This window comes from Janthinobacterium sp. OK676 (assembly GCF_900103595.1).
Taxonomy (GTDB): Bacteria; Pseudomonadota; Gammaproteobacteria; order Burkholderiales; family Burkholderiaceae_D; genus Janthinobacterium.
The window spans coordinates 57672-170328 of the sequence record NZ_FNHA01000002.1; the positions used below are offsets into that span (position 1 = coordinate 57672).

Annotated in this window: 115 protein-coding genes and 4 tRNA genes (2 of these 119 only partly in view); 28 read left to right on the forward strand and 91 right to left on the reverse strand. The window is 62.8% G+C overall.

Annotation, left to right across the window (positions count from 1 at the left end):
- The 29 genes from ispD to rpsO form a co-directional block, all read right to left on the reverse strand.
- Positions 1-226, reverse strand: the beginning of a protein-coding gene (gene ispD, locus BLU39_RS03810; RefSeq protein ID WP_092710063.1) for a 2-C-methyl-D-erythritol 4-phosphate cytidylyltransferase. It extends 476 nt beyond the left edge of the window; 226 of the gene's 702 nt are visible here — the first part of the coding sequence; its start codon is at positions 224-226; its stop codon lies beyond the left edge, outside the window.
- A 12-nt stretch (positions 227-238) separates the two neighbouring features.
- Complete coding sequence (locus tag BLU39_RS03815) at positions 239-934, reverse strand: hypothetical protein (protein WP_175539209.1); 696 nt, start codon at positions 932-934, stop codon at positions 239-241.
- An 8-nt stretch (positions 935-942) separates the two neighbouring features.
- Positions 943-1515, reverse strand: coding sequence for an NUDIX domain-containing protein (locus tag BLU39_RS03820; RefSeq protein WP_034749968.1), 573 nt, complete (start codon positions 1513-1515; stop codon positions 943-945).
- A 58-nt stretch (positions 1516-1573) separates the two neighbouring features.
- Entirely contained in the window at positions 1574-1897 is a 324-nt protein-coding gene (locus tag BLU39_RS03825; RefSeq protein ID WP_034749970.1) for a DUF2818 family protein, read from the reverse strand.
- Positions 1898-1900: 3 nt separating this feature from the next.
- On the reverse strand, positions 1901-3403 hold the full coding sequence (gene nuoN / locus BLU39_RS03830) for an NADH-quinone oxidoreductase subunit NuoN (protein WP_092710066.1): 1503 nt from the start codon (positions 3401-3403) through the stop codon (positions 1901-1903).
- Positions 3404-3419: 16 nt separating this feature from the next.
- Positions 3420-4919, reverse strand: a complete 1500-nt coding sequence (locus tag BLU39_RS03835) for an NADH-quinone oxidoreductase subunit M (protein WP_092710069.1) — start codon at positions 4917-4919, stop codon at positions 3420-3422.
- Positions 4920-4948: 29 nt separating this feature from the next.
- Positions 4949-7033 (reverse strand): NADH-quinone oxidoreductase subunit L, encoded by a 2085-nt coding sequence (nuoL, locus tag BLU39_RS03840; RefSeq protein WP_092710072.1) that lies wholly within the window; start codon positions 7031-7033, stop codon positions 4949-4951.
- Between the two features lie 46 nt (positions 7034-7079).
- Positions 7080-7388 carry an NADH-quinone oxidoreductase subunit NuoK gene (nuoK, locus tag BLU39_RS03845; protein ID WP_010399724.1) on the reverse strand — a complete coding sequence of 103 codons (309 nt, stop codon included), beginning with the start codon at positions 7386-7388 and terminating at the stop codon, positions 7080-7082.
- Entirely contained in the window at positions 7385-8017 is a 633-nt protein-coding gene (locus BLU39_RS03850) for an NADH-quinone oxidoreductase subunit J (RefSeq protein ID WP_034779507.1), read from the reverse strand. Before BLU39_RS03850 ends, nuoK begins: the two co-directional genes overlap by 4 nt.
- Before the next feature lie 66 nt (positions 8018-8083).
- Positions 8084-8572 carry an NADH-quinone oxidoreductase subunit NuoI gene (nuoI, locus tag BLU39_RS03855; protein ID WP_010399726.1) on the reverse strand — a complete coding sequence of 163 codons (489 nt, stop codon included), beginning with the start codon at positions 8570-8572 and terminating at the stop codon, positions 8084-8086.
- Between the two features lie 14 nt (positions 8573-8586).
- On the reverse strand, positions 8587-9669 hold the full coding sequence (gene nuoH, locus BLU39_RS03860) for an NADH-quinone oxidoreductase subunit NuoH (protein WP_034749983.1): 1083 nt from the start codon (positions 9667-9669) through the stop codon (positions 8587-8589).
- On the reverse strand, positions 9669-12002 hold the full coding sequence (nuoG, locus tag BLU39_RS03865) for an NADH-quinone oxidoreductase subunit NuoG (RefSeq protein WP_092710075.1): 2334 nt from the start codon (positions 12000-12002) through the stop codon (positions 9669-9671). Before nuoG ends, nuoH begins: the two co-directional genes overlap by 1 nt.
- Positions 12003-12024: 22 nt before the next feature.
- The gene (gene nuoF, locus BLU39_RS03870) at positions 12025-13320 is read right to left on the reverse strand and encodes an NADH-quinone oxidoreductase subunit NuoF (RefSeq protein ID WP_010399729.1); all 1296 of its coding nucleotides are present in this window, start codon (positions 13318-13320) and stop codon (positions 12025-12027) included.
- On the reverse strand, positions 13317-13796 hold the full coding sequence (gene nuoE / locus BLU39_RS03875; protein ID WP_035820520.1) for an NADH-quinone oxidoreductase subunit NuoE: 480 nt from the start codon (positions 13794-13796) through the stop codon (positions 13317-13319). Before nuoE ends, nuoF begins: the two co-directional genes overlap by 4 nt.
- A gap of 12 nt (positions 13797-13808) precedes the next feature.
- Complete coding sequence (locus BLU39_RS03880; protein ID WP_034749992.1) at positions 13809-15062, reverse strand: NADH-quinone oxidoreductase subunit D; 1254 nt, start codon at positions 15060-15062, stop codon at positions 13809-13811.
- The gene (locus BLU39_RS03885) at positions 15062-15655 is read right to left on the reverse strand and encodes an NADH-quinone oxidoreductase subunit C (protein WP_092710077.1); all 594 of its coding nucleotides are present in this window, start codon (positions 15653-15655) and stop codon (positions 15062-15064) included. The genes BLU39_RS03880 and BLU39_RS03885 overlap by 1 nt, the downstream gene beginning before the upstream one ends.
- Before the next feature lie 17 nt (positions 15656-15672).
- Complete coding sequence (locus BLU39_RS03890; protein WP_010399733.1) at positions 15673-16149, reverse strand: NuoB/complex I 20 kDa subunit family protein; 477 nt, start codon at positions 16147-16149, stop codon at positions 15673-15675.
- 3 nt (positions 16150-16152) lie between these two features.
- Positions 16153-16512: an NADH-quinone oxidoreductase subunit A gene (locus tag BLU39_RS03895; RefSeq protein WP_010399734.1), complete on the reverse strand. Its 360-nt coding sequence runs from the start codon at positions 16510-16512 to the stop codon at positions 16153-16155.
- 177 nt (positions 16513-16689) lie between these two features.
- Positions 16690-16774, reverse strand: a tRNA-Leu gene (locus BLU39_RS03900).
- A 202-nt stretch (positions 16775-16976) separates the two neighbouring features.
- Positions 16977-17378 (reverse strand): preprotein translocase subunit SecG, encoded by a 402-nt coding sequence (secG, locus tag BLU39_RS03905; protein WP_092710079.1) that lies wholly within the window; start codon positions 17376-17378, stop codon positions 16977-16979.
- Between the two features lie 28 nt (positions 17379-17406).
- Positions 17407-18156 carry a triose-phosphate isomerase gene (tpiA, locus tag BLU39_RS03910; protein WP_092710082.1) on the reverse strand — a complete coding sequence of 250 codons (750 nt, stop codon included), beginning with the start codon at positions 18154-18156 and terminating at the stop codon, positions 17407-17409.
- Between the two features lie 72 nt (positions 18157-18228).
- Positions 18229-19209: an NAD(P)H-quinone oxidoreductase gene (locus tag BLU39_RS03915; RefSeq protein WP_092710085.1), complete on the reverse strand. Its 981-nt coding sequence runs from the start codon at positions 19207-19209 to the stop codon at positions 18229-18231.
- Between the two features lie 73 nt (positions 19210-19282).
- Positions 19283-19891 carry a tetratricopeptide repeat protein gene (locus BLU39_RS03920; protein WP_092710088.1) on the reverse strand — a complete coding sequence of 203 codons (609 nt, stop codon included), beginning with the start codon at positions 19889-19891 and terminating at the stop codon, positions 19283-19285.
- 64 nt (positions 19892-19955) lie between these two features.
- Positions 19956-20717, reverse strand: coding sequence for a GIN domain-containing protein (locus BLU39_RS03925; RefSeq protein WP_092710091.1), 762 nt, complete (start codon positions 20715-20717; stop codon positions 19956-19958).
- Between the two features lie 121 nt (positions 20718-20838).
- Positions 20839-21048 (reverse strand): hypothetical protein, encoded by a 210-nt coding sequence (locus tag BLU39_RS03930; protein WP_092710094.1) that lies wholly within the window; start codon positions 21046-21048, stop codon positions 20839-20841.
- Positions 21049-21201: 153 nt separating this feature from the next.
- A complete protein-coding gene (locus BLU39_RS03935; protein WP_175539210.1) occupies positions 21202-23154 on the reverse strand; it encodes a methyl-accepting chemotaxis protein in 1953 nt (650 codons plus the stop codon).
- A gap of 120 nt (positions 23155-23274) precedes the next feature.
- Positions 23275-23691, reverse strand: a complete 417-nt coding sequence (locus BLU39_RS03940) for a hypothetical protein (protein ID WP_139178151.1) — start codon at positions 23689-23691, stop codon at positions 23275-23277.
- Between the two features lie 36 nt (positions 23692-23727).
- Positions 23728-25845 carry a polyribonucleotide nucleotidyltransferase gene (gene pnp, locus BLU39_RS03945; RefSeq protein WP_010399742.1) on the reverse strand — a complete coding sequence of 706 codons (2118 nt, stop codon included), beginning with the start codon at positions 25843-25845 and terminating at the stop codon, positions 23728-23730.
- 220 nt (positions 25846-26065) lie between these two features.
- A complete protein-coding gene (rpsO, locus tag BLU39_RS03950; protein WP_010399743.1) occupies positions 26066-26335 on the reverse strand; it encodes a 30S ribosomal protein S15 in 270 nt (89 codons plus the stop codon).
- A 185-nt stretch (positions 26336-26520) separates the two neighbouring features.
- On the opposite strand from rpsO, the gene bamE reads away from it, so the two are divergent.
- Positions 26521-27018: an outer membrane protein assembly factor BamE domain-containing protein gene (gene bamE, locus BLU39_RS03955; protein ID WP_092710100.1), complete on the forward strand. Its 498-nt coding sequence runs from the start codon at positions 26521-26523 to the stop codon at positions 27016-27018.
- Positions 27019-27146: 128 nt separating this feature from the next.
- On the forward strand, positions 27147-29189 hold the full coding sequence (locus BLU39_RS03960; protein WP_139178153.1) for an Ig-like domain-containing domain: 2043 nt from the start codon (positions 27147-27149) through the stop codon (positions 29187-29189).
- A gap of 39 nt (positions 29190-29228) precedes the next feature.
- Here BLU39_RS03960 and BLU39_RS03965 read toward each other — a convergent pair whose 3' ends face one another.
- The 9 genes from BLU39_RS03965 to BLU39_RS04005 all read right to left on the reverse strand — a co-directional run bounded on the left by BLU39_RS03965 (position 29229) and on the right by BLU39_RS04005 (position 38962).
- Positions 29229-30773: a 2-isopropylmalate synthase gene (locus BLU39_RS03965; protein WP_092710108.1), complete on the reverse strand. Its 1545-nt coding sequence runs from the start codon at positions 30771-30773 to the stop codon at positions 29229-29231.
- A 48-nt stretch (positions 30774-30821) separates the two neighbouring features.
- On the reverse strand, positions 30822-31673 hold the full coding sequence (gene pssA / locus BLU39_RS03970) for a CDP-diacylglycerol--serine O-phosphatidyltransferase (protein WP_086136413.1): 852 nt from the start codon (positions 31671-31673) through the stop codon (positions 30822-30824).
- A gap of 154 nt (positions 31674-31827) precedes the next feature.
- Positions 31828-32583 carry an SIMPL domain-containing protein gene (locus BLU39_RS03975; RefSeq protein WP_092710111.1) on the reverse strand — a complete coding sequence of 252 codons (756 nt, stop codon included), beginning with the start codon at positions 32581-32583 and terminating at the stop codon, positions 31828-31830.
- Between the two features lie 101 nt (positions 32584-32684).
- The gene (locus BLU39_RS03980) at positions 32685-33440 is read right to left on the reverse strand and encodes an SIMPL domain-containing protein (protein ID WP_092710114.1); all 756 of its coding nucleotides are present in this window, start codon (positions 33438-33440) and stop codon (positions 32685-32687) included.
- 206 nt (positions 33441-33646) lie between these two features.
- A complete protein-coding gene (locus BLU39_RS03985; protein WP_092710117.1) occupies positions 33647-34885 on the reverse strand; it encodes an MFS transporter in 1239 nt (412 codons plus the stop codon).
- 205 nt (positions 34886-35090) lie between these two features.
- Positions 35091-35501 carry a hypothetical protein gene (locus BLU39_RS03990; protein WP_092710120.1) on the reverse strand — a complete coding sequence of 137 codons (411 nt, stop codon included), beginning with the start codon at positions 35499-35501 and terminating at the stop codon, positions 35091-35093.
- 123 nt (positions 35502-35624) lie between these two features.
- Positions 35625-36641: a ketol-acid reductoisomerase gene (gene ilvC, locus BLU39_RS03995; RefSeq protein ID WP_034750044.1), complete on the reverse strand. Its 1017-nt coding sequence runs from the start codon at positions 36639-36641 to the stop codon at positions 35625-35627.
- Between the two features lie 75 nt (positions 36642-36716).
- A complete protein-coding gene (gene ilvN / locus BLU39_RS04000; RefSeq protein ID WP_010399754.1) occupies positions 36717-37208 on the reverse strand; it encodes an acetolactate synthase small subunit in 492 nt (163 codons plus the stop codon).
- A 2-nt stretch (positions 37209-37210) separates the two neighbouring features.
- Positions 37211-38962, reverse strand: coding sequence for an acetolactate synthase 3 catalytic subunit (locus tag BLU39_RS04005; protein WP_082127698.1), 1752 nt, complete (start codon positions 38960-38962; stop codon positions 37211-37213).
- Between the two features lie 495 nt (positions 38963-39457).
- Between BLU39_RS04005 and BLU39_RS04010 the strand changes: the two genes are divergently transcribed.
- From BLU39_RS04010 to BLU39_RS04030, 5 genes are all read left to right on the forward strand, one after another.
- Positions 39458-40027, forward strand: coding sequence for an RNA polymerase sigma factor (locus tag BLU39_RS04010; protein WP_034779551.1), 570 nt, complete (start codon positions 39458-39460; stop codon positions 40025-40027).
- The gene (locus tag BLU39_RS04015; protein WP_092710123.1) at positions 40024-40428 is read left to right on the forward strand and encodes a DUF3619 family protein; all 405 of its coding nucleotides are present in this window, start codon (positions 40024-40026) and stop codon (positions 40426-40428) included. Before BLU39_RS04010 ends, BLU39_RS04015 begins: the two co-directional genes overlap by 4 nt.
- A gap of 2 nt (positions 40429-40430) precedes the next feature.
- Positions 40431-41192, forward strand: a complete 762-nt coding sequence (locus tag BLU39_RS04020) for a DUF3106 domain-containing protein (RefSeq protein WP_092710126.1) — start codon at positions 40431-40433, stop codon at positions 41190-41192.
- Positions 41182-41715, forward strand: coding sequence for an RDD family protein (locus BLU39_RS04025; protein WP_092710128.1), 534 nt, complete (start codon positions 41182-41184; stop codon positions 41713-41715). The genes BLU39_RS04020 and BLU39_RS04025 overlap by 11 nt, the downstream gene beginning before the upstream one ends.
- Before the next feature lie 63 nt (positions 41716-41778).
- Complete coding sequence (locus tag BLU39_RS04030) at positions 41779-42207, forward strand: group III truncated hemoglobin (protein ID WP_046683837.1); 429 nt, start codon at positions 41779-41781, stop codon at positions 42205-42207.
- Here the strand turns inward: BLU39_RS04030 and BLU39_RS04035 are convergent.
- The 12 genes from BLU39_RS04035 to BLU39_RS04090 form a co-directional block, all read right to left on the reverse strand.
- Positions 42204-42962 carry an rRNA pseudouridine synthase gene (locus tag BLU39_RS04035; protein ID WP_092710131.1) on the reverse strand — a complete coding sequence of 253 codons (759 nt, stop codon included), beginning with the start codon at positions 42960-42962 and terminating at the stop codon, positions 42204-42206. The genes BLU39_RS04030 and BLU39_RS04035 overlap by 4 nt on opposite strands.
- Before the next feature lie 178 nt (positions 42963-43140).
- A complete protein-coding gene (locus BLU39_RS04040; RefSeq protein WP_254788904.1) occupies positions 43141-43980 on the reverse strand; it encodes a class I SAM-dependent methyltransferase in 840 nt (279 codons plus the stop codon).
- A 64-nt stretch (positions 43981-44044) separates the two neighbouring features.
- Positions 44045-44239, reverse strand: coding sequence for a Fe-S cluster assembly protein IscX (gene iscX / locus BLU39_RS04045; protein WP_034750067.1), 195 nt, complete (start codon positions 44237-44239; stop codon positions 44045-44047).
- Position 44240: 1 nt separating this feature from the next.
- Entirely contained in the window at positions 44241-44582 is a 342-nt protein-coding gene (gene fdx, locus BLU39_RS04050) for an ISC system 2Fe-2S type ferredoxin (protein WP_034750070.1), read from the reverse strand.
- A 61-nt stretch (positions 44583-44643) separates the two neighbouring features.
- Complete coding sequence (gene hscA / locus BLU39_RS04055) at positions 44644-46530, reverse strand: Fe-S protein assembly chaperone HscA (RefSeq protein WP_092710138.1); 1887 nt, start codon at positions 46528-46530, stop codon at positions 44644-44646.
- Positions 46531-46638: 108 nt separating this feature from the next.
- The gene (gene hscB / locus BLU39_RS04060) at positions 46639-47154 is read right to left on the reverse strand and encodes a Fe-S protein assembly co-chaperone HscB (RefSeq protein WP_035820574.1); all 516 of its coding nucleotides are present in this window, start codon (positions 47152-47154) and stop codon (positions 46639-46641) included.
- A 66-nt stretch (positions 47155-47220) separates the two neighbouring features.
- Positions 47221-47541, reverse strand: coding sequence for an iron-sulfur cluster assembly protein IscA (iscA, locus tag BLU39_RS04065; protein WP_034750079.1), 321 nt, complete (start codon positions 47539-47541; stop codon positions 47221-47223).
- Positions 47542-47592: 51 nt separating this feature from the next.
- Positions 47593-47982 carry a Fe-S cluster assembly scaffold IscU gene (gene iscU, locus BLU39_RS04070; protein WP_034779562.1) on the reverse strand — a complete coding sequence of 130 codons (390 nt, stop codon included), beginning with the start codon at positions 47980-47982 and terminating at the stop codon, positions 47593-47595.
- Between the two features lie 53 nt (positions 47983-48035).
- On the reverse strand, positions 48036-49262 hold the full coding sequence (locus BLU39_RS04075; RefSeq protein ID WP_302848392.1) for an IscS subfamily cysteine desulfurase: 1227 nt from the start codon (positions 49260-49262) through the stop codon (positions 48036-48038).
- A 70-nt stretch (positions 49263-49332) separates the two neighbouring features.
- On the reverse strand, positions 49333-49809 hold the full coding sequence (gene iscR, locus BLU39_RS04080) for a Fe-S cluster assembly transcriptional regulator IscR (RefSeq protein WP_092710141.1): 477 nt from the start codon (positions 49807-49809) through the stop codon (positions 49333-49335).
- A gap of 349 nt (positions 49810-50158) precedes the next feature.
- Positions 50159-50710, reverse strand: coding sequence for an NADAR family protein (locus tag BLU39_RS04085; RefSeq protein WP_092710143.1), 552 nt, complete (start codon positions 50708-50710; stop codon positions 50159-50161).
- A gap of 37 nt (positions 50711-50747) precedes the next feature.
- The gene (locus BLU39_RS04090) at positions 50748-51527 is read right to left on the reverse strand and encodes a uracil-DNA glycosylase family protein (RefSeq protein ID WP_092710147.1); all 780 of its coding nucleotides are present in this window, start codon (positions 51525-51527) and stop codon (positions 50748-50750) included.
- A gap of 265 nt (positions 51528-51792) precedes the next feature.
- Between BLU39_RS04090 and BLU39_RS04100 the strand changes: the two genes are divergently transcribed.
- Entirely contained in the window at positions 51793-53532 is a 1740-nt protein-coding gene (locus tag BLU39_RS04100; protein WP_254788884.1) for a GGDEF domain-containing protein, read from the forward strand.
- A gap of 27 nt (positions 53533-53559) precedes the next feature.
- Here the strand turns inward: BLU39_RS04100 and maiA are convergent, their stop codons facing one another.
- The 3 genes from maiA to BLU39_RS04115 are packed head-to-tail and all read right to left on the reverse strand — an operon-like array spanning position 53560 to position 55827.
- Positions 53560-54210 (reverse strand): maleylacetoacetate isomerase, encoded by a 651-nt coding sequence (gene maiA / locus BLU39_RS04105; RefSeq protein ID WP_092710153.1) that lies wholly within the window; start codon positions 54208-54210, stop codon positions 53560-53562.
- A gap of 13 nt (positions 54211-54223) precedes the next feature.
- On the reverse strand, positions 54224-55246 hold the full coding sequence (locus tag BLU39_RS04110) for a fumarylacetoacetate hydrolase family protein (protein ID WP_092710157.1): 1023 nt from the start codon (positions 55244-55246) through the stop codon (positions 54224-54226).
- Positions 55247-55293: 47 nt separating this feature from the next.
- Entirely contained in the window at positions 55294-55827 is a 534-nt protein-coding gene (locus BLU39_RS04115) for a VOC family protein (RefSeq protein ID WP_092710160.1), read from the reverse strand.
- Between the two features lie 125 nt (positions 55828-55952).
- Here BLU39_RS04115 and BLU39_RS04120 point away from each other — a divergent pair, with 125 nt between their 5' ends.
- Together BLU39_RS04120 and BLU39_RS04125 are read left to right on the forward strand one after the other, a co-directional pair.
- On the forward strand, positions 55953-56888 hold the full coding sequence (locus BLU39_RS04120) for a LysR family transcriptional regulator (RefSeq protein WP_092710162.1): 936 nt from the start codon (positions 55953-55955) through the stop codon (positions 56886-56888).
- Between the two features lie 62 nt (positions 56889-56950).
- Entirely contained in the window at positions 56951-57538 is a 588-nt protein-coding gene (locus BLU39_RS04125) for a gamma-glutamylcyclotransferase (protein ID WP_092711265.1), read from the forward strand.
- A 4-nt stretch (positions 57539-57542) separates the two neighbouring features.
- Here BLU39_RS04125 and BLU39_RS04130 read toward each other — a convergent pair whose 3' ends face one another.
- From BLU39_RS04130 to BLU39_RS04185, 12 genes are all read right to left on the reverse strand, one after another.
- Positions 57543-58685 (reverse strand): PA0069 family radical SAM protein, encoded by a 1143-nt coding sequence (locus BLU39_RS04130; RefSeq protein WP_092711267.1) that lies wholly within the window; start codon positions 58683-58685, stop codon positions 57543-57545.
- A 128-nt stretch (positions 58686-58813) separates the two neighbouring features.
- Positions 58814-59518 carry a tRNA-uridine aminocarboxypropyltransferase gene (locus BLU39_RS04135; RefSeq protein WP_368087022.1) on the reverse strand — a complete coding sequence of 235 codons (705 nt, stop codon included), beginning with the start codon at positions 59516-59518 and terminating at the stop codon, positions 58814-58816.
- 86 nt (positions 59519-59604) lie between these two features.
- On the reverse strand, positions 59605-61362 hold the full coding sequence (locus tag BLU39_RS04140; protein ID WP_092710167.1) for a methyl-accepting chemotaxis protein: 1758 nt from the start codon (positions 61360-61362) through the stop codon (positions 59605-59607).
- Between the two features lie 265 nt (positions 61363-61627).
- A complete protein-coding gene (locus tag BLU39_RS04145) occupies positions 61628-62140 on the reverse strand; it encodes a lipocalin family protein (protein WP_092711269.1) in 513 nt (170 codons plus the stop codon).
- Between the two features lie 21 nt (positions 62141-62161).
- A complete protein-coding gene (locus tag BLU39_RS04150; RefSeq protein WP_254788885.1) occupies positions 62162-62953 on the reverse strand; it encodes a substrate-binding periplasmic protein in 792 nt (263 codons plus the stop codon).
- A 42-nt stretch (positions 62954-62995) separates the two neighbouring features.
- A complete protein-coding gene (tssA, locus tag BLU39_RS04155; RefSeq protein ID WP_368087020.1) occupies positions 62996-63889 on the reverse strand; it encodes a type VI secretion system protein TssA in 894 nt (297 codons plus the stop codon).
- Positions 63890-64045: 156 nt separating this feature from the next.
- Positions 64046-66688, reverse strand: a complete 2643-nt coding sequence (tssH, locus tag BLU39_RS04160; RefSeq protein ID WP_092710173.1) for a type VI secretion system ATPase TssH — start codon at positions 66686-66688, stop codon at positions 64046-64048.
- Positions 66685-67161: a type VI secretion system baseplate subunit TssE gene (gene tssE / locus BLU39_RS04165; RefSeq protein WP_092710175.1), complete on the reverse strand. Its 477-nt coding sequence runs from the start codon at positions 67159-67161 to the stop codon at positions 66685-66687. Before tssE ends, tssH begins: the two co-directional genes overlap by 4 nt.
- Before the next feature lie 65 nt (positions 67162-67226).
- Positions 67227-67718 carry an Hcp family type VI secretion system effector gene (locus BLU39_RS04170; protein WP_034750126.1) on the reverse strand — a complete coding sequence of 164 codons (492 nt, stop codon included), beginning with the start codon at positions 67716-67718 and terminating at the stop codon, positions 67227-67229.
- A 31-nt stretch (positions 67719-67749) separates the two neighbouring features.
- Positions 67750-69249 carry a type VI secretion system contractile sheath large subunit gene (tssC, locus tag BLU39_RS04175; protein WP_092710178.1) on the reverse strand — a complete coding sequence of 500 codons (1500 nt, stop codon included), beginning with the start codon at positions 69247-69249 and terminating at the stop codon, positions 67750-67752.
- 1 nt (position 69250) lies between these two features.
- On the reverse strand, positions 69251-69760 hold the full coding sequence (tssB, locus tag BLU39_RS04180; RefSeq protein ID WP_092710181.1) for a type VI secretion system contractile sheath small subunit: 510 nt from the start codon (positions 69758-69760) through the stop codon (positions 69251-69253).
- 36 nt (positions 69761-69796) lie between these two features.
- Positions 69797-70387, reverse strand: a complete 591-nt coding sequence (locus BLU39_RS04185) for a tetratricopeptide repeat protein (RefSeq protein ID WP_092710184.1) — start codon at positions 70385-70387, stop codon at positions 69797-69799.
- 279 nt (positions 70388-70666) lie between these two features.
- On the opposite strand from BLU39_RS04185, the gene tssJ reads away from it, so the two are divergent.
- The 3 genes from tssJ to icmH are packed head-to-tail and all read left to right on the forward strand — an operon-like array spanning position 70667 to position 73447.
- A complete protein-coding gene (gene tssJ, locus BLU39_RS04190) occupies positions 70667-71254 on the forward strand; it encodes a type VI secretion system lipoprotein TssJ (RefSeq protein ID WP_092710187.1) in 588 nt (195 codons plus the stop codon).
- A gap of 37 nt (positions 71255-71291) precedes the next feature.
- On the forward strand, positions 71292-72662 hold the full coding sequence (gene tssK / locus BLU39_RS04195; RefSeq protein WP_092710194.1) for a type VI secretion system baseplate subunit TssK: 1371 nt from the start codon (positions 71292-71294) through the stop codon (positions 72660-72662).
- Positions 72659-73447, forward strand: coding sequence for a type IVB secretion system protein IcmH/DotU (gene icmH, locus BLU39_RS04200; RefSeq protein ID WP_092710196.1), 789 nt, complete (start codon positions 72659-72661; stop codon positions 73445-73447). Before tssK ends, icmH begins: the two co-directional genes overlap by 4 nt.
- On the opposite strand, the gene BLU39_RS04205 is transcribed toward icmH, so the two are convergent.
- From BLU39_RS04205 to BLU39_RS04220, 4 genes are all read right to left on the reverse strand, one after another.
- Positions 73448-74230, reverse strand: coding sequence for an OmpA family protein (locus BLU39_RS04205; protein WP_092710199.1), 783 nt, complete (start codon positions 74228-74230; stop codon positions 73448-73450).
- A gap of 9 nt (positions 74231-74239) precedes the next feature.
- Positions 74240-75220, reverse strand: a complete 981-nt coding sequence (gene tagF / locus BLU39_RS04210) for a type VI secretion system-associated protein TagF (protein WP_092710202.1) — start codon at positions 75218-75220, stop codon at positions 74240-74242.
- Positions 75217-79017, reverse strand: a complete 3801-nt coding sequence (gene tssM, locus BLU39_RS04215; protein WP_092710206.1) for a type VI secretion system membrane subunit TssM — start codon at positions 79015-79017, stop codon at positions 75217-75219. The genes tagF and tssM overlap by 4 nt, the downstream gene beginning before the upstream one ends.
- A 195-nt stretch (positions 79018-79212) precedes the next feature.
- On the reverse strand, positions 79213-80052 hold the full coding sequence (locus tag BLU39_RS04220; RefSeq protein WP_092710209.1) for a M15 family metallopeptidase: 840 nt from the start codon (positions 80050-80052) through the stop codon (positions 79213-79215).
- 139 nt (positions 80053-80191) lie between these two features.
- Here BLU39_RS04220 and BLU39_RS28870 point away from each other — a divergent pair, with 139 nt between their 5' ends.
- Positions 80192-80845: a hypothetical protein gene (locus BLU39_RS28870; protein WP_254788886.1), complete on the forward strand. Its 654-nt coding sequence runs from the start codon at positions 80192-80194 to the stop codon at positions 80843-80845.
- A gap of 15 nt (positions 80846-80860) precedes the next feature.
- On the opposite strand, the gene BLU39_RS04230 is transcribed toward BLU39_RS28870, so the two are convergent.
- Complete coding sequence (locus BLU39_RS04230) at positions 80861-81238, reverse strand: VOC family protein (RefSeq protein WP_092710211.1); 378 nt, start codon at positions 81236-81238, stop codon at positions 80861-80863.
- Entirely contained in the window at positions 81235-82026 is a 792-nt protein-coding gene (locus tag BLU39_RS04235) for an alpha/beta fold hydrolase (protein WP_092710214.1), read from the reverse strand. Before BLU39_RS04235 ends, BLU39_RS04230 begins: the two co-directional genes overlap by 4 nt.
- 329 nt (positions 82027-82355) lie before the next feature.
- Here BLU39_RS04235 and BLU39_RS04240 point away from each other — a divergent pair, with 329 nt between their 5' ends.
- The gene (locus tag BLU39_RS04240) at positions 82356-82739 is read left to right on the forward strand and encodes a hypothetical protein (RefSeq protein WP_232731151.1); all 384 of its coding nucleotides are present in this window, start codon (positions 82356-82358) and stop codon (positions 82737-82739) included.
- 121 nt (positions 82740-82860) lie between these two features.
- Here BLU39_RS04240 and BLU39_RS04245 read toward each other — a convergent pair.
- Positions 82861-82936, reverse strand: a tRNA-Asn gene (locus BLU39_RS04245).
- Between the two features lie 259 nt (positions 82937-83195).
- On the opposite strand from BLU39_RS04245, the gene BLU39_RS04255 reads away from it, so the two are divergent.
- Positions 83196-83903, forward strand: a complete 708-nt coding sequence (locus BLU39_RS04255; protein WP_092710221.1) for a GntR family transcriptional regulator — start codon at positions 83196-83198, stop codon at positions 83901-83903.
- A gap of 67 nt (positions 83904-83970) precedes the next feature.
- On the opposite strand, the gene BLU39_RS04260 is transcribed toward BLU39_RS04255, so the two are convergent.
- The 6 genes from BLU39_RS04260 to BLU39_RS04285 form a co-directional block, all read right to left on the reverse strand.
- Positions 83971-85269 carry an NCS2 family permease gene (locus tag BLU39_RS04260; RefSeq protein WP_092710224.1) on the reverse strand — a complete coding sequence of 433 codons (1299 nt, stop codon included), beginning with the start codon at positions 85267-85269 and terminating at the stop codon, positions 83971-83973.
- 69 nt (positions 85270-85338) lie between these two features.
- On the reverse strand, positions 85339-85740 hold the full coding sequence (locus tag BLU39_RS04265) for a GtrA family protein (protein ID WP_092710227.1): 402 nt from the start codon (positions 85738-85740) through the stop codon (positions 85339-85341).
- A 140-nt stretch (positions 85741-85880) separates the two neighbouring features.
- Positions 85881-87350 carry a c-type cytochrome gene (locus BLU39_RS04270; protein ID WP_314606655.1) on the reverse strand — a complete coding sequence of 490 codons (1470 nt, stop codon included), beginning with the start codon at positions 87348-87350 and terminating at the stop codon, positions 85881-85883.
- Positions 87347-89005: a GMC family oxidoreductase gene (locus tag BLU39_RS04275; protein ID WP_092710232.1), complete on the reverse strand. Its 1659-nt coding sequence runs from the start codon at positions 89003-89005 to the stop codon at positions 87347-87349. Before BLU39_RS04275 ends, BLU39_RS04270 begins: the two co-directional genes overlap by 4 nt.
- On the reverse strand, positions 89002-89661 hold the full coding sequence (locus tag BLU39_RS04280) for a sugar dehydrogenase complex small subunit (protein WP_092710235.1): 660 nt from the start codon (positions 89659-89661) through the stop codon (positions 89002-89004). The genes BLU39_RS04275 and BLU39_RS04280 overlap by 4 nt, the downstream gene beginning before the upstream one ends.
- Before the next feature lie 119 nt (positions 89662-89780).
- Complete coding sequence (locus BLU39_RS04285; protein WP_139178155.1) at positions 89781-90785, reverse strand: SAM-dependent methyltransferase; 1005 nt, start codon at positions 90783-90785, stop codon at positions 89781-89783.
- A 156-nt stretch (positions 90786-90941) separates the two neighbouring features.
- Here BLU39_RS04285 and BLU39_RS04290 point away from each other — a divergent pair, with 156 nt between their 5' ends.
- From BLU39_RS04290 to BLU39_RS04300, 3 genes are read left to right on the forward strand one after another with little or no spacing between them, the layout of a single operon-like run.
- The gene (locus BLU39_RS04290; protein ID WP_092710241.1) at positions 90942-91430 is read left to right on the forward strand and encodes a GNAT family N-acetyltransferase; all 489 of its coding nucleotides are present in this window, start codon (positions 90942-90944) and stop codon (positions 91428-91430) included.
- Complete coding sequence (locus BLU39_RS04295; protein WP_092710244.1) at positions 91415-92152, forward strand: aspartyl/asparaginyl beta-hydroxylase domain-containing protein; 738 nt, start codon at positions 91415-91417, stop codon at positions 92150-92152. Before BLU39_RS04290 ends, BLU39_RS04295 begins: the two co-directional genes overlap by 16 nt.
- Positions 92149-93168 carry a sulfotransferase gene (locus tag BLU39_RS04300; RefSeq protein ID WP_092710246.1) on the forward strand — a complete coding sequence of 340 codons (1020 nt, stop codon included), beginning with the start codon at positions 92149-92151 and terminating at the stop codon, positions 93166-93168. The genes BLU39_RS04295 and BLU39_RS04300 overlap by 4 nt, the downstream gene beginning before the upstream one ends.
- Here the strand turns inward: BLU39_RS04300 and BLU39_RS04305 are convergent, their stop codons facing one another.
- The 3 genes from BLU39_RS04305 to BLU39_RS04315 form a co-directional block, all read right to left on the reverse strand.
- On the reverse strand, positions 93169-93471 hold the full coding sequence (locus BLU39_RS04305; RefSeq protein WP_217635049.1) for a hypothetical protein: 303 nt from the start codon (positions 93469-93471) through the stop codon (positions 93169-93171).
- 151 nt (positions 93472-93622) lie between these two features.
- Positions 93623-93698: transfer RNA gene (locus BLU39_RS04310), tRNA-Asn, on the reverse strand.
- Positions 93699-93771: 73 nt separating this feature from the next.
- Positions 93772-94098, reverse strand: a complete 327-nt coding sequence (locus BLU39_RS04315) for a Dabb family protein (RefSeq protein ID WP_092710249.1) — start codon at positions 94096-94098, stop codon at positions 93772-93774.
- A gap of 194 nt (positions 94099-94292) precedes the next feature.
- Between BLU39_RS04315 and BLU39_RS04320 the strand changes: the two genes are divergently transcribed.
- Positions 94293-95210: an alpha/beta fold hydrolase gene (locus BLU39_RS04320; RefSeq protein ID WP_302848393.1), complete on the forward strand. Its 918-nt coding sequence runs from the start codon at positions 94293-94295 to the stop codon at positions 95208-95210.
- Between the two features lie 250 nt (positions 95211-95460).
- Here BLU39_RS04320 and BLU39_RS04325 read toward each other — a convergent pair.
- Together BLU39_RS04325 and BLU39_RS04330 are read right to left on the reverse strand one after the other, a co-directional pair.
- Positions 95461-95536, reverse strand: a tRNA-Asn gene (locus BLU39_RS04325).
- A gap of 131 nt (positions 95537-95667) precedes the next feature.
- On the reverse strand, positions 95668-96882 hold the full coding sequence (locus BLU39_RS04330; RefSeq protein WP_175539211.1) for an amino acid aminotransferase: 1215 nt from the start codon (positions 96880-96882) through the stop codon (positions 95668-95670).
- 112 nt (positions 96883-96994) lie between these two features.
- On the opposite strand from BLU39_RS04330, the gene uvrB reads away from it, so the two are divergent.
- Entirely contained in the window at positions 96995-99088 is a 2094-nt protein-coding gene (gene uvrB, locus BLU39_RS04335) for an excinuclease ABC subunit UvrB (RefSeq protein WP_092710255.1), read from the forward strand.
- Between the two features lie 135 nt (positions 99089-99223).
- Here the strand turns inward: uvrB and BLU39_RS04340 are convergent, their stop codons facing one another.
- A complete protein-coding gene (locus tag BLU39_RS04340; RefSeq protein ID WP_092710258.1) occupies positions 99224-99622 on the reverse strand; it encodes a DUF3224 domain-containing protein in 399 nt (132 codons plus the stop codon).
- 152 nt (positions 99623-99774) lie between these two features.
- On the opposite strand from BLU39_RS04340, the gene BLU39_RS04345 reads away from it, so the two are divergent.
- Complete coding sequence (locus tag BLU39_RS04345; RefSeq protein ID WP_254788888.1) at positions 99775-100614, forward strand: helix-turn-helix domain-containing protein; 840 nt, start codon at positions 99775-99777, stop codon at positions 100612-100614.
- 8 nt (positions 100615-100622) lie between these two features.
- On the opposite strand, the gene BLU39_RS04350 is transcribed toward BLU39_RS04345, so the two are convergent.
- On the reverse strand, positions 100623-101537 hold the full coding sequence (locus tag BLU39_RS04350; protein WP_092710260.1) for a LysR family transcriptional regulator: 915 nt from the start codon (positions 101535-101537) through the stop codon (positions 100623-100625).
- Between the two features lie 112 nt (positions 101538-101649).
- Here BLU39_RS04350 and BLU39_RS04355 point away from each other — a divergent pair, with 112 nt between their 5' ends.
- The 3 genes from BLU39_RS04355 to BLU39_RS04365 are packed head-to-tail and all read left to right on the forward strand — an operon-like array spanning position 101650 to position 104925.
- The gene (locus BLU39_RS04355; RefSeq protein WP_092710263.1) at positions 101650-102741 is read left to right on the forward strand and encodes a porin; all 1092 of its coding nucleotides are present in this window, start codon (positions 101650-101652) and stop codon (positions 102739-102741) included.
- A 17-nt stretch (positions 102742-102758) separates the two neighbouring features.
- Positions 102759-103556, forward strand: coding sequence for a substrate-binding domain-containing protein (locus BLU39_RS04360; protein ID WP_198511191.1), 798 nt, complete (start codon positions 102759-102761; stop codon positions 103554-103556).
- A 34-nt stretch (positions 103557-103590) separates the two neighbouring features.
- Complete coding sequence (locus BLU39_RS04365) at positions 103591-104925, forward strand: MFS transporter (RefSeq protein WP_092710272.1); 1335 nt, start codon at positions 103591-103593, stop codon at positions 104923-104925.
- A 2-nt stretch (positions 104926-104927) separates the two neighbouring features.
- Here BLU39_RS04365 and BLU39_RS04370 read toward each other — a convergent pair whose 3' ends face one another.
- On the reverse strand, positions 104928-105554 hold the full coding sequence (locus BLU39_RS04370; protein ID WP_092710275.1) for a flavin reductase family protein: 627 nt from the start codon (positions 105552-105554) through the stop codon (positions 104928-104930).
- Positions 105555-105755: 201 nt separating this feature from the next.
- Here BLU39_RS04370 and BLU39_RS04375 point away from each other — a divergent pair, with 201 nt between their 5' ends.
- The 3 genes from BLU39_RS04375 (at position 105756) to BLU39_RS04385 (ending at position 109053) form a co-directional block, all read left to right on the forward strand.
- Positions 105756-106817 carry an AI-2E family transporter gene (locus tag BLU39_RS04375; protein ID WP_092710278.1) on the forward strand — a complete coding sequence of 354 codons (1062 nt, stop codon included), beginning with the start codon at positions 105756-105758 and terminating at the stop codon, positions 106815-106817.
- A gap of 276 nt (positions 106818-107093) precedes the next feature.
- Positions 107094-107552: a hypothetical protein gene (locus BLU39_RS04380; protein ID WP_139178157.1), complete on the forward strand. Its 459-nt coding sequence runs from the start codon at positions 107094-107096 to the stop codon at positions 107550-107552.
- A 67-nt stretch (positions 107553-107619) separates the two neighbouring features.
- On the forward strand, positions 107620-109053 hold the full coding sequence (locus tag BLU39_RS04385) for a Dyp-type peroxidase (protein WP_092710284.1): 1434 nt from the start codon (positions 107620-107622) through the stop codon (positions 109051-109053).
- Between the two features lie 33 nt (positions 109054-109086).
- Here the strand turns inward: BLU39_RS04385 and BLU39_RS04390 are convergent, their stop codons facing one another.
- The 5 genes from BLU39_RS04390 to BLU39_RS04410 all read right to left on the reverse strand — a co-directional run.
- Positions 109087-109392, reverse strand: a complete 306-nt coding sequence (locus BLU39_RS04390) for an NIPSNAP family protein (RefSeq protein WP_034752016.1) — start codon at positions 109390-109392, stop codon at positions 109087-109089.
- Complete coding sequence (locus BLU39_RS04395; protein WP_092710287.1) at positions 109389-110315, reverse strand: WD40 repeat domain-containing protein; 927 nt, start codon at positions 110313-110315, stop codon at positions 109389-109391. Before BLU39_RS04395 ends, BLU39_RS04390 begins: the two co-directional genes overlap by 4 nt.
- Positions 110312-110821 carry a GNAT family N-acetyltransferase gene (locus BLU39_RS04400; RefSeq protein ID WP_092710290.1) on the reverse strand — a complete coding sequence of 170 codons (510 nt, stop codon included), beginning with the start codon at positions 110819-110821 and terminating at the stop codon, positions 110312-110314. Before BLU39_RS04400 ends, BLU39_RS04395 begins: the two co-directional genes overlap by 4 nt.
- Before the next feature lie 65 nt (positions 110822-110886).
- Positions 110887-111432, reverse strand: a complete 546-nt coding sequence (locus BLU39_RS04405) for a phosphoribosyltransferase (protein WP_034752020.1) — start codon at positions 111430-111432, stop codon at positions 110887-110889.
- A gap of 66 nt (positions 111433-111498) precedes the next feature.
- Positions 111499-112657, reverse strand: the 3' portion of a protein-coding gene (locus BLU39_RS04410) for an adenylosuccinate synthase (RefSeq protein WP_034752021.1). Its footprint extends 155 nt past the window's final position; 1159 of the gene's 1314 nt are visible here — the last part of the coding sequence; its start codon lies beyond the right edge, outside the window; the stop codon is at positions 111499-111501.

Genomic DNA, 112657 nt, shown 5'->3' on the forward strand with positions numbered 1-112657 from the left:
CGCCCTGCGCCGGCACGACCGTGTCGATCACGCCATCGTCGGCGCTGACGACGACATAGGTATGCGCGATCAGGGGGCTGGCAAGAAAGGCGTCGAGCGCGTGGCGCAGCATGGGTTTGCCGGCGATGGTCAAATATTGCTTGGGACTGCCCGCCTCCATGCGCGCGCCCACGCCGGAGGCGGGGATCAGCGCAAAATAGCGGATGGTATTCGGTGCTGCTGTCATGCCATTCCTTGTCTAGTTGGCGGGCGCTGCCTTGCCCGCCAGGATGTTCTGGATTTCACCTTTGCACGCCTTGCCCAGGCGCGCATATTCCTGTGGAGAATCGATAGCCGCCTGCAAGGTTTCCACCTTGCGCATTTCGGCCTTGATGTACGGCAACCAGCCCGTGTCGATCTCGCGCGCCAGCGCCGCCTTTGCCGTGCCGCTGGGCGCGTACAGGGGCCGCGCCTCGAAGCGCCTGGCCAGCGCCGCGCGCACGGTCTTTTCCACGCGCGGCAAGTGTTCCATATAGGTCTTCATGTGTCGCAGCTCGTGCGCGAGTATCTCATCATACGCGCAAGTGCCGGGGGCAAACTCGCGGCCGATATAGATCACCACAGGCGCATACGTGAGGGACACGGCAATCTGCGGCGCCACGCATTCATAGCCGCTGGCCGGGTCTTGCAGCATGGGACCGGCCAGGGCGATGGCCACGCGCGAATCCGTCTTCGTCAAACCCAGCACCCAAGTGTTGGCGCGCGCCGTACCCTTCATCACCGTCAGGGCCTTGTACGGCAGATGCGTGTCGATGGAATAACCGTTCTGCTGCGCCGTCAGCACGGACACCGTCTTGCTGATCGTGTCTTCGCAGCGCACCTGGAACGGCGTGCGCGTCGCCGCCCGCGCGTCCAGGACGGCACCGGCCAGCAGCAGGAAGATTGCCGTGCGCATGCGCTGTATCAGGCCGGCTGCCACACGCCGCTGGTGATCTTGTCGAGCCAGAAAATACCGATGACGGTCTTCACGTCCGTGATCGTGCCATCCTTGACCCAGTCGAGCAGCTGCGGCACGGTGGCCGTAAATGTCTCGAGGAATTCGCCTTCATCGAGCTGGCGTTCGCCGGCGACCAGGCCGCGCGCCAGGAACAGCTCGAGGTGTTCGTCGGAATAGGCGATGGCGTTGTGGATGGTGGACACGAATTGCCAGTCGCTGGCCGTGTAGCCCGTCTCTTCCAGCAACTCGCGCTGGGCGCACGCCAGGTGCGACTCGCCCGCGTCGATCTTGCCGGCCGGGAATTCAATGAAGACCCGGTCCAGCGGATAGCGGTACTGGCGCTCCATCAGCACCGTGCCATCGTCGAGCAGCGGCAGGATGACGACGGCGCCCGGATGCAGGACGAATTCGCGCGCCGTAATCTTGCCGTCAGGCAGGGCGACACGGTCGCGCTGTACGCGCAGGAAGCCGCCCTGGTAGACGAGCTCGCCATCCACCTTGGTTTCAATCAATTGCGTATCAGTGGCTTGGGTATCCATGGAATTCCTTTATTCAATAAAAAAACGGCGCCAGAGGCGCCGCTTTCGGTCGTTGTTGCTAACGGCGTTTGCGCAGATAGCGTCCGACAAAACCTGGGAAAGCCAGCACCAGGAACAGACAGCCGGTGATGGCATAGAACTCCCACGTCTGCGGGAAACCGTTGCCGATGCGCGCTTCGAGCGCGAAGGCCACGGCGCCGACGATGAAATACAGAATCACCATCTCCAGCAGGCGCAGCGCCAGCGGCTTGCGCCAGCCCTGCTCCGCCTGCGCCGCCTTTTTCAGGGGCACGGCGGCAAACAGCTTCTCGTTCAGGAAAGGCAGGTTGGCGCCCAGGATGCCCAGGGCGATCACCAGCCAGCTCGAGACGGTGACATCCATCGGTCAGGACGCCAGGGTCTTGGTGATGGCCGAAGCGCAGGCCGCCAGGATACTTTCAGGCATCACGCCCAGCGCCAGGACGAACACGCCGTTCAGTGCCAGCACGACGCGCATGTCGCCATGCACGACCAGTGCGTTGCTATCCGTCGGCTCGTCGAACCACATCATTTTCACGACGCGCAGATAGTAGAAGGCGCCGATCAGCGAGAACAGCACGGCGGCGATGGTCAGCCACAGCTGGCCCGTGGCCAGCACGGAGGCCAGCACCGAGTACTTGGCCATGAAGCCCATCAGCGGCGGCACGCCAGCCAGCGAGAACATGAACAGGGTCATCACCAGCGCGAAGATCGGGCTGCGTTTGCCCAGGCCCTTGAAGTCGGCCAGTTCTTCTGCTTCGAAACCATTACGTGCCAACAACATGATCACGCCAAAGGTACCCAGGGTGGTGAACACGTAGGTGATGACGTAGTACAGCGAGGCGCCGTAGGCGGTGGCTGCGCCAGCCGCGTTCAGGGTGTTGTTCGGTGCGTCAACGGTACCGGACAGCAGACCCAGCAGAACGAAACCCATTTGCGCGATGGTCGAGTACGCCAACATGCGTTTCAGATTCGTCTGTGCAATGGCGGTGAAGTTACCAATGGCCAGCGACATCACGGCCAGCACCAGCAGCATTTGCTGCCAGTCATGCGCCATCGGCAGCAAGCCTTCGGCCAGCAAGCGCAGGGTGATGGCGAAAGCCGCCAGTTTCGGCGCCGCGCCCAGCAGCAGGGTCACTGCCGTCGGCGAACCTTGATACACGTCAGGCACCCACATGTGGAATGGCACGACGCCCAGTTTGAAGGCCAGGCCGGCAACGAGGAACACCAGGCCGAAGACCATGATGGTACCGTTGGTCTTGCCGTTTTCCAGCGCCACGCGCAGTTCGCCCAGGTCCAGGGTGCCGGAGGCGCCGTACAGCATCGAGATACCGTACAACATGAAACCGGAAGCCAGCGCGCCCAGGATGAAGTATTTCATGGCCGCTTCCGTGGCCTTGGCGTTGTCACGGCGCAGGGCGATCAGTGCGTACAGCGACAGCGACATCAGTTCCAGACCCAGGTAGATGATCAGGAAGTTGTTGGCCGAGATCATGATCATCTGGCCCAGCAGTGCAAACAGGGCCAGCACGTAGAACTCGCCGCCCAGGTTGCCCGACAGCATGTTGCGGTCGGTGGCGTAGGCACGCGAGTAGATCAGGGTCAGCGCCACGGCGCCGTACGAGAACAGTTTCAGCAGCTGCGACATCGGGTCCGACACGAACATGTTGTGGAACGTGTAGACCGTGGTGCCCGCGTTGAAGTCGCCCACGGTCAGCAAGGCGCAGCCTGCCAGGGTCAGCAGGGACAGCGCATAGGTGATCGAACGCTTCGCCGCAGGCAAGAACATATCGATCAGCAAGAGCGCCGACGTGGCGATCAGCAGAAAGATTTCCGCGTACAGCGGTACCAGATTAGGTGCATTAGTCATGTTATCGGTCTTCTATTTAAGGCAACTTGCTGGTGGCGACATGCTGCAGCAGGTCAGCAACCGAAGTTTGCATCGTGTCGGTGAACGGGGCTGGGTACAGACCCATCACGAGCACGGCGATGGCCAGCACAGCAAGCATGAAGAATTCACGCTTGTTGATGTCGGTCAGTTCGGCCACATGCTTGTTCTTGATCTTGCCGAACACCACGCGCTTGGCCATCCACAGCGAGTACGCCGCGCCCCAGATCAGCGCCGTTGCAGCCAGCAGACCAATCCAGAAGTTGAATTTCACCGCGCCCAGGATCACCATGAACTCGCCGACAAAGCCGGACGTCGCTGGCAGACCGCAGTTGGCCATCGAGAACAGTACGAAGAAGGCGGCAAATTTCGGCATGCGGTTCACGACGCCGCCGTAGTCGGCGATGTTGCGGGTATGCATGCGGTCATACAGCACGCCGATGCACAGGAACATCGCGCCGGAGATGAAGCCGTGCGAGACCATCTGCACGATACCGCCCTGCACCGAGATGTCGTTGAACATGAAGAAGCCCAGGGTCACGAAACCCATGTGCGCGATCGACGAATAGGCGACCAGTTTTTTCATGTCGGTTTGCACCAGGGCAACCAGACCGATGTAGATGACGGCGATCAGCGACAAGGCGATCATGAAGCCCGACAGGTAGTGGCTGGCGTCCGGCGTGATCGGCAGCGAAAAACGCAGGAAGCCGTAGGCGCCCAGTTTCAGCATGATGGCGGCCAGCACGGCGGAACCGCCCGTAGGCGCTTCCACGTGGACGTCCGGCAACCACGTGTGGACGGGGAACATCGGCACCTTGACGGCAAACGCCATCAGGAAGGCCAGGAAGATGAAGATCTGTTCGTTCATCGTCAGCTTGAACGCGTGCCAGGCCAGGATGTCGAAGGTGCCCGACACATTGCGCAGGTAGATGATGGCAACCAGGGTCAGCAGCGAACCGAAGAAGGTGTACAGGAAGAACTTGAACGACGCGTATACACGGTTCGAACCGCCCCAGATACCGATGATGATGAACATCGGGATCAGGGTTGCTTCAAAGAAGAAGTAGAACAGCAAGCCGTCCAGCGCGCAGAACACGCCGATCATCAGGCCAGACAGGATCAGGAAGGAGCCCATGTACTGGGCGATGCGCTTCTCGATCACTTGCCAGGCCGAAATGACGACGATGACGGTGATAAAGGCCGTCAGCGGCACGAACCACAGCGACAGGCCGTCGATACCCAGCGAGTACCAGATATTGAAGGTTGCTATCCACGGCGCTTTTTCGACGAATTGCATGCCGTGTGCGGCGTTGTCGAAATGCTGGATCAGCGGCAAGGTGCACAGCATGCTGAGCACGGCGCCAGCCAGCGACAGCCAGCGGGTAAAGCCCGCTTTGCTGTCACGGCCGAGAGCCAGGACCAGGACGCCGCAAATGATCGGCACCCAGATCGACAGACTCAGGTAAGGAGGTAATGTAGAAATCGTAGACTGCATCATGGTTCTCAGTATTCTTTTATCAGGTCAGCTTACTTAGCGGGCCAGAATGGCAGGAAATAGATCAGGAAGCCCAGCACGCCCAGGATCATCACGAATGCATAGTGATAGATGTAGCCGGTCTGCAGCACTCGCGACAGCGAGGACAGCCAGGCGACGACCTTGGCGCTACCGTTGACCAGCAGGCCATCGATCAGCTTCTTGTCACCGAAGTTCCACAGGCCATTACCCAGCAAGCGGGCACCGCCGGCGAACACGACTTCATTGAACTTGTCCATGTAGTACTTGTTGTCCAGCAGGGTGTGGATCGCGTGGAACTTGGCAAAGAACCAGGCCGGTACGCGCGGGTTGACCATGTAGCAGTAGTAGGCTGCCACCACGCCGGACAATGCCAGCCAGAACGGTGCCGTCGACAGGCCGTGGATCGCCATCGCCATTGCGCCATGGAATTCATGCGACAACTCTTCCATTGCTGGATGGTTTTCGCCGACGAAGATCACGCCCTTGAAGAAATCGCCATGCAGCATCGGGCCGATCGTCAGGTAGCCGATGATCAGCGACGGGATCGCCAGCATCACCAGCGGGAACCAGACGACGAATGGGGACTCGTGCGGCTTCTGGCCAGGTTCCAGGCCATGGTGGCCGTGGTCGTCTTCCTCTTCTTCATCGTGTGCGTCCGAATCATGCTTGGCCGCAGGCGCGTGATGGTCGTCATGACCGTGCGCATGCGCCTGGCCGAAACGTTCCTTGCCATGGAAGACGAGGAAGTACATGCGGAACGAGTAGAAGGCCGTAACGAACACGCCAGCCAGCACGGCGAACTGGGCAAAGCCAGCGCCCCAGATGTGCGTCGCTTCGACGGCTTCGATGATGCTGTCTTTCGAGTAGAAACCGGAGAACAGCGGCGTGCCGATCAGGGCCAGCGAACCGATCAGGGACGTGATCCACGTGATCGGCATGTATTTGCGCAGGCCGCCCATGTTGCGGATGTCCTGGTCGTGGTGCATGCCGATGATGACGGAACCGGCGCCCAGGAACAGCAGTGCCTTGAAGAATGCGTGCGTCATCAGGTGGAACACGGCCACGGAGTAGGCGGACGAACCGAGCGCGACGGTCATGTAGCCGAGCTGCGACAGGGTCGAGTAAGCGACGACGCGCTTGATGTCGTTCTGGATGATGCCCAAAAAGCCCATGAACAGCGCCGTGATGGAGCCGATCACGAGGATGAAGGACAGTGCCGTGTCGGACAGTTCGAACAGCGGCGACATGCGCGAGACCATGAAGATACCGGCCGTCACCATCGTCGCGGCGTGAATCAGTGCCGAGATCGGGGTAGGACCTTCCATCGAGTCAGGCAACCACACGTGCAGCGGGAACTGCGCCGACTTGCCCATCGCGCCGATGAACAGGCAGATGCAGGCCACGGTCAGCAGGGCCCAGTCGGTACCCGGCATCGTCAACAGCGCCAGTTCGTCTTTCTTGGCGAACACTTCCTGGTAGTTCATGGTGCCGGCAAATGCCAGCAGCAGGCCGATACCGAGGATAAAGCCGAAGTCGCCCACGCGGTTGACCAAGAATGCCTTCATGTTGGCCACGATGGCCGTCGGACGCTGGTACCAGAAACCGATCAGCAGGTAGGAGACCAGGCCCACGGCTTCCCAACCGAAGAACAGTTGCAGGAAGTTGTTGGCCATGACCAGCATCAGCATCGAGAACGTGAACAGCGAGATGTAGGCGAAGAAGCGGTTGTAGCCTTCGTCGTCCTTCATGTAGCCGATCGTGTAGATGTGCACCATCAGGGAGACGAAGGTGACCACGCACATCATCATCGCCGACAGCGAATCGATCTGGAAGCCCACTTCCATCTTCAGGGTGCCGATCGTCATCCAGTTATAGATCGTGCCATTGAATGTCGCGCCATCCATCACTGCCAGCAGTGTCTGCACGGACAGGATGAACGCAATCAGTACGCCCAGGATCGTCGCGGTATGCGACGTCTTGCGTCCGACCAAATTACCCAGGAACTGGGTGCCAAGCAAGCCTGCAATCGCGGCACCGGCCAGCGGCGCCAGCGGTACGGCAAGAAGGAGGTTAGGGTTGAGGAGTTGCCCCGCCATGATGAACCTTAATCGTTATTATTCGAGAGATCGAGTCTGAAAAACATCAGCCTTTGAGGCTGTCCAGGTCTTCGACGTTGATGGTATCCAGATTACGGAACATCACCACCAGAATAGCCAGACCGATAGCCGACTCAGCGGCGGCAACCGTCAGGATGAAGAAAACGAAGATCTGACCGGCCGCGTCGCCCATGAAATGGGAGAACGCGATGAAATTCATATTCACCGCCAGCAGCATCAATTCGATTGCCATCAGCAATACGATGATGTTCTTGCGGTTCAGGAAAATACCGACGATCGAGATTGCGAACAGGATCGCGCCCAGGACCAGAAAATGTGTGAGCGATAATGTCATGGTGCCTCCTTAACTTCCGGCTCAGCCGCAGGACGCTCGACAACCGCGTCCATCTTGATGATCTTCAGGCGGTCGTTGCGCTTGACGCGCACGGCATCGCCTGGAGCGAAATGCTTGGTGTCCTTGCGTTTGCGCAGGGTCAGCGCGACCGCGGCAACGATGGCCACCAGCAGCACGACGGCGGCGATCTCGAAGGCAAACACGTATTTCGTGTAGATCAGCAGACCCAGTTCCTTGGTGCCGCCCAGGTTGACGTTGACCGGAGCGATGCTAGGCGCAAAGTTGCGGAAACCGTGCCACAGGACGGCGGCCATTTCCAGCACAATGATCACGCCCACCGTCACCGACAAAGGCAGATAGCCCCAGAAGCCCTCGCGCATGCGGTCGATATTGATATCGAGCATCATGACCACGAAGAGGAACAGCACCATCACGGCGCCGACGTACACCAATACCAGCACGATGGCCAGGAATTCAGCTTGCAGCAGCATCCAGATGCCCGCCGCGGAAAAGAAGGACAGTACCAGGAACAGTACTGCGTGGACCGGATTACGGGCCGTGATGACGCGCGTCGCTGCCAGAATCAAGATCAGCGCGAAGGCGTAAAACAAAATTGTTTTAAAGTCCATAAAAAACCCAATAGACGTACAGATGAACGAGGGGCGCGCCGCAGCCTCTCAGCTGCGGCGCATCCATCAGCGATAAGGTGCGTCGGCGGCGCGCGCAGCGGCGATGTCATTTTCATAACGATCACCTACGGCCAGCAACATCTCTTTCGTGTAATACAAATCCCCGCGTTTCTCGCCGTGGTATTCCAGGATTTGCGTCTCGACGATCGAATCGACCGGGCAGGACTCTTCGCAGAAACCGCAGAAGATGCACTTGGTCAAGTCAATATCGTAACGCGTGGTACGGCGCGAGCCGTCGTCACGCTGTTCCGATTCGATCGTGATGGCCATCGCCGGGCAAACCGCTTCGCACAGTTTGCAGGCGATGCAACGTTCCTCGCCGTTCGGGTAGCGGCGCAGCGCGTGCAAGCCACGGAAACGCGGCGAGATCGGTGTCTTCTCTTCCGGGAATTGCACCGTGATCTTGCGCGAAAACATGTACTTGCCTGTCAGCGCCATGCCCTTGATCAGCTCGCCTAACAAGAGGCTGCTGAAGAAATCTTTTACCTTATCCATTCGTATGCACTCTCTTACTTCCAAATATTCCAGGATGTCTGCATCCAGGCAGCGACGAAGACCAGGTAGACCAGCGTCAACGGGATAAATACTTTCCAGCCCAGGCGCATGATCTGGTCATAACGGTAGCGTGGGAAAGTACCGCGCACCCAGATGAACACCGAGACGATGAAGAAGGTTTTCGCGAACAGCCAGAAGAAGCCGCCGAAACCACCCCAGAACTCGAGGAAAGCAAATGGTGCGGACCAGCCACCGAGGAACATGAGCGAAGTCAGCGCGCCGATCAGGATCATGTTGGCGTATTCGGCCAGCATGAACATGGCGTAGGCCATGCCCGAGTACTCGACCATGTGGCCGGCAACGATTTCCGACTCGCCCTCGACGACGTCGAACGGGTGACGGTTGGCTTCAGCCAGGCCCGACACCATGTAGATGACGAACATCGGCAGCAGCGGCAGCCAGTTCCACGACAGGAAGTTCACGCCCTTGTCGGCGAAGTAGCCGATTTGCTGGCCGCCGACGATGTCGATGAAGTTCAGGCTGCCCGAGACCATCAGCACGATGACCATCACGAAGCCCATCGGGATTTCATACGAAATCATCTGTGCCGAAGCGCGCATGGCGCCCATGAACGAGTACTTCGAGTTCGAGGCCCAGCCGGCGATGATGATGCCGTAGACTTCCATCGAGGTAATCGCCAGCAGCATCAGCAAGCCCGCGTTGACGTTGGCCAGCACGGCTTGCGGACCGAAGGGCACGACCGACCAGGCGGCCAGGGCCGGCATGATGGTCATGATCGGGCCAATCACGAACAGGCCTTTGGCGGCCTTGGACGGGATGATGATCTCTTTGAACAAGAGTTTCAGCGCATCGGCGATCGGCTGCAGCAAGCCCAAAGGGCCTACGCGGTTCGGGCCGACACGGATCTGGATCCAGCCGATCAGCTTGCGTTCCCACAAGGTCAGGTAGGCAACCAGGCCCATCAGCGGCAGCAGCACGCACAGGATCTTGATCAGGGTCCAGAAGAACGGCCACGAGCCGCCCAGCAAATCCTGGCCACTGCTGTTGATGACGTTTACAAATTCAGGCAGAGCCATCAGATTTTCCCCTCTGCTGTTTCAACTGTGATGTCACCGAACATGCCGCCCAGGCCAGCCGTCGAGGCATGCGCCGCCGACACCTTGACCACATTGGCTGGCAGGCCGGCGTGAATTGCCGCCACCAGGATGGCGCTGCCGGAGCCTTGCGCCACTTTGACCTTGTCGCCCGCCTTGATGCCCAGCTTGCCAGCCAGTTCGGCGGACAGGTGTGCTTGCGGCGCGGCGCCATCGACCGTGCGTTGCAAAGGTTCGGAACGGCGTACCAGCGCGTCGGCGAAGTAGATCGGCACGTCGGCGATGCGTTGCAGCGCTGGCGAAGCCGGTGCGTACGTTGCCGCTTCCGGTGCGTTCTTGGCGATGTTGTTCAGCTGTGCCGACAGATCGGTCACGCCGGCACCAAACGCTTCGTCGCGGATCGCTTCGGAGGTGTCGTAGTCGAAACCGGCCAGGCCCAGGATGTTGCCCAGGACGCGCAGCACTTTCCAGGCCGGGCGGGTTTCCGCCAGCGGTTTCACGGTGCCGTTGAAGCTTTGCGCGCGGCCTTCGCAGTTCACGAAGGTACCCGAGGTTTCGGCGAACGGCGAGATCGGCAGCAAGACATCGGCGTACTCCATGCCGTGCTTGAAGGCGGACATGGCCACGACCATGTCGGCGCCATCCAGGGCGGCGCGGGCCGCTTGCGGATTGGCGGCATCGAGTTCCGGCTCGGCGTGCAGCAGCACGTAGGCTTTTTTCGGTACGGCAAACGCAGCTTGCACGTTGGCGCGCGGCTTGGCGACCAGGTGCGCGCCAACCGTGTTGGCCGCTTCCGTCAGGTAGCCGAGCTTGGCGCCCGTCTGTTCGGCGATCCATTGCGCGGCAGCATGCAGTTGCGACGCTTGCGGGTGTTGCGTTGCCGCGTTACCCAGCAGCACAGCGCCATGGTCGCCAGCCATCAGGCTGGCGGCGATGGCCGTTGCCACGTCCGAAGCGGCGACCGCTTCGAAACCGGCTGGCGCGGCGATTTCTTTGGCTTTGGCAACGGCGACAACCACTTCCGACAAGGCCGCCAGCCAATCGCTTGGCGCCACGATCATCTTGTTGGCGATGGTGATCAGTTGATCATCGTCGGAGGCGTGCAGGATCGACAGCTTGGCGCCGCCCTTGACGGACGCGCGCAAACGCGTGGCCAGCAATGGGTGATCCTTGCGCAGGAACGAGCCGATGACGAAGGCGCGCTTGATCTGGCCAAATTCGCTGATCGGCATGCCCAGCCATGGTTTCACATTCGCGTCGAGCGCGAAGTCGGTCTGGCGCAGGCGGAAGTCGACGTTCTCGGAACCGAGACCGTTGGCCACTTTTTGCAGCAGGACCAGCTCTTCGACGGTCGAGTGCGGCGTTGCCAGCGCGGCGATAGCGTCGGCGCCATGTTCGTGCTTGATGTTTTTCAGGCCGTGCGCCACGTATTCCAGCGCGGTTTGCCAATCGACTTCTTTCCACTCGTTGCCTTGTTTCAGCATCGGGGTCGTCAGGCGTTCGGCACTGTCCAGCGCTTCGTACGAGAAACGGTCCTTGTCCGAGATCCAGCATTCGTTGACGGCTTCGTTTTCCAGCGGCAGTACACGCTTGACCTTGCCAGCTTTCACTTGCACGATCAGGTTCGTACCGAGGCCGTCATGCGGGCTGACCGATTTGCGGCGCGACAGTTCCCACGTACGGGCGCTGTAGCGGAACGGCTTCGACGTCAGTGCGCCAACCGGGCACAGGTCGATCATGTTGCCCGACAGTTCCGAGTCGACGGACTGGCCGACGAAGGACACGATTTCCGAGTGTTCGCCGCGGCCGATCATGCCCAGCTCCATCACGCCGGCCACTTCCTGGCCAAAGCGTACGCAACGGGTGCACTGGATGCAGCGCGACATTTCCTGCATGGAAACCAGCGGACCGGCTTCCTTCGGCGTCACAACGCGCTTGTCTTCCTTGTAGCGCGATTCGCTCTTGCCGTAGCCCACTGCCAAGTCTTGCAACTGGCATTCGCCGCCCTGATCGCAGATAGGGCAATCGAGCGGGTGGTTAATCAGCAAGAATTCCATGACCGACTTTTGCGCCTGCACAGCTTTATCGCTGGCGGAGCGCACGATCATGCCGGCACTGACCGGGGTCGCACAAGCGGGCAAAGGCTTGGGCGCCTTTTCCACTTCGACCAGGCACATGCGGCAGTTCGCTGCGATCGACAATTTCTTGTGATAGCAGAAGTGCGGAATGTAGGTTCCCAATTTGTTGGCGGCGTCCATCACCATGCTACCAGCAGGGACTTCGACTTTTTTGCCGTCTATTTCGATTTCAACCATGGTGATCGTTACCTGACGCAGCTTAGATATATGCGGGCACTAAGCAATGCTTGTGCTCGATATGATATTCAAATTCTTCACGGAAATTCTTAATGAAGGCCCGTACCGGCATGGCAGCCGCATCGCCCAGCGCGCAAATCGTGCGGCCCTGGATGTTGTCGGCGATCGAGTTGAGCATGTCCAGGTCGTCTGGACGACCCTGCCCCTGCTCGATGCGGTGCACCATGCGGTACATCCAGCCTGTGCCTTCACGGCAAGGCGTACACTGGCCGCACGATTCTTCAAAATAGAAGTAGGACAGGCGTTCCAGCGCCTTTACCATGCAGCGTGTTTCGTCCATCACGATGACGGCGCCCGAACCCAACATCGAACCGGCTTTCGCGATCGAGTCGTAGTCCAGGTCGGTCTGCATCATAATGTCGCCGCGGATCACCGGAGCGGACGAACCGCCAGGGATCACGGCCTTGATCTTTTTGCCACCGCGCATGCCGCCTGCCAGTTCCAGCAGGGTCGCAAACGGGGTGCCGAGCGGCACTTCGTAGTTGCCCGGTTTTTCCACGTCGCCCGAGATCGAGAAGATCTTCGAACCGCCATTGTTCGGCTTGCCCATCGCCAGGTATTTCTCTGGGCCGATGTTCAGCACGAAGGGCACGGCCGCGAAGGTTTCCGTGTTGTTGATCGTCGTCGGCTTGCCGTACAGGCCAAACGAGGCAGGGAAAGGCGGCTTGAAGCGCGGCTGGCCTTTCTTGCCTTCCAGCGATTCGAGCAAGGCCGTTTCTTCGCCGCAGATGTAGGCGCCATAACCATGGTGCGCATGCAACTGGAACGAGAACTCGCTGCCCATGATCTTGTCGCCCAGGAAACCGGCGGCGCGCGCCTCTTCCAGCGCTTCTTCGAAACGCAGGTATTCCTGGAAGATCTCGCCGTGGATATAGTTGTAGCCCACGGTGATGCCCATCGCATAAGCGCCAATGGCCATGCCTTCGATCAGGGCATGGGGATTGTAACGAATGATGTCGCGGTCCTTGAAAGTGCCCGGCTCGCCTTCATCTGTATTGCAGACGAGGTATTTCTGGCCCGGGAACTGGCGCGGCATGAAGCTCCACTTCAAGCCGGTAGGGAAACCCGCGCCGCCACGGCCGCGCAAGGACGACGCCTTGAGGTCGGCGATGATCTGTTCCGGCGTGATTTTCTCTTCCAGGATACGCCGCAGGGCGCTGTAGCCGCCGCGGTTCACATAATCTTGCAAATGCCAGTTCTTGCCATCCAGATCCTTCAGGATCAATGGATCGATATGGCGGTTGTGGAGTGACGTCATTTCTTGAGTTCCTCCAGCATGGCGTCGATCTTCTCGTTCGACATCCAGCTGCACATGGTTTTATTACTGACCAGCAAGACAGGCGCATCGCCGCAAGCACCCATGCACTCGCCTTCAACCAGGGTGAACTGGCCGTCTGCGGTGGTTTCGCGGAAATCGATACCCAGTTTCTGCTTCAGGTACTCGGCAGCGCGCACGCCGCCCGACAGGGCGCATGGCAGGTTGGTGCACACGGTGATCTTGTGCTTGCCCACGGGTTTCACGTTGTACATATTGTAGAACGTGGCCACTTCCTGCACGGCAATCGCCGGCATGCCGATGTAGTCGGCCAGTTCCTTCATGGTTTCCGGCGCCAGCCAGCCCAGTTCATCCTGGGCATGGGCCAGCGCGGCCATGACGGCCGACTGACGCTGGTCGGCCGGATACTTGGCCAGCTCGCGGTCAATTTTCTTATAGCATTGCTCTGATAACAACATACTTTTTGCCTCTTAGCGGTCAATACTGCCGAACACGATGTCTTGCGTCCCGATGATGGTCACGGCGTCGGCAAGCATGTGCCCACGCGCCATTTCGTCGAGCGACTGCAAGTGGGCGTAGTCTGGCGCGCGCAGTTTCATGCGGTACGGCTTGTTGGCGCCATCGGACACCAGGTACACGCCGAACTCGCCCTTCGGGTGTTCCACGGCGCTGTAGGCCTCGCCTGGCGGCACGTGGAAACCTTCCGTAAACAGCTTGAAGTGGTGAATCAGGGATTCCATGTTGGTCTTCATGTCGACGCGACCCGGAGGCGCCACCTTGCGGTTGCTGGTCATGACAGGACCTTCATTGTTGCGCAGCCACTCCACGCATTGCTTGATGATGCGGTTCGACTGGCGCAACTCTTCCACGCGGACCAGGTAACGGTCGTAGCAATCGCCGTTGGTGCCGATAGGGATGTCGAAATCCATCAGGTCGTACACTTCGTACGGCTGTTTCTTGCGCAAGTCCCACTGCACGCCCGAGCCGCGCAGCATGGCGCCCGTAAAGCCCATGGCCAGCGCATCTTCCGGCGAGACCACGCCGATGCCGACCGTGCGCTGTTTCCAGATACGGTTGTCGGTCAGCAGGGTTTCGTACTCGTCCACCGAGTTCGGGAAGCGGCGCGCGAAGTCTTCGATGAAGTCCAGCAGCGAACCCTGGCGGTTTTCATTGAGCTTGCCGATCGCTTTTGCGTTGCGGATGATCGAGGCCTTGTGCTGCGGCATCGCGTCCGGCAGGTCGCGGTAGACGCCGCCCGGACGGTAGTAGGCCGCGTGCATGCGCGCGCCCGACACCGCCTCGTAGGCGTCGAACAAGTCTTCGCGGTCGCGGAAGCAATACAGGAACGGGCCCATGGCGCCAACGTCCAGCGCGTGGGTGCCGAGCCACATCAGGTGATTCAGGATGCGCGTCATCTCGTCGAACATGACGCGGATGTATTGCGCGCGCAGCGGCACTTCCAGGCCCAGCATCTTTTCGATGGCCATCACGTACGCGTGTTCATTGCACATCATCGACACATAGTCGAGACGGTCCATGTACGGCACGGATTGCAGATAGGTCTTCTGCTCGGCCAGCTTTTCGGTGGCGCGGTGCAGCAGGCCGATATGCGGGTCGGCGCGCTGGATGACTTCGCCATCCATCTCCAGCACCAGGCGCAGCACACCGTGCGCGGCCGGATGCTGTGGCCCAAAGTTCAGGGTGTAGTTCTTAATCTCAGCCATTATTTCATCCCGTAATGTTCTTCGCGGATCACGCGCGGCACGTTTTCCCGCGGCTCGATCGTCACGGGCTGGTAAATCACGCGCTTTTGTTCCGGATCGTAGCGCATCTCGACATAGCCGGAGACGGGGAAATCCTTGCGGAACGGATGGCCGATGAAACCGTAGTCGGTCAGCAGGCGGCGCAAGTCGTTGTGGCCTTCGAAGAGGATGCCCAGCAGGTCAAATGCTTCGCGCTCGTACCAGTTGACGGCACGCCAGATGCTCACCACGGAAGGCAGCAGCGGCATGTCGTCGTCCGGTGCGAACACGCGCACGCGCACGCGCCAGTTGTGCTTGACCGACAGCAAGTGCGACACGGCCGCGTAACGCAGGCCATCCCAGGTGCCATCGCCATAGGTCGAATAGTCGACGCCGCACAGATCGATCAATTGCTCGAAATGCAGGGCCGGATCGTCGCGCAGGGTCAGCATCACGGCCAGGTAGTCTTCCGCCTTGACCTGCAAGGTGACTTCGCCCAGCGTTACCGTCGTGCTAACGCGATCGCCCAGGGCAGTGCCGAGGGCGTTTTGCAATACTTCTAAATGTGTTGTCATAATCTGAAGCGGCCCCGTTAGCGTGCGATCGTGCTGGTACGCTTGATCTTGTTCTGCAACTGCATGATGCCGTACAGCAAGGCTTCAGCGGTCGGAGGACAGCCAGGCACATACACGTCGACGGGCACGATGCGGTCGCAACCGCGCACCACGGAATAGGAGTAATGGTAGTACCCGCCGCCATTGGCGCAGGAACCCATCGAAATGACCCAGCGTGGCTCCGCCATCTGGTCGTAGACCTTGCGCAGGGCCGGCGCCATCTTGTTGCACAGGGTGCCGGCAACGATCATGACGTCGGACTGACGCGGCGACGGACGAAACACGACGCCGAAACGGTCCATATCGTAGCGGGCTGCGCCCACATGCATCATTTCGACCGCACAGCAGGCCAGACCGAACGTCATCGGGAACATAGACCCGGTGCGCGCCCAGTTGATCAGCTTGTCGGCCGAGGTGGTGATGAAACCTTCGCTTAATACGCCTTCAATAGCCATGGCTTATTCCCAGTCAAGGGCACCTTTCTTCCAAATGTACCAAAATCCGACCACGAATTCAGCGATGAACACCATCATCGTGACGAAACCGGCCCAGCCCAGGTCGCGCATTGCAACGCCCCATGGGAAAAAGAATGCCGTTTCCAGATCGAACAAAATAAACAGGATTGCGACCAGATAGTAGCGCACATCGAATTTCATGCGCGCGTCTTCGAATGCTTCAAAACCACATTCGTACGGGGAGAGTTTTGCTGCGTCAGGCTTGTTAGGACCTAACAGGCGCCCCAGGAGCTGGGGAGCGATACCGACACCAAGGCCGATAATAATGAACAGCAGGACGGGGAAGTAATTTTCGAGGTTCACGATTGATGAGCTTATATTGAACGATCGGTTAAATGAGGACGCTGCGATCATTTGCAGCGTATCTAACGCACGACCCCAATCAAAGCTAAGACCAGGATCGAACGACACATCCTCGTAAAAAAAGCCAGCAACTTTGTACGAGCCATGGCTCGTGCGCCGTTGCTGGCTTCTGATTTCTGGTGCCGACGACGAGACTCGAACTCGTACAGCTTTCGCCACTACCCCCTCAAGATAGCGTGTCTACCAATTTCACCACGTCGGCGGTAAGGCCCGTATTCTACTCTGCTTTGCCGCTAAAGTTAATGCACAAATGCATCAAAACACAGATAAAAACGATAAATTTTTACATCTTCCAGCGCGCCACGATTTTTTCCTGCCGCACTGCCAAAACATTGAGCAATAATCTGCTCGTAATGAGAATTACTCTCGATGAGGTATCGAGTTATTACTGGGTAAATACCAAATTACTTCGGAATCGCGCCGGCAGGGGTGCTGGCAACCGGAGCAGCCGCTGCCGGAGCGCTGGCCGCCGGAGCTGCAGGCACCGTCGTCGGGATCGCGCCCGCGCCGGTGACCGGCACTGGCTTGACGACTTTGTCCATCACGCCGCCACCGACCGTCGTGGCGCGCTGATTGGCCATCAGCGACAGGGCCAGGGTGGCGCCGAAGAAGATCGCGGCGGCAACGCCCGTCGATTTCGACATGAAGTTCGACGAACCCGTCGCACCGAACAGGCTGCCTGAGGCGCCCGAACCGAAGGCGGCGCCCATGTCGGCGCCCTTGCCGTGCTGCAGCAACACCAGCGCGATAATCGACAATGCCGAAAGAACCTGTACTACCACTACCAGATTGAACATCATGTTCATTGCAATTCCATTCTCAGTTTAAATTAATTCAATCGGCGGCGTGAATAATCGCCAGGAAATCCGCCGCCTTCAATGCCGCTCCACCGATCAGACCGCCATCGATATCCGGCATCGCCATCAATTCCTTTGCGTTCTCCGGCTTCATGCTGCCGCCGTACAGGATCTGCACGCCGGCGGCCGCTACCGCATTCTTTGCCGCCAGCTGGCCGCGCAATACCTGATGCACGTCCTGCGCCATTTGCGGCGTGGCCGTCTTGCCCGTACCGATGGCCCAGACCGGCTCATAGGCCAGCACCAGTTTCGCCACGTCGTCGGCGGAAATCGCCGCCAGCACGGCGCCCAGCTGATGCGCCACGACGGCGTCGGTCTGTCCCGCTTCGCGCTGGGCCAGGGTTTCGCCGATGCAGACGATAGGCGTGATGCCCGCCGCCAGCGCGGCAACCGTCTTGGCCGCCACTTGCGCATCGCTCTCGCCATGGTAGGCGCGGCGCTCGGAATGCCCGATCACCACATAGCCGCAATCGAAATCCTGCAGCATGGCGGCCGAGATTTCTCCCGTGTAGGCGCCGCTGGCGTGCGCGGACATATCCTGCGCGCCCCAGCCGAGAGCCGTGCCTGCCAATTGCGCCTGGCACTGCGCCAGATACGGCGCAGGCACACAGACGGCGCTGGCGGCGCCAGAGGCGGCCAGACCAGCAACTATTTCAGACAATAACACCGCGTTCGAGGTGCGACTGCCGTTCATTTTCCAATTTCCGACGACGAGTTTGCGACGCATAGTAGCCTAAATTCTAATAACCCGTCATTCTAACTCCGGCACCGATGCCGGTCAAACAGGCAGTGCCCCGTTTCAAGCAACTTGCAACATGATCTTGCCCACGTGCGTGCTCGCTTCCATCAGGGCATGCGCTTCGTTGGCTTTCTCCAACGGGAAAGTTTGATAGATCACGGGCGTGATCTTGCCCGCCTCGATCAGCGGCCAGACGGTCGTGCGCAAATGGTTCGCGATGGCCGCCTTGAAGGCCACGGAACGGGGACGCAGGGTGGAACCCGTCACCGTCAAACGGCGGCGCAGCAAGGTGCCCAGGTCCAGCTCCGCCCTGGTGCCGCCCTGCACGGCGATCAGGCCGATGCGGCCGTCGTCGGCCAGGCAGCTGATCTCGCGCGGCAGGTAGTCGCCGCCCACCATGTCGAGGATGACGTCGACGCCCTTGCCACCGGTCAATTCCTTGACGACGGCGACGAAATCTTCCGTGCGGTAATTGATGCCCCGTTCGGCGCCCAGCGCCTCGCAGGCGCGCGCCTTCTCGTCGCTGCCCGCCGTGGCGAACACGCGGTGGCCCAGCGCTGTCGCCAGTTGAATGGCCGTCACGCCGATGCCGGACGTGCCGCCCTGCACCAATAACGTTTCGCCATCGGCCAGCGCGCAGCGGTCGAAGACATTGCTCCAGACGGTAAAGAAGTTTTCCGGCAGGGATGCGCCTTCCAGCGCCGTCAAGCCCTTCGGCAAGGGCAGGCACTGGCCGGCAGGCGCGGCGCAGTATTCGGCATAGCCGCCGCCCTGCACCAGCGCGCAGACGAGGTCGCCCTTTTTGAATGCGGTATTGCTGAAATCGCCATCGACGACTTCGCCCGCCACTTCCAGGCCCGGCAAGTCGGATGCGCCGGCTGGCGGCGCGTACTTGCCCAGGCGCTGCAGCACGTCGGGACGGTTGATGCCGGCCGCGTGCACCTTGATCAGCAGTTCACCGGCCTTGAAGGCGGGAACGGGACACTCGACGATCCGCAAGACGTCGGCGGGACCTGGCTGACTGATGGCAACTGCACGCATGGCGGGACTCTTTCAAGGGAAAACGGCGATTGTACGCCATGCCGCCAGCCCTTGCAGACCGCCGCTTCCTCCCTTAGCCGCCGCCCGTCTTCGACTGGCGCGGCAACGGCGTGCCGGGCTTCCATTTCGCCGACAGGGCCTGCCCTTCCTCGACTTGTTCGTGCGTCATCTTGCGCACGACGGCGGCGCGCTGGTCGGCCGCATTCGTGTTGCCGTTCGCCGCCGCCAGGTTCCACAGCATGTAGGCGATGACGTTATCCTGCTGCACGCCGCCCATGTGATAGCGGTACATCAGGCCCAGCACCTGCTGCGCCTCGGCGTGGTTCTGCTCGGCCGCCTTGCGGAACCAGGCCACGGCCTGCTTGTGGTCCTGCAGCACGGCGTTGCCCGTGTAATACATGGCGCCCACGACGTACTGGGCGTCGGCCTTGCCCTGGTCGGCCGCCTTGCGGTGCCAGAACATGGCCTGCTTGTAATCCTGCGGCAAGCCGCGGCCCATGTAATACATCAAGCCCAGCAAATGCTGGGCATCGGCGTTGCCGGTCTTGGCCAGTGGCAGGATTTCCTTGTAGGCCAGCGCGTAATTCTTGTTGTTGTAGGCACTGGCGCCTTCGACGAAGCCAGCCCGCGCGGGTAGCTGTATCGCCAACAGCATGAGTAATGTAATGATCAGTTTTTTCATCGGAATGGGATGTGGTCTGACTACTTATTCTTGTTTTGCCAATATGGCCTGCGGCAGGATGCGTTTACTTCCAGCTGACTTTGCCCAGACCCTCGACGCTGACGTCGCGGTTAGCCGGCTTGCCGTACACCACCACCGAACCGAGTCCACTCAGGTTCAGCTTGGCATTCGTATGGGCATTCACCAAGGCATTGCCAAGGCCGCTCAATTCCAGGTTGACGGCATCGGCCTCGAATTGCTTCGCATTCAAGCTGCCCAGGCCACCCAGGCTGGCTTTCAGGATGCGCCCGCGGCCGCCCAGCACCACCGAGCCCGCGCCCTGCAAGTCCAGCTCGGCCCGGTCGTTATTGCCGATCCACAGCTGCATGCTGCCCACGCCGCCCAGGCTGGCATTAAGCTTGCGGTAATCGCCGACCACCTTGATGCTGCCCGCCCCTTCCAGCGACAAGGTCAGTTCCTCGCCCGTGAATCCCGTGACGTCCGTGCTGCCGTAGCCTTCCGAGCTCACTTCACGCAGATTCGGCAGCACCAGTTCCGCGCGGATCGACGAAGGACCGAGCTTGAAGCCGCGCACTTCCGTTTCGATGTGCAGGGTGTCGCCGCTTTGCGCCGTAGTGACATCGGCGATGTAGCGCTTGTCGGCCGTGATGCTCAGCGACGGCACGCTGCCCTGGCGAATGCGTACTTCCATCACGCCATCGAGCTTGACGCGCACCACGCGGGCGTCGACGTTGCGCATTTCCAGCAAGCGGGTCTCGGCGGCGACGCCGCGCACCAGGCCCAACGTCGCCAGGAACAGCAGCGCCAGTTGCAGTATTCTTTTCATGTAGTGCATCCTCGGTATCTTGTTTTTATGTGTCGCGGCGCCCTCGTGGGGCTTGCGCGCATTGCCATTGACCACCACTGTAGCAGCGTCGAAAACGGCTGACAATCAGGCTGACAATCGATCAGGCAAAACGGGCTTTTTCGGCAGCGTTCAGGCGCTTGGCCTTGACGACCACCACTTGCATGGCGGCCTTGTTCGCGGGCGCGGCCAGGGTGGCCGTGGAACTGGCCACTTGCAGGGCCGGGGCGGCCGGGGCAATGGCGTAGCAGCTGGCGCCAAGCAGGATGGCGGCGGCAACGGCGATGATTTCCATGTTTTTAGCGACGTTCATGTTGTTCTCCTCGGGTGTCTGGCAGTGGGCTTGCGGTATGGTGTCACTATAGCCATACCGCACCCGGCAGACACGCCGATTGCGACGAACTGCAATTTTGGCAGGCTGGCCTGACAAAATCGCGGATGAACGTGCGGATCGCTGCGCTTCTTCTTAAAACTCTTCCCACTCGTCGGCGCCGGACTTGGCCGCCTTGACGGGTTTGACTGGCGCCAGCGCGCGGGCCGGCGCGCGCGGGGCGGAAGCCGGAGCGGCTGGCTTCGCCTTGAGGCGCGTCACGGGCGCGGGCGCCGCGGCAGGACCGGCATCGCCCAGGCGGAACATGCCGACGGCTTGCGCCAGATCCACGGCTTGCTCCTGCAAGCTTTCCGCGGCGGCGGCCGCCTGCTCGACGAGGGCCGCATTTTGCTGCGTCATGGTATCCATGTGCGTGACGGCCGTATTGATCTCGCCGATGCCGGCGCTCTGTTCGCGGCTGGCCACCGTGATCTCGCTCATGATGGTCGTCAATTGCTGTACCGACGCCACCACCTGATCCATGGTCTGGCCCGCTTCATCGACAAGACGGCCCCCGGCATCGACCTTCTCCACCGAATCGCCGATCAATTCCTTGATTTCCTTGGCCGCACCGGCGGAGCGCTGCGCCAGGTTGCGCACTTCGGACGCCACCACGGCAAAGCCCCTGCCCTGCTCGCCCGCGCGCGCCGCCTCGACGGCGGCATTCAAGGCCAGGATATTCGTCTGGAAGGCGATGCCGTCGATCACGCCGATGATGTCGACGATCTTGCGCGAGCTTTCCTGGATGCCGGCCATGGTGCCGACCACCTGCTGCACCACGCGGCCACCCTTGGCCGCCACTTCCGAGGCGGACACGGCCAGCTCGTTGGCCGCGTGCGCGTTTTCCGCGTTCTGCTTGACGGTCGACGTCAGCTCGTCCATCGAACTGGCCGTCTCTTCCAGCGCGCCCGCCTGCGCTTCCGTGCGCGAAGACAGGTCGGCATTGCCGGCGGCAATATCGGCCGACTCGCTGCGCACCAGGGTGCTGATGCTGCGGATCTGCACGAGCACGGTGGCGATCTTTTCGACGAACAAGTTGAATGCCTTGGCGATCTGCGCCAGCTCGTCCGCGCCTTCCGCGTCGAGGCGGCTGGTCAGGTCGCCGTCGCCCGTGGCGATCGCTTCCATCGCATCGCGCACCAGGCCCAGGCGGCGCAAGGCGCGCGCCACCAGCACGCTCAATACCGTGGCGGCCAGGGCCAGCACCAGCAAGGCCGTCAGGGCCGAGGCGCGCAGCATGGAGGTCAATGCCTGCGTCGCTTCCGCGCGGTCGAGCACGGTCGCCAGCAGCCAGTCGCTGCCCGGCACTTTACTCACATGCAAGATGCCGTTCCGGTCGCCCAGGCGTATGGCGGCGCCGTCGCCGCTCTTTTCGATATCGGCCAGCGCCTGCGCGCTCAGGCCCGGATCCAGCTCGGCCAGCGGTTTCAGGGTCAGCTTGCCGTCCGGGTGGGCGATGATCTTGCCGCCGCCATCGACGAGGAAGGCGTAGCTCGATGCCGTCGGTTTGATCGAGGCGACGTTTTGCACCACCGCATCCATCATCACGTCGGCCGCCATCACGCCCGTCACGCTGCCCTTGCCGCCCAGCGGCTCGGCAAACGTCACCACCAGCTTGCCCGTGCTGGCGCCGATGTACGGTGCCGTGATGATGGGGCCGCCCACCTCGGACGCCAGCTTGTACCAGGGCCGCGCCGTGGGATCGTAGTCGGCGGCGCGCTTGCGCTCCTGCGAAAACACGGCGTGCTTGTCGGCAAAGCCGATATACGCCATGTCGAAGGTGCCGGCCTGCTCGGCCGCCTTCAGGGCCGGCAGCGGATCGGCCGCCGTGGCGCCCTGCTTGAGCGAGCCCACGACGGCTTGCTTGGAACGCAGCCATTCGGCGATGGCTTGCGCGTGGCTGTGCGACAACTGCAGCATCTGCGTGTCGAGCGCGGCCAGGGTGCTGGAGCGCGTAGTAAAGAAATTGGCGATGGCGACGGCCAGCATGGCCAGCACGACGATGGAAACGGCGATGGCGATCAGCCGCGCCTTAAGGGAGGACAACATGGTGCATCCAATAAAAAAAGAGAAAATCGGGAGGGATGCACCATGGTCGGGGAATAAGATTTTGTCGTCAAGCAATACTAACAGTCGATTACCCATAAACAACAATTGATACCATATAGTTCATGTCTGGCCGCGCAACTTGCGCAAGCCCGGCGATTCGCCGCCCGCCGCCTCGATGCGAAAACGGGCAAACGCCTGCTCCAGCTCGGCATAGCGGCGCAGACTGCCTTCATTAACATAGCGCCCGACGGGGATATCGCCCGCCCCGCCCTTGCGCCGCACCAGCCCGCCCAGCTCCTGCGTCGGCGCCACCTGGCTGACAAAGACGTTGACGGTGCCCTTGGGCATGATCCGATACACATCATACAGCGGCGCCTCGCTCTTCAAGGGCAAGGCTTCGAGGTCTTGCGCCGGCATGGCCGCGGACGCGGCGGCGATGGGCAGCGGCACCGGCGTGGGCGCGTTGTCCAGCTGCGCGCAGCGCAAACAAGGCGTAAAAAAAACCGCCAGGGCTTGCGCGCTGGCGGTTTTGATCATGCGGCCGAGGCCGCAGTCAGGCAAATCTGAAGGACATTAAGCGGCTGGCGCTTCGTTGCCTTCGGCAGCTTTCATCGACAGTTTCAGACGGCCGCGGTCGTCCGTTTCCAGAACCTTGACGCGAACCAGCTGGCCTTCTTTCAGGTAGTCGGCCACGGCGTTGACGCGCTCGTTGGCGATCTGCGAGATGTGCAGCAAGCCGTCCTTGCCTGGCATGACTTGCACGATGGCGCCGAAGTCCAGCAGTTTCAGCACGGTGCCTTCGTAGGTCTTGCCCACTTCGACGGAAGCGGTCAGTTCTTCGATGCGGCGCTTGGCTTCCTGGCCGGCGGCAGCGTCGACGGAAGCGATGGTGACCACGCCTTCGTCGCTGATGTCGATCTGGGTGCCCGTCTCTTCGGTCAGCGCGCGGATCACGGCGCCGCCCTTGCCGATCACGTCACGGATTTTTTCCGGGTTGATCTTGATGGTGATCAGACGCGGTGCGAAATCGGACAGTTCGGTTTTGACATGCGGCATGGCTTTTTGCATTTCGCCCAGGATGTGCTCGCGGCCTTCCTTGGCTTGCGCCAGTGCCACTTGCATGATTTCCTTGGTGATGCCCATGATCTTGATGTCCATCTGCAGTGCCGTGATACCGTTGCGGGTACCGGCTACCTTGAAGTCCATGTCGCCCAGGTGATCTTCGTCGCCCAGGATGTCGGACAGCACGGCAAACTTGCCGCCTTCCTTGATCAGGCCCATGGCGATACCGGCCACGTGTTCTTTCATCGGCACGCCGGCGTCCATCAGTGCCAGGCAGCCGCCGCACACCGATGCCATCGACGAGGAACCGTTCGATTCCGTGATTTCCGATACCAGGCGCACCGAGTAGCTGAACTCTTCAGCTGCCGGCAGGGCGGCGATCAGCGCGCGCTTGGCCAGACGGCCGTGGCCGATTTCGCGGCGTTTCGGCGTACCGACGCGGCCCGTTTCGCCGGTGGCGAACGGAGGCATGTTGTAATGCAGCATGAACGAATCGGTAAACTCGCCCATCAGCGCATCGATCTTCTGGCTGTCGCGGGCGGTGCCCAAAGTTGCCACGACCAGCGCCTGCGTTTCGCCGCGCGTGAACAGGGCCGAACCATGGGTGCGTGGCAGCACGCTGGTGCGGATCGAGATCGGACGCACGGTGCGCGTGTCGCGGCCGTCGATGCGTGGCTCGCCGTCCAGGATTTGCGTACGGACGATTTTCGCTTCGATGTCGAACAGGATGTTGTTCACTTCTGCGCTATCAATCGACGCGCCGCCGGCGGCAGCCGCTTCAGCCGACAGGTCGGCGATCACTTCCGACGTCGCCGCTTTCAGCTTGGCCGTACGCTCTTGCTTGTCCTTGGTTTGATACGCGTCATTGATCTTGGCGTTGGCGAAATGCGCGACGCGGGCGATCAGTGCTTCGTTTTTCGGCGCAGGCGCCCATTCGACTTCCGGCTTGCCGCCGTCACGCACCAGGTCGTGAATCGCGTCGATGACGACTTTCATCTGGTCGTGGCCGAAGACCACGGCGCCCAGCATGATTTCTTCGGACAGCTGTTTCGCTTCCGATTCGACCATCAGCACGGCCGTTTCGGTACCGGCGACAACCAGGTCCATTTCCGACGTTTTCAGTTGCTGGACGGTCGGGTTCAGGATGTACTGGCCATTGGCGTAACCGACGCGCGCGGCGCCGATAGGACCGTTGAAAGGCACGCCCGATACGCACAGGGCGGCCGATGCGCCGATCATGGCGGCGATGTCCGGATCGATTTCAGGGTTGACCGACAGCACGTGAATGATGACTTGCACTTCATTCAGGTAGCCTTCCGGGAACAGCGGACGGATAGGACGGTCGATCAGACGGGAGGTCAGTGTTTCTTTTTCGGAAGGACGGCCTTCGCGCTTGAAAAAACCGCCCGGGATTTTACCGGCAGCATAGGTTTTCTCGACATAATCAACCGTCAAAGGGAAGAAATCCTGGCCTGGCTTGGCATCTTTGCGTGCCACCACCGTTGCCAGAACGACGGTATCTTCGATCGACACCAGCACTGCGCCGGATGCCTGACGTGCGATTTCGCCGGTTTCCAGGGTCACTTGATGTTGACCGTACTGGAAGGTTTTCGTAACTTTGTTAAACATGGGGTATCCCTTTTCTAATTGCCGACAGATTTTCAGGGGCTGTCGTTCACCTCACCACAGGCGGCGGAAACACTGTTGCCGCCTTTACTACTTTACTTTTAAAACATGATATCGGTAGAGAATACTGTACTTCTCGACAAAAATCCGGAATTCAAATGACAAAATGCCCGCGTCAGCGAACTGGCGCAGGCATTTCTGTATAAACCTTGTACGGCAAAAATTACTTGCGCAGACCAAGTTTAGCGATCAGGTCGCGATAACGGGTAGCGTCTTTAGCCTTCAGGTAGGACAACAGGCTCTTACGACGGTTGACCATCATGATCAGGCCGCGGCGGGAGTGGTGATCTTTCGAGTGGGCTTTGAAGTGGCCGTTCAGTTCGTTGATGCGAGCTGTCAGCAGTGCAACTTGCACTTCAGGGGAGCCGGTGTCGTTTTGACCACGTGCGTTGTCCGCGATGATAGCGGCTTTGTTGATGTTTTCTACTGTCATGATAAACCTTTCACATGCGGTGCACAGAGTCTGAACCCTATCCACCGTGAACTACGATTATTAAAATACTGGCCTATGCTTCCAACCAGACGCGCAAGTATATCGGAAAAATGCCCGCCTGTATCCTGCCGTGCGCGCTTTTCTCGGCGCATGATAGGGTTTTCCTGCATTTCAGGAGGTCAAGCATGAAAAAATTGCTCAAATCAGCAACACCGCTGCTGTTTGCCGCGCTGGCCGGCTGCGCCAGCTGGAACGCCCCGCCGCCCCAGCCGGGCGAACCGCGCGCCGCCGTGGAAGCGCGCCTGGGCCGTCCGACGAATATCTACCAGCTTCCCACGGGAGCGGAACTCGAATACGCGACGGGACCGTACGGCCAGTACACCTACATGGCCCGTTTCGGCCCCGACGACAGGTTGATTTCCTACGAGCAAGTGCTCGACACGCCAGGCTTTGCCCGCATCAAGGTGGGCGTGTCGACCCAGCAAGACGTGCTGCACACCCTGGGCCGCCCGACGGAAACATCGTATCTGCCGCTGCCGAAACTGCACGTCTGGTCCTACCGCTACAAGGAATCGGGCGTGTGGGACTCCATGATGCACGTGCACTTCGACCACGACGGCATCGTGCGCATGATGATGAACGGGCCCGATCCGGACAAGGAGGAGCGGCGCTTCTTCTGGTAACAAAGGGGCATCACTTGTGTGCTCGTGACAATGTGTGAGTTTTTGCACGGCATTAGCCTGTAAAGTCAGGCGAAAAAATGGCCAAACTGACATGCTTGGCCGCTCGCCCACCACCAGCAAGGAAGCAGATGCCCCAACACCCGCACAAAGTCCATCGGTTCAGTCGTTTCTCTTGCCCCGCCATCCCCGCAATCCTGGTATTGACCTCCATGCTGAGCGCATGCGGCGGTGGCGGCGGCAGTGGCAGCAACACCGCACCCGTCACGCCACCCGTGACACCACCACCGACAAGCAGCGCGGATACGCCGCTTTTGCTGACCGCAATCAATGCCGACTCGGCACCCACACTTGCACTGGCCTACGGCGCCACGCCATTGGCCGTGGCGCAAATGGCGGTCGACTGGACAACACGCATCAATACCAGCACTACCGCCTCCCGGACCTGCGGCAACGGCGGCAGTCAGAGTGCCACCTTCATTGATGCGGACGGCAATGGCCGCGTCAGCGCTGGCGACAAGCTGAGCGTGACGTATGCAAACTGCCGCGTCAAGGAACTCGACGGCGTGCTCGACGGCACCATGAACATCGCCTTCACGGCACCGGTGGCACAGCAGCAAATGGCCGGCGTCATCAGCTTCATGCCAGGTTTCGGCGACCGTACGGAAACGCCACGCCAGGATATCATTGGCAGCGTACGCTTCGACTACACCAGTGGAGTCCTCTCCAGGCTGCTGCATGTTTACTCCGACACGCAGCCGTTCGTCATGGCATTTTCCGATGCCACCACCAGCAAGAAAGACACCATTACAGGGCTCGATGTGCAGCATGAATTGCGGCTCGATACCGCGCGCACGGCCACCAGCATCCGCCTCCACCTGGCAAGCAACCTTCTGGGAGGCAGCCTCGATGTCACTACGCGCGCTCCACTGAGCTCGTGGTTCGACAGCTATCCCGATGCGGGCGAACTGCTGCTGAGCGGCGCAAACAACAGCAGGGCCAGCCTGCGCGTCAATGCAAACAATCGCAATCAGTTGGATTCACTGCTTGGCGACACGGTGATCCGCGCGCAGGATAGCCTGGATGTGGGACTTCTCTGGAGCAGCGGCAACTGGCTTCCAGGCAATAAAGCCAATCTGGACTATTACGAAATCAAACCTGTCCTGGCTACCGATTTCAAGCTGCTGGTGTCGCCGGACGTCAGCGCCATGACACCGAGCGGGAGCTTGTCGTGGGCTTATTCCCGGCCGCTCGACACCACCTCTGTGACCGACGCCCTTTTTCAAGGGAAAAGCGCCGATGCTGGCACCATAGAAGCGAAAATCAGCTACAACGGCGCCATCATTACCGTCACGCCATTGAGCCAACTCAAGGCAGGCGCCATCTATGAGGTGAGCCTCAACGCGAAGACGAATGCACTCGTGCGCGATACGGCCGGCAATGCCTTGTTCACCCCAAGGGTGACCGTGAACGTGGTCCAAAGCATACACGCCGCCATCGGCACCGGCGGCATGGCGCCCTTGTTGCTGGGCCCAGCGGGAACGCTGACGCTGGACGCCGGCGCTTCGTCGGCCAACGGAGCCCCCGTCAGCGGCACGCGCTGGCGGCAGGTGTCGGGGCCGGCCTTGACGATGGACAATCCCAACGCCGCCCGCGTCACGCTCTCGAGCGCGACGCCATCAAGGGGTGTCGCGGTGATGGCGCTCGATGCAACGAATGCCGCAGGCGAAACGGACAGCCGGCAGATCAGCATAGACGTGCTGAGCGACCTTTCCCAAGCCTTGGCCTACAGTTCACGCACCGGCAACGGCGAGTTTGAGATCGACAGCACGGCCCGCACCGAGTTCGCACCGAACACGCTCTACGTGGCCAATACAAACGCCTTGCAGTTGCTGTCCCCTACGCGCATCAACGTCTTCCTGCTCGCCATTCCTGGTCTCACCTGGCAGCCGGGGCTGACATTCACTTACGGCGCAGGCAACACCAGCGGCGCCCAGGGCACGGCCAAGGTGGGCTGCTTCGGCGTGAATACAGGCACGGTCCGCGTACTCGATTTCGCGCTTGATGGCGATGGCAAGCTGGCGCGCGCCGCCATTGATTATGACGACAACTGCAACGGCATCGTCACGCAGGCATCGATCCGCTACCGCAGCGACATGCCTGTGCGCAAGTAAGCCGGCGCACGGGCAGGAGGCGCCGCGGGCACGGCGCATCTACGGCTGCGGGTCGATACGCTCATCTTTCGCATGCAGTTTATTGAGCGCCGACAGATACGCCTTGGCCGACGCGACGATGATGTCGGGATCGGCGCCTACGCCGTTGACGATGCGACCGTCACGCGACAATCGCATCGTCACTTCGCCCTGCGACTGCGTGCCCGTGCTGATGGCATTGACGGAGAACAAGACCAGCTCCGCGCCGCTGGCGGCCGCGCTTTCGATGGCGTTGACGGTGGCGTCGACGGGGCCGTCGCCCTGCCCTTCGCAGCTGCGCTGCTCTCCGCCGACGAGAAACTCCACGCGCGCATGCGGCACGGCGCCCGTCGTCGACTGCTGCGTCAGCGCAACAAAACGGTAGTGCTCACTCTCCTGCGCCTGCTGCTCTTCGCTGACGAGGGCCATGATGTCTTCGTCGAAAATCTCGGATTTCCGGTCGGCCAGTTCCTTGAAGCGCAGGAAGGCCGCGTTGACTTCCACTTCCGACTCCAGAGAAATACCCAGCTCCTGCAGCCGCTGCTTGAAGGCATTGCGCCCCGACAGTTTGCCCAGGACGATCTTGTTGGCGGTCCAGCCCACGTCTTCGGCACGCATGATTTCATACGTCTCGCGCGCCTTCAAAATGCCGTCCTGGTGGATGCCGGACGCGTGCGCAAAGGCGTTCGCGCCGACGACGGCCTTGTTCGGCTGCACGGCAAAGCCCGTGATCTGCGACACCATTTTCGACGCCGCCACGATCTGCGTCGTGTCAATGCCCACCGTCAGGTTGTAATAGGCGGCGCGCGTGCGCAGCGCCATCACCACTTCTTCCAGCGCCGTGTTGCCGGCCCGCTCGCCGAGGCCATTGACCGTGCATTCGATCTGCCGCGCGCCGCCTATCATGACCCCGGCCAGCGAATTGGCCACAGCCAGGCCCAGGTCGTTATGGCAATGCACGGACCAGATGGCCTTGTCGGAATTCGGTATGCGTTCGCGCAAGCGCTTGATGGTGTTGCCGAAGATTTCGGGCACGGCATAACCGACCGTGTCGGGGAAGTTGATGGTGGTGGCGCCCTCGGCGATCACGCCCTCGAGCACGCGGCACAAAAAATCCTCGTCGGAGCGGCTGCCGTCTTCGGGGCTGAATTCGATGTCGTCCGTGAACTGGCGCGCAAAGCGCACGGCATTTTGCGCCTGCAGCAAGACTTCTTCGGGCGTCATGCGCAGCTTCATCTGCATGTGCAGGGGCGAGGTGGCGATGAAAGTGTGGATGCGCTTGCGCTCGGCCGGGGCCAGGGCTTCGGCGGCGCGGGCGATGTCGCGGTCGTTGGCGCGCGACAGCGAGCAGATGGTGGATTCTCGCACGGCCCCGGCAATCGCGCGTATCGACTCGAAGTCGCCTTGCGATGCGGCGGCGAAGCCCGCTTCGATCACGTCGACCTTCATGCGCTCGAGCTGCTTGGCGATGCGCAGCTTTTCCTCGCGCGTCATGGACGCGCCCGGCGATTGCTCGCCGTCGCGCAAGGTGGTGTCAAAAATGATGAGTCGGTTGCTGGTGTTCATGGCTGCTCCTGGCTGGCTGAAGACTGGCGACGCTACCGACTCAGCGCATCAATGCTCGGGGTCGGTCTGGATAATGCTGACGGGCTTGCCCTTCGCCATGCGCCAGAAAAACACGGCGTAGCCGGACAGGCCATAGGCGACGAAAATCGGGAACAGCACTTTCGGCGGGTCGATGGAAATGAGCGCGAAGAACAGTGCCAGCAGGAAGACCACGATGAAGGGCACGGACTTGCGGAAATTCACATCCTTGAAACTGTAGAACGGCACGTTGGTGACCATGGTCAGGCCGGAGAACAGGGCGATCGTCCACGACACCCAGGCCAGCTGGTTGCCGGCAAATTCCAGGTCGTTCATGAGCAGGATGAAGCCGGCCACCATGGCCGCCGCCGCCGGGCTGGGCAAGCCCTGGAAGAAGCGTTTGTCGACCACGGCGATGTTCGTGTTGAAGCGGGCCAGGCGCAGGGCGGCGCCGGCGCAGTAGACGAAGGCGGCCAGCCAGCCCAGCTTGCCCATGCCGCGCAGCGACCATTCATAGATCACCAGCGCCGGCGCGGCGCCGAACGAGACCATGTCGGACAAGCTGTCGTACTGGGCGCCGAATTCGCTCTGCGTATTCGTCAGGCGGGCGATGCGGCCATCGAGGCCGTCGAGGATCATGGCGATGAAGATGGCCCAGGCCGCGTGTTCAAATTTCTGGTTCATGGCCATGACGATGGCGTAGAAGCCGCAAAACAGGGCTGCCGTCGTGAAGGCGTTCGGCAACAGGTAGATGCCGCGGCGGCGCAAGGTTTTCTTGCCAGTGCCATCGGTCACCGGCTGGCGCACGAATTTGCTGAAGCGGGACGCTTTGGATGCTGCGGGAGTGCCGTTCTTGCCTCTACGACGGGGGAAGTTTGCCATGTTGTTCCATATTTGTGTACTGCGGGAATCGGTGCCAGATGGCGGGCGCATGACTGTCACCGCATGCGCCCGCCGATATTGTCATTATAGAGGAGCCACCGCCAAAGAAAAGCGTGGCGGCGTCAAGCTGGCAATATTGACGCCGATTCAAGCATTATTTGAACTTGACCTTGGCCACCAGGCCCATGTTCAGGGTCGTTTCGCCCGGTTCAAAACTCGGTTCGGCCACCTGGCTGCCGCCATACGCCATCGCATCGGCGCTCATGTTGCGCGCGCCGGCCACGTTGACGCGCTGCGCATAATTGCCCGAGCCTTCGAAATCGATGGTGTCGATCACGGCGTCACCGACATTGCGGCCCATGGCGCCGGCGATGGCTGCCACGCGCTCGTTGAGGTTCTTGTAGGCGGCCGCGATGCGCTGGTCGTCGAGCTTGCGGATGGTGGCGGGCGCCAGGCCGAAATTCAGGCGATTCAGGGTCAGCACGCCTTGCGCCGCGGACACGGTCTTCGGCAAGGCGGCCAGGTTGGTCGTCGTTACCTGCAGATACTGGCCCACTCGCCAGCCGGTCGGCACTCTGGGCTTGGCGGCCACGCCCGGTGGCAGCGGTGCCGTTTCCGGGTAGACGGCATACGTGTAATAGCCCTGGGTTTTCAGCACGGCTTGCGGATCGGCTTTCTTGACGATGGCCGCGCCCTGGTTCATCTTCTGGTTCACGCGCGATGCGGCAGCGGCCTTGTCCTTGTCCTGCTCTTCGACGGCCAGGGTGACGGTCACCTGGTCGTTCGCATGCACCACTTCGCCGTTGGCGGGCACGACCACGAGGGTGCCGGAAGTGGGCAAGGCCTGGGCGTGAGCGCCCAGGGCAACGGTAGCGGCGGCTGCGGCCAGCAGTGATTTCATGACGATCATGGAGTTCTCCTGAAAAATATGGGGGCAAAAACGACCATGGGGCCAACAGCCCCATGATTTTTAAAACAGTCTAACGCGGAAGTATTTCCACGCTAATCAGCTTACTTGAACTTCACCTTGCCGACGACACGCATGTCGAGAGTCGTTTCGCCCGGTTCGAAGCTCGGTTCGGCAACGGTGCTGTCTTCGGCCATCTTGGCGCTGCGCATCATCATCGGTGCGGCGGCGGGACGGCTTTCCGTGGCGTAGTTGCCCGAACCTTCGAAGTCCACCGTATCGAGCACGGCGTCGGAGACGTTGCGGCCCATGGCCTTGGCGATGGCGGCCACGCGCTCGTTCAGGTTTTTGTACGTGGCGGCGATGCGCTGGTCATCGAGCAAACGGACGGTTTCCGGCTTCAGGCCGAAATTCAAACCGTTCAGGGTCAGCACGCCTTGCGCCGCCGACACGGTTTTTGGCAGGGACGCCAGATTGGCCGTCGTCACTTCCAGATACTGGCCGACGCGCCACGCCGTTGGCAGACGCGGCTTGGCAACGGCGCCAGCCGGCAGCGGACGCTCTTCCGGATACACGGGATAGGTGTAGTAGCCGTACGATTTCAATGCTGCCGACGGGTCGGCCTGCTTGACGATGGCGATACCCTTGTTCATCTTCTGGTTGACACGCGACGCGGCCGCGGCTTTGTCCTTGTCCTGTTCTTCGACGGCCAGGGTAGCGACCACCTGGTCATTGACATGCTTGACTTCGCCAAACGCGGGTACGACCACCAGGGTGCCGTTGGTCGGCAAGGATTGAGCTTGCGCGCTCAGGGCAACGGTGGCTGCGGCGGCAACAAGGACGGATTTCATCACGGTCATGGGGGTACTCCTAGGTAGTTAATATGGCTGACAGCCAGCGAAGGGAGCAGTTTTGCCGCCCCTTTCACTTGAGAAACTTGTCAAACTGTGTAGATTCTAACGCCTCATTCATTCCCGTGGCGCAAATTAACAAATCGTCACAAAATGCGCCAGCCAGTCACATCTGGTCACATTTCAACACAGTGTCATCATAAATAACAATGTTATCAGTGGCTGGCCACCGCACCGCCACTGCGCCGGCCCGGCTTGAAACTGTGGCGGTGCGCGCGCCAGGCGATGGTCAAGGCCACCAGCAGCAAGGCCAGCATGGCCCAGGGGAACGATGCCGCGCCATAGCCGTCGAGCAGCAGGCCGCCCGCCAGGCCGCCGCCCGCGATGGCCACGTTCCAGATGGTTGCCACCATGGCCTGCGCCACGTCCATGCCGTCGCCGGCCGCGTCCGCCGACGCCGTCTGCAGCAAGGTGCCGGCGCCGCCAAAGGTGACGCCCCAGATGGCCATGCTCACATAGATGACGATGGCCGAGTCCATCGCCAGGCCCAGCGCGATCACCACGATGGCAAAGGCGGCGATGCAGCCCAGCACGAGCTTGCGCAGCCAGCGGTCGATCAGCTGGCTGACCAGCCAGATGCCGGCCAGCGAGCCCACGCCATACACGAGCAGCACCAGGTCGACGCGGGGACGCAAGCCGGACGGCGCGAGGAATGGCGCGATGTAGGTATACAGAATGTTATGCGCCAGCATCCAGGCGACGATCACGGCAAGAATCGGCCGCACGCCCGGCGTCATGAATACCTGGCGGATCGACAGGCGCTCGCCATTCTTTTGCCCCGGATAATCGGGCACGGCCAGCAGCACCCACGCGACCAGCACGACTGCCAGGCCCGACATGATGCCGAAGATGCTGCGCCAGCCCAGCACGCCCCCCATCAGGGTGCCCAGCGGCACGCCCAAGGACAGGGCCAGCGGCGTGCCGATCATGGCAATGGCCATCGCCCTGCCCTGCTGTTCGACACGCACCATGCGGCGCGCGTAGCCGGCCATCAAGCCCCAGGCCAGCCCGGCGGCCATGCCCGTGACGAAGCGCGAAACCAGGGCAACGATATAGTTGGGCGCCAGGGCCGTCGCCGTATTGAAGATCAAGAAGCCGGTAATGGCCAGCAACAAGACATTGCGCCGGCGCCAGCCGCTCGTCAGGGCCGTCAGGGGAATGGCCGTCAGGATGGAGCCGATGGCGTAGACGGTCACCAGCTGGCCCGTCATGACTTCGGAAATACCGAGGTCGCGGGCAATCTGCGGCAGCAAGCCGGCGGGCAAGGTTTCCGACAGGAGAGCGAGAAACGCCGTCATGGCCAGGGCCAGCAAGGCCAATACGGGAAGGCGTTCGGAAACGGGGGGTTCGGCAGTGCCCGGCATGGGTACTGCGGCGGTAGTGCGGTCGGTCATAGGGGTCCTTCAGATTGCGCAAGCGGCTGGTGAACCAGCGCCTGGCGTGCTACGAAAGCGGTGATGCGCGTTGCGGTCGGCAGATACCGAAACAGATGCAGTCAAGTATGAAACTGCAAAGGAAGGGCGGGATTATATAGGAATATAAAAAGACAGGAGGCGGGCGAAAAACGTGCGGGCGAAAGCAGCCGTGCTCAAGCTGGCGTCATGCAGGCGTCATGCAGGCGTCATTGGCCGCCTTGCGTGGCGAAAACCAGGCATTCGATTTCGGACTGTACAGGAAGGCGCAGATGACGGCGAACATGAGCGCGCCAGGCAAGACGTCCATCTTCAGCGGCAAGGTCGCCAGGCAGAATGCAATGTCGATCCCGCCCCACACCAGATACGCCGTGCGCGCGCCGCGCTGCCTTTGCAGCATGGCCACCGCTGCCACCAGGTTAATGCCCATGCTAAACATCAAAATCGCGTATTGCACTTCGGCGGGAATCACGCTGTGCCCCATTCCAGCCAGCATGGCGGGATCGTTGCGGCCGAGGTAGGACGACACCAGCGCTGACAGCGAGCCGATGACCAGAAACCAGCAGCTGATGGTCACCAGGAAGGGGCGCTTGACCACATGAAGGTTGCCGACAAAAACTTTGGAAAAAACAAGCATGAGGCTGGCGGTATTGTTGAATGACCTTGATTGTAATAAAAAAAAGCCGGCTTGCGCCGGCTTCTTGTGAAGAACGATAACTACTTAGTTCTTCGACTGGTCAACCATCTTGTTCTTGGCGATCCAAGGCATCATGGCGCGCAGTTTCGCGCCCACTTCTTCGATCTGGTGCTCGGACGTCAAACGGCGGCGCGAGATCAGGGTCGGTGCACCTGCCTTGTTTTCCAGGATGAAGCTCTTTGCGTATTCGCCCGTTTGGATGTCTTTCAGGCATTGACGCATCGCATCCTTGGTGGCCGACGTCACGACTTTAGGACCGGTCACGTATTCGCCATATTCGGCGTTGTTCGAGATCGAGTAATTCATGTTGGCGATGCCGCCTTCATAGATCAGGTCGACGATCAGCTTCAGTTCGTGCAAGCACTCGAAGTACGCCATTTCAGGCGCGTAGCCCGCTTCCGTCAGGGTTTCGAAGCCGGCCTTGATCAGTTCCACGGCGCCGCCGCACAGCACGGCTTGTTCGCCGAACAAGTCCGTTTCGGTTTCTTCACGGAAGTTCGTTTCGATGATGCCGGCACGGCCGCCGCCGTTGGCCGAAGCGTACGACAGGGCGATATCGCGGGCGATGCCCGATTTGTCCTGGTACACGGCGATCAGGTGGGGCACGCCGCCACCCTGGGTGTAGGTGGCGCGCACGGTGTGGCCCGGGGCTTTCGGCGCGACCATGATCACGTCCAGGTCGGCGCGTGGCACGACTTGGCCGTAATGCACGTTGAAGCCGTGAGCAAAGGCCAGCACGGCGCCTTGCTTGGCGAACGGCGCGATGTTTTCGTTGTAGACCTGAGCGATGTTTTCATCTGGCAGCAAGATCATGATGACGTCGGCCGCTTTCACGGCGTCGTTGACTTCCGCCACTTTCAGGCCGGCTTGCTCGACCTTGGTCCACGAAGCGCCGCCCTTGCGCAGGCCGACGGTGACGTTGACGCCCGAATCGTTCAGGTTTTGCGCGTGAGCATGGCCTTGCGAACCGTAGCCGATGATGGCAACGTTTTTGCCTTTGATCAAGGAGAGGTCAGCGTCTTTGTCGTAAAAAACTTTCATGGTATTTCCTATATATTTGATGATGCGTTGTTGTTTTAAATGCGGCGCCAGGGCCGCGTAGTGCTGCTTATATTTTTATACTTTGAGGATGCGTTCGCCGCGGCCGATGCCGGAACCGCCCGTGCGGACGGTTTCCAGGATGGCGGCACGGTCGATCGAATCGATGAACGCGTCGAGCTTGACCTTGTTGCCGGTCAGTTCGATCGTGTACGTCTTTTCGGTGACATCGATGATGCGGCCACGGAAGATATCGGCGGTGCGCTTCATTTCCTCGCGCTCCTTGCCCACGGCCCGAACCTTGATCAGCATCAACTCGCGTTCGATATGCTGGCCTTCGGTCAAGTCCACCACCTTCACCACCTCGATGAGGCGGTTCAAGTGCTTGGTGATCTGCTCGATGATGTCGTCCGAACCGCTGGTGACGATGGTCATGCGCGACAGGGTCGAGTCTTCCGTCGGCGCCACCGTCAATGTTTCGATGTTGTAGCCGCGTGCCGAGAACAGGCCCACCACGCGCGACAGGGCGCCCGCTTCGTTTTCCAGCAAGACAGAAATAATATGGCGCATGATTAGAGATCCTCCGAACCGAGCATCATTTCGGACAGGCCCTTGCCGGCTTTCACCATTGGCCACACGTTTTCGGACTGGTCGGTAATGAAGTTCATGAATACCAGCCTGTCTTTCATGCCAAACGCCTCTTTCAGGGCGCCGTCGACGTCGCCCGGTTTTTCAATTTTCATGCCCACGTGGCCATACGCTTCGGCCAGCTTCTCGAAGTCGGGCAGCGAATCCATGTACGACTCGGAATAGCGCGAACCGTAATCGATTTCCTGCCACTGGCGCACCATGCCGAGGAAACGGTTGTTGAGCATGATGATCTTCGGCGTCAGGTGATACTGCTTGCACGTCGCCAATTCCTGGATGCACATCTGGATCGACCCTTCGCCCGTGATGCAGGCAACGGTGGCGTCCGGATTGGCCATCTGCACGCCCATGGCGTACGGCAAGCCCACCCCCATGGTGCCCAGGCCGCCGGAATTGATCCAGCGGCGTGGCTTGTCGAAGCCATAGTATTGCGCGGCCCACATCTGGTGCTGGCCCACGTCGGACGTGATGAAGGCGTCGCCCTTGGTGATCTGGAAGACTTTTTCCACCACGGATTGCGGCTTGATGACCAGGTCGGAGGTCGGGTATTTCAGGCATTCGCGGCCACGCCATTCGGCGATCTGCTTCCACCAGTTGCTCAGGGCATTGACGTTCGGCTTGGCTTCGGCCGCGTCCAGTTGCGCGAGGAACTCGATCAGCACGTCCTTGACGTTGCCGACGATGGGGATATCGACCTTGACGCGTTTGGAAATCGACGATGGATCGATGTCCACGTGGATGATCTTGCGCGGATGCGAGGCGAAATGTTTCGGGTTGCCGATCACGCGGTCATCGAAACGGGCGCCGATGGCGATCAGCACGTCGCAGTTCTGCATCGCCATGTTCGCTTCATAGGTGCCGTGCATGCCGGGCATGCCGACATACTGCTCGCTCGAGGCGCGGTAGCCGCCCAGGCCCATCAAGGTGTTGGTGCACGGGAAACCCAGGCGGTCGACCAGCTTGTTCAGCTCGGGAGCCGCATGCGCGAGGATCACGCCGCCGCCCGTGTAGATCATCGGGCGTTCGGCTTGCAGCAACAGCTGCACGGCCTTGCGGATCTGGCCCGAGTGGCCCTTGTCGACGGGACGGTAGGAACGCATCTCGACTTCCTTCGGATAGTCGAAGTTGCATTTGTGCATGCTGATATCCTTGGGGATATCGACCAGCACGGGTCCCGGACGGCCGGTACGGGCGATGAAGAAGGCTTTCTTGATCGTCGCTGCCAGGTCCTTGACGTCCTTGACGAGGAAGTTGTGCTTGACGACGGGGCGCGTGATGCCGACCGTGTCGCATTCCTGGAACGCATCCTGGCCGATGGCGTGGCTCGGCACCTGGCCGGAAATCACGACCATGGGAATCGAGTCCATGTACGCGGTCGACAGGCCCGTGACGGCATTCGTGACGCCCGGACCGGACGTGACGATGGCAACACCGACTTTGTTCGAGCTGCGCGAATAGGCATCGGCGGCGTGGATCGCGGCCTGCTCGTGGCGTACCAGGATATGCTGGAATTTGTTTTGCTGGAAGATGGCGTCGTAGATGTAGAGTACGGCTCCGCCCGGATATCCAAAGACGTGCTCGACGCCCTCTTCAGCCAGACAGCGCACGACAATTTCTGCGCCCGTGATCGGTCCTGTTGTGGAACCTGTTGCAGGTCCCTTTGCTTCGGTATTCATGAAACATTCCTTTCAAGGTCCATTGGAGATTGATCGGATGTTCTTTCCTGACGAAGTTCGCTGTGCGCGACAGTGCTCCTGCTTCCCTTTTCATGCGGTCACGCAATTTCTTTGGGCACCCATAGATACCTTACAAAACCACGCTTAACGCAACTCGTTTGGCTGGAGTTTCTGTGGCGCCTGTACGAACCGCTCGCGCTTGTGGCGCGGGTTAGAACAAACTGCCTACAAATGAAAGCGCGTCTTGTCGCGGATGGCCTTGTGTGCCGGTCGCGACCTGACCATAGGGCTTTGGGGTGTTCAAAGCGTCCCATACGTTATCGCGTTGCACCATTGTGGTCAAGGAAAATGTCAGCCAAAAGGCCATTTTGCTCGCACGCCGTGCAAAAAGCCTGCGGAAACGCACATTTTTTGCTAGCATGCACGGGGTTGCAAAAAGCATACCCGCCCCATTTCGCCCACCGCACCCCGCAGCCGCTAAGATCCCCATACCGCATGGCAACAGACAAAGAATTATCCGACTTTCTAGAAAATGTCGAGCGGCGCGCTTTCAAGCAGGCCGCCTACGCGGTCCGCAAGGAAGAATCGGCACTCGACATCGTGCAGGATGCCATGATCAAGCTGGCAGAGAAATACGGCGACAAGCCGGCCGCCGAGCTGCCGATGTTGTTCCAGCGTATCTTGCAGAACACCATACTCGATTATTTCCGCCGCGAAAAAGTTCGCAACACCTGGGTCAGCCTGTTTTCCGGCATGAAGCCCTCGGGCGACGAGCATGAAGATTTTGATATACTTGATACTTATGAATCGGAACAGGGCTCCAGCGCCGCCGAATCGTCGGCCGACCAGGTCGAACGCGCGCAAATCCTTGATTTGATTGATGCAGAGGTACAAAAACTGCCCTCACGTCAACGCGAAGCCTTCCTCATGCGTTATTGGCAGGACATGGATGTGGCTGAAACAGCGGAAGCGATGGGTTGCTCCGAAGGTAGCGTGAAAACACATTGCTCCAGAGCTACCCACACGCTCGCCGAATCGCTGAAAGCCAAGGGAATAAAATTATGAACACCGACGATCTCAATTTCGCTTACAAAGTGCGCCATGCACTGAACGAAAAACTCGACGACCTGCCCGCATCGGCCACCGATCGCCTGGCAGCGGCACGCAAGCTGGCCCTGTCGCGCAAGAAGGCGGACGCGCCTGCCGCCGTCGCCGTGCGCAAGGACGTGTTCGCAGGCATCGCCAGCAACCTGTTCGTCGAGCCGCTGTCGTGGCTGGGCCGCATGAGCGTCATCATCCCCCTGCTGCTGCTCGTTGGCGGCCTGGTGGGCATCTATCAGTTTGAGCAGGAACAACATATTGCCGAACTGGCAGAAATCGACGCGGCCGTGCTGTCGGACGAGTTGCCGCTGTCTGCGTACATGGACCATGGCTTCAACGCCTACCTGACGAAACGCGAGCAATAAGCATGGCACGCTCGAGCGTACGCAAAGGCTGGCTGGCTGGCGGCATCGGCCTGGGTGCGTGCGCCCTGGCGGGCGCCGCCTGGGTAGGTGCGCAGCAACATGCCGCTCCCGCCGCTCCTCCCGTGGCAGCCGCGCCCGTGGCGGCGCCTGCCCCTGCCCCGGCAGTCAAGCCCGGCTCGCCCCGCACGGGCGGCAAGGGTGGCACGCCGAAGGCCAGCGACAACCCGTCTTGGAACAAGCTGTCGCGCGCGCAGCAAGAAGCCCTGCAGCCACTGGCAAGCGAATGGAACAAGCTGGAACCCTTGCGCAAGCAGAAATGGCTCGATATCGCCAGCCGTTTCGCCTCCATGACGCCCGACGAACAAACCCGCGTGCATGAACGCATGCGCGAATGGGTCAAGCTGACGCCGGAACAGCGCCGCCTCGTGCGCGAAAACTATACGCGCACGAAGAAGATTGATCCGGGTCAAAAAACGGCGCAATGGGAGCAATACCAGCAATTGCCGGAAGATCAAAAGAAAAAGCTGGCGACGGAACTCGTGCCGAAAAAACCGCTGGGTAAAGTGCCCGCAATTAATTCCAACACGAGCAAGCCGCCCGTGATCGTGCCTCCCGCCACGCCGGCGGCGCCTGCCGCCGCGCCTGTCATGCCGCCTGCCCCCGCAGCGGCGACCGTGCCGGCCAGCGATCCTGCTGCGGCCCCGGCCGCCGTGCCCGTCACGCCACCTGCCACGCCCGCCCCACTGCCAACCAATGCCAAATAGCACGCCTGCCGCCAGCATCACCCATCCCACCATCAAGCGCCGCCTGATTTCCATGGTGTACGAGTCGCTGCTGGCCCTGGCCGTGCTGTTTTTACCCTTTCTCGTGTTTGAACTGATCGTGCAAGGCGCGCATACGCCGTTGACGGAACACATGCGCCAATGCCTGGCCTTCCTCGTCATGGGCGCGTATTTCATCCATCAATGGAGCCGCGAAGGGCAAACCCTGGCCATGAAGACGTGGCGCTTGCAACTGGTGCTGCCAGGCCACGCCCACGTGCCGCTGCGCGTGGCCGCGTACCGCTACGTCCTGTCATGGATGTGGCTGCTGCCGGCGCTGCTGGTGTCGTATCTGCTGGACTTGCGGCACTGGACGGCCCTGGGCGCCATCGGCGTGGGCATCCTGGCCTGGTCATGCACGGCCCTGTTCACGGGCAATGGACAATTCCTGCACGACAAGCTGGTGGGCACGCAGATCGTGCAATTGCCAGCCCCTGCCAAGAAGCCGAAGAAAGTCGCCGCCTGAGTTTTTAAGCGGCTTGACCTGGGTCATTGAAGCGCCAAGGGGGCTCTGCGATCATGGCATGCCATGAAGAATACCGCCCCCCTCCCCCACACACGCTTCGCCCCCTACCGCGAGGAAGTCTGCAGCGAAGACGAAGTCAAGCATCTCGTCCACACCTTTTATGCGGCTGCGCGCGACGACGCCATGCTGGGCCCCATCTTTGCCGCCGAGGTCAAGGATTGGGATGCTCACCTGGCAACATTGATCGATTTCTGGTCAGGCTTGCTGCGCGGCACCATGCGCTACCACGGCAAGCCGCTGGCCCAGCACGCGCAAATGGAAAACCTCACGCCCTGCATGTTCCGCCGCTGGCTGACCCTGTTCTTTGCCACGACGGAAAGCATGGGCAATGCAGCCCTGCAAGAGAAGGCCGACACCATCGCCTTGAATATCGCCGAGCGGCTATGGAAAAGCTTTGCGGAAAGCCATTCCATCACGGCGCCGCAGCTTTAGAAGCGTTCGTAGCCTTGCAGATAGCGCCACTGGCCCGACGGCATGGCGCCCATCGGGATGCGGCCGATGCGCAGGCGCTTCATGCCGACCACGTCCAGCCCCACCATCTTGCACATGTGGGCGATCTGGCCCGGCTGCACGTTTTTCAGGGCAAAGCGCAAGCGCGTTTCATTCTGCCAGCTGACCTTGATCGGCGGCAAAGGCTTGCCATTGAAGGGCAAGCCGTGATTCAGCAGCGCCAGGCCGTTTTCAGCGATGGCGCCCGACACTTCCACGATGAATTCCTGCTCCACCGTTTTCGCTTCGTCGACCAGCTTGCGGGCCACGCGGAAATCCTGCGTGAACACGAGCAGGCCGGACGCCATGGTGTCGAGCGGATTGGTGATGGTCAAACCGATCAGGTGGCGCTTGAGGAAGCGCGTGACGGAGCTGGGCGCCACATTGTCCGGCGTGAAAATCTCTTCGGGACGCAAGCAGCTGAGCGCCGGCTTGCCTTCGCTGCCGATACCGCCATTGATGCCAGCCGGCTTGTGCAGCAGGATCGTCACGGGCGGCATCTCGTCCAGGGTCGCGTTCGGCAACAGCACCACTTCCTGGTTGTCCGCCACACGCGCGCCCGACTCTTCCACCAGCACGCCATCGACCGTCACCCAGCCGCCCTCGATATACAGCTCGGCCTCGCGGCGCGAACAGGGCACGTCTTCAGACAGGCGTTTGGCCAGGCGGACGGTGGGCATTTCGATTGGTGTGGTCATGGGAAGGCGCAAAAAGCAAGGGAGGAGAAAGCCGGTATTGTAACCGACCCGCTCCTCCCCTCTTGTTGCCGTTGTTGCTGATTGCCCGGTGGTTGTCGGATTACGCGCTTGCGCGCTAATCCGACCTACGTGGCGCATCAGCTAGCTTGGATTAGCGGCTTGCCGCGTAATCCAGCAATCAGGCTGTCGCCTTGGCCAATTCCTCGGCAAAGAAACGGTGCCCCATCTCTTCCAGGCCCAGGGTCTGCAACACTTCCTGCAGGCGCTCCGTCGGGCGCTGGCGCGGCAGGTTCTTGTAGCTGGCGATGATCAGTTCATTCTTCATCGAATGTTCCCAGCCCACCAGTTCCGTCACGCTGACCTGGTAGCCATGCGCTTCCAACTGCAGGCAGCGCAGCACGTTGGTGATCTGGCTGCCGAACTCGCGCGTGTGCAGCGGATGGCGCCACAGTTCCGTCAAGACGTTCTTGCCCAGGCTCTTGCCCTTGTTCTTCTTTAGCACGGACGCCACTTCCGCCTGGCAGCACGGCACAAGCACCATGAATTTCGCCTTTTTCTTCAGGGCGAAGTGGATCGCGTCATCGGTGGCCGTGTTGCACGCATGCAAGGCCGTGACGATGTCGATCTGCTGGGGCAATAAATTCGATTCCGTCGATTCGGCCACGGACAGCGGCAGGAACGACATGCCGGGGAACTTGAATTTCTTCGCCAGTTCCTGCGAGCGCTGCACCAGTTCTTCGCGCGTCTCGATGCCGTAGATGTGCGAACCGTCGTTGCCATTCTTGAAGAACAGGTCGTACAGGATGAAGCCGAGATACGACTTGCCGGCGCCGTGGTCGACCAGCGAGACGCCGGGATGGTCGAGCTGCACCTCGCGCAGCAGCGGCTCGATGAACTGCGTCAGGTGGTACACCTGCTTGAGCTTGCGGCGGCTGTCCTGGTTCATCTTGCCGTCGCGCGTCAGGATGTGCAATTCCTGCAGCAAGGCGACCGACTGGCCATCCTTGATCTCGGGCATGTTGCTGGCGGCCGTGATGACGTCTTTCGGCGCGGCGGGTACATTTGCGGCTGGCGCCGCGCCCTTAGCGCGCTTCATCGATCCACGCCATCTGTATCGCTTCGAGCACTTTTTCGCCGCCGCGCGTGTGGTCATCGTCGAAACCGTCCAGTTCCACCACCCAGTTATGCAGGTCGGTGAAACGCACGGTCAGGGGATCGATGTCCGGATGCGTATCGAACAAGGCTTCGGCGATCGCGGTGATGTCGGACCATTTCATGTTAGTGGCTGCCTTCGCTGACCTGGTTGATCGTGTATTTCGGGATTTCGACGACGAGGTCCGCCTCGGCCACGATGGACTGGCACGACAGGCGCGACACGGCTTCCAGGCCCCAGGCCTTGTCCAGCATGTCTTCTTCCAGTTCCGTCGCTTCGTTCAAGGATTCGATGCCTTCGCGCACCAGCACGTGGCAGGTGGTGCAGGCGCACGATTTTTCGCAGGCGTGCTCGATGTCGATGTCGTTTTCCAGCAGGATGTCGCAGATGGATTTGCCGGCAGGTGCTTCGATGACGGCGCCGTCCGGGCAAAGCTTGGCGTGCGGCAGGATAACGATTTGTGGCATGGTGTCTTCTTTCAGTCTGTCATTCGGAGCGCGGCCGCAGCTTCGGCGGCGCGCTGTTCAATTAGTCTTGTACGACCTGGTCCAGCGATTTGCCGGTCAAGGCAGTGCGCACGCTGCGGTCCATGCGGCGCGAGGCGAAATCCTCGGTGCCGTCGGCGAGCTGCTCGATCGCCAGCTTCAAGGCCTGGTGGTCGATGGCGCCGCTCTGCGATTGCGCGATGGCGTCGCGCACCCGCTGCATCAAGCCATCCACCGCCACGCGTTCGGCCTCGTCGAGCAAGCCGCCGTCTTCATCGAGCGCCGACTGCGTGGCCAGCAGGATGCGCTCCGCTTCCACCTGCTCTTCACGCAGCGCGCGCGCCACCATGTCGACGTCGGCCGAGGTGTACGAGTCCTGCAGCATGCGGGCGATATCGTCGTCGCCCAGGCCATACGCCGGCTTGACGCTGATCGACGCTTCCACGCCCGAGCGCAATTCGCGCGCCGAGACGGACAGCAAACCGTCCGCATCGACCTGATAGGTGATGCGGATGCGCGCGGCGCCCGCCACCATCGGCGGAATGCCGCGCAGCTCGAAGCGCGCCAAGGAACGACAGTCGCTCACCAGTTCGCGCTCGCCCTGCAGCACGTGTACGGCCAGGGCCGTCTGGCCATCTTTGAAGGTCGTGAATTCCTGCGCACGTGCGCATGGAATCGTCGAATTACGGGGGATGATTTTCTCCACCAGGCCGCCCATGGTTTCGATGCCCAGCGACAGCGGAATCACGTCGAGCAGCAGCCAGTCGTCGCCGGCGGCGCGGTTACCGGCCAGCAAGTTCGCCTGGATGGCGGCGCCCAGCGCCACCACTTTATCCGGGTCGATATTCGCGTGCGGCGTCGTGTGGAAGAATTCGCTGACGGCGCGCTGCACGTGCGGCATGCGCGTGGCGCCGCCCACCATCACCACGCCGTCGACGTCGTCCGCATCCACGTTCGCGTCGCGCAAGGCCTTCTTGATGGCGTTCATGGTCTTGGCGACCAAATGCTGCGTCATGGCGGCAAAGTCGGCAGCTGTAACGCGCAGGTGGATCTCTTCGCCCGAGTTCAGCTTGGCGTCGATCGTCGTTTCCGGCTTGGTCGACAGCAGCTCCTTGATCTCGCGCGCTTTCACCATCAGGATGGCCGTGTCTTCGTCCGACAGGGGCGCCAGCTTGGCGTGTTCGCTGATCCAGCAGAACAGGCGGCGATCGAAATCGTCGCCGCCGAGGGCCGAATCGCCGCCCGTGGACAGCACTTCGAAGACGCCCTTGCTCAGTTTCAGGATCGAGATGTCGAAGGTGCCGCCGCCGAGGTCATACACGGCGTACACGCCTTCGGACGCGTTGTCGAGGCCATACGCGATGGCGGCGGCCGTCGGCTCGCTCAAGAGGCGCAGCACGTTGATACCGGCCAGCTGCGCCGCATCTTTTGTTGCCTGGCGCTGCGCGTCGTCAAAATAGGCGGGCACGGTGATCACGGCGCCGACCAGGTCGTCACCGAGCGAATCTTCCGCGCGCTGGCGCAGGGTGGCGAGAATTTGCGCCGACACTTCGACGGGACTTTTCACGCCGGCCACGGTTTTCAGCTGCACCATGCCAGGCGTATCCTGGAAGTCGTAGGGCAGGTTTTCCGCGTAGGCGATGTCGGCCAGGCCGCGGCCCATGAAGCGTTTCACGGAGACGATGGTGTTCTTCGGGTCGGTGGTCTGCGCGGACAGGGCCTTGTAGCCGATGTTTGCATGGCCATTCGGCAAGTAGCGCACGACGGACGGCAGCAGGGAGTGCCCTTCCTCGTCGTTGAGCACCTCGGGAATGCTGTTGCGGACGGTCGCGACCAGGGAATTGGTGGTGCCCAGATCGATGCCGACGGCCAGGCGGTGCTGGTGCGGCGCGGTCGACATGCCTGGTTCGGAGATTTGCAGAAGTGCCATTGTATTCGTGCCTCGATTAATTTTTTGCGTGGTGCGGTTGATGCCTGTCGCGCATTATAAGACGCGCGCCAGACTGGCGCTTGGCACGCCGGTCAAGCTATCCGGAGATCAGACTTCAATCGCCTCATAGGCAAAACGGACTTCCTCGCCGAATTTGTCGAGGAACATCAGGGCGCGCACGCTTTGCGCGGCATTCACATAGTCGGCCGCGTCGAGCTGGGCCGCCACCTGGGCCAGCAAGGCCTTGCGTTCGCCGCGCAGCTGGCGGTCCAGGGCGTCGAGCGCGTCGGCATCCTTGCCGGCACGCGCGTCGCCCAGTTCTTCGCGCCACTCCATCTGCTGCATCAGGAAGCTGACGGGCATGGCCGTGTTCGACTCCGTCTGCAGGTCGACACCATTGAGTTCGCACAGGTATTGCGCGCGTTTTTGCGGGCTTTTCAGTGTTTGGTAGGCTTCATTGGCGCGCGTGGCCCATTGCATCGCCACGCGCTTTTCAGCACTGCTGGCGTTGATGAAGCGGTCCGGGTGGACCTTGCCCTGCACGTCGCGGTAGGCCGCGTCGAGCGCGCTCATGTCGAGCGAGAACTGCGCCGGCAACTGGAATAATTCGAAGTGGTTTTGCATAATGGTCAGTGGTCGCTGTACCTCAATCGATGGGTACAGCGCACCGACCGGGGTCTTGCCAGCTGTTTAAATCCTGAAGGACTCGCCGCAGCCGCAGGCGTCTTTTTCGTTCGGATTGTGGAACTTGAAGCCTTCGTTCAAGCCTTCGCGCGCGAAATCGAGTTCCGTGCCGTCGATGTAAGGCAAGCTTTTCGGGTCGACGAAGACTTTCACGCCGTGCGATTCGAAGACGCTGTCTTCGGCCGCCGCTTCATCGACATATTCGAGCTTGTAAGCCAGGCCCGAGCAGCCCGTGGTCCGCACGCCGAAGCGCAAACCCATGCCCTTGCCGCGCCGTTCGATATAACGGTTGATGTGTTTCGCCGCTTTTTCGGTCAGTGTGATCATGTATTTCTCCGTAACTGCCCCGGCCTTGCGGCTGGGGCGGGCTACCAACGTTTAAGCTGCTGCCGGGTGACGGGTCTGGTAATCCAGTACCGCCGCCTTGATGGCGTCTTCCGCCAGGATGGAGCAGTGGATCTTCACTGGCGGCAGAGCCAGTTCTTCGGCGATCTGCGTGTTCTTGATGGCCAGCGCCTGGTCCAGGGTCTTGCCCTTGACCCATTCCGTTACCAGCGAGCTCGACGCGATGGCCGAACCGCAGCCGTAGGTCTTGAACTTCGCATCTTCGATCAGGCCATCGGCGCCGACCTTGATCTGCAGTTTCATCACGTCGCCGCAGGCGGGCGCGCCGACCATGCCGGTGCCGATGGTTTCATCACCCTTGTCGAAAGCGCCCACGTTGCGCGGGTTTTCGTAATGATCGAGTACTTTGTCCGAGTAAGCCATTTTGATGCTCCTTTAATATTCTTGCCGGCCCCGTCAAGGGGCCACGGTGTTGGTTAGTGGGCCGCCCATTGAATCGAATTAATGTCGATTCCATCCTTGAACATGTCCCACAGCGGCGACAGTTCGCGCAGCTTGTGTACTTTCGATTTCAGCAGGTTGACGGCGAAGTCGATGTCTTCCTCGGTCGAGAAGCGGCCGATGGTGAAGCGGATCGAGCTGTGCGCCAGTTCGTCGCTGCGGCCCAGGGCGCGCAGCACGTACGATGGTTCCAGGCTGGCCGAGGTGCAGGCCGAACCGGACGACACGGCGATATCCTTGATCGCCATGATCAGCGACTCGCCTTCGACGTAGTTGAAGCTCACGTTCAGGTTGTGCGGCACGCGGTGATCCATGTCGCCGTTGATGTAGACTTCTTCGATCTCCTGCAAGCCCTTGGCCAGGCGGTCGCGCAAGGCCTTGATACGGCCGATTTCGCTGTCCATTTCTTCCTTGGCGATACGGAACGCTTCGCCCATGCCGACGATCTGGTGCGTCGGCAGGGTGCCCGAGCGCAGGCCGCGCTCATGGCCGCCACCGTGCATCTGCGCTTCCAGGCGCACGCGCGGCTTGCGGCACACGTACAGGGCGCCCACGCCTTTCGGGCCGTAGGTCTTGTGCGCCGTGAAGGTCATCAGGTCGACCTTGGTCTTTTGCAGGTCGATGACGACCTTGCCCGTCGCTTGCGCGGCGTCGCAATGGAAGATGATGCCTTTCGAGCGGCAGAATACGCCGATCTCGTCGATCGGCTGGATCACGCCGATTTCGTTATTCACCAGCATGACCGACACGAGGATGGTGTCCGGGCGCACGGCCGCGGCCAGCTGCTCGACGGTGATGAGGCCGTTGTCTTGCGGTTCCAGGTAGGTCGCTTCAAAGCCGATGCGTTCCAGTTCGCGCACCGTATCGAGTACCGATTTGTGCTCGGTCTTGACGGTAATGATGTGCTTGCCCTTGGTCTTGTAGAACTGTGCCGCGCCCTTGATGGCCAGGTTGTTGCTTTCCGTCGCGCCGGACGTCCAGATGATTTCGCGCGGATCGGCGTTCACCAGGGCCGCCACGTGGCCGCGCGCCTCTTCCACGGCTTTTTCCGCCGTCCAGCCATACATGTGGCTGCGCGATGCCGGATTGCCGAACTGCTCGCGCAGGTAGGGAATCATCTTGTCGGCGACGCGGGGATCGATCGGCGTGGTGGCCGAGTAATCCATGTAGATCGGGAAATGCGGTGCGGTTTCAAAGTGCACTTGGCCTACGTTTTTTTCTGGGGCGTTCATCAATAACTCCTGCAATCAGCAACTTAGTATTTTGTAATATTCAACCGATGGCGGCCTGGTTACGATGCATCACCATCACGCTTTGTTCGGCATTCTTTTGTCTCTGCTGGTCGACCAGGTCCTGCAAGGACACAGAATCCAGATAATCGACCATTTTTTCGTTGAGTGTGGACCACAATTCATGCGTCATGCAGCGCGCACCCGTAGCCGCGTCGGCGCCGTGGCAATGCTCCTTGCCGCCGCACTGCGTGGCGTCCAGCGGCTCGTCGACGGCGATGATGATGTCGGCCACCGTCACCTTGTCCGCACGGCGCGCCAGGCTGTAGCCGCCGCCGGGACCGCGGATCGATTCGACGATCTCATGGCGGCGCAGCTTGCCGAACAGCTGTTCCAGGTAGGACAGGGAAATCGACTGGCGCTGGCTGATGCCGGACAGAGTGACCGGACCTTTACCCTGGCGCAGGGCAAGATCGATCATCGCTGTCACGGCAAAACGGCCTTTTGTAGTCAGACGCATACATCCTCGGTTCAACTGGTTTAAAATATTGCGGTTTTTCAACTTCTCAAACCCTGAGTAGTTGAATGATTTAGTCAAGTATAACAAATTCGGCGGGGTTTGTCAGAGCGCCCCTCGATGACCACAGGGCTGGCAGGGGCTTAACAGGCCACGCGTGAGATGGCGGCCTCAAGAAAACAAGAATCAAACAACAATAGGACAATCGCCGGCTTCACGGCACCTGACAAAACCGTCGCGAGCGGAAGGGAGAGGTGGCCGAGAAGCGCAACCGTACTGAGTACGGGGGCGCCGAGCCGGTGAGCATCGCAGGCTACCTATACCGACGCGCAGCAGGTTTGGTCAGGCGCTATCACCCTCGTAAGGCGCTGCGTACTTTCATCAGTTCAAAACCGAGCAAGTTCAAGCCGTCCCAGCTGGCGGGGTCCAGGATGCGCGGATTGTCCGACGCCAGGCCCACGCCCCAGATGCGGTCGACGGGACTGGCTTCGACGATGACGCGCTCGCCCGTGCCCAGCAGAAACTTGCGCAGCGCCGCCTTTTGCGAGAACTTGGCAAAGTTGCCATCGAAGACGATGCCGGCGCGCGCCGCTTCCCACACCTTGGCGTCGAAGTTCGCCACTTCGCGTCCCAGCTTTTTCACTTCCGACGGCCGCGCGGCCGCCACGATACGCGCCTGCACGGCCGTGTCGCCAAACAGGGCCGCCTTTTGCGCCATCATGTAGTGCTCGGCCGTCGCATACGTCACGCCGGCCAGGCTGAAGGGCGACGGGAACCACTGGCTGAAGCAGCTTTTATCGGGCACCTGCGGCTGGGCCGGCGTGTGGCCCCAGAAATACAGATAGTCGGGCACGCCGCCCGCCGCGATCCACGCCTTCAATTCTTCCACGTTACTGATTTGCATATTCCCCGCACTTCCGCCAGATGGCGTCAATTCAATCTCAAGCACGCAATAGCTGCATCGGGCCAAACAAGGCCTGCATGTCACGATTGCCGATAAAGGACAGATTATACGGATGTTCCGCCGTCACCTGCGGCAACGATGCCGCCACCGGCAGGCGTTTGATGAGCTCGGCAATCTTGCCCCACAGCACCAGTTGCGGCAAGGTCGCCCCGCCCTGCCGCGCCAGCGCTTCGAGCACCACCTGCAGGAAGGGCAGCCAGCCGCGCGCATCCTGCACGGGCGGCACGTGGGCACGGAATACCAGCGCCGCGTTGAGCAGCAAAAAGCCCTGCTCCGTCATCTTGCGCTGCAGGTCGGGCAGGGTCTGGATCACGCCGCTGCCGGCTTGCAGCGCGGCGGCCGCCACGGGCGCCATGGCGGTGCCCGACGTGTCGCCGCCCTGCAGCTGGCCATCGGCCACCAGCAACATTTTCATGAAGTTGCGCAGGGAGGTGGCGCGGTTGACGGGCTTCGACAGGCCCGTGGCCGACCACAGACTGCCGACGGCGCCATCCATGAAGCACACGCCCGTGGCGCTGTCGGCGCGCGGATACGGCCCCTCGCCCACCAGCACATGGCGCACCTGCGCCAGCGGCAGGGCAAAGGCGGCGAACAGCCTGCCCTGCGTGGGCAGGTAATCGTCGGCGGCCAGCGCCGGCAGGTAGGCGGGATCGGCCGCCATCACGGCCTGCAAGCCGCGCAGCAAAATGGGACGCCAGGAAGCATGCGCCAGGGACAGGGTATCGGTGATGCTGGCAGGAACGGTTGTGACGATCATGGCGCGTGAAGTATTTGGGCAAACGCAAATTGTAGCGCACCGGTACGCCTGCATTGTTGAATGAGCACAATCCCCACCTTCCACAGCAATACCAATATAACAACAGTCGTATCAAAAATTACACGCCGCCTGCGCCAATCGAGGCTGGCAATGCTAGACTGGTTTCCTTGGAACTTGAGCCACATCAAGAAATAGTGCTTGCCGGATTCTTCCATCCACTACCACTCATTACGCCTGTGCAAGTTCTCAACACACTGCCCTGTCCATGCCCTGTCCCTACCTCATCCGTTTGCGCGCCGCGATACGCCTGCCCTGCCTGAGCTTTCTGCTGTCGCTATGCTGCAACGCACCCGTCCATGCGCAAGACCTGGCGCAGATCAGCGCACCGCGTTTTGCGCCAAGACAGGTGCTGGTACTGTATTCGCTGGGCAGCGATGCCTCATCGCAGTGGCAAACGCTGATCCACAAGGGCATGAGCGCGGAACTGGCCAACGAGAACTGGCGCCTCGCGCCCGGCATCTACGAGGAGCGGCTCGATTCCGTGCGCGTGGGCGAACAGCCTGCCGTAGCCGGGCTGGAAACCTATCTGCAAACCAAGTACAGGATGGTGCAGTTCGACGCCATCATCACGGAAAACTACCTGGCGGCCCAGTTCCTGAGCCGACACCCGACACTGTTTCCCGGCGTGCCCCGCTACTATGTGAACCAGGGACGGCAGGACTGGGCGCCTGCCGACGGCATCAATCTCGACGTGCGCCACGATTTCGGCAAGGCCGTCGCCGTCATGCTGCGGGTGACGCCGGGGCTGCGCCATATCGCCATCGTCGGCGACGCCAGCGCACGCGGCCAGGCGTGGATCGCCGCCATTCGCGCCGCCATCGCGCCCTACCACGACCGGCTCGAGGTCGAGTTCTGGGATCACCTGAGCCAGGATGAATTGTGGCGCCGCACCGGAATGCTGGGAAAGGGCAGCGCCATCTACCTGCTGCCCGTCTACCGCGACGGGCTGGGACAGCGCACCACGCCGCCCGTGATGGCGCGCGACCTGGCCTCGCGCAGCGCCGTGCCCATTTTCACCAGCGTGGAATCGCTGATACTGCCCGGCGTGGTGGGCGGCTATGTCATCAGCGGCGAGAAAGTGGGGCGCACCATCGCGCGCATCCTGCTGGGCAGGACGCCCGACCCGGACGGCATGCAGGCGTACATCTTCGACGATGCGGCGGTACAGCGTTTCGGCTTGCGCAACCTGCCCGGCGAGGCGCGCATCCTGAACCGGCCACAGGGAGTATGGGCGCAATATCACTGGCAGATCATCGCCGGGCTGTCGCTGATCGCGCTGCAAGCGGCACTGATCACGGCCCTGCTGCTGGCCCAGCGCAGCCGCCGCGCCAGCGTGGCCACCCTGCATGCGGAGCGCGACATGCTCGAGGAACGTGTCTTGCAGCGCACCCTGGAACTGCTGGTGGCCAACTCCCGGCTGGAGCAGCAAGCCACGACCGACCCGCTGACGGGCCTGGGCAACCGCCGCATGATGACCCTGCGGCTGACGGAGGAGCTTGAGCGCGCCCAGCGCTTCGGTCATACGCTGTCGCTGCTGATGATCGATATCGACCACTTCAAGCGCATCAATGACGGCCATGGCCACGACGCGGGAGACCGCGCCATCGCTGCCGTCGCGCAAGTGCTGCGCAGCGTCACGCGGGGCATGGATACGGCGGCGCGCTTTGGGGGCGAGGAATTCGTGCTGCTGATGCCGGAGACGCCGCTGACAGTGGCGCTGGACGTGGCCGAGCGCCTGCGCCTGGCGGCAGCCGGCTTGCGCGTGGAATGCGATGACGGCCAACTGGTCAGCCTGACCATCAGCATCGGCGTGACATCGAATACGCCGCAATCGACGGCGCCGGCCAAGCGGCAAGCGGACAACTTGACGGATCTGCTGATCCGCGCCGACCAGGCCCTGTACCGCGCCAAACATGGCGGACGGGACAGGGTCGAGTGGAGCTGAACCCGCCCCCCTTATTGACCGGACGCCCTATTCGGCGTCAGGCTGCTGCGACGGATGGGCGGCCGCAAACGCGGGCAAGGCGGCGCAATGCGCATGAATGCGCGCCACGCGCGGGTACGGAGCCAGGTCGATGGCGAAGCGCTGCGCATTGAATACCTGCGGCACCAGGCAGCAATCGGCTATCGTCGGACTGTCGCCATGGCAGAACAGGCCCGTGCCGGCCGGATCGCCCTGCGCCAGCAGCGCTTCGACGGCCGCCAGCCCCTCGGCCATCCAATGGCGGTACCACTCCTGCTTGGCCTCGTCCGACAGCCCCAGCGTGTTTTTCAGGTATTTCAGCACGCGCAGATTCGTCAGCGGATGCGCGTCGCAGGCGATGGCCAGCGCCAGCGCGCGCACGCGGGCCCTTCCCAGCGCGTCCGCCGGCAGCAGCGGCACGGCCGGCCGCGTCTCGTCCAGATATTCAAGCATCGCCAGCGACTGCGTCAGGATGGCGCCCTCGTCGTCGAGCGCCGGCACCAGGGCCGACGGGTTGACGGCGCGGTAGGCTGGCAGCAGCTGCTGTCCGCCATCCTGCAGCAGATGCACGGGGATGCTGTCGTAGGCAATGCCTTTGAGATTCAAGGCAATGCGCACGCGGTAGGCGGCCGAACTGCGGAAATAGGTGTACAGCTTCATGGGCGCCCTCCCCTCAGGCGCGGCCGGCGTACAGGGCCACGGTCTGCTCGATGCTGCCGAAGATGCTGGCGCCGGCCGCGTCGCGCATCTCGATGCGCACCGTGTCGCCGAACTTCAGGTAGGCCGTCTTGGGCGCGCCGTGTTCGATGGTTTCATACATGCGCACTTCGGCCAGGCAGCAGTAACCGACGCCGCCGTTCTCGATGCTCGAGCCAAACAGGTTGCCCTGCTTGTTCGACACGGTGCCGGAACCGACGATGCTGCCGGCGCCCAGTTCGCGCGTCTTGGCCGCATGGGCGACGAGTTGCGCAAAGTTGAAGGTCATGTCTTCGCCCGCATTCGGCTTGCCGAAGGGCTTGTCGTTCAGGTCCACCAGCAGCGGCAAATGCAGCTTGCTGTCCGCCCATTCATTACCCAGTTCGTCCGGCGTGACGGCGACGGGCGAAAACGCGCTGGCCGCCTTCGACTGGAAGAAGCCGAAACCCTTGGCCAGTTCGCCCGGAATGAGGTTGCGCAAGGAGACATCGTTGACCAGCATGAGCAGGCGGATGGCTTTTGCCGCGTCGTCCACGCCGGCACCCATGGCCACGTCGCCCGTAATCACCGCCACTTCCGCTTCCAGGTCGATGCCCCACTCTTCGGACAGGGCGAAGATCGGCTCGCGCGGGCCTATGAAACTGTCGGAGCCACCCTGATACATCAGCGGGTCCGTGTAGAACGAGGCCGGCACTTCCGCGTTGCGCGCCTTGCGCACCAGTTCCACGTGGTTGATGTAGGCGGAACCGTCGGCCCACTGGTAGGCGCGCGGCAGCGGCGAGTGACACAGCTTTGCATCAAACGGCTGCGCGTCCGGCGCCTTGCCCGCGTTCAGGTCGGCGTAGGCCAGTTCCAGTTTCGGCGCGACGGCGTCCCAGTTGTCGAGCGCGACCTGCAACGTGGGCGCGATGGCGGCCACGCGCTGGTACTGGCGCAGGTCGCGGCTGACGAGGACCAGGGCGCCGTCACGGCTGCCGTTTTTCAGGGTTGCGAATTTCATGGCGTTCCTTGTTCGGTGTGTGTTTCAGAGAGTGGGGGGCCGGGCGCTCAGGCGTCGGCCGGCGCATGCATCCAGGCGGCGTGTTTGGGCGCGCGGCGCGTCTGCGACCATTCTTCCAGCATTTCCCATTTGACGGCGTCCAGTTTGGCCATCATCTCGGGCGTGCCCACGTTGGCCGCCAGTTCGAGGCGGTGGCCGTTCGGATCGAAGAAATAGATCGACTGGAAGATGGCGTGGTTGACGGGACCCAGCACCTCGATGCCGCCGGCCACCAGGCGCTCCTTGGCGGCCAGCAGTTCTTCCATGCTGCCCACTTCCAGCGCCAGGTGCTGCACCCAGGCCGGGGTATTGCGGTCGCGGTCCATCGGCGGCTGCGTCGGCAGCTCGAAAAAGGCCAGCACATTGCCCTGGCCCGCGTCGAGGAAGACGTGCATGTACGGGTCCGGCGCCTTGGTCGACGGCACCAGGTCTTCGGCGATGGCGAGGACGAAATTCATGTTCAAATGCTTGACGTACCACTCGACGGTTTTCTTCGCGTCGATGCAGCGATAGGCGACGTGGTGAATTTGCTTGATCTTCATGGTCTGTCTCCAATGGATGGCGCCGTGGGCGCGATGGCTGGCCTGTTTTTCAGCTTTTCACCATTAGAATCGAGTTACAGCTATCATACAAACAATTTTTAACCATTGATTTATCGGATTATCTTATGAGTCCCAGCCTGCGGCAAATGCGCGCCTTCGTGGCGCTGGCCAAGACCGGCAGTTTCACCCTGGCCGCCGAATACCTGCATGTGACGCAATCGGCCTTGAGCGGCTTGATCAAGGAACTGGAAAGCGTGCTGGGCGTACGCGTGGTCGAGCGCAGCACGCGCAAGACGCAACTGTCGGAAATCGGCCGCGAACTGTATCCGCTGTTTGAAAAGATGATCGAGGACCTCGACGGCGCCATGGCCGGCATCGCCCAGCGCAAGGCCCTGAAAACGGGCATGGTGCGCATCGCCGCGCCGCAGATGATGGCGTGCACCCTGCTGCCGGAAGTGATCGCCGCCTACCGCCAGGCGCACCCGGACGTGCAGCTGCGCCTCGTCGACTGCCCCGTGGAGAATGTCTCGGCGCGCGTCTTCAGCGGCGAAGTCGATTTCGGCATCGGTCCCGAGCGCGACCCGACGGCGGAAATTGCCGCGCAGGCGCTGTTCGAAATGCCCTTCGTGCTGGTCTTCCCCGAGCAGCACCCGCTGCGGCAAAAGGAAAGAGTCACATGGGCCGACGTGGGCGACTACCCCTTCATTTCACTGCAGGGCCAGTTCACGGAACGCCTGCTGCGCGACATGCACGGCAGCTTCCGCGAGCTGTCGCTCAACCCCTACAATGAAGTGACGTTCATGACGACGGCGCTGGCCATGGTCAGCGCCAACCTGGGCATCACGGTCTGCCTGCCGTACGCGGAACCGATGGTCAAACTATATCAATTGCAGATGCGCGCCCTGCACGAACCGGAACTGACGCGGCGCTTTTTCGTGTACACGAAGACGGGGCGGTCGCTGTCGCCGGCTGCCGAAAGCTTCATGGCCTTCCTGTTCCAGTTCGTCGAGACGCACGAGTGGAACGTGGGAGCGGGCGGCCCAGCCGGCGCCGTTTTATAATCCACCATCGCCCCTTCACCGCTTACGCCATGACCCAGCCTGACCAGAACGACCTGTCCGCCATCGACGCCGCCACCATCGCCATCAACCAGCGCATGAACAAATTCGACGGCCATGCACAGGTTTGGCTGTTCGGCTATGGCTCGCTGATCTACAAGGCGGACTTTCCGTATATCGAACGCCGCCCCGCCAGCATCGCCGGCTGGACGCGGCGCTTCTGGCAAGGCTCGCACGACCACCGCGGCACGCCGATGGCGCCGGGCCGGGTCGCGACCATCGTGCCGCAGGCCGGCGCCGTGTGCGACGGCATGGCCTACCTGATCACGCCCGAAGTCTTCGCCCACCTCGACCATCGCGAAAAGAACGGCTATTTGCGCCTGGCCACCGACATCACCTTCGAGGACGGCGGCAAGGTCGAAGGCCTCGTGTACATCGCCAACGAGGAAAACGCCGCTTTCCTGGGCGCCGCCCCGGAACTGGACATCGCGCGCCAGATCGCCCGATCAAACGGCCCCAGCGGCCCGAACAGCGAATACCTGCTGCACCTGGCCAGCGCCCTGCGCGAACTGGGCAAGAGCGACCCGCACGTCTTCGCCATCGAGCAGCATCTGGCGCACATCCAGGCAAAGACCCACGATAACGCCGCGTAACTTCTTAAAACAGGTCCAGCTGCCCCGCATTGCCATTTTTCACTTTCGCGCCCAACGGCGGCACCACCAGCGGCCGGCGGAACTGCGTGCAATCGAGCTGCTTGAAGCGGCCGCCCTTGCCGTGCAGCCCCAGCCGGTGCACGGCTTTTTCAAAGCGCTGGCGTATGAGGTCCGCCCACACGCCTTCGCCCCGCATGCGCGCACCGAACGCGCTGTCGTAATCCTTGCCGCCCCGCATTTCGCGTACCCGGTTCATCACGCGCTGCGCCCGTTCCGGGAAGTGCGCTTCCAGCCATTGCTGGAACAAGGGACTCACTTCCCACGGCAGGCGCAGCACCACGTAATGAGCGTGGATGGCGCCCGCGTCGCGCACGGCTTCGAGCAATTGCTCGATTTCCGGTTCCGTCACAAAGGGAATGATGGGCGCGATGCTCACGCCCACGGGGATGCCCGCCTCGGTCAGGGTGCGGATGGTGCGCAGGCGCCGTGCCGGGGCGGCCGCGCGCGGTTCCAGGGTGCGGGCGATGGCCGGGTCGAGCGTGGTGACAGTGACGGCCACTGCCGCCAGATGCCTGGCCGCCATCGGCGCCAGAATGTCGATATCGCGCTCGATCAGCGACGATTTCGTGATCAGCGCCACGGGGTGGTCGCACTCCTGCAGCACTTCCAGCACGCGCCGCGTCAGCTGCCGCTCGCGTTCGCACGGCTGATACGCATCGGTATTGACGCCCAGGGCGATCGGTTCTGGCACGTACGACGGCCTGGCCAGTTCGCGCCGCAACAGCTCGGGCGCGTTCACCTTGGCGTAGATGCGGCTTTCGAAGTCCAGGCCCGGCGACAGGCCCAGATAGCTGTGCGTGGGACGGGCAAAGCAATAGATGCAGCCATGCTCGCAGCCGCGATAGGGATTGAGCGACACATTGAAGGGCAAATCGGGCGAAGCGTTGCGCGTGAGGATGGTGCGCGCCTGCTCGTCGCTGACCTGCGTCTTCCAGGCCGGCGCCGCCTCTTCCCCAGCCGCCCCATCCAGGCCGCCCACGCTCCAGCCATCATCGAAGCCGGCGCGCGCATGCACCTCGTAGCGCCCTTGCAGGTTCGATACGGCACCGCGCCCCTTTTTGGCTTTCAGCGATTGCGGCGGCAGCATGGCTTGCCCGGCAAAGCTGTCATCGTGCTCTGGAATGATTGCTTTCATGAACGGCCCCATCAACTGTATATACGTACAGTATACTATGCCGCTGTCCGGCCAATATCAAGGGCTGCCATGGTGCTATTTCAAGCTTTTTCGCCCTGCGCCATGACATAACTCAACTGCTGCGCCACAAAACCGTCAAATGCCGTGATCAGGGGAACGAAGCGGGCCGCGTCCTGCTCCAACTGCATGAGGGCGTAACACGTTGCTTCCAGGGTCGATAACTGGTCTGGCGCGTGCGCCTTGCGGATCAGGTAATGGGAAGCGGGCGTATCGCGCAAAGGCAGCCGCGGCAGCTGCTGCAACAGGGGATTCAGATACAGCATCTTGCGGCTCTTGCGCCAGGTGGCGTCCAGCACCACCAGCCGCAGGCGGGCCGAAAATGGGGCCGGATCAGACAAGATGGCGGGGTCGAGCGCTGGCGGCGGCGCGATGCCCAGCGAACGGTCGCCTGGCGTATCCGGGTATAGCAACACGTTGTGCTTGCCGGCCAGCAATTCGTCGAGCGTTTCGGGAGCAAACTGCTCGCCCGTCAGCATGTGGCTGTTGGGCAGGCTCAGGTGCAGCAAGCGGGCGCTGCCCTTGGCATTGTGGACTTCCAGCGGATGCTGCAGGATCAGTACTTCCACCGCGTGGGAAACGGGGGTGATCCAGCGGCAGATGCAGCTGCTTTCAGCGCGCAGGCAGGCCGGGCAGCGCGCGCGTTTTGCGGGTTCAGCCGGGGAGGACGATGCAGCGGGTTGGCTGAAGGTATGGCTGGAAGTATTACTGGAGGGTTGGCTGGGGATACGGCGGGTGGTCATGGCGGAGCGCGTTCGCGGCTGTCTTCAAGCCGCGATTGTAGCGCCCGCGCCATGCCAGGGGGAGTTTGCGCTTAAAACTCTTCCCACTCGTCGGCGCCCGACGCCACCGGTGCCTTCGGCGCGCGTGCACGCACGGCGTCCGCTTGCGCCGACTTGCCCGGCGCGGGTGCCGCCACGGCCGGTGCCGGCGCGCGGTACTTGGCAGGCCGCATGACGGGTCGGGTGGCAGCTTTTACTTGAGCAGACGCCGCCACGGACGGACTGGCACTGGCCGACACATAGTGCTGCGCTGCATCGAGCTTGAACAGGCCCACGACGTCGGCCAGCTTGGCAGCCTGTTCCTGCATGGATTCGGCCGCCGCGGCCGCTTCTTCCACCAGGGCCGCGTTTTGCTGCGTCACCTGGTCCATCTGGCCGATGGCCTGGTTGACTTGTTCGATGCCGGCGCGCTGTTCATCGCTGGCGTCCGTGATCTGGTTCATGATCTGCGTCACATGGCTGATGCTTTGCACGATTTCGTCCATGGTGCGGCCCGCCTTGTCCACCAGTTGTGAACCGGCCTCGACCTTTTGCACGGAATCGTCGATCAAGCCCTTGATTTCCTTGGCAGCCGCGCTCGAGCGCTGCGCCAGGTTGCGCACTTCACTGGCCACGACGGCAAAACCACGGCCCTGCTCGCCGGCCCTGGCCGCTTCCACGGCCGCGTTCAGTGCCAGGATATTCGTCTGGAAGGCGATGGCGTCGATGACGCTGATGATGTCGACGATCTTGCGCGAGGAATCGTTGATCGAGCCCATGGTGCTGACCACTTCCGATACCACCACCCCGCCCTTGCTGGCGATCTGCGAGGCGTCGATGGCCAGCTGGTTGGCGCTGCGCGCATTGTCGGCATTGAGTTTCACGGTGGAGGTCAGCTCTTCCATGGAAGACGCCGTCTCTTCCAGCGAGCTGGCCTGCTCTTCCGTGCGTGACGACAAGTCCAGGTTGCCGGCGGCAATTTCACTCGACGCCGTGCTGATCGATTCCGTGCCGGAACGCACCTGGCCGACGATGCTCACCAGCTTGTCGTTCATGTTTTTCAGCGCGTGCATCAATTGCCCCGTTTCATCGCGGCTTTCCACCACGATATGGCTGGTCAGGTCACCGGCGGACACGGCTTCCGCCACTTCGACGGCCCGCGTGATGGGGCGCGTGATCGAGCGCGTGATCCAGTACGCGCAAGCAATGCCCAGCAAGATGGCGACCACGCCAAGCGAGATCAGCAGCGTACGGCCGTTTTCGTAGCGCGAACGGATTTGCGCGGCCGTTTCATCGAGCAATTTGGCTTCCAGCACTTCCAGCTTCTTCAGCGACGCCAGGTAGATGTCGCGCTTGACGGCCATGTCGCCTTCGTACAGGCGCTTGCCCAGTTCCAGGTCGCCCGCATTCTTGGCCTTGAACACGTTCTTGCGCACTTCCGTGTAGGCCTTGCGCGTGCTCAGCACCTCCTGGTATAGCGCCTGCTCTTCGGCGCTCAACTCGCTCTTGCCGATATCGTTCTGGATTTCCGTGGCGCGTGCGGACGAGACCGCCATTTCCTTTTCAAACTGTTTCTGGTGTTCGGGATCGCTGACTTTCCAGGCGGCCGCCGTGCGCGCCGCGTTCACCTCGATGACCTTGGTCCATTCGCCGATCAGGCGCTCGTTGCGCACCTTGACGTTGACGAGCGCATCGGTCTCCTTGCTGGCGCTTTGCATCTGCACGATGCCCACCACGGTCAAGGTCGTCAACAGAAGGAGGACGGCGGCAAAACCGCCACCAAGACGTACGCCGATTTTGAGGTTCTTCATTGCGTGATTCCTATCTGAAAAAAAACGATGCACAGACGCCACGAAACCGACCTACTGCCAGGTATCAATATAGCAGGCATCTGCCGTGCGGCAATCACGAGTGGTGGCGCGAAAGACCCTTCGCCACCGGAATGGCAGCGCGCCGCAGCGCACTACTTTGTAGCAGATTGTGAGTGAATCAGAGGGGCATTGCAAGAAATAACATGCGGAAAAGCAACAGCCAGAAGGCGCTATGCCGCCACGAACGGGCGGCGGGCAGGCAAGGTCAGTTTTGCTTCACATAGATCAATTTCGACGTATCGAAACCCAGGCCGCGGGCCTTGTCGATCAGGCGCTGCTGCACGGCAGGGTCCATGGTCGGCGTGCGCGACAGCAACCACAAGTAAGACTTGTCGGGACCGCTGATCATGGAATAGCTGTAATTTTGCTGGTCGAGGTCGAAGACGATGTAGGAACCATAGAAAGGACCAAAAAACGACACTTTCAGGTAAGCCACGTCTTTCTTGTCCACAAAATACGCCTTGCCTTCCGCCTCCTTCCAGACGGCATCCGCATCCTTGTAGCCGCGGTTGAGCACTTTCAGGCCGCCATCCTGGCGCAGGCTGTAGTCGGCCGTCACATGGCTCAGGCCCCGTTCGAACGAGTGGTCTAGGCGCGCGATCTCGTACCATTTCCCCAGATAGCGGGTCGTGTCGAAATTGCTGACCGGCACAATATTGTCGGGCCGGCCCACGCAGCCGGCCAGCACGAGCACACACAGGAACAGCAGTCTTTTCATGTTTTTCTCCATCATGTTGAATCAGGGTTGCAGCGCGTGATCGACGATGCGGCGGATCGCGCCATTGTTTTGCATGCGCTCGATGGCGGCATTGAATTGTTCGATAAAATCATCGCGGTAAGGGTAGGCGGCAGGCCGGCGCGCCGTAAAACCCAGGTGGCCCTGCTGGCTGGCCAGTTGCGCCGTTTCCTGTATCGCCTGCATCGGCGTGCCCGCCGGCCCCTCGCGCCGGATGCGCTGCAGTTCCCACTGCGCCGACAGGCGGTCGCTGACGTAGCAATCGATACGCCCGCGCATCAGTTTGAGCAGATTCGTGCGCGTGCCCTTGGCCATATCGAGCACGATGTTGGCCGCTTGCACGGCTGCCGTCTGCTTCGCATCGCCCAGCAAAAAACCCGCGTTCACGCCGATGTGCAGGCCGGCGTAATCGGCGGGCCACTGCCGCAGCGTGCGCTTGTCCAGCACATCCTGCTTACACAGCACCACCAGCTGCTCCATCAGCAGCGGCACGGAATAGCGCACGTACGGCCGCTCGCTGCGCCACGAATACGGCGGATACAGGGCAAACGCCTCGCCCGTTTGCAGCATCAGCAAGCCCCGTTTCCACGGCACGGGGCGCAGCTGGACCGCATACTGCGGCATCGATTGCACGGCTACACGCACGATCTCCGTGTAAATGCCTTTCAGCTGGCCGTTGTCGACATAGGAATACGGCGGATAATCGTCGTCGCCATACATCACCACCGGCGTCGCCCCCTCGGCCCGCGCACCGGCGGCGATGAACAGGCATAGCGCGGCAGACAAAATAAGCATTCTGGACATGCGCGAAGAGTAGCATGGAAGGGACCAACGCCATCACCCGTTTGCGCTGTTCGTGCCCAGCATCTCGTCGAGCTGCGCCAGGGTGCTGGAGTCCTTCACAACGGCGCGCAGCCACAGGTGCAGCGGCAGCTCGCCCCAGCTGGCAGCCTTCTCGGCCAGGTAGGCGACGGGGCTGTGCGGCTCCGTTCGGCGGAAGAAATCGGCCACCTGGCGCAGCTGGGCCAGCGCCTGCTGGCGCTGCACGATGGCGCCCCCGCTCCCGCCGGCGCCCTGGCCGGCGGCGGGCGGCGCGCCGGCAAAGTCCGCATCCGATGACAGTGGCGCGATGAAATGAATGGCGCTTTCCAGCGCTTCGCGCGCGGCGCGAAAACTCGGGCCATCGGCCCCGAAACGCGCATCGACGCTGCGCTCGAACGCCAGCAGCGACTGCATGCAGTATTGTGCATCGGCCAGCAAGCCGTCGGAAAATGCGCGCGTATTCCTTTGCCGCGCCGCTTCCATCTGCGCCAGGGTCGCCCCTTCATCACGGCCCGCATCGCCCCAGCCCTGGTCCGTTGCCCCCTGCGCCAGGCTGGCGGCCGCGCGCTGGCGCGCCGCATCGAAATCCTGCAGCGAATACAGGCCGTCGGCGCCTTCGGTCAGCGGGATCTCGCGCAGCAGCTGCGGCGTGCGCGCCAGCAGCCAGAAGACATTGCCGATGCGCTGTTCCTGGTCGCCCTCTTCCGCCGGCGGATACAGGCCATCCCAGTAACGTTCGCACAGGCCGGCCAGCAACGCGTAGCCATCGCCCAGGCCACGGAAGTGGCGCGTTTTCGCGTGCGCCTCGGCCAGCCACACGGCCACGCGCAAATCCTTGCTGTGCGTGGCGAGCAGCTGTTCGCAGCGCGTCGCCACGAACGGCCAGTCGGCTTCCTTCAGCGCCGTCACCCACTCGCCCTGGTCCAGGCTCGGGTCGTCGTGCTGGCGCGCGCGCGATGGCGTCGAGCTCCTGGCTGAAGGTGATGTCGCCGCCGCAGGGGCTGACGGCGCTGACGGGATGCAGCAACTGCTCCAGATTGAACATGGCGCCCTCCGGGGGTGACGTTATTTGATGGTGTACTTGAACTGCCCCTGCTTGCTGGCACTGACGCGTATCGACGCGACCGGCTCGCCTTCGGCCATGCGCGCCAGTACCGCTTCGGCGATCGCCGGCAGCAGGCTGCCGTTGAGGATCTGGTCGACATTGCGCGCGCCCGAATCGACCTCGGTGCAGCGCGCCAGCACGGCGTCGACGAGGCCCGCGTCGTGACTGAACCGCGCCAGGTGGTTGCGCGCGATGCGCGCGCCTATCCTCGCCAGCTTCAGGTGGATGATCTCGGCCAGCACCGCATCGCTGAGCGGATAAAACGGCAGCACCTTCAGGCGTCCCAGCAAGGCCGGCTTGAAGTGCGCCACCAGTTGCGGGCGCACCAGTTCTTCCAGCGCGGCCGGCGTGGGCAAGTCTTGCGCCACCCGGTTCAGGCAGGCGGCCATCATGGCGCCGGACCCCAGGTTCGAGGTGGCGATGATGATGGTGTTGCGAAAATCGACTTCACGCCCTTCCGCATCATCGAGCACGCCCTTGTCGAAGACCTGGAAGAACAGCTCCAGCACGTCGGGGTGGGCTTTTTCCGCTTCGTCGAGCAGCACCACGCTGTAGGGCTGGCGCCGCACGGTTTCCGTCAGCACGCCGCCTTCGCCGTAACCGACATAACCGGGCGGCGAGCCTTTCAGGCCGGCCACGCTGTGCGCTTCCTGGTATTCGCTCATGTTGATGGTAATGAGCTTGCGCTCGCCGCCATACAGCAGATCGGCCAGCGCCAGCGCCGTTTCCGTCTTGCCCGTGCCGGACGGCCCGGTGAATAAAAAGACGGCTTGCGGCTTGTTCGGGTCGTCCAGGCTGGCGCGCGCCGTGCGCACGCGCTGCGCCACCGCCGCGATGACGTGGTCCTGTCCCAGCACCCGCTCGCGCAGCGCCCCGTCCAGGGTCAGCACCGTGCGGATGTCATCCTTGAGCATTTTCCCCAGCGGGATGCCGGTCCAGCCGGCGACGATGCCGGCCACCACCTGCGCATCGACTTCCAGCGGCGACAGCGGCGCTTCTCCCTGCAGGGCCGCCAGTTCTGCCTTCAACGCCAGCAGGCGCGCCGCGCCGACTTCGCCCGGCCGCTCGCCGCGCAGTTGCGCGCGCAAGTCGCCGATCTGCGCCACCAGCGCCTTTTCGCGCTCCCAGCGCTGCGCCAGCGCCGCAATCGACGCCTGTCCTTCTTCATGCTCGCGCCGCAGCTGCGCCAGGCGCGCGATGCCGGCTTTGTCGGGTGCTTCGCCATCGGACGCCTCGCGGGCCAGGGCGGCGATTTCCGCGGCGATGCGTTCCTGCCGCCGGTTCGCGTTTTCCAGCTGCGCCGGCGTGGCGCACTGGCCCAGCGCCACCTTGGCGCAGGCCGTATCGAGCACGCTGATGGCCTTGTCGGGCAACTGGCGCCCGCTGATGTAGCGGTGCGACAGGCGCACCGCCTCGACGATGGCGGCGTCGCGCACGCGGATGCCGAAATGGCGCTCCATCAGCGGCGCCATGGCGCGCAGCATGGCGCAGGCGATATCCTCGCTCGGCTCTTCCACCTTCACCACCTGGAAGCGCCGCGCCAGCGCCGCATCCTTTTCAAAATATTTCTTGTACTCGCTCCAGGTGGTGGCGGCGATCGTGCGCAGGGCGCCGCGCGCCAGCGCCGGTTTCAGCAAATTGGCCGCGTCGCTCTGCCCCGCCTGGCCACCGGCGCCGATCATCGTGTGCGCCTCGTCGATGAAGAGGATGATGGGATGCGGGCTTTTCGTCACCTCGTCGATGACATTCTTCAAACGGCTTTCAAACTCGCCCTTCACGCTGGCGCCCGCTTGCAGCAAGCCCATGTCGAGCGCGTGGATGTGCGCGCCCAGCAGCACCTCGGGCACGTCGCCGGCGGCGATGCGCAAGGCCAGGCCTTCCACCACGGCCGTCTTGCCCACGCCCGCCTCGCCCGTGAGAATCGGATTGTTCTGGCGCCGGCGCAGCAAAATATCGACGGCCTGGCGTATCTCCGTCTCGCGGCCGATCACGGGATCGAGCTTGCCGTCGCGCGCCAGCTGCGTCAGGTCGGTGGTGAACTGGTCCAGCGCCGGGGTCTTGCTGGCCAGGGTAGCAACGGGATCGTCCCCTATGTCGGCAAGCGGCGGCACCGCCGCGCTTTCCTCCTCGCCGGAGCCGGCCGTCAGCTTGTCCGGATGGTGCTTCAACTGCTCCACGCTGAAGCGGGCGAACAGCTTTGAGCCGCGGTAGGCGAGCTGCGACAGTTCCGGTTCCGTCAGCAGCGCCAATAACAGATGGCGGCTGCGGATCGGCCCTGGCTGCGCCGTGTCGAGCGAGGCGATCAGCCACGCGTGTTCGAACAGCAGCGGCAAATGGGGCGAAAATACGGGCGTGCGCGCGCTGCCCGTCTTGAAGCCGCCGATCTCGCGGCGCAGGTCCGCCTCCAGCGCCGTCAGGCTGATTTCGCTGCGCCGCGCGATGGTGACGAAGTCGCTGCGCTCCTGCTCCAGCAGCGCCAAAAACAGGTGTTCGATATCGACTTCATACTGGCCCAGTCCCACGCAAATGCTTGCGGCGCGCGTGGCGGCCGTGCGCGCCGTGTCGTTGAGTTTGGCGATCAGGGTCTTCAAGTTATTGCTCATGCGGCGGCTCCCTTGCGGTTGATCGAATAGCGCAGCGACGATGGCTGCAGCACGGCGTCGAAATTGACCGTCTCGCCGCCGGCCTTCATGGCCAGGGTGCCGCTGATGACGAAGCCGACCCGGTTGATGGCGCCCGCTTCGCGCTCCAGGCGGGCGCGCACATTGCGCAGGCGCGGTTCGTGGCGTTCGATGGCGGCCTTCAGCGCGGCGCAGATACGGGCCCGGTCATCGCTGCTGGACAAGCACATGCCGGCGAAATCGATCAGGCCATAGTTGACGATGGAGGCCGCGCATTCCGGATAGGCGTCGAGCGCGCCGGGCGGCAGGGCCACGCGCGTGTTGAGCAGCTCTTCCAGGTCGCGCGCTACCGCATCCTTCAATTGTTCCAGCGACAGGCGTACCGCCACGCCGCCCGCCGCCGTACCGCCGTCGCCCATCAGGCGGTCGAACAGGCCAGGTATATAAGTGTCCATGCGCTCTCCTGAAAAATCGGCGCGGCGCGCGGCGTTGGTGGCCGCCGCGCGCCGCGCACCATCGATCAAGCCACGCGGTTCGCGGCCAGGTCCCAGCCGCCCGAGGTATTGCCGCCGGCGCCACCCGTCACTTTTTGCTGCGTGTATTTCCACTTCACTTTCGAGAACTTGAAGCCGACGTGTTCACCGAGGATGTCGCCCTCTTCCACGTTCGGCGTCACGGCGCCGATCAGCACATTCTCGATTTCGATTTCAAAGTACTTGACGCGCTCGCCCTGGCCATCGGCGCGCATGAATTCGAAGCGCGCCTTGGGGATGGTCTTGCCGGCCGAGCAGGTCTGCAGCAGCACCGGCGAGGCCAGGTCGGCCAGCTTGGAGATGACGATGTCCTTGTGCTCGCAGCGTTCGGCCGTATGGCCGCCGCCCGTCGAGGCGGTGGCGGACTTCGGCTGCTCGACGCTCCAGCTGACCGATTTGCACTCGATCCAGTCCTTGTGCTTGTCATCGGTGGACTCGCCCTTGATGCCGTCTATCTGCAGATATACATCGATTGCCATGGTGTGCTCCTCTGGTTGAAAGATGGATGAATCATGAATTGGTCGACTTCGGCAACTCCGCGACCAGTCGGAGCGAAACGGATAATTCATCGAGCTGGAAGTGCGGCCGCAGGAACGACACGGCGCGGTACACGCCGGGCCGGCCCGGCACTTCATGCACCTGCACGGACGCCTCGCGCAGGGGGAACTGCGCCTTCTGTTCCTGGCTGGCGTTATCATCGAGCAGCACGTACTGCATCAGCCAGCGGTTCAGGAAGTCTTCCACGTTGGAGGCGGCGGCAAAGCTGCCGATCTTGTCGCGCATCATGGCCTTCATGTAATGGGCGATACGCGAGACGGCGAAGATGTACTGCAGCTGCGACGACAGCACCGCGTTCGCATTGGCCGCGTCGCTGTTGTACTTGCGGCTTTTCTGCGCCGACTGCGCGCCGAAAAACGCCGCATACGCCGTGTTCTTGCAGTGCACCAGCGAAATGAAGCCCAGGTCAGACAATTCCTTTTCGCGCCGGTCGGTGATCGCCACTTCGGCCGGGCATTTCAGGGCCACGTCGCCTTCGTCGGTCTTGAAGGTGTGCGTGGGCAGGTCGTCCACCAGGCCGCCGCCCTCCACGCCGCGGATGGCGGCGCACCAGCCATAGTCGGCAAAGGCGCGCGTCAGCTTGCTGCCGAACGCGTACGCGGCGTTACACCACAGGTATTTGTGATGGTCGCTGCCGTCGACTTCCTCGACAAAATTGAAACCTTCGACCGTGGTGCCGTCGACGGGATTGAACGGCAGCCGGCCCAGGAAGCGGGGCAAGGTCAGGCCGACGTAGCGCGCGTCTTCCGATTCGCGGAAGGCTTTCCATTTCGCGTACTCGATGGTGTCGAACACCTTGGCCAGGTCGCGCGGCTTGCCCAGGTCGCCGTAGCTTTCCAGGCCAAACAGTTCCGGCGCCGCCGAGGCGATGAACGGTGCATGCGCGGCGGCGGCGATGTGCGACATCTGCTCGACGAAATACATGTCTTCCGGCTGGCGCGAAATGGCGAAGTCGCCCAGCAGCGCGGCGAACGGCGCGCCGCCGAAGGTGCCGAATTCCTCTTCATACACCTTCTTGAACATGCTGCTCTGGTCGAACTCCAGCGCGGCCTGGAAATCCTTCACCAATTCGCGCTTGGTGGCGTTGAACATGCGGATCTGCAGGCGCGTACCCGTATCGGAATTGCCGACCAGGTAGCGCAGCCCCGTCCAGCTTTGCTCGAGCTGCTGGAACGGCGCCGCGTGCATGATTTCGCTGAGCTGGGCCGAGATCAGGCGGTCGATTTCCGCTACGCGCGCGTCCAGTGTCGCCGACAGGCTGCTGGACATCAGCACCGTGCCATCGAGCACCTGCGCTACCAGCTCGGAGATCAGGTCGCGCGCACGCGCATGTTCGGCGCCGGACTTGGCGACGCGGCTTTGCTCGACGATCTGGTCGAGCAAATCGGTGGCGGCCGGCGCGTCGGGCGTGGAGACAGCAAGGGCTTCTGGGGCTTCTGCCTGGGCGCTCATCTCAATCCTCCTGCGCTGGGAACTGCGGTTTCAGGGTGGCCAGGCTGTCCGTGTTGTTCAGCACTTCCGTCAGCAGGTCTTCCAGCTTGTCGTTGCCGGCCAGCTTGTTGCGCAGGTCGGCCAGCTTGGTGCGTGCCTCGAGCAGCTTGCGCAAGGGATCGACCTGCCGCACCACCGATTCCGGGCGGAAGTCGTCCATCGAGCGGAAGCGCAGATCGACGGCAAAGGTGCCGCCCGCCTCGCTGATGCGGTTCGGCACGGTGTAGCGGGCCACCGGCTCCACGCCGGCCAGCACTTCGTCGAAGTTGGCGCCATCGATGGCGACGAACTTGCGGTCCTTCAGGCGTTTTTTGTCGCTGTCCGGATTGCCGCCAAAGTCGCCCAGCACGCCGACCACGAAGGGCAGCTCCTTGTTTTCAATCGCGTCGCCTATCTCGACGTCATAGGTCATTTGCACGCGCGGCGCGCGTATCTTCTGCAGGCGCTTTTGCACGCTGTCGGACTTGGACATGTCGCTTCCTTTGCAAGGGGATGGAGGGATACTGGGTTATTTCAGGCCGCTGAACGGGTCGGCCGCGCTGCCTGGCGCCGCCGCGCCCTTCGCCGCCGGCGAGCCGGAACCCGCCGCCCGCCTGCCAGTTGCCGGCGGGCGCTTGGCCGGCGGCACCAGCACGTCTTCGCCGATGCTCGCGCGCAGCAGCTTGGCCAGTTCCTGCGCTTCCGAACGCAGCGAACCATTCAGATTGTTTTGCCGCGACAGGTCGGCCAGCGCCTTGCCGGACAAACGCAAGCCGCTGACGGCGACGATGCTGTTGGCCACCTTGTCGTCCGGGTCGCGCTCCAGCGCTTCGAGCGCATGGCCGATGGCGTCGCCGTACTGGCCGCGGTCGAACTTCATCTGCGCCATTTGCAGCCACGGCGCCTTGTCGGCCGGGTAGCTGGTGCCGCCGCGCTGAAGCAGGGTCATGGCGCGCTCGTACTGGCCGGCGCGCGCCGCCGCATCGGCATCGCTCATCACTTGCGCCAGGGTCGGCGCAGCAGGCTTTTGGGGCGCCGGCTGTTCCGGCGTGGCGCAGGCGGCCAGCAGCAAGGCGCTGGCGAGGCAGGCAATACGGGGCAAGATGGTGGCTGGCTTCATCGGGGCACTCCTTCACGTGGAGGACGCTACCGCTGGGAACATTGGGCGGCGCCTTGGTGGAGACTATTATTAACCGGCAACTTTTTTGCCAAATTGAGATTAATCAGCAAAGAAGAAGTTCCACATCACAGCCACGTACTGCGCCATGAATCCTGATCTGGCACAGTAATTGTCTGGATCACAGGCCGATCTTGCGCCAACGCAAGCAGGCCGCCGGTGCATGCGCTTAAATGACTGCAGCACTTTTATTTCCACCCTTCATTTTTTCAAAGATCAGCCATGCCATTTGACGCCCCGCTCCGCCGCCTGGCCCGCGCCACCGCGCTACTGTTGCTGGCATCGTCGCAGGCCGGCTGTGCGGGTGGCGCCATCGGCAGCCTGGCCAACGCGGCGCTGCAGATGGCCGGCGTGACCAAGCCGCCGCCGGAACTGCCGGACGCGCAAAAGCCGCCGCGCAACGTCAGCATCCGCCTGCACGCGGCGCAGCGCCTCAACACGGATGCCGACGGCCGGCCGCTGGCGCTGGTTGCGCGCATCTACAAGCTGCGCCAGAGCGCCGCCTTCGAGCAGGCACCGTACGACAGCTTCCTCGACGCGCAGCGCGAAAAGGCCGCGCTGGGCGCCGACCTGATGGAAGTGAAGGAAGTGCTGCTGGTGCCGGGCCAGCGCTATGAAGTGCAGGAAAAAGTCAGCAAGGAAGCGTATTTCATCGGTGTCGTGGCCCTGTTCCGCGCCCCTGCGGCGCAGCGCTGGCGCGCCACCTTTGCCGCCGCCGACGCGGAACAGGGCGGCATCACCGTCGGCCTGCACGCCTGCGCGCTCAGCATCAGCGGGATGGCCGCGCCGTCGGCCCCGCGCTGCCAGTAACACCAACAGACACACCACACATACAAGGAGAATCGAGATGGGCATGGCAGCGAAAGTCTTGTGGGGAGAAGGCCTGTTCCTGCGGCCGCAGCATTTCCAGCGCCAGGATCAGTATCACGAAGCGCGCCTGCATCACACGGCCAGCGCGCTGCATCCCTACCTGTGGGGCGTGGCGCACATGGCGTGGGACCTGGCGGCGCTGAAGACGGGCACCTTGCGCCTGCAGGCGCTGTCGGCCATCTTCCGCGACGGCGAAGTGTTCGAATCGCTGGGCGACGGCGCGCCGGGCAGCGATGCCCTGCCCCCGCCCGTGGACCTGGAAGCGCTGCCGCCGGCGGTGCAGGAAGTGACATATTACGCGGCGCTGCCCATCCTCAACCGCGAAGGCATGAATTACACGCTGCAGGCAGCAACGGCAGGTACGCCGGCCAGCACCCGCTTTGCCCACGCCATGCGCGCCACGCCCGACCTGTTCACGGAGTCCGCCGTGGCCGACGTGGCCTACCTGAAGAAAACCGTGCGCCTGATTCCCGACAGCGAAGCGCGCGGCTCCTACGACTGCCTGCCGCTGATCGCCCTGCGGCGCACGGTGTCGGGCGGCTTCGAACCCGTGCCCTCGTTCATGGCGCCCAGCCTGGCGATCGCCGGCGCGCCGCGCCTGCAGGGCGTGCTGGAACACCTGCTCGACGCCTTGCAGGCGAAAGTGAGCGCGCTGCACGGCCACCACCGCGAACCGAGCCGCAACGTGATCGAGTTCCGCTCGGGCGACGTGTCCTCGTTCTGGCTGCTGCACACGGTCAGCACGGCCGCCGCCGCGCTGATGCACTATGTACGCCATCCGGCCCTGCATCCGGAGCGCCTGTACGAAGCGCTGCTGGGACTGGCCGGCGGCTTGCTCAGCTATTCCAAGCACTATACCCTGGCCAGCCTGCCGGCCTACGACCACGCGCAGCCGGGCGCCTGCTTCGACGCCATCGACGCCATCATCCGCGAACTGCTCGACACCGTCATCTCGTCGAAGTATTTTTCCATCGCCCTGCTCGAAGACAAGCCGTCCTACTACCTGGGCAAGCTCGATTCGGGCAAGATCGACCAGCACACCACCTTGTACCTGGCCATTCGCGCCGCCATGCCCGCCATCGAACTGGTCGACGTGGTGCCATTGCGCGTAAAAGTGGGCGCGCCCGACGACGTGGAAAAATGCGTGCTCACGGCCATGCCCGGCCTGAAGCTGTCGCATGCGCCGCAAGTGCCAGCCACCATTCCCGTGCGGCCCGACACCTATTATTTTGCGATTGAAAACCGCGGCGCGCTGTACGAACAGATGCTCAAGGCGCAGTCGATTTCCGTCTACGTGCCGGCCGGCATACGCGACCTGCAGCTGGAACTGATCGCGGTGACGGCATGAGCCAGCTCATCGAACGGCGCGCGGCGCCCTCCCTGCTGGGACAAACCGGTTCCGCTGCTGCCGGCACGGCCAGCCGCCATGCAGGCAGCGCCCTGCTGGACCTGATGCACGAAGGCTTTTACATGCTGTTCATGCTGAAGCACGGTTCGGCGCCCGGCGACGAACAAAGCTTCATGGACCGCATCACGGCCTTCCTCGACGACTTCGAGCGCGAGGCGAAAAAGATCCGCGCCGATGGCGACGATATCGAGGCGGCCAAATATGCGTTCTGCGCGGCCGTCGATGAAATCATCCTGGCCTCGCCCTTCGCCCTGCGCAAGCAGTGGGAACGGCGCCCGCTGCAACTGCTGATCTTCGGCGACCAGCTGGCCGGCGAACACTTCTTCGACCGCCTCGACGCCTTGCGCGGCAAGGGCGCCATGCGCGTGCAGGCGCTGCAGGTCTTCCACATGTGTTTATTGCTGGGATTCCAGGGCAAGTATGCAATCGACGGCGGCGAAAAACTCAGCTACCTGACGGCACGCCTGGGCGACGAGATCGCCCACGTCAAGGGCAAGAGCCGTGGCTTCGCGCCGCGCGCGGAACGCCCCGACCAGGTGGTCAACAAGCGCGGCAGCGACGTGCCGCTATGGGCGCTGTCGAGCTTTTTCGCCCTGATCGCCATCTGTGCCTACCTGGGCCTGAAAACGCATCTGACGCGCGGCACGCAAACGACCCTGGCCGCATATGCGGACCTGGTCAAGCTGGCGCCACGCCCGGCCCACCTGACGATCACCTTGCCGTAATTACTGCGCAATCCTGAACTCGATGCGCCGGTTTCGCGCCCGGCCATCGGCCGTGGCGTTGCTGGCCACGGGACGGTCCGGCCCCAGGCCCGACACCAGCACGGAATCGGCCACGATGCCCTTGCCGGCCAGGTAGGCGCGCACGGCTTCGGCGCGCGCCTGGCTCAGGGCCACATTGCTGGCGCGCAGGCCCGTGTCGTCCGTGTGGCCGATCACCTCGACCTTGCGCCCGCGCAGCTTGAGCATGACGGCCGCCATCTCGTCGAGGATGGCCAGGCCGGCCGGCGTGATGGTGGCCTTGCCGCTGTCAAATTCGATGATGCGTTTATCGAGCGCCGCATCGAGCAAGCCCTGCTCGGCCTCGGCCGCCCTGACCCGCAAGCCGTTGTTGACGATGTAGGTGGGATTGAGGCTGGTGGCGATGTCGCTGGCGATCTGCTGGCGCTGCGCCTCGTTCGCCACTTCGCCGCGCACGCTGACGTTATTGCCGTCGACGGTGATCTGGCCCCGTGAAATGAGCTTCAGGTTCGGCGCGATCAGCTTGTGCACGTAAGCGTTCCAGTTGGCCGGCACGGCCACGTTGCCGATGGCGATCTGGTCGACCACACGCTCGGCGCCGTACAGTTCACGCAGGCGGGCCAGCACGGCCGCCTTGCCCGCCTCGTCGGCCAGAGTGCCCGTGACGAGGATCTGCCCCGGCATCGGCGTCTGGGGCGCTTGCGCCTGGGCGTGGCAGGGAATGGCGGCGGCAAGCAACAGCAGAAAAATGACGGGAGATTTCATCGCAATCCTTCAGGCAAAGGTATCGGCAAACATGGCGCAGGCCGAGCGCAGCGACAGCTGCTCCTGCTGCAAACAGGCGGAAAACCGGCGCAGCGCCGCATCGTGTCCCAGCTGCTCCTCGACCCAGTCGAGCTGGTCGAAGACGATCAGCCGTTCGCTGCCGGCCTGCGGGTCGATCAGCGCGCGCAAGCCATGCGGGTCGGCGCCGCAAAAGCCGATCACCAGCACGGGCGCCTCGTCGAGGTGGGAAAAGAACAGCGCCAGTTCGAAATCGGCCTGGCGCAGGAAAGGCGCGATCAGGTGCAGCCAGAAGCTGGCCACCAGCTCGCGCAGCTGCGCGTCTTGCGGCAGCGGCAGCACCAGGCTTTTTCCCAGGCGCGGCAAGCCGCTCTGGCGCACGGGCCGCAGCAGCAAGCCCAGGCCCAGCAGCAATTCGCGCACCGTCACGGGAAACGCGGGCGAAGCGAGCATCGTTTGCAAGCCATGCACGGTCTGCGCCTGCAAAAAGGCCGCCAGCCGCGCCGCGTGATCAGGTGCGGCCGGTTCGATTTCGACCACGTTGCCGGCCAGCGCCAGCAGGGCCGGCCCCGGTTCGGCGCTGGCCACGATGCCTTGCGACAGCTGCTCCACCCGCTGCCACAGGGGCGCGAGCGCCAGCGGGCTGCAAGCGACAAAGGCTTCGGCATCATCAACTTCGAGCGCGCCCATGGCCATGAAGGGGAAGCGCCGCAGCGACTGGTCGTTGCTCGCTTCCAGGCGCCCGGCGATGGCGCGCCGGCTGCGCGTGCCGACGAAGGCAAAGCGCAGCGGCGGCAAGGCGTCGTAATTGAGCTTCCAGCGCGGTTCCACCGTCAAGGCGGTCATGACCTGCGCCAGCCAGTCGTCGAGCAGCTGCACCAGCGCGTGATTGTCGCAAGCCTTGATGAAGTCGCCGCGCGCGGGGATCTTGCCAAAATAGCCGAGGCGCACCTGCTGTTGCGCGCGCATCATGGCGACACTCCCGCCACCGCGGCAATGGCCGGCGCGGGCGCGGCGGCAGCACCGACGATGGTCTCGGGCAGCTGCATGCCGCGAAAGCCCTGGTCCTGCACCGCCGCAGTTCCGCCCGCACCCGTCGCCGTCGTTTCGGCGCTGCTGGTGATCTTCAGGTCGACCGCCACGGCCACCTCGCCGCGCGTCCAGCGCAGTTCGAACACGCCGCCATCCTTGCGCTTCTTGGCCGCCGCATCAATCATGCGTTTCAAGCCGAACTGCCCCGGCTCGTTGAACAGTTCCACCGTGCGTCCGTCGAAGGTGACGGCCGTGATACGCGCGCCTTGCTGGCCCGCCGCGCCCTGCGGGCCCGGATGCACCATGTTCGTCCACTGCGCCGGCGTGTTGCGGTAGCGCAGTTGCTGGCCGTCGATCTCCACCGTGTATTCCAGGGTGCCGGGCGCGGGCGACGGCTGGATCTGGAAGACGGTTTGCGCCGCCGTCGACGTGGCCGCCACGCCGCCCGCGCCCAGCGGCGCGATCCAGCCGGGGAAGCGCGCCACCACCTGCGGCGCCAGGCTGATGCCCATGTCGGCCCAGGTGCGCGGCGCCAGCACGTCGCCGCGCCGCACCACAAGCGGCCCCATGGACGTGGTGACGAATTTCGCCACCAGCCCTTCCGGGCCGAAGAACTGGCCGATCTCGAGGTTGCTCGCCTCGATGCGCGCCGTGGGCGCGAACGGATATTTGTTGGCCAGCGATTTCTGGAACGGTTCGTACACCTGCGCCGCCCAGGTCTTGTTGATATCGAGTTCGGCCGGCGCGACGATGACGGCAAAGGTCTGCATCAGCGGACGCACGAGGATGGGGCGTATCGCCTGTTTTTGCGCGTCGCTCATCCCCGTGAGCACCTGCTCGTCAACCAATTTCAGGGCGTCGGCCAGTTCGGAACCGCTGCCCTCCAGGGTCTGCTGCATGAACTGGCGCGCACCCGGCCCCGCGTCGCCCTGGTTCTTCAGCAAGTTCAAACGGCTGCGCAGTTTCGATAGCGCTTCGAGGTAGGCGCGCATCAGCGAGGCATTGTTGTCCCTGGCCGCCACCAGTTTGCCCACGCCCGCAAATTCGCGCCCCACGGGGCCCATCGGTTTATCCAGGCGGGCCGGGTCGAGCTGCGCATTGACGCCGGGATTGGCCGTCAGCTGCGATGGCGCGCGGCGCAGCACGGTTTCCTTGAACCAGGCGATGATGCCCCGCTCGGCCTTGCGCAGTTGGGCGTTTTGCAGGGCCGGGTTGTCCCACGAGGTTTCCTCGTAAATCGTCGTCAGCAGCTTGGCGATCGGCGACGACTGTGGATCGCCCAGGCGGTTCATCGCCTGCACGGCGCCGTCAAAGCCTTTCAGGTCGGCGACGGCCACGCCCTGCACGAATTTCTGCCACTCGCGCGCATAGTCGGCCTTGTACATGGCCACCAGATTTTTCTCGATCTGCTCCGGACTGCCTTCCAGGGTCAGGTCGTCGGTCGAGGCGCTTTTCAGCACCCAGTCGGCGCTTTGCAGTTCGCGGTTGGCGGCGTCGCGAAACGCGCCCTCGACGAATTTTTCCCAGGCCTGGCGCGTAAAGGCGCCGGAGATGGCGTAACTGCCCGCCAGCAGCGCCTGATCCTGCTCGCCGACGATGCGCGCCACCGTCATGCCGGGAAAGCGCGTCGAAGCGCGCGCCTTGACGTCGGCATACACGCGCTCGCGCGCGGGCATGCCGCGCACCACGCGGCGCAGGTTTTCGCGGGCCTGGTCGACCAGCGCCAGCTTCTGTTCGATGCGCGGCCAGGACGGGTCGCCGATCTGCGCCAGGTAAAACGTCAGCAGCCGCTCGGCGCTGCGTATCATCTGCTCGCGCGGCATGGCGCCCCGGTTGCCCTCCAGCCAGCCGCGCCAGAAACGCGTCATCTGGTCGTTCAGGTGGCTGCTTTCCGCATGCGTTTTATCGGCCAGCATCAGATAGGTTTTCAGCGCGTTGTAGGCATCTTCCACATGCGTCGCGCTGGCCGCCTGGTACTGCACGCTGCGCGGCGCGGCGGCCGGCGTCTGCGGCGTGCGCGCCGAGGGCTGCAGCTGGTCGGCGCTGGCGTTCATTTCGAACAGCAGGGCTTCCAGCGCGCCCGCCACAGGAGCGAGCATGACCTGGCGCGCGCCCGCAAAATACTCCTCGCGCAGCTTGCGTTCAAGTAACTCCCCCTGGTACAGGCCCAGGCGCAAGGACCACGGCCGTTGCGTGCGGTACGCGTCCAGCTGTTCGATGCGGTCCTGCAATATCTCGAGCGCTTCCAGGCGCGACTGCAAGTCCAGGCGCCGCTCCTGCAGCTTCACCACTTTATTTAAATCGGCCTCGACGTTGGCCACCAGTTGCCGGTTGCCCAGGTAGGACCAGCTCCAGCCGCCCAGACAAGCGCCCAGCGACACCGTGGCGGCGAAGAACACGGCATATTTGAAGCGCAGCTTGGCGCGGTTGGCATAGGTGGCCACCAGGTGCTTGTCGGCAAAAATCACCTTGCGGAACAGCTCCAGCAGGAAATAGCCATGCTGGCGCGCACCGGACGGCGCCGCGGCCGCGGCCGGCGTGAAGGCGAGGTCGAAGCGGCGCGCCACCTGCTGCGAGGAGGCGCTGACGGGCTCGCCCTCCTGCAGTGCGCTGGTGAAATAAAAGCCGCGGAACACGGGCTGGAACTGGAACGGGTTTTCCTCGAACAGGGTGGCGATAAAAGCGCGCAAGGCCGGCTTGATGGCGGCAAACTCGAGCGGAAAGGTGAATACGCCCGGTGCCATCGTCTTGCGTTGCCGGTGCGCCATATTGGCCAGGCTCAGCTCCGTCAAGCCATCGTGCAATTCATCGAAACTCTGGTCGAAAAACGCCAGCAGCTCGGCCGTGGGCAGCTTGCGCTGGTAGGGCATGGTGGCGCCCCAGACGCGCTCGCGCTCGCTGCGTTCGGACTCCGCGAAAAATTCCGTGAAGCCGGCGATCAGGTCCGCCTTGGTAAACACGATGTACAGGGGCGCGAACACTTCCAGCCGTTCGATGACGTCCTGCACGCGCTTGCGCAGGCTGCGCGCCAGTTGCATGCCCACGTCGGGGTCGCCTTTCAATTCGGCGATGCTGACGGCGATGAGGATGCCGTTGATGGGCGCCTTGCGCCGGTATTTTTTCAGCAGGTCGAGAAAGCCGAACCACTCGCCGCGGTGCTCGTCGACGACGCAGTAGCGCCCCGCCGTGTCGAGCACGATGCCGTCCGTCGTGAAAAACCAGTCGCAGTTGCGCGTGCCGCCCACGCCTTGCACGATCTTGCCGTCGGCGAAGGGGAATTGCAGGCCCGAATGCAGGATGGCGCTGCTCTTGCCGGCGGCAGGATTGCCGATGATCATGTACCACGGCAATTCGTACAGGGCGGCGGCACCCGATTTGAGGCCCAGCTTGGATGTCTTGATGGTCTCGATGGCGGCCAGCATGCCCGAGCGCACCGCGCCGAGTTCGCCCTGCTGCGTGTTGCCGGCCGTGAAGGACGAGGCCGCCTGCGCGGCGGCGATCTCGGCCTCGTTGAGGATGGCCTGGCCCAGCGCCTGGGCATCGCGCCGCGCGCGGCGCCGGCGCCACAGCCACAGGCCCAGCCAGGTGACAAAGGCCAGCAGCAGCAATGCCAGGGCCCAGATCAGCGCCACTTCCAGCACCTCGGCGCCCAGGTACAGGAACACGGCCAGCGCCACGAAGCCGAAGATGGTCAGTTGGCGGCTGTCGGTGAGGAAATGCCAGAGTCGTCGCAGCATGATAGGCCCAGGGTGAGGTCGCAAAGCAAGGCGGATTCGACCCATGCTGACAGCAATGCGGCGCGGCTTTGTTGACATACGACAAGTACCGGGCGCCAGCGCGCGGCAGGCGGCGGTACGCCATTGACACTGCGCAAGCAAACTTGCAGCTGTGAAATTCGGGCCGATACGCGGCGCTAGAATGGCTGGCGCGGCTTACTTGCCCAGCACGCGCGGTTGCGGCAAGTCCGTGTGGCCAAAATCCATCATGGTCCAGCGTCCGCCCCAGCGCAGGCCCACCGATTCGGCCGTCACGCCATATAAACGGTAGCCGCGCATGGCCCAGGCATTTTTTTCAGAAATGATGAGCTTTCCTTCATGCATGAATGCGCAATCGGCCGCCAGGCCATACTGGTGATAGCTTTGAAACGCCCTCGCGTTCGTCACGTTCGGACCCGCCGCCGCCAATTGATCCTGGCGCGCGGGGCTGCGGTAGCCTTCCAGCAAGACCATGTCGTAACCATGCACGTCCTTCATGATCTTGAAGGCCAGCAGCAGACGCTGCGCGAAATCGTGGTCGAGCAATTGCCAGTTACGGCTGGCGCCGCCCAACAGCGGGCGCAGCTGCGTTACTTCGGCAGTGGAAAACAGCAGCGGCGGCAAGGTCAAAGGCGGTACCAGCTGCTCGCCTTTCAGCAAGTCGCTGACCTGGTCGTTGATGACGTGTTGCTGGTCGGCATAGCCGCGCAAGGCGATGCGGTCGCTGGACAGCCAGGCCAGCAGCGGCGGCACGATGACCAGCACGCTGCCTGCCAAACTCAGCCAGCGATGCCGCCACAGGAGCTGCCAGGCACGCATCATGCCCGAGCCCGTGTGCCGTTGCACGCGCTGCCACTGCGCGCCGCCGCCCCGCTGCAGCCCCTGCGCGCGCCGCTGCATGCGCCAGCCCAGGTTGACGAGCGTGTGCAGCACGACGGCGCGGCCGCCGGGAAACAGCAGCAGCCAGCAGGCAAGACAGGCGAGCAAAAAATACATCAGGACCAGGGCGACGAACATGGGGCGCTCCGTGACGGGAATCGGCGGGGCCGGGCAATCCATTGCTCGGCGGTATCGCTAGATCGTAGGCGTGCGCGGCCCGCATGAGCGCGGTTTACATCAAGGTCAGTCGAGTTTGATCCACTGCGGAGGTGATATTTTGTCTTTACTGAAAACCGGGGATGGCCAGATGCGCGGTCCTGACCTGCTGGGCAAGGCCGGTGCGGCTGGCGCGCGCATCGAAGGCCAGGGCATCCTGTCGCAGCTCGAGCATGGCGCCGCCGCGCCCGCCGCCAAGCCGGCCCTGCGCTGGCGGCACGGGGCCGCTGGCGCGCTGGGACTGGCGGTGCTGGTCACGGCCGTGCTCGCTTACGACACGGACGTCTTGCCCCTGCCGCCGGCACCCGCCAAGGCCATGGCGCCGCCCGCAATGCCGGCGCCAGCGGTGCTGCCGCACACGGAGCAGGCGGCCATCATCGTCAATACGGCGGCACCGCCCTTGCCCGAGGTGGCGGCCGTGAGCGCGTCACCCAAGAGGCCGCCGCCCGTGCGCCAAGCTACGGCACGTCCTCAGGGGACGAGGCCGACCGCCGCGCCCGGCGACAGCGACGTCGCCTTGCTGACGGCGATGGTGGCCCATGCGCACCGGCAGGAAGGCACAGCAAAGCCTGCGCGCGACGTGGTGCTGCGCCAGAGGAACGATGAAACGGCGGAACTGTTGCAGCGCTGTCAGCAGCTGGGCCTGATCGAAGGCATGCTGTGCCGCTCGCGCATCTGCTCGGGCCGCTGGGACAGCGATCCCGCCTGTCATTGAGTGCCTGGGTGAACGTCAGGCGCGCTCGGACACTTCGATCAGATTGCGGTCCGGGTCGCGCAGATACACGGAGCGGATGGGCCAGTTGGCGCCCGTGCGGGGCACAGGCCCTTCCTCGATGGCAATTCCCAGCGCCGCCAGGTGGGCGATGAAGACGTCGAGCGGCACGGCGGCAATGAAGCACAGGTCCAGCGCGCCGGGCGTGGGCAAATCCGCCTTAGGCAGGAATTCCTTGCCGGCCTCATGCAGGTTGATTTTTTGCGCGCCAAACTTGAAGGCATGGCGGCCGGCGCCAAACGTTTCGATCTGCATGCCCAGCACGCGCGTATAAAAATCGATGCAGGCCGCCTTGTCGCGGGTGGTCAGTACCAGGTGATCGAGGTGGTCTATCATGTGTTTCTCGGGTGACTGGCCACGTCCATGCGGCCTTGCAAAAAGCCTTCCATCAGCGCCAGCAATGCTTGCGGCTGCTCCTGGTGCGGCGTATGGCCGCACTGCTCGACCATGGCGGGCATGGCGTTGAGCGCCTGCGCCACGATGGTGTCGACCTGGGCCGCGCTGCCATACTGGTCCTCGCTGCCCTGCACCACCAGCGCAGGACATTCGACGGAGGGCAGCAGATACTCGATGTTCCAGAACTGGAAGCCATAGCTGAGCCATGTGTCCGACCAGGCCTTGAAGATGGTCTCCGTCTTGTCGCCATGGTATTTCGCCAGTGCGCGCAGCTTGCCCGCGCCGAACGCCGCGTCCGCCTCGCGTATGCCATCGAGCGTGATGCCCTCGACAAACACGTGCGCCGCTTCCGTGATGATGCCGCGCAAGCGCGGCGGCTGCTGCGCCGCATAGATCAGGGCGATGCTGCCGCCATCGGAATGGCCGACGAGAAAATGGTCCTGCCCTGGCAGCAATGCCGCGAGCACTTGCGGCAGTTCGCACAGCGCGTAGTCGTGCAGATAATGGAGCTGGCGGCGCGCCGCCAGCGGCGACGACTGGCCATAACCGTGGCGGTCGTACAGCAAGCCACGGCAGCCCGTCGCCTGGCATAGCTGCGCCGGGAAATCTTTCCACATCGCGCAGCAACCGAGTCCCTCGTGCAGGAATACGAGGCAGGGCTTGGCGGGGTCGCCTTCGATCAGTTCGTAATAGATATCGGTTTCGGCACTCAGGTTCAGTATCGGCATGGGCTAGGCTCGCATCGGCAGGTCGGCTGGGCCTATTGTGCCATTGTCCTGCGCGGCATGCGTGCCGCCCCCGTAAAAATAGCCTGCGAGAAAAGTTCTGCCCCCTTGCCCGCAAGGTGTTTGCGCCAGCACAAGCGAGCGCCGCTTTTCCGGACGCCTGGCGCCCCTTTCTCCCCCTGTGCACGCCTAGAATGAATTACTCCAACAGCATGGGGCAGGCGGCTACCTTATCAGCCAGGACGTGACACTGGCCGTCACGGCAACACAGATAGGGCGTCTTGCCGCACGACGACAGGCGCGGTGTCCAAACTATCGATCAGGAGTACATCATGGAAATGAAAGTAGAACATCGCACCGGCAGCAATCTGGCATCGGAAACCACCGATCTGCCAATGGAACAGGATGGCCAGGCCGCGAAAGGGGCGGCCGCGCAAGACCTGAACCTGAGCGCCGCCGCCTTCACCACCTACTACACGTGGACGGCCAATGGCGTGCATCCTTCGGTGAATTTCACCAATGCCAACGTGCACGCCAATTCGCGCGTATTGCTCAACATCAGCGAGTATGGCGCGACTCCGCAGGACCGCTTTATCGGCTCCGCCCGCATGGCCGTGTACAACATCGCGCCGTATAACGGCGGTTTCCGTGCCTGGGTCGATATCTCGTGGGGCAGCCCGCTCAAGGTGCGTTTCGACGTGTTTGTCGATCCCTGATCCGGGAAACACCGCGTGCGTCGTTGACGCACTGAAGCGATGACTGGCGTGAACGGGAAACCATGCGCGCATGACAAAAAAGGCCACGTATTGCCACGTGGCCTTTTGCTGCTGCTTGTTCTGGCTCCCCGACCTGGACTCGAACCAGGGACCTGCGGATTAACAGTCCGTCGCTCTACCAACTGAGCTATCAGGGAAAGGAGGCCGAATTATATACGTCAAAATTTCCCATGTCCAGTTGTTGCTGCATGACCAGCAAAACCGGCCGCCAGGGAGCACGCCTCGCCGGCTGGCAGGGTCCGTCTGCGCGGCGCCACGCAAGATAGTAGAATAGCCAGGCCTTGCCGGGACGGAAGGCACACAACGACATGCCGGCAGCGATGGCCTTTCCGGCCAGCGCCGGCGGCATGTGATCGCAAGGCGCGTCCTTGCTCTGGCCTACTGCTCTTATCCGACATGACAGAATCAAGCGCACCAGCGGTGGCAAAATCCCATAGCGGCGACAGCTCGTCCGACATCGCCGCGCATATGGCGGCCGCCATCGTGGCGCGCCAGTTGCCGCCCGGTACGCGGCTGCGCGAAGAGGCGCTCTGCCGGCTGTATGGCGTCAGCCGCACAAAGATACGCGCCGCCCTGCTCATCCTCTCGAAAGACAAACTCATACGCATGGTGCCCGACAAGGGCGCCTTCGTCAGCCAGCCGACCGAAGCGGAAGCACGCGACATCTTTGCCGCGCGCCGCATCATCGAAGCGGCCCTGGCGCGCGAATTCGTCGCGCGGGCCAAGGCCGCCGACTACAGGATGCTGGAGCGGCACCTGAAGGCGGAACGCCAGGCGCTGGCCCAGGCAACGCCGCTGCGCTCGCAACTGCTGGGCGACTTCCACGTGCTGATGGCCGATATCGCCGGCAACGCCGTGCTGGGCGACATCGTGCGCGAACTGGTGGGCCGCAGTTCGCTCATCACCATGCTGTACCAGTCGGGCCACGCGGCCGCCTGCTCGTGCGACGAGCACGGCCGCTTTCTCGAGGCGGCGCGCAGCGGCGATGCGGACCTGGCGGCGCGCCTGATGGTCGAGCACCTGGTGCACGTGGAAGCGGCCCTGCGCTTCGACGGCAGCGCCGGCGAGGCCAAAAAAGACCTGGTGGCGGCCCTGCTGATGTAGGCTGCGCCATCAAAAAAGGCCGCCGATGCAATGCACGGGCGGCCTTGTCGCTTCGACGAAAAACCCGCTACTCGCCCAGGTAAATAAACTTGAACAGGAAGATGGCGGCGATGATGTAGGCCACCACGGACACCTGCTTGCCCTTGCCCGTCAACAGTTTCAATACGGCATAGGTAATGAAGCCGAACGCGACGCCGCTGGCAACCGAATACGTAAACGGCATCATCAGGGCCGTGATGGCGGCAGGAATGCTTTCCGTGCTGTCATCCCAGTCGATGAAGGTCAGTTCGCGCAGCATCAGGCACGCCACGTACAGCAGCGCGGGCGCCGTCGCGTACGCCGGCACCGTGTGCGCCAGCGGGGCGAAGAACAGGCTGCCCAGGAACAGCAGCGCGACGGCCACGGCCGTCAAGCCCGTGCGGCCGCCCGCCTGCACGCCGGCCGCGCTTTCCACGAAGGCCGTCGTGCTCGACGTGCCCAGGCAGGCGCCGGCGGCGATCGCCGTGCTGTCTGCCAGCAAGGCCTTGTTCATGCGCTCCATCTTGCCGTCTTTCAGCAAGCCCGCACGGTTGGCCACGCCCATCAGGGTGCCCGTCGCGTCGAACAGTTCGACCAGGAAAAATACCAGCACCACGTTGACGATGCCGAACGACAGTGCGCCCATGATGTCGAGCTTGAACAGGGTCGGCTCGATGGCGGGCGGCGCCGATACGATGCCGTTGAACTGGTTGCCGCCAAAGAAGAAGCTGGCGATGGTGATGACAAGAATGCCGATCAGGATGGCGCCCGGCACTTTCAGGCGGTCCAGCGCGACGATGATGAAAAAGCCGACGATGGCCAGGATGGGCGCCGCCTGGTGCAAGTCGCCCAGGGCGATGATGGTGGCCGGGTTCGACACCACCACGCCCGCGCTTTTCAGGGAAATGATCGCCAGGAACAAGCCGATACCGACCGTGATGGCCGTGCGCAGCGCGGGCGGGATGCTGTTGATGATCATCTCGCGTATCTTGAACAGGCTCACCAGGATGAACAGGCAGCCGGAAATGAAGACGGCGCCCAGCGCCACTTCCCAGCTCATGCCCATGCCCTTGACCACCGTGTACGAGAAATACGCGTTCAAGCCCATGCCCGGCGCCAGCGCGATCGGGTAGTTCGCATACAGGCCCATGATCAGGGTGCCGATGGCGGCCGCCAGGCAGGTGGCGACAAAGACGGCATCTTTCGGCATGCCCGCGTCGCCGAGGATGGACGGGTTGACGAAGATGATGTAGGCCATCGTCAGGAACGTGGTCAGGCCGGCCAGCAGCTCCGTGCGCACATTGGTCCCGTTGTCCTTCAGTTTGAAATAGCGTTCCAGGAACTGCATGATTAACCCCTTGTTTTGGTGAAACCGCGCGCCAGGTCTTGGCCTAGCGCATTTTTTTCTTGCAACTATTTACTTGGTCGCCGCGCCGGCCGGCTTGAAGGCCCACCAGCGGCTGCCTGCGAAATTCCAGACCAGCCCGATTCCCGTCGCCAGTACCTGCGCCAGCCAGTAATACCAGCCCAGCTGGTGTACCAGCAGCCACATCAGGCCCGTATTGATGCACCAGCCTATGCCCAGCAAGGTGAAGTACTTGGAAGCCGCCTCGCCATGGCCCTTGTCGCTCTTGAACGTGAAAAAGTAATTGAGAATGTAGTTGACGACGGAACCCATGATGTAGCCGATGCCGGACGCGGCGGCGGCGCTGATGCCGGCCCACTCCACGCCGCCCCACAGCACGCTGTATTGCACGGCCGTGCCGGAAGCGCCGACGGCGGCGAAACGGAGAAATTGCTGATGCAGGGAATGGGACATGGTCAATTTTCAAATATGGCGAACACTCTCGCCAGGATCGGGCCAGAATAAAAAATGGCTACGATTGCTCGTAACCATTTTTCAGCCTGCATTTTACTGCAAGTTGCGCCCAACGTTCATATTCGCCGCCGTTTCAGTACTTATTCCTTGCGTTGGCGACGCCGGCGCAGCCACACGAACAGCGCGATCAGCAGCAGGATGCCCACGATGCCGCCCGGCAGCATGAACGGTTGTGCCCGCGCCAGCACGGGTTTCTCGCCACCGCTGCGCGCCTGCGCCACGTAGGCCGGCGTGACGGACACGTCCGGATTGCCGTACTGTTTCAATACGTAATTGGCGATCGACGCGATCTGCTCGTCCGTCAACGGTTGCACATAGGAGCGCTGGTCGAAACGGGGCATGAACGCTTCGTGCTCTTCCCCTTCGATCTTGCGCTCGACGCCAAACAAGATGGCCGAGACCAGGTTAGCCGGCGTGTTGCCGCCCGTCGCCGTATTGTTGAACAGGGCCGGATAGCTTTGTCCCGTGCTGCCCGCGCCGCTGGCCGAATGGCAGCTGGCGCAGTAGCCGGAAAACAGCACGGCGCCGCTATTGAGCGAATGGTGCTCGGTGGAACCGGCCATGCCGCGCAACGCAGCTTCTTCGCTGGCGGCGCTGCCATGGCTAAATGCCGCTTTCGTCTGCCCCGGTGCGCGCACGGGCGGCACCGTGCGCAGCCACGCCACGATGGCGGCCACATCGTCGTCGCGCAAAAATTGCAGGCTGTTCTGGATGGCTTCGGCCATGCCGCCCGCCGCCTGCCCCTTGCCTTCCACGTGGCCCGTCTTCAGGTAGGCCGTGAGTTCCGCATCCGTCCACGCGCCGATGCCGCTGACCTTGTCCGACGTGATGTTGGGCGCATGCCAGGAACCAAGCGACGCGCCGGCCAGGGTCTGGCTGCCGATTTCCCCCATCAGCGCATTGCGCGGCGTATGGCAGGCGCTGCAGTGCGCCAGGCCTTCGGCCAGGTAGGCGCCCCGGTTGATCTGCGCGCTCTTCGCCGGGTCCGGCACGAAGCGCTTATTGTCGAGGAACAAGGTATTCCAGCCCAGCATGGACAGGCGCACATTGAACGGGAATGGCAGCGCCGTCTGGCGCGCCGGCTCGTCGACGGGCTTGACGGCCTGCATGAAGTAGTAATACAGGTCGCCCACGTCCGCATCCGTCAGCTGCGCATAGCTGGTGTAGGGCATGGCCGGATACAGGTGGCTGCCATCGGCGCGCACGCCTGCACGCAGGGCGCGCGCAAAATCGGCTTCCGTGTAGTGGCCGATGCCGCCTGTTTTCGATGGCGTGATGTTCGTCGCGTAGATCGTGCCCAGCGGCGAGTCGATGGCGTAGCCGCCCGCATACGGCTTGCCGCCCGCCGCCGTATGGCAGGCCATGCAATCGGCGGCGATGGCCAGGTAGCGGCCCCGCTCCAGGCGCGCATCGGGATTGGCGGCGACAGGCGCGGCCGGGCGGTCCGGCGTCAGGGTGACAGGCGGAACAGGTGACACAGGTGGCGCAGCGTGCGCGGCCAGCGGCAAGCCGGCCGCCAGGGTCAGGCTCAGCAATAAACGGCGCATCATGCGGCCTCCCTTGCCAGGGTGCGGGCGATGTCGTCGGCCGCGCGCAGACCGAGCGCGGCCATGCTGAGGGTGGTGTTGACGACGCTGGCCGACGGCATGGCGCCGCCGCCCGGCAGCCACAGGTTGGCGTGGTCGTGGGCGCGGCAATTGCCGTCGACCACGGAGTCAAGACGATTCGAACCCATGATGACGCCGCCCATGATGTGGTTATTCGCATTCAGGCTGTCGGTGATATGGAATTCCACGGCGCCGAACAGCTTGCCGATGTGCTTGAGCTGCGCATGCGCGGCCTTCGCGCCATCGCGCACGTAGTCGCCCACGTCATAGTAAATGTCGGGACAGGCCAGGCCCAGCGGGTCCTTGCGCGTCTTGCTCAGGGTCAAACGGTTATGCGCTTCGGGCAACGGCTCCAGGCTGATCGACAAGTCCACGCCGAATGCGGCGCGGCGGCGGATCTCGTCGTCGAGGTCCTTGCCCACCAGGCCCAGCTTCAACGACTGCTGGGTAGCGGGTCCCACCCTCGTGATGTTATTCAGGATCATCTTGTTGGCCGAATACTGCGCGCGGAAGGCGCCATCGCGCGGGCCCACCAGGCAGCTGCTTTGCGCGGGGCCACGGCCCGTCCAGATCGGCTCATTGGCGAGGAAGGTACAGTGGAAACCCGAATGGTCCATCATGTTGCGGCCCACCTGGTCGGAGCTGTTGGCGATGCCGTTCGGATTGTTCTTGTTGGCCGCCAGCAGCAGCAAACGCGGTGTTTCGATGCCGTTGCAGGCAATCACGAAAGCCTTGCCCGTCGCCATGTGCGACTGTTTCTTGGCGTCATACCAGTGCACGGCGGTGACGCGGTTGTTCTGGTCCGTGTCGATGCGGTAGACGACGGCCTCGGCCAGCACGCCTGCGCCCTTCAGCTCGGCCCGTTCCACGTGGTGGATGCCGTTGTACATGGCGCCGATGGGGCAGATCGGCTGGCAATTGTTATTGCCGCAGCAGGTCGGGCGGCCCTGCCATGGGCGCGTCGAACGGCCTTGCGGGATCGGCACGGAGCGGTAGCCGTGCGGGTTGACCACTTCGGCGAAACGCTTGTCGCCATAGCCCCAGGGCACCATGTCCATCGGATACGGCGCGCTGCGTTCGCTCGGCGACTGCAGCGCCGGGTCATTCGGACCGGCCACGCCCATTTCCTGCTCGGCGCGGCAATAGTACGGTTCCAGTTCATCGTAGGAAATGGCCCAGTCGCGCCCTACCCCGTAGTCGCTTTTCATGCGCATGTCGGACGGCAAGTGGCGCCAGCACGACGCGGCCCAGTGCCAGGTCGTGCCGCCCACCGTGCGCAGATAGCCCTGCTGGAAACTGCTGCCGTTGGGACCGGACAATTCCACGTAGTTATTCTTCGGGAAATACAGGGGCGCGGGCGCGTTGTCCGCCTGCGGATACAGGCCCTGGAAGTCGGAACCGACGCGGTTTTCGAACGGCATGTTGCGCCAGTTTTCCACGGCCTGGCCACGCTCGATGCGCAGGCCCGCTTCCAGCATGATCACGGAATGGCCTTGCGCGGCCAGCTGGTCGGCCATCATGGCGCCGACGACGCCCGTGCCGACGATGACGACATCGGCGACGACGTCGCCATTACTCTTGAATTGGGGAGATTTCATTTTGCTTGCTTGCCTTTCGGTTCGGGGGTGCCGGTGGTGGCCGGCGCGGGCACGGGTTTCGGTTCCACGGGGGCGGAAACGCGCACGGCCGGCGGCGCCTTCAGCCACCACAGGGGGCCGTAATTACAGTAGGTCGGCACGACCTGGCCATCGGCCACCGTGCGGTACATCAAGGCCTCGGCGTAGGCGACGACGATGGATTTCGTGCCCTGCGCCGCGTTGCCGGCAACAGTGCCCGTGTACCAGGCGGCAACGATGGCCAGCGCCAGCTCGCGCAAAGCCGCATCGGCGGCGGTGGCGGCCGCCAGCAGGACTTTCGCTTCCTGGCCCGTGACGAGCAGCGCGCCCAGCTGCGGCAAGCGCTCGGCGAAGCCGGGCACGTTGGTGCGCATGGCTTGTTCGATGCGCGCCGCCGTCGCGGCGGACAGGTCGCGGTGGCCCGTGATCGTTTGCGACAAGGTGTAGAACAGCATGGTGGCGGGCGCCAGGCCGGGCGCCGGAGCGCTGGCCGGCGCCTGCATGGCGGCGGACAGGGGATTGCTCCAGAAACCGGCCTGCGCCAGCAAGGCGGCCAGGCCGATCAGGGCATGGCGGCGGCTGATGCGTGGAAGGGATGACGCAGATGTTGCAGATGGTTCGTTGCCTGGATGGTTCATGAGACTCCCGCAAGACTTGTTGTTTTATTGACTACGATGATTGCGCCACATTGCATTTGCGCATATATGGAACCGGTTCCATATTATCCTACATAAATAAATTGTTTGCCAATGGAGCATTACTGCATGCCGCCGTCCTGCCCGGTCCGAGGCAAGCGCAGACGACATTCCAGACCCGGCTGGCCGCCCAGCCGGTAGCGGAAATCGAGCACGCTGCCGCCCGCCAAAACCGGCTTGCCCGGCAGGGCCAGGGGCAGGTTCAGGCTGCACTCATGGTCACCGAGGACGATGTCGCCGTGCACGCGGATACGCGTCAGCAAGCGCGGCGCCTGCTCCAGCACGTCAGGCAGGCGGATGCTGGCGGCCGGCAGGCTGTCGCCCTGCTCGCCCTGCCAGGCGCGCAAGGCGTCCGCATCGAGGGCAAACACGGGGCCCCAGTCCGTGCACGGCTCGCCAGGGCTGCGCCGGTCCAGACCCAGGTGCACGGTGACGGCCGCCGGCAGCAGCGCCGCCGCAGGCGCTTGCGCGTGCAGGTTGCGCAGGATGGCCACTTGCGGCTCCTTGCCCAGCGCCGTATTCATGGTTTCGCTGACGATCACGTCCGGCATGGCGGCGGCAGGAATGCGGTAGGTGGCCGCGTCGGCGCAAATGTATTCGGCGACGTGGCCATCGAGGCCCAGGGCGGCGATCAGCTCGCGCGCATGGCCCAGGGTCTCGGCATGCACGTCGAGGATGGCAAACTGCACCTGGGTCGCACTCAGCAAGGCCATCACAGGCAGGGCCAACAGGGCAAACGGACCGCAGCCCGCATACAGCACGCGCACGGGCCGCCCGCCGTTCACGTCCAGCCGCTCGCGCACGGCCAGCGCCAGGCCCTGGATGAAGGCGGCGCTGCGGTAGGGCTCGCGCGCGCACAGTCCCGCCTGCACGGGGGAGATGGCCCAGCCGCTGGGCAGAAAACTCTCGCCGTCGCGCAAGCCGTCCTGCCGGTCCATGGCCAGGCCCGAATGGTGTTCGACGAGCTGGCGCAGCTGCACCGTTTCGCCGACCAGGCTGGCCAGGGTACGCCGCGGATCGCACAGCGCGGCCGCCATGGCGGCCAGTTCCGCGCGCGCCGAAGTCACGCACAACTCCACAGGCAAGGCAGGATAAAGACAGAATGCATTGCGGCTTCCTTGAAATGATTGCCAGTGCGCGGAAAAATTGGCAGCATAGCAAATAAATAAACGCCTGCGCATTTGGCACCATCGCCCCCATCGCCACCACCTACCGGAGCACCGATGCACGACCTGCCGCTTTCCGCCCCCTACCAGTTGCGCGTCCAGCGCGACGACGACGATGGCTTTGCCGCCGCGCTGTACAGCTCCACACGCGACGACTTGCGCCAGATGCCGGCCGATCCCGCCGTCATCGCACAGCTGATCGCCATGCAGCAGCGCATGCAAAGCCACGGTTACCGGCAAGCGTATCCGCACGCCGCGTATCTGATCCTGCAGCATGGCGACACGCCCATCGGGCGCCTGGTGCTGGAGCGCCAGGATCAGCTGCTGCACCTGGTCGACATCGCCATCCTGCCCGCCGCGCAGGGCCAGGGCGCCGGCAGCGCCGTGCTGCGCGGCCTGCAGGCGCAAGCGGGCGCGCAGCAATGCCGGATCCACCTTGCCGTCAACAAAAGCAACGCGGCTGCGCGCGCGCTGTACCAGCGGCTGGGCTTTCGCCCGCGCGGGGAAAACGACGTCCAGGAACAACTGGAATGGAGCGCGCCATAGTGCCAGCGCCGAAGCCGCCCAGCACCTGGCTGCGGCTGCCGCTGCGCTTTGACGTGGTGCGCATGCAGCGCGACAGCGACCAGTTCGCCGTCGGCGAGTGGATCCATCATTTCAATACGGGCGCCTACGACCAGGGCTGGAGCTGCGTGCCGCTGCGCTCGGCAGATGGCCAGGCCGGCCACATCATGCCCATCGACGGCGCCGCCTATGCCGGCACGCCGCAGCTGGCGCGCTGTCCCTGCCTGCGCGAGGTGCTCGCCAGCTTCGCCTGCGAGATCCGCGCCGCGCGCCTGATGGCGCTGGCACCGGGCGCCGTCATCCGCGCGCACCGCGACGCCGGCACGTCGCTGGCCGATGGCTTGATCCGCATCCACATCCCCATCCACACTTCGCCGCAGGTGCTGTTCAGTATTGATGGCGAGACTGTCCACTTCACGGCCGGCCACGCCTGGTACATGGATGCCAGCTGCCTGCACGCCGTGCGCAACGATGGTACGGCGCCGCGCATCCACCTCGTGCTCGACTGCGTTACCAATGCCTGGCTCGAAACGCTGTTCGCCTCGGCCGGCTTCGTGCCGAAAGCGGCCCATAAATATGGCGACCCCAGCATCAACGATGGCAATGTGCGGGCCGTCATCGCCCAGCTGCGACTATCGCCCTCGCCGGCCAGCCTGGCGCTGGCCAGCCAACTGTCTGGATTGGCAGACGGGAGCGCGCCATGAACGGCACGCCAGCGATAGTCGAGCAAGAACGCCTGCTGGCAAAGGGGGAAACGGTGGCATGGCGCGAAGGCATGGACTTGCGCGGCTGGTATCCCTTGTACGTGGAGCGTGGCGATGCTTTGACGGACGCCGCCATGTGCTGGCGCGAACTGGGGGAAACGGTGTTCAGCGACGCCTTCTTTGTCAATACTCTGGCGCGCCAGCCGCACGAGGAGCGCCGCGTCTGCCGCACGCCGCTGGCCGCGCTGGCCACGATGGCCAAGCTCGGCGATGGCCTGGCGCCCGACGCCTTCATCTTCCACGTCTCGCGCTGCGGCTCGACCCTGCTGAGCCAGCTGCTGGCATCCTTGCCGCAATGCATAGTCATGTCCGAGCCGCCCATCATCGATTCGCTGCTGCGCCTGCATCACGATGGCATGGCGGGCAGCGACAGCATCGCCCTGCTGCGCCAGGCCATCCTGGCACTGGGCCAGCGCCGCTCCGGCGCAGAGACGCAGCACATCATCAAGCTCGACTGCTGGCACATCCACAGCCTGGACTTGCTGCGGCAAGCGTTTCCCGATACGCCCTGCCTGTTCGTCTACCGCGAACCGCTGGCCGTGCTCGCCTCGCACCAGCGCCAGCGCGGACCGCAAATGGTGCCCGGCATGCTGCACCCGGCACAGCTGCCGCTGCCCGCGCACCGGCTGGCGCCGGGCGACCTCGATGGCTATGCGGGCCTCGTGCTGGCCAGCCTGTTCGACGCCGCCCTGCCCCATGCGGCCGCCGGCCAGCTGCAGTTAATTCACTACAAGCAATTGCCAGATATCGTGTTCAGCGATGTATTGACGCGTCTGGGCATCGCCCCCACGCCGGCACAGTTGCAAGCGATGCGCGCGCGCGGCGGCGTGCATGCGAAATACGGCACGGCCTACCAAGGCGACCCGCCAGTGGCCGCGACAAGCGGCCTGGCCGCCATCGCCGCGCAAGTGCAGCCCGGCTATCTGGCGCTGGAAGCGTTGCGCACGGGGCAATAGTCACAGCGCGCCGGCATTGTCCTCGCGCCACTTGCGCACCATCTCGCTGCTGATTTCCCGTTCATAGCAGATGGGGGCGTAACCGCCCTTCCGGCTCCATGCGCTGCGTCCCCCGCAAGCGCTGCCATTCTTGGCGGCATTGTAGGGACAGGGGCAACGGCCCGGATAGGCGGCAATCGATTCGGCGATGATCTGCTGCTTAACCTTCGCTTCGGTTGGCGGCTGGCGCCCCTGACCGCCGGCCAGGGGCGCGTAGGCCGTGCCGGCGGCCAGCATCAGCACCAGGGCGCAGAGATTCTTCATAAGAAAGTTGCTTTCATCCACAGGCAGCAAACGTGCGATACCAGTATGACAGATGCTTTTCGGCAAATCAGCGTGAAATGTCACGAAAATCATGGCCGCAATGCAAAAAGCCCAACCGGGAAGGCTGGGCTTTTCGATACTGCTGATGTTCTGGCTCCCCGACCTGGACTCGAACCAGGGACCTGCGGATTAACAGTCCGTCGCTCTACCAACTGAGCTATCAGGGAAAAGAGGCCGCATTCTATAGGGCAAATTTTCAGTTGTCCAGATTTACGCCAAAAAATTTACGCACGGCGACACTCAGCCCGGATTTTCCCGGGGCTGATAGTCAAATACCAGCACCCGTCCCAGCCATGGCTTGAGGAGCTCGACAAAGGCCAGATGGGCCGGATGGGCCAGGTACACGTCGCGCGCGCTGGCGCCATCGAAGGTCAAGGTAAAACAATCGGTAAAGCCGTCATCGAGACCTTCCGGACTCACGTTCGGCCCCCATTCGAATTGCAGCACGCCGGGAATGCGGTGTTTAAGCTGGGAAAACTCATAGACCAGCTCGGCATGCTTGGCCGGTGTGATGTCCTCGAGAAAATCACACAGGACGATATGGCGCAACGGGATTGAACAGGTCATGGCGGCAGCTCTCCTATGGGGTTGCATTCAGGATAGCGCAAAACGGGAAAGCCCACAGGCAGCGGCCCGCCACGCCGCACATATTTTCCATACACAACATGTTATTCGGATAAGATCCCTCATGGACATCCCCTACCCGCAGGCAACCATCTCGGACCATGACAAAGCTACTGGCAGTGCTATTCATCACCCTGATGCCGTTTTCTGCATGCAAAGCGCAAGCGCTTGCCATCGACGCGCTGCTGACACCGGACATCGGCGGGATCAGGCAGTTTGTGCAAATCAAGACAGATGACGCAAAAAAACCTGTTCTGCTCTTTTTATCGGGCGGGCCGGGAAGTTCGATGATGAAGAACGCGGATGCCTTCACCGCCATCCTGAAAAACAGATTCACGCTGGTGCAGTGGGACCAGCGCGATGCGGGAAAAACCCTGGCATTGAATCCGTCGCCTAGCCAGCCTTCCGTCGCGCAAATGGAGCAGGATACCTACCAGGTCATCACATTTTTACGAAAAGAGCTCAGGCAGGAAAAAATATACTTGCTGGGCAGCTCCTGGGGCAATGTGCTCGGTTTTCATATCGTCGAACAGCATCCTGAACTGCTGCATGCCTATTTCGCCGTCAATCCCGTCATCAGCCAGCTGGCCAGCGAAAAGGCATTGCTGGCCGATTTGAAGACGCATTTCCGGGACGATGCCGCCGCCAGCCAGGAACTGGCGCAAGTGCATATTCCCTTTCAACAGGATGAAGACCTGTTTTACCTGCGCAAATGGCTTTTCCATAAAGAGGGGAAAACATTCGCCACCAGCGATGGTTTCAAGACCGGCTTCCTGCAATGGTCCAAAGCCTGGTCGCCCGTGTGGAACGAAGTCATGCATATCGATTTGCCGACAACCTTGAAGAAAGTCGACTGCCCGATCTATTTCTTCGTTGGCAAGAACGACATCCAGACCTCCACCCGCATCACGCAAGACTATTTTGAGCAGCTGCAGGCGCCCAGGAAAGGGCTGTTTGTATTCGAACAGTCGGGACACCAGATACACCAGGATGAACCGGAAAAATTCCAGCAGGCGATCATCGGGACCCTGCCGGCACCAATCGCGACGCGCTGAAATGCAAAAAGCCCAACCGTTCAAGGCTGGGCTTTCTGCTGCTGCACCAACCAAAACTCGAACCAGGGACCTGCGGATTAACAGTCCGTCGCTCTACCAACTGAGCTATCAGGGAAAAGAGGCAGTATTATATAGGCCAAACCGGGTGCTGTCCAGATTTCCATAGGGGAAATCTTACCGTGGCCCAAGCTATGCGCCAGCGGCGCAAAAACAAAAAAGGCCACGTTGTTCAACGTGGCCTTTCGAATTCTGGCTCCCCGACCTGGACTCGAACCAGGGACCTGCGGATTAACAGTCCGTCGCTCTACCAACTGAGCTATCAGGGAAAAGAGGCAATATTATATGTCGCTTGTTCCATATTTGCAAGACTCATGCTGCATCTTGACAAACACGGCCATCGCCGACTTTCTACCGCCATCAGCGCCGCACTTGCATGCAGCGCCGAAGAAGCAAGATATTAAAGCACTTTGGCGATCGCGTCAATGACGATGTCGATATTGCGCGAATTCAATGCTGCCACGCAGATACGGCCCGTGTCGACGGCGTAGATCGATTGCTCGCGCAAGGACGCCACCTGCTCCTTGGTGAGGCCCGAGTACGAGAACATGCCGATTTGCTGGCGCACGAATTCGAAATCGTGGCCTGGCGCCTTGGCTTTCAGCTTTTCCACGAAGGCATTGCGCATTTCGCGGATGCGCACGCGCATGCCGGCCAGTTCCTCTTCCCACAGCTGGCGCAGTTCCGGCGTGGCCAGGACGGTGGCGACCACCTTGCCGCCATGCGTAGGCGGGTTCGAGTAGTTGGTGCGCACGACGCGCTTCAGCTGCGACAGCAAACGGGCCGCTTCGTCGGCGCTCGAGGCGACGACGCTCAGGGCGCCCACGCGCTCGCCGTACAGCGAGAACGATTTCGAGAACGAGTTCGACACCAGCAGCGGGCCGCCCGCGTCGGCAAAGCGGCGCACCACGGCGCCGTCTTCGGCGATGCCGTTGGCGAAGCCTTGGTAGGCCATGTCCAGGAACGGTACCAGGCCGCGCGAAGTCACCACGCTGATGATCTGATCCCACTGGGCCACGCTCAGGTCGGCGCCGGTCGGGTTGTGGCAGCAGGCGTGCAGCACGACGACGGAACCGGCTGGCATGGCGTTCAGGCTGGCCAGCATGCCATCGAAGTTCACGCCATGGGTGGCGGCATCGTAGTACGTATAGTTATTCACGACGAAACCGGCGTTTTCAAACAGCGCGCGGTGGTTTTCCCAGCTCGGGTCGCTGATGTAGACTTGCGCGCCCGGCGCGAAGCGCTGCAGGAAGTCGGCGCCGATCTTCAGTGCGCCCGTGCCGCCGATGGCTTGCACGGTGACGGCGCGGCGCTCTTGAATAACGGCGCTGTCGGCGCCAAATACGAGTTCTTGCACAGCCTTGTCGTAGGCGGCCAGGCCTTCGATCGGCAGATAGGTGCGTGGCGCCGCCTGTTCGATCAGGATGGCTTCTGCCTTGCGTACGCAAGCTAACAGAGGCACTTTGCCGTTGTCGTCATAATAGACGCCAACGCCCAGATTGATTTTGGCGGGATTCTGGTCCGCGTTAAATGCTTCGGTGATGCCCAGGATCGGGTCGCGTGGGGCCATCTCGATGGCGCTAAACAGACTGGCAGAAACAGTTGGGTTCGTCATGATAAGATTGGATTCGATTGGAAGCAGGTTCACAGCGGAGTTGTAGACAGCGCCCCAAAATACAACGCCAGGGCCGCCAGCAGAGCACTATTCTAACAAAGGTCTGATTCACATGCCCGAATTATCTACCGCCAGCGAGGCGGAAAGCGCAATTATCTCTTTCCCGGACTCCCCGTTCAAGCTGCATCAGCCCTTCCCTCCGGCCGGTGACCAGCCCACGGCGATCGACCAATTGTCCGAGGGCATCGCCGACGGACTGGCCTTCCAGACCCTGCTGGGCGTGACCGGTTCGGGCAAGACCTACACCATGGCCAACGTCATCGCGCGCATGGGCCGGCCCGCCATCGTCTTTGCGCCCAACAAGACCCTGGCCGCGCAGCTGTACAGCGAATTCCGCGATTTCTTCCCGCAAAACGCGGTCGAATACTTCGTCAGCTACTACGATTACTACCAGCCTGAAGCCTACGTGCCGCAGCGCGACCTGTTCATCGAAAAGGACTCGTCGATCAACGAGCATATCGAACAGATGCGCCTGTCGTGCACCAAGTCGCTGATGGAACGGCGCGACGTCATCATCGTCGCCACCGTCTCGGCCATCTACGGTATCGGCAATCCGAACGAATACCACCAGATGATCCTGACGTTGCGCGTAAAAGACAAAGTCGCCCAGCGCGACGTCATCGCGCGCCTGATCCAGATGCAGTACACGCGCAACGAAGTCGATTTCGGCCGCGGCACCTTCCGCGTGCGCGGCGACACGATCGACATTTTCCCCGCCGAGCATGCGGAGCTGGCCGTGCGCCTGGAAATGTTCGACGACGAGATCGAATCGATCCAGCTGTTCGACCCGCTGACGGGCCGCGTACGGCAAAAGATCCCCCGCTTCACCGTGTATCCGGGCTCGCATTACGTGACGCCCCGCTCCACCGTGCTGCGCGCCGTGGAAACCATCAAGGACGAGCTGCGCGAGCGCCTCGAATTCTTCCGCAAGGAGAACAAACTGATCGAGGAGCAGCGGCTGGAACAGCGCACGCGCTTCGACCTCGAAATGATGGCGGAAATCGGTTTTACGAAAGGCATCGAAAACTACTCGCGCCACCTGTCCGGCGCCCTGCCGGGCGAACCGCCGCCGACCCTGGTCGACTACCTGCCGCCCGACGCCATCATGTTCCTCGACGAGTCGCACGTGCTGACGGGCCAGCTGAGCGCCATGTACAACGGCGACCGCTCGCGCAAGACGAACCTCGTCGACTATGGCTTCCGCCTGCCGTCGGCGCTCGACAACCGCCCCTTGAAATTCGAGGAATTCGAGCAGAAGATGCGCCAGACCGTGTTCGTCTCGGCCACGCCGGCCGAATACGAAAAGAACCATTCCGACCAGGTGGTCGAACAGGTCGTGCGCCCCACGGGCCTGGTCGACCCGCAGATCATCGTGCGCCCCGCCAGCAGCCAGGTGGACGACCTGATGTCGGAAATCGTCGAACGCATCAAGAAGGACGAGCGCGTGCTGGTGACCACGCTCACCAAGCGCATGTCGGAGCAATTGACGGAATACCTGGGCGACCATGGCATCAAGGTGCGCTACCTGCACAGCGATATCGAGACGGTGGAGCGCGTGGAAATCCTGCGCGACCTGCGCCTGGGCACCTTCGACGTGCTGGTGGGGATCAACCTGCTGCGCGAGGGCCTGGACTTGCCGGAAGTATCGCTGGTCGCCATCCTCGACGCGGACAAGGAAGGCTTTTTGCGCTCCGAGCGCAGCCTGATCCAGACCATCGGCCGCGCCGCGCGTAACCTGAACGGCACGGCGATTTTGTACGGCGACCGCATCACGGACTCCATGCGCCGCGCCATCGACGAGACGGAGCGCCGCCGCGCCAAGCAGATCGCCTTCAATACGGCCAACAACATCATCCCGATCGGCGTGAAGAAATCGATCCGCGAAATGATCGACGGCGTCTACAGCCCGCAGGAAGCGCGCGAAACCCTGCAAGTGGCGCAGGAAGCGGCCAAGTTCGAATCGATGAGCGAGAAGCAGGTCAGCAAGGAAATCAAGCGCCTGGAAAAACTGATGGTCGACCACGCCAAAAACCTGGAGTTCGAAAAAGCGGCGCAAGTGCGCGACCAGCTGCACCTACTCAAACAGCAGCTGTTCGGCGCGCCCGGCACCGACAATGTGACATCGATACTGGGTAGGTCGGATTAGGCCCTGCGGGCCGTAATCCGACAACATCGTTGACGCTGGTGGCGGTGTCGGATTACGCGGCCTTGCCGCTCATCCGACCTACTTGAAAAGCCTTGACCGCACCAGCGAGTACAGGATTTCTGTCCATGGTTCGCCCTACTCCGGCAGCGAATAGTCGATGTCGTAGAAATGCTGGCCGTTTTCAATGCGGATGGCCAAGGTCCCGCTGATGCCCGTCAGCTGCCCCGTGCCGGAATGCGGCACGATGACGATGGACAGCAGCTGCTTGCCATCGGCCATGGTGCCCGCATGCTGCGCCACGAAGCTGCCTTCCCTGCCCTGCAGCACGCCCGTGATGGCTTCCATGGCAACATAACCGGCCGCGCCCTTGGTGTCGGTGACGGCACTGAGCATCTCGCCCTTCGCCGTGGCGACCAAGTCGCCGGCATAGACTTTATCGAGCAGCACCTTGCCCAGGGTCGTGCGCCCCGAGCGCTGGGGCGCCGCGGATGGCGTCATGGTGATGCTGAAACTTCCCGTAGCGTGTACATGCATGCGATGATCCCCTTCTGCAGATGAAGCGGCGCCGGCTGGCGCCACCGATAGACAACAGGCGGCCAGCATCAGGGCCGACAAACTCTGTGATTTCATGATTCCACTTTAATCGATGAGAGACAAGCAGCTTAAGGCCGCGCAGGAGACAAATATTGGATAAAGCCGACAGCACGCGCAATGTGCTCGCCGCGCGCGGGCTGACGCCCAAAGGCATCGTCGACCCGCAGGCGGCGGCGCGGCGCATACGGCTGGCGACCTATCCACCGGCTGGCGCGCTGGCGCCGTTCATCGAGTACTTCTGGGTGGTCGAATGGGACAGGCGGGGCTGCGCGCCGGAGACGCAGCGCGTACTGCCCTACCCGAACGCGCACCTGGTATTCGACCTTGAGCGCACCGCCATCCATGGCGTGGTGCGCGGCGCCTTCGACCGGCCCTTGAACGGCGCGGGCAAGGTGCTGGGCGTGCGTTTCGCGCCGGGCGGCCTGCGCCCGTTCATCACGCAGCCCCTGTCATCGTTCACCGACGCGACCATCGCCGCCGATGCCCTGCTGGGCATGCCGGCCGCACAAGCCGAAGCGCTGGTGTTGCTGCAAGCCGACGATACGGCCATGGTGGCGCAAGCACAGGCGCCGCTGCTGGCAAGGCTGCCGCAGGTCGATGACGCGGCCCTCCTGGCCGCCAGGCTGACTGCCGCGGCGGCGGCCCACAATGGCCCGGCGAGCGTGGCGCAGCTGTGCGAAAAAATGGGCATCGGCGAACGCCGGCTGCAGCGCCTGTTCGCCAACTACGTGGGCGTGCCGCCAAAATGGGTGATCCAGCGCTACCGCCTGCAGGAAGCGATCTGGCGCCTGGCGCAGCCCGATGCGCCCGACCTGGCCAGCCTGGCGCAGGAACTGGGCTTTTTTGACCAGGCCCATTTCAGCCGCAGTTTTGCGGAACTGGTGGGCAGCACGCCGCTCGACTATCGCCGCTCGCAGCGGGAGACAGCCTAGCACCGCGCTCATGCCCGCCGCCCCTGCTTGCCTATGCTCGCAACCATCATGTCGAACAGGGTGCGTGACGCGGGCGGCATCGCGTGCTGATGCCGGCTGATCAAGCCCAGCGTCCGTTTCACGACAGGATTGACGAGCGGCACGCCGATCACCGTGCCTTGCCGCTCCGGCAAGATGGACAACCCCGGCACCGCCGCCACGCCCAGTCCCGACTCCACCAGCGCCAAGATGCCTGACACGTGGTTGACCTCGCACGAGATCCACGGATGCTTTTCCACGCCGGCCAGTGCCGCGTCGAGCACGCTGCGGTTGCCGCTCGACTTGGCCACCGAGATATAGCGTTCGTCGACGGTATCCTTCCAGCTCAGCTTCTTGCGCCTGGCCAGTCGGTGATCGTTGCGCATCGCCAGCACGTAGGTCTCGACATAGATGGGCTGGAAATGGATCTCCGGATTTTCCGCGCCGGTAAAGCAGATGCCGAAGTCCGCCTCTCCGGTCAGCACGAGATTGAGCACGTCCTGCGCGCTTTCGTCATGCACGCGCACGCGGATTTTCGGGAACTGCGCGCTGAAACGCTTGAGCACGTCCGGCAGGAAGTGCCACACGGCCGAAGGCACGCAGGCGAACGTCACCGTCCCGGTACGGTGCGCGGCCAGGTCGGCGACCCCGAGCACGGCATCCTCGAGGCCGTTGAGCGCATCGCGCACATTCACCAGGAACACCTGCCCCACATTGGTCAGCTGCACGCGCCGGGTGGTGCGCTCGAACAGCTTGACCCCCAGCGCATCTTCCAGTTTTTCGATGCGGCGGCTGAGCGCCGGCTGCGACAGGAACAGGTCGGCCGCGGCCTGGCGAAAGCTGTTGCGCTCGGCCACGGCCACGAAGGCCTGCAAATCGTGAAGTTCGTAATTGATGCGCTGCATGCATTAATCCCCGGAAAAATTGCAATTATCAAATTATGCCATTTCAACGATGATGGGGTCTTAATGCTGAGCCTCGCCAAGAAGGCATCACCCAAAAAAAGATGGAGACACCATGCGACATTGTTCCACGTTCGCGCTGTTGTTGGCGGCCAGCGGCACCAGCCTGGCCCAGAGCAGCGCGGTTTTCTATGGCATCGCGGATGCCGGCATCCGCTATGGCAAGGGCTTGAACGCCGCCAACGCCCCCATCGCCGGCGGCACCACGCCCGCCATCAGCAGCGGCATCAACAACACGAGCCGCTGGGGCTTGCGCGGCCAGGAAGACCTCGGCGGCGGCTGGCAGGCGCTGTACCGCCTCGAGGGCGGACTCAATCTGGACACGGGCAGCGCGGCCAAATCCGACAAGTTGTTCGACCGGCAGGCCTGGGTCGGGCTCAAGACGCCGCTCGGGTCCGTGACGCTGGGCCGCCAGGCGACCTTGCTGGCCGACGCCATCGCGCCGGTGGACCCGCTGGGCATCCGCTACGCTTCGTTCAATCCCAACGTCAACATCACCGGCTTGAGCAACACGGCTTTTGGCCGGCACTCGTTCGGACAGCAATACGGCAGCAGCGGCTATGCCGACAACTTCTACCGGCTCGACAACATGGTGAAAGCCAGCGCCAGCCTCGGGCCGGTGGTGGCGCGCGCCGCCTACTCGTTCGGCGAAGTGGCGGGCGCCGCGTCGCCATTGTCGACCTGGGGCGGCGCCCTGACGTACCAGCAGGCTGGCCTGGCCGTCTCCGGGGCGGCGATGCGCTTTCGCAATCGCGACAACCTCAACCTCGACGCCGCCACCGTGGGCGCCGCCTACAAGGTGGACGCCTGGCAGTTCAAGGCCAATCTGGGCGTCAACCGCGCCGACGCGGGCGCCGGCAAATCCGTCCGCCAAAACGTGGCATCGGCCGGCGTGAGCCGGCAATTGGCGCAGGACCTGCTGCTCACGACCGCCTATTACAAGGTGCGCCGCAGCGCCACGGGCCACGTCGATGACGGCTTCCAGCGCGCTTTCGCCTACCTGGAAAAAACGCTGTCGCCGCGCTCCACCCTGTACCTCGAATCGGACTACACCCTGTGGCAAGGCGATGCGGCCGGCGTCACCGGCACGCGGGCCAACGACCGTCACGGCATGGGCTTGACGCTCGGCCTCATGCACAAATTTTAACGACAGGAGAAACAACCATGCTTCCACATACCCTGATGCGGCGATCCGCCCCCCTGCTGGCCGGCTTCATGCTGCTCGCCGCCGGCGCGGCCCACGCCGCCGAACTGCGCGTGGTCAGCTCGGGCGGTTTCGCCCAGGCCTACAAAAACCTGGCGCCCGCCTACGAACGCGCCAGCGGCGACCATCTGGTCTCCGAATGGGGACCATCGATGGGCACGACAAAAAATGCGATTCCCGCGCGCCTGGCACGCGGCGAGCAGATCGACGTCGTCATCATGGTGGGCGACGCGCTCGACAAGCTGATGCAGGAAGGCCGTTTGGTCCCCGGCAGCAAGGTGGTGCTGGCCAATTCGCCGATTGCCTGCGCCGTGCGGCGCGGCGCGGCCAAGCCCGACATCAGCACCACCGAAGGCTTGCGCAGCGCTTTCCTGCAGGCGCACAAGGTGGCCTATTCGGACAGCGCCAGCGGCGAATACATCGAGAAGCAGCTGATGAAGAAACTGCAGATTTCGGAACAGATGCAGGGCAAGGCGGCAAAGATCCCCGCCACCCCCGTCGGTGAAATCATCGCGCACGGCGACGCCGATTTCGGCTGCCAGCAGCGCAGCGAACTGCTGCCGGTCGAGGGCATCGCCATCGTCGGCCTGCTGCCGCCGGAAGTGCAGCAGATGACGCAGTTTTCGGCCGCCCTGGTCCCGGGCAGCAAGCAGCCGGAGGCCGGCCGCGCCCTGCTGCGCTTCCTCGCCTCCCCCGACAACGCCGGCGCGATCGAAGCGACCGGGCTGGAACCGGCGTCGGCGCCGGTCACGCACTAGCCGACGTCACTCATCTTTCATCAACAGGTAAATCATGGCCACTCCATCGACCGCCACACCCATCGCCGAGGCCACACCGCCCCGCGCACAGGCACGTCCTCCCTCGCGCATCGCCACCGTCATCCGGGTGACGAGCGGGAACTTCATCGAAATGTACGATTTTTTCCTGTTCGGCTTTTACGCGACGTATATTTCCAAGGCCTTCTTCCCCGCCACCAGCGAATATGCGGCCCTGATGATGACGTTCGCCACCTTCGGCGCAGGGTTTTTCATGCGGCCGCTGGGCGCCATCATCCTCGGCAGCTATATCGACCGCATCGGCCGCCGCAAGGGCCTGGTGCTGACCCTGGCCATCATGGCTTCCGGCACGGCGCTGATCGCCTTCGTACCTGGCTACGCGACCATCGGATTGCTGGCGCCGTTCCTCGTGCTGATCGGGCGTTTGCTGCAAGGTTTTTCCGCCGGCGTGGAACTGGGCGGCGTATCCGTCTACCTGTCCGAGATGGCGACACCCGGCAACAAGGGATACTACGTCAGCTGGCAATCGGCCAGCCAGCAGGTGGCCATCATCTTTTCCGCCGCGCTGGGCTACTTCTTGAACGAAACTTTGAGCAAGGAATTCATCGCGGACTGGGGCTGGCGCATCCCGTTCTTCATCGGCTGTTCCATCATCCCGGTGGTGTTCTACATCCGCCGTTCGCTGCAGGAGACCGAGGCCTACCTGACGCGCAAGTCGCATCCGACGTTCCGGCAAATGCTCAAGACCATCACCCTCAACTGGCCGCTGGTCGTCACCGGGACCATGCTGATCGTGCTGACGACGGTCGCGTTCTACCTGATCACCGTCTACACGCCGACCTTCGGCAAGAACGTGCTCAAGCTGAGCACCGAGGAAAGCCTGCTCGTCACCTTGTGCATCGGCCTGTCGAACTTCATCTGGCTGCCCGTCATGGGCGCGCTGTCCGACCGCATCGGGCGCTGGCCCATCATGGCCGTGTGCTCGGCGCTGACGGTGCTGACCGCGTATCCTGCCCTGTCCTGGCTGGTCGCCCATCCGAGTTTCGACCACATGCTGATGGTGGAGCTGTGGCTGTCCTTCCTGTACGGCAGCTACAACGGGGCCACCATCGTCGCGCTGACGGAAATCATCCCGGCCAGCGTCAGGACGACGGGCTTTTCGCTGGCCTACAGCCTGGCCACGGCGCTCTTCGGCGGCATGACGCCGCTGGTGTCGACCCTGCTGATCGAGAGCACCGGCGACAAGGCGGCGCCAGGCTACTGGATGGCCGGCGCCGGCGCCATCAGCCTGGTGGCGACGTGGCTGATCTATCGCGGCATCGTCAGGGAGCGCCATCCGCTCCCGGCATGATGTTACGGCCAGGCGGGCCGGCGCATGTGGAACAGGCTGTCCGGTCCGATCTCGAAATAATCGGCCGGACCGCCGCCGCGCAAGATCGGCGCGGCCGCCGCCGTGTCGTACACGCCATCGTTGAGCAGGTGGCGCGCGATGTGCACGCCCACCACTTCCCCCAGCACCAGCCAGCTGCCGACACCGTCGCCATTAAGGCCTTGCAGCTCGATGATCTGCGTGCGCCGGCATTCGAAGGAGACGGGGCTTTCCGCCACGCGTGGCACATTGACGATGCGCGAGGCGGCTGGCGTGAGGCCGGCCAGCGCGAATTCATCGACTTCGGGCGGCGCCGGCGCGCAGCTGATGTTCATCGCCCCGGCCAGCGGACGCGTGGCCAGGTTCCACACGAATTCGCCCGTCTGTTCGATATTGCGCAAGGTATCCTTGCGGCCGATGCTGGAAAAACCGATCAGCGGCGGATGGTAATTGAAGGCGTTGAAAAAACTGTAGGGCGCCAGATTGAGCACGCCCTCGCTGCTGCGCGAAGCGATCCAGCCGATGGGCCGCGGCCCGACGATGGCGTTGAACGGGTCATGCGGCAGGCCATGGCCCTGCGCAGGTTCATAAAAGTGAATATTGTCGGCCACGCGCGTTCCTGAAGTCAAAAGAAGTCAAAGGCGCCCGGGATGGAACGCCTGGAACGACAGCTTACTGGAATTGCCGCCACCGCGTTGCCAGCCCGCCGGCGCCAGGTGCGCTCGCGCACGCATCGCGACAATTGTGTAGCACATGGCCCTGGGCCTCGCTTATGATGGGACAACTCAACCCTTGTCATTACGCTACCGCCCATGCCTACGCTCACGCTGCACCAGAAAGTGTTCCTGCTCCTCCTGAGCATCGTCACCATCGGCTTCGGCTGGATACTGGCGCCATATGCGGGCGCCATCTTCTGGGGTGTGATCCTGGCGATCCTGTTCGCGCCCGTGTACCGCTGGCTGCTGCTGAAAACCAGGGGCCGCGCCGGCCTGGCGTCGCTGCTGACTTTGCTGCTGATTATCGTCATCGTGATCCTGCCGCTGTCGCTCGTTTCCGTGTCGCTCGTGAACCAGGCGGCCAGCGTCGTGGAAATGGTGCGTTCGGGCGAAATCACGGTCGCCATGTTCTTCAATAAAATCATGGCCGTGCTGCCGCAATGGCTGATCAACTTGCTCGACCGCTTCAACCTGACCAGCCTGGCCAGCCTGCAGGACAAGCTGGCCGAGGGCGCCACGCAGGTGAGCCAGGTGGTGGCGGTGAAAGCCATCAACGTGGGCCTGTACACCTTTGAATTCCTCACCAGCCTGTGCATCATGCTGTACCTGCTGTTTTTCCTCATGCGCGATGGTTCGGCCCTGTCGGCCCGCATCAAGGGCGCCGTGCCGCTGAGCCGCAAGTACAAGCAGCGCCTGTTCACCAATTTCACCACCGTGATCCGTGCCACCGTGAAGGGCAACATCCTCGTGGCGATCGCCCAGGGTGCCCTCGGCGGCCTGGCGTTCTGGTTCCTCGACGTGCCGGCGCCCCTGCTGTGGGCCGTGCTGATGGCCTTCCTGTCGCTGCTGCCGGCCGTCGGCGCCGCCCTCGTCTGGGCGCCCGTGGCCGTCTACTTCCTGGCCACGGGCGCGATCTGGCAAGGCGCAGGGCTGGCCGCCTTCGGCGTCTTCGTCATCGGCCTGGTCGACAACGTGCTGCGCCCCGTTTTGGTCGGCAAGGACACCAAGATGCCCGACTACGTGGTGCTGCTGTCGACCGTGGGCGGCATGGCCCTGTTTGGCCTGAACGGCTTCGTCATCGGCCCCGTGGTGGCGGCCCTGTTCATCGCCTCGTGGGACCTGTTCGTCTCGGCCAGCGAATTCCAGGCCCAGGATTGAGGCGCCGTCCCAGCCTGCAAAAATAAACCCTCCAAAACCCGGCGCTGTCGGCGGCGCCACTTGCGCTTCCCGAAACAGGCCGGAGCGGCGTGGCGGCACAGTGTCCACCAGCGCCGGCCAGCCCCGGCAACTATCCACATGAGACCGCATTTCATGGCAACTATCATGTTGCAATAGTATACATTTAGCAACAAATGCAAAAATATAGTTTTTGACGCAGCAGGAGCTGCGGCGTAGTGTCGGTCGTCCCGACAACCACGTAATGAGGAGCCTTCCATGGCAAATCCACTGTGCTTACTGATGCCGGTACTACCCGGCACCAATCCGATCTCCATCGCCGCCGCGTTGCAGGAATACCAGACGAAGATCAATGCCGCACTCACCAATATCGGTACCGTGCACTTTGCCCGCTTCACCCTGCTTGACCGCTCCCAGGCCAATCTGCTGCCCAACATCGGCAAGACAGGTACTTCCGATACCCTGATCATCGGCGTCATCACCGAGTATGACGGCAATTTCAATGCCTACATCGAAGATTTCGTGGCCCAGCTGGGCGAGGTATTCGACGCGCTGCTGCAGTTCGTCGTGGGCGGCAAGGCGCTGATGCCCGTAGCCAACCACGTGGCCGCATTCGAAGCCTTCATCACCGCCAACGACGCCGCGCAGCACGTGCCCAACACGGGCCTGTATAGCGCCTATCCGCAGACCGTCCAGCAAATCCTCGCTTCCGTCTGAGCCTGAACCGAACGCCGCGCCGGGGCTGCGCAAGCGGCCCCGCCAACCCAGCCCCCGGAGAGACAGCATGGCCGATCCCATCATCGATTACGACGACGTGCAAGGCACGATCCTGCGCGGCTACCGCGTCAACCTGGCGCGCCATTTCATCTTCAGCATCACGGATGCGGCGCAGGCGCGGCGCACCATCGCGGCCCTGCTCGACGGCAGCGACGGGCTGCCATCGATCACCACCGCGCGCCATATTCACCCCAAGCCGCCCTGCTTCGTCAATCTCAGTTTTACCGCTCCCGGCCTGTCCGCGCTGGGAGTGGCCGCGGCCGACCTGGCCACCTTTGACCAGGCATTCCAGCGGGGCGCGGCCGATCCGGCCAGCGTCGCCGCCGTGGGCGACGTGGGCGACAGCGGCCCGGAACACTGGCTCGGCAACCTGGGACCGGCCACCACAGCTGGCCACGTGCATGCGATGCTGAGCCTGTGGGTCAGCGAATCGGAGGTGGTGCTGCAGGCAACGTCGGCCACGCTGCGTGGCGCCTTTGCCGCCGGCTGGCGTGAACTGTATGCGCACGACGGCGTGGCCCTGCCAGGCAACCGCGTGCATTTCGGCTACCGCGACAATATCGCCCAGCCCGACGTCGATGGCGCCCCGCCGCGCAAGCACGAGCACGAATACGACCCGGACCCGCTCAACAGCGTCAAGACGGGGGAATTCCTGCTCGGCTATCCGAATGAAAACGGCGGCACCTACCAGGTGCAGCCGCCGCAACTGTCCACCAACGGCAGCTATGCCGCCTTCCGCATCCTGGAGCAGGACGTGCCCCTGTTCGACAGTATATTGAGCCAGGGCGCGGCCAGTTCCGGGCTCAGCACCGAAATGGTGGCCGCCAAGATGTGCGGACGCTGGCGCAACGGCAATCCGCTCGTGCTCGCACCGGACGAACCGGGTCCCGTGCTGCCGGACGCCAGCCTGAACCACTTCCACTACGTCGATGCGCAGTCGGAAAAGGACGACACGCTGGGCCTGAAATGCCCGATCGGCGCGCATATCCGGCGCAACAATCCGCGCGACGAAGGCGTCGTGGGCACCTCGGCCCGCAACCACCGCATCGTGCGGCGCGCCATGCCCTATGGCAGCGAATACGATCCTGCCTCGCCCACCACGGAACGGCGGGGACTGGTCGGCTATTTCATCAATGCGAATCTGCGCAACCAGTTCGAATTCCTGATGCAGCAATGGAACGATGACGCTACCTTCGTCAAAGCGGCCGTCGGCCCGGCCGGTCCCGAAGCGGGCAATGCCACGCTCAACATCAGCGGCCAGGACGTGTTCCTGGGTATCAACGACCCGGCCGTCAGTTCCTTCACCCTGCCCGGCGTGGGCCCCAAGGGCAGCGGCAATACGAAACTGCAGCATTTTTCGCGCAGCGTCATCACGCGCGGCGGCGTGTATTGCTTCTTCCCCAGCATCACGGGATTGCGCTACCTGGCAAACCTGAGTTAGGCGGCGGGCGGGCCGCAGCGCGATTGACCCCGTTCAGGCAAACACGGGGCGGAAGAAACTGCGCTCGTAGCTGACGATGCAGCGCGTCTCTTCGGCGTAGCGGAAAGCGGCCTGGCATTCGGCGTCCTGCATCGAATCGCTGCGGTACTGCTCGTACAGGGCCAGGCTGGGGAACGAGAACATGGCCAGCGCGACGTTGCTGGCGCCCTCGGACGGCAAAAAGTAGCCGTGGTGCTGGCCGCCGAAGCGTTCGACCAGCGGTATCCACAGCTTGCCGTAGGCTTCGAATTCCCGCAATTTGTACGGGTCGATGATGTAACGCAGGTAACAGGTGATCATGCGGTTTCCTTGTGAACGTTCAGATCCATCAGCATGCCAGATTCCCAGGAACCGATGGCGGCCAATGGCAAGCCAGGCAAAAAGTCCAGCGCGCACGGATAGGTAAAATCTTCCTGCGCCAGGACGCCTAGACCCGGCCAGGCGTAGAACAGCAGCTTGCCCTTGCCGATGCGTCCCAGCGCGCTGCCGTCGGGCAGCCAGCGCAAGGCGTCGCCCGTGCCGCCGCCCGCTTCCACTAGTACCGTGGCCAGACAGCGGCCATCGTCCATCGCCTGCACGGACAGATACTCCTCGCCGTGCGCGTAATGCAGCACGGCCAGGCGCTCACCATCGGGCGATGGGGCGCACGATGCCAGCTTGGGCAGCGACAGCAGCACGCGGCCGCCTCCCGCTTGCAATGGCCAGTCCCACACGCTGCAGTAGTCGGGCGGCTGCACCTGCCCCTCGTCCACCGATTTGACGCCGTGCAGGACCAGCAAACGCCGCCCGCCATCGATGGCGTAGATTGCGCGCAGCATCTCGCCCGGGTGCGCCTGCGTGAACAGCAGGTCGCCCGTCTGCGCGTCGCGCACGCGCAGGAGGCCATCCCAGCCGCCGTCGGCCAGATATCGGCCGCACGGCGACCACGCGGGGCCGCAGCCTTCGCCATCCTTCTTGTTCTGGAAGTTCACGAGCAGCTGGCCCGCCCGGGCATCCACCACGGCCATCTGGCCAGTCGTGCTCTTGATGGCCAGCCGGCCGCCGTCGGGCGAAAACGCCATGCTGGAACAATGGGCGATGAATTTGCCGCGCCACAGCTTCTGGCGCGCCGTCACGTCCCACAGCGCCAGATCGCGCCCCAGCACGGCCAGACGCGCGCCATCGGGCGAAAACCGCACGCCGTAGGCGCAGCCCAGCTTCAGGGGCTTGCGCGTTGCCGTCATGGGCGCGCCAGCCGGTACACGACGCTGTCGATATCGTAATGGCGCTCCATGCCCGCGTATTGCATGCCCAGGCGCGTCATGACCTTGATCGATGCCGCATTGTCCGGGTGGGCCACGGCCACCACTTCGGGCGCACCGACGACGTCGAAGGCATGCGCGACGATGGCGGCCGCCGCTTCGCTGGCATAGCCCTGGCCCCAGCCCGTGCGGGCCAGGCGCCAGCCGATTTCATGCGGCTTGCTCTTGTCGCCATCGAGATGCTGCAGGCAGGCCATGCCCACCATCTCGCCATCATCGAGGCGTATCAGCGCCCACCACGAATAACCCCACTCGGCCCAGCGGCCGGTGACGCGCGTGACGCCCGCGCGCGTGTCCTCTTCCGTCTCGGGCTGGCCCGCGTTCAGATAGGTCATCACCTCGGGGTCGGTGTTGAGCGTGCGCATGCGCTCATAGTGGTTTTCCGTGATCGGTTCCAGGCGCAGGCGCGCCGTCGTGAGTATGGTCATCGCATTTCCTTGGACGAAAAAAAAGACGATACACGATCGTCTTTTTTTTGCAAGTGCGCACGCAATTACTTGCCTGCTTCGCCCTTCTTGATCCACGCCGCCAGCTGGTGGGGACGCAGGCCATCGTAGTCTTCGAATGGCTGATGGATCCACGGATTGTGCGGCAGTTCGTCGAGGAAGTAGTCGGGACGCACGACGGAGCAGCCCTTCAGCCAGATCACGGCCGACTTGACTTCGGTCACGTCAGGGAAGTTTTCCTTCAGGTGACGCGTGACCTTGTCCAGGGTGACACCCGAATCGGCCAGGTCGTCGACCAGCAGGATGCGGCCGGCCAGCGGGCCCTTGGTCATGGTCATGTACTTGGCGATATCGAGGTCGCCGCGCACCGTGCCCGCGTCTTCGCGGTAGGAGCTGGTCGACAGGATGGCCAACGGCAAGTCAAAAATGCGCGAGAAGACGTCGCCGGGACGCACGCCGCCGCGCGCCAGGCACAATACCTGGTCGAATTTCCAGCCCGATTCGTAGACCTTGAGCGCCAGGCGCTCGATCAGGCGGTGGTATTCTTCCCAGTTGACCCAGAGGTGTTGATCGTTCGATTGTGGGGTAGTCATGATAGTGGAATCTTATTATTAGCGTGATTAAAAAAATCCGCCTTGCGGCGGATTGTGTCCAGCAGCTTATTCGAATGGGTGGCGCAGCACGATCGTTTCTTCACGATCCGGACCGGTCGAAACCATGTCCACCGGTACGCCGACCAGTTCTTCGATGCGCTTGATGTAAGCGCGGGCCGTTGCCGGCAGGGCCGCCAGCGATTTCGCGCCGACCGTGCTTTCCGTCCAGCCTGGCATCTCTTCGTACACCGGCACGCAACGGGCGGCTTCTTCGGCGCCAGATGGGAAGATGTCCGTGGCCACGCCGTCGATGGTGTAGCCGGTGCACAGCTTCAGCGTTTCGATACCGTCCAGCACATCCAGCTTGGTCAGGCACATGCCCGTCACGCCGTTGATCTGCACAGAGCGGCGCAGCAAGGCGGCGTCGAACCAGCCGCAGCGGCGGGCACGGCCCGTCACGGTGCCGAATTCGTGGCCGACTTGCGCCAGGTGGTGGCCGACGCCCGCATCCGTTGGCAGTTCCGAAGGGAACGGGCCGGAACCGACGCGCGTCGTGTAAGCCTTGGTGATGCCCATGATGTAGTGCAGCATGCCAGGACCGACACCCGAACCGGCGGCGGCATTGCCGGCCACGCAGTTCGACGAGGTGACGAACGGGTAGGTGCCGTGGTCGACGTCGAGCAGGGAACCCTGCGCGCCTTCGAACAGCAGGTTCGCGCCGGCCTTGTGCGCCTTGTACAGCGCGCTCGACACGTCGGTCACCATCGGACGCAGGCGCGGCACATAGGCCAGCGCGTCGTCGAGGGTCTTCTGATAGTCGACCTTCGGCGCCTTCAGGTAGTTTTCCAGCACGAAGTTGTGGTAATCGAGGTTTTCGGCCAGCTTTTCGGCAAAGCGCTTCTCGTTCAGCAGGTCGGCGATACGGATCGCGCGGCGCGCCACTTTGTCTTCGTAGGCCGGGCCGATGCCCTTGCCTGTGGTGCCGATCTTTGCATCGCCACGCTTGGCTTCACGCGCCAGGTCGATCGCGGTGTGGTAAGGCAGGATCACGGGCGCCGCGTCCGACACTTTCAGGCGCGAGGCGACTTCGACGCCGACGGCTTCGAGCTTGTCGATTTCGCGCAACACGTCCGGCACGGAAACGACCACGCCGTTACCGATGTAGCAGGCGACGCCTGGACGCATGATGCCCGACGGGATCAGCTGCAGCGCGGTTTTGACGCCG

Coding starts and splice junctions, on each gene's coding strand:
- BLU39_RS03815 (WP_175539209.1), bottom strand. CDS start 934: ATGCGCACGGCAATCTTCCTGCTGCTGGCCGGTGCCGTCCTGGACGCG.
- BLU39_RS03820 (WP_034749968.1), bottom strand. CDS start 1,515: ATGGATACCCAAGCCACTGATACGCAATTGATTGAAACCAAGGTGGAT.
- BLU39_RS03825 (WP_034749970.1), bottom strand. CDS start 1,897: ATGGATGTCACCGTCTCGAGCTGGCTGGTGATCGCCCTGGGCATCCTG.
- nuoN (WP_092710066.1), bottom strand. CDS start 3,403: ATGACTAATGCACCTAATCTGGTACCGCTGTACGCGGAAATCTTTCTG.
- BLU39_RS03835 (WP_092710069.1), bottom strand. CDS start 4,919: ATGATGCAGTCTACGATTTCTACATTACCTCCTTACCTGAGTCTGTCG.
- nuoL (WP_092710072.1), bottom strand. CDS start 7,033: ATGGCGGGGCAACTCCTCAACCCTAACCTCCTTCTTGCCGTACCGCTG.
- nuoK (WP_010399724.1), bottom strand. CDS start 7,388: ATGACATTATCGCTCACACATTTTCTGGTCCTGGGCGCGATCCTGTTC.
- BLU39_RS03850 (WP_034779507.1), bottom strand. CDS start 8,017: ATGGACTTTAAAACAATTTTGTTTTACGCCTTCGCGCTGATCTTGATT.
- nuoI (WP_010399726.1), bottom strand. CDS start 8,572: ATGGATAAGGTAAAAGATTTCTTCAGCAGCCTCTTGTTAGGCGAGCTG.
- nuoH (WP_034749983.1), bottom strand. CDS start 9,669: ATGGCTCTGCCTGAATTTGTAAACGTCATCAACAGCAGTGGCCAGGAT.
- nuoG (WP_092710075.1), bottom strand. CDS start 12,002: ATGGTTGAAATCGAAATAGACGGCAAAAAAGTCGAAGTCCCTGCTGGT.
- nuoF (WP_010399729.1), bottom strand. CDS start 13,320: ATGACGTCACTCCACAACCGCCATATCGATCCATTGATCCTGAAGGAT.
- nuoE (WP_035820520.1), bottom strand. CDS start 13,796: ATGTTGTTATCAGAGCAATGCTATAAGAAAATTGACCGCGAGCTGGCC.
- BLU39_RS03880 (WP_034749992.1), bottom strand. CDS start 15,062: ATGGCTGAGATTAAGAACTACACCCTGAACTTTGGGCCACAGCATCCG.
- BLU39_RS03885 (WP_092710077.1), bottom strand. CDS start 15,655: ATGACAACACATTTAGAAGTATTGCAAAACGCCCTCGGCACTGCCCTG.
- BLU39_RS03890 (WP_010399733.1), bottom strand. CDS start 16,149: ATGGCTATTGAAGGCGTATTAAGCGAAGGTTTCATCACCACCTCGGCC.
- secG (WP_092710079.1), bottom strand. CDS start 17,378: ATGAACATGATGTTCAATCTGGTAGTGGTAGTACAGGTTCTTTCGGCA.
- tpiA (WP_092710082.1), bottom strand. CDS start 18,156: ATGCGTCGCAAACTCGTCGTCGGAAATTGGAAAATGAACGGCAGTCGC.
- BLU39_RS03915 (WP_092710085.1), bottom strand. CDS start 19,209: ATGCGTGCAGTTGCCATCAGTCAGCCAGGTCCCGCCGACGTCTTGCGG.
- BLU39_RS03920 (WP_092710088.1), bottom strand. CDS start 19,891: ATGAAAAAACTGATCATTACATTACTCATGCTGTTGGCGATACAGCTA.
- BLU39_RS03925 (WP_092710091.1), bottom strand. CDS start 20,717: ATGAAAAGAATACTGCAACTGGCGCTGCTGTTCCTGGCGACGTTGGGC.
- BLU39_RS03930 (WP_092710094.1), bottom strand. CDS start 21,048: ATGAACGTCGCTAAAAACATGGAAATCATCGCCGTTGCCGCCGCCATC.
- BLU39_RS03935 (WP_175539210.1), bottom strand. CDS start 23,154: ATGTTGTCCTCCCTTAAGGCGCGGCTGATCGCCATCGCCGTTTCCATC.
- BLU39_RS03940 (WP_139178151.1), bottom strand. CDS start 23,691: ATGATCAAAACCGCCAGCGCGCAAGCCCTGGCGGTTTTTTTTACGCCT.
- pnp (WP_010399742.1), bottom strand. CDS start 25,845: ATGTTTAACAAAGTTACGAAAACCTTCCAGTACGGTCAACATCAAGTG.
- rpsO (WP_010399743.1), bottom strand. CDS start 26,335: ATGACAGTAGAAAACATCAACAAAGCCGCTATCATCGCGGACAACGCA.
- bamE (WP_092710100.1), top strand. CDS start 26,521: ATGAAAAAATTGCTCAAATCAGCAACACCGCTGCTGTTTGCCGCGCTG.
- BLU39_RS03960 (WP_139178153.1), top strand. CDS start 27,147: ATGCCCCAACACCCGCACAAAGTCCATCGGTTCAGTCGTTTCTCTTGC.
- BLU39_RS03965 (WP_092710108.1), bottom strand. CDS start 30,773: ATGAACACCAGCAACCGACTCATCATTTTTGACACCACCTTGCGCGAC.
- pssA (WP_086136413.1), bottom strand. CDS start 31,673: ATGGCAAACTTCCCCCGTCGTAGAGGCAAGAACGGCACTCCCGCAGCA.
- BLU39_RS03975 (WP_092710111.1), bottom strand. CDS start 32,583: ATGATCGTCATGAAATCACTGCTGGCCGCAGCCGCCGCTACCGTTGCC.
- BLU39_RS03980 (WP_092710114.1), bottom strand. CDS start 33,440: ATGACCGTGATGAAATCCGTCCTTGTTGCCGCCGCAGCCACCGTTGCC.
- BLU39_RS03985 (WP_092710117.1), bottom strand. CDS start 34,885: ATGACCGACCGCACTACCGCCGCAGTACCCATGCCGGGCACTGCCGAA.
- ilvC (WP_034750044.1), bottom strand. CDS start 36,641: ATGAAAGTTTTTTACGACAAAGACGCTGACCTCTCCTTGATCAAAGGC.
- ilvN (WP_010399754.1), bottom strand. CDS start 37,208: ATGCGCCATATTATTTCTGTCTTGCTGGAAAACGAAGCGGGCGCCCTG.
- BLU39_RS04005 (WP_082127698.1), bottom strand. CDS start 38,962: ATGAATACCGAAGCAAAGGGACCTGCAACAGGTTCCACAACAGGACCG.
- BLU39_RS04010 (WP_034779551.1), top strand. CDS start 39,458: ATGGCAACAGACAAAGAATTATCCGACTTTCTAGAAAATGTCGAGCGG.
- BLU39_RS04015 (WP_092710123.1), top strand. CDS start 40,024: ATGAACACCGACGATCTCAATTTCGCTTACAAAGTGCGCCATGCACTG.
- BLU39_RS04020 (WP_092710126.1), top strand. CDS start 40,431: ATGGCACGCTCGAGCGTACGCAAAGGCTGGCTGGCTGGCGGCATCGGC.
- BLU39_RS04025 (WP_092710128.1), top strand. CDS start 41,182: ATGCCAAATAGCACGCCTGCCGCCAGCATCACCCATCCCACCATCAAG.
- BLU39_RS04030 (WP_046683837.1), top strand. CDS start 41,779: ATGAAGAATACCGCCCCCCTCCCCCACACACGCTTCGCCCCCTACCGC.
- BLU39_RS04035 (WP_092710131.1), bottom strand. CDS start 42,962: ATGACCACACCAATCGAAATGCCCACCGTCCGCCTGGCCAAACGCCTG.
- BLU39_RS04040 (WP_254788904.1), bottom strand. CDS start 43,980: ATGCCCGAGATCAAGGATGGCCAGTCGGTCGCCTTGCTGCAGGAATTG.
- iscX (WP_034750067.1), bottom strand. CDS start 44,239: ATGAAATGGTCCGACATCACCGCGATCGCCGAAGCCTTGTTCGATACG.
- fdx (WP_034750070.1), bottom strand. CDS start 44,582: ATGCCACAAATCGTTATCCTGCCGCACGCCAAGCTTTGCCCGGACGGC.
- hscA (WP_092710138.1), bottom strand. CDS start 46,530: ATGGCACTTCTGCAAATCTCCGAACCAGGCATGTCGACCGCGCCGCAC.
- hscB (WP_035820574.1), bottom strand. CDS start 47,154: ATGCAAAACCACTTCGAATTATTCCAGTTGCCGGCGCAGTTCTCGCTC.
- iscA (WP_034750079.1), bottom strand. CDS start 47,541: ATGATCACACTGACCGAAAAAGCGGCGAAACACATCAACCGTTATATC.
- iscU (WP_034779562.1), bottom strand. CDS start 47,982: ATGGCTTACTCGGACAAAGTACTCGATCATTACGAAAACCCGCGCAAC.
- iscR (WP_092710141.1), bottom strand. CDS start 49,809: ATGCGTCTGACTACAAAAGGCCGTTTTGCCGTGACAGCGATGATCGAT.
- BLU39_RS04085 (WP_092710143.1), bottom strand. CDS start 50,710: ATGCAAATCAGTAACGTGGAAGAATTGAAGGCGTGGATCGCGGCGGGC.
- BLU39_RS04090 (WP_092710147.1), bottom strand. CDS start 51,527: ATGATCGTCACAACCGTTCCTGCCAGCATCACCGATACCCTGTCCCTG.
- BLU39_RS04100 (WP_254788884.1), top strand. CDS start 51,793: ATGCCCTGTCCCTACCTCATCCGTTTGCGCGCCGCGATACGCCTGCCC.
- maiA (WP_092710153.1), bottom strand. CDS start 54,210: ATGAAGCTGTACACCTATTTCCGCAGTTCGGCCGCCTACCGCGTGCGC.
- BLU39_RS04110 (WP_092710157.1), bottom strand. CDS start 55,246: ATGAAATTCGCAACCCTGAAAAACGGCAGCCGTGACGGCGCCCTGGTC.
- BLU39_RS04115 (WP_092710160.1), bottom strand. CDS start 55,827: ATGAAGATCAAGCAAATTCACCACGTCGCCTATCGCTGCATCGACGCG.
- BLU39_RS04120 (WP_092710162.1), top strand. CDS start 55,953: ATGAGTCCCAGCCTGCGGCAAATGCGCGCCTTCGTGGCGCTGGCCAAG.
- BLU39_RS04130 (WP_092711267.1), bottom strand. CDS start 58,685: ATGCTGCCGCCGCAATCGCTGAAAGCCAAAAAGGGGCGCGGTGCCGTA.
- BLU39_RS04140 (WP_092710167.1), bottom strand. CDS start 61,362: ATGAAGAACCTCAAAATCGGCGTACGTCTTGGTGGCGGTTTTGCCGCC.
- BLU39_RS04145 (WP_092711269.1), bottom strand. CDS start 62,140: ATGAAAAGACTGCTGTTCCTGTGTGTGCTCGTGCTGGCCGGCTGCGTG.
- BLU39_RS04150 (WP_254788885.1), bottom strand. CDS start 62,953: ATGCTTATTTTGTCTGCCGCGCTATGCCTGTTCATCGCCGCCGGTGCG.
- tssH (WP_092710173.1), bottom strand. CDS start 66,688: ATGAGCAATAACTTGAAGACCCTGATCGCCAAACTCAACGACACGGCG.
- tssE (WP_092710175.1), bottom strand. CDS start 67,161: ATGGACACTTATATACCTGGCCTGTTCGACCGCCTGATGGGCGACGGC.
- BLU39_RS04170 (WP_034750126.1), bottom strand. CDS start 67,718: ATGGCAATCGATGTATATCTGCAGATAGACGGCATCAAGGGCGAGTCC.
- tssC (WP_092710178.1), bottom strand. CDS start 69,249: ATGAGCGCCCAGGCAGAAGCCCCAGAAGCCCTTGCTGTCTCCACGCCC.
- tssB (WP_092710181.1), bottom strand. CDS start 69,760: ATGTCCAAGTCCGACAGCGTGCAAAAGCGCCTGCAGAAGATACGCGCG.
- BLU39_RS04185 (WP_092710184.1), bottom strand. CDS start 70,387: ATGAAGCCAGCCACCATCTTGCCCCGTATTGCCTGCCTCGCCAGCGCC.
- tssJ (WP_092710187.1), top strand. CDS start 70,667: ATGCCATTTGACGCCCCGCTCCGCCGCCTGGCCCGCGCCACCGCGCTA.
- tssK (WP_092710194.1), top strand. CDS start 71,292: ATGGGCATGGCAGCGAAAGTCTTGTGGGGAGAAGGCCTGTTCCTGCGG.
- icmH (WP_092710196.1), top strand. CDS start 72,659: ATGAGCCAGCTCATCGAACGGCGCGCGGCGCCCTCCCTGCTGGGACAA.
- BLU39_RS04205 (WP_092710199.1), bottom strand. CDS start 74,230: ATGAAATCTCCCGTCATTTTTCTGCTGTTGCTTGCCGCCGCCATTCCC.
- tagF (WP_092710202.1), bottom strand. CDS start 75,220: ATGATGCGCGCGCAACAGCAGGTGCGCCTCGGCTATTTTGGCAAGATC.
- tssM (WP_092710206.1), bottom strand. CDS start 79,017: ATGCTGCGACGACTCTGGCATTTCCTCACCGACAGCCGCCAACTGACC.
- BLU39_RS04220 (WP_092710209.1), bottom strand. CDS start 80,052: ATGTTCGTCGCCCTGGTCCTGATGTATTTTTTGCTCGCCTGTCTTGCC.
- BLU39_RS04230 (WP_092710211.1), bottom strand. CDS start 81,238: ATGATAGACCACCTCGATCACCTGGTACTGACCACCCGCGACAAGGCG.
- BLU39_RS04235 (WP_092710214.1), bottom strand. CDS start 82,026: ATGCCGATACTGAACCTGAGTGCCGAAACCGATATCTATTACGAACTG.
- BLU39_RS04240 (WP_232731151.1), top strand. CDS start 82,356: ATGGAAATGAAAGTAGAACATCGCACCGGCAGCAATCTGGCATCGGAA.
- BLU39_RS04255 (WP_092710221.1), top strand. CDS start 83,196: ATGACAGAATCAAGCGCACCAGCGGTGGCAAAATCCCATAGCGGCGAC.
- BLU39_RS04260 (WP_092710224.1), bottom strand. CDS start 85,269: ATGCAGTTCCTGGAACGCTATTTCAAACTGAAGGACAACGGGACCAAT.
- BLU39_RS04265 (WP_092710227.1), bottom strand. CDS start 85,740: ATGTCCCATTCCCTGCATCAGCAATTTCTCCGTTTCGCCGCCGTCGGC.
- BLU39_RS04270 (WP_314606655.1), bottom strand. CDS start 87,350: ATGATGCGCCGTTTATTGCTGAGCCTGACCCTGGCGGCCGGCTTGCCG.
- BLU39_RS04275 (WP_092710232.1), bottom strand. CDS start 89,005: ATGAAATCTCCCCAATTCAAGAGTAATGGCGACGTCGTCGCCGATGTC.
- BLU39_RS04280 (WP_092710235.1), bottom strand. CDS start 89,661: ATGAACCATCCAGGCAACGAACCATCTGCAACATCTGCGTCATCCCTT.
- BLU39_RS04290 (WP_092710241.1), top strand. CDS start 90,942: ATGCACGACCTGCCGCTTTCCGCCCCCTACCAGTTGCGCGTCCAGCGC.
- BLU39_RS04295 (WP_092710244.1), top strand. CDS start 91,415: ATGGAGCGCGCCATAGTGCCAGCGCCGAAGCCGCCCAGCACCTGGCTG.
- BLU39_RS04300 (WP_092710246.1), top strand. CDS start 92,149: ATGAACGGCACGCCAGCGATAGTCGAGCAAGAACGCCTGCTGGCAAAG.
- BLU39_RS04305 (WP_217635049.1), bottom strand. CDS start 93,471: ATGAAGAATCTCTGCGCCCTGGTGCTGATGCTGGCCGCCGGCACGGCC.
- BLU39_RS04315 (WP_092710249.1), bottom strand. CDS start 94,098: ATGACCTGTTCAATCCCGTTGCGCCATATCGTCCTGTGTGATTTTCTC.
- BLU39_RS04320 (WP_302848393.1), top strand. CDS start 94,293: ATGCCGTTTTCTGCATGCAAAGCGCAAGCGCTTGCCATCGACGCGCTG.
- BLU39_RS04330 (WP_175539211.1), bottom strand. CDS start 96,882: ATGACGAACCCAACTGTTTCTGCCAGTCTGTTTAGCGCCATCGAGATG.
- uvrB (WP_092710255.1), top strand. CDS start 96,995: ATGCCCGAATTATCTACCGCCAGCGAGGCGGAAAGCGCAATTATCTCT.
- BLU39_RS04340 (WP_092710258.1), bottom strand. CDS start 99,622: ATGCATGTACACGCTACGGGAAGTTTCAGCATCACCATGACGCCATCC.
- BLU39_RS04350 (WP_092710260.1), bottom strand. CDS start 101,537: ATGCAGCGCATCAATTACGAACTTCACGATTTGCAGGCCTTCGTGGCC.
- BLU39_RS04355 (WP_092710263.1), top strand. CDS start 101,650: ATGCGACATTGTTCCACGTTCGCGCTGTTGTTGGCGGCCAGCGGCACC.
- BLU39_RS04360 (WP_198511191.1), top strand. CDS start 102,759: ATGCTTCCACATACCCTGATGCGGCGATCCGCCCCCCTGCTGGCCGGC.
- BLU39_RS04365 (WP_092710272.1), top strand. CDS start 103,591: ATGGCCACTCCATCGACCGCCACACCCATCGCCGAGGCCACACCGCCC.
- BLU39_RS04375 (WP_092710278.1), top strand. CDS start 105,756: ATGCCTACGCTCACGCTGCACCAGAAAGTGTTCCTGCTCCTCCTGAGC.
- BLU39_RS04380 (WP_139178157.1), top strand. CDS start 107,094: ATGGCAAATCCACTGTGCTTACTGATGCCGGTACTACCCGGCACCAAT.
- BLU39_RS04385 (WP_092710284.1), top strand. CDS start 107,620: ATGGCCGATCCCATCATCGATTACGACGACGTGCAAGGCACGATCCTG.
- BLU39_RS04390 (WP_034752016.1), bottom strand. CDS start 109,392: ATGATCACCTGTTACCTGCGTTACATCATCGACCCGTACAAATTGCGG.
- BLU39_RS04395 (WP_092710287.1), bottom strand. CDS start 110,315: ATGACGGCAACGCGCAAGCCCCTGAAGCTGGGCTGCGCCTACGGCGTG.
- BLU39_RS04400 (WP_092710290.1), bottom strand. CDS start 110,821: ATGACCATACTCACGACGGCGCGCCTGCGCCTGGAACCGATCACGGAA.
- BLU39_RS04405 (WP_034752020.1), bottom strand. CDS start 111,432: ATGACTACCCCACAATCGAACGATCAACACCTCTGGGTCAACTGGGAA.